Genomic DNA, 115343 nt, shown 5'->3' with positions numbered 1-115343 from the left:
CTGCACGATCACTCGTGAGTGCACCAACACGCCGCTCCAGGCGTTGGTGACTCTCAATGACCCGCAATTCATCGAGGCGTCGCGCGTGCTCGCGCAGCGGGCGCTCACCGAAGGCGGCGCCGATGACGACGCCAAGCTCCAGTGGATCGCCGAGCGGGTGCTCTCGCGCCCGCTGCTCGACAAAGAAGCCGAGGCGATCGGCAAGTCGCTCGCGCGGCTGCTCGAGCACTACGCGTCGAACGCCGAGTCGGCGGAGCATTTGCTAACCGTCGGCGAGGCGCCCGTCGATGAGGCGCTCCCCGCGGACCGACTCGCGGCGTGGACGATGATCGCCAGCGCCATGGGCAACGCCGACGAAGCCTTGAACAAGTAACCACGCCCCGGGCCAGCACGATGAGTCGATCCTTTCAACCCGACCCGGCCGACGCCGCGCTCCGCGAAGCGATGAGCCGGCGGCACTTCTTGGCGTCGGGCGCGCACCTGCTCGGGGCCGCGTCGCTCGCCTCGCTGTCGGGCGCCGGCTTCGCGTCGAAGGCATTGGCTTCGACGGCGCCGTTCGGGTCGATGACGCACCACGCGCCGAAGGCGAAGAACGTCATCTACCTACACATGGTCGGCGGCCCGTCGCAGATGGACCTGTTCGACTACAAGCCGGGTATGGCCGACTGGTACGACAAGGACCTCCCCGAGTCGATCCGCAACGGCCAGCGTTTGACCACCATGACCAGCGGGCAGAGCCGTTTCCCGATCGCCCCCAGCGCGTACAAGTTCGAGCGGTGCGGCGAGTCGGGGATGTGGGTCAGCGAGCTCATGCCGTGGATGAAGAAGTGCGTCGATGACGTGGCGTTTGTCCGCAGCATGCACACCGACGCGATCAACCACGAGCCCGCCATCACGTTGATGCAGTCGGGCAACCAAGTGCCGGGCCGGCCGTGCCTGGGGTCGTGGGCGTCGTACGGCCTCGGTTCGCTCAACGAGGACCTGCCGACGTTCGTCGTGATGGTCGCGCGGAGCACTAACCGCGAACAGATCCAAGCGATCTCCGCCCGGCTGTGGTCGAGCGGCTTCCTGCCGGGCAAGCACGCGGGCGTGAGCTTCCGCTCGGCGGGCGACCCGATTCTCTATATCAACGACCCCCCGGGCGTTGCGCGCGGGACACGCCGCGAGATGCTCGACGCCGTCCAGGCGCTGAACGAATCGACCTGGAACCAACTCGGCGATCCGCAGACGCAGACCCGTGTCCAGCAGTACGAGTTGGCGTATCGGATGCAGGCGAGCGTCCCCGACTTGACCGACTTGGCAAGTGAGCCCGCCTCGACCTACGAGCTCTACGGCGACGCGGCGCGTGAACCGGGCACCTTCGCCAACACGGCCCTAATGGCGCGGCGGATGGTTGAGCGCGGCGTCCGCTTCGTGCAGATCTACCACAACAACTGGGACACGCACCTCAACGTTACTGGGCGGCTCCCCGACCAATGCGGCGACGTCGATCAGCCGTGCTACGCGCTGATCCAAGACCTCAAGCAACGCGGCCTGCTCGACGAGACGCTCATCATCTGGGGCGGCGAGTTCGGCCGCACGATCTACTCGCAGGGCGGGCTGTCGAAAGAGAACTACGGCCGCGACCACCACCCGCGTTGCTTCACGATGTGGATGGCGGGCGGCGGCGTAAAGGCGGGCGCGATCCACGGCGAGACGGACGAGTTCTCGTACAACATCACGAAGGACCCGGTCCACGTCCGCGACCTGCACGCCACGGTGCTGAACCTCTTGGGCTTCGACCACGAGCGGTTCGTCTACAAGCACCAGGGGCTCGATCAGAAGCTCACGGGCGTGGTCCCGGCGCGGGTCGTGCCGGAGTTGATCGGCTGAGCTTCTGTCGCGTCATGAACGGGATAATTGCTTAATCAGGCTGGAAGCGCATGGCGGCCGTGCGCTTGCACTTAGCCCCCGGTCAATGCAACGTTATGCAGTTGCTAGCAGGGGTTAAAAGAAGGGAGTTCGCGTTCTACTGAATCTCTTTTGGGACCAACCAAGGGAGAAGCCAGATGGAACGCGAACTCTGGGAGCAACTGTACGCGATTGCCAGGCGGCTGGACAACGTTTGGACGAGCGGGTTTTACCGGGCGTCGGAGGTCGTGGCGGTGTTCTTATGGGCGGTGGTCCACGACCGGCCCACCAGCTGGGCCTGCCAGCCCGACAACTGGCCGCCGCAGCTATCGGTTCCGTTCCCGTCGCAATCGACGATGAGCCGCCGGCTACGGAGCCGTGGCGTGAGGGAGCTGCTGGGCCGTCTGGAGCAGGCGTTGGGGGGCGACCCGCGGCGCTGGTGGTTGCAACGGATCGACAGCAAGCCGCTGCCGATCGGTTCCTACAGCAAGGACCCCGACGCGCGCGTGGGGCGGGCGGCCAACCGCTTCGCGAAGGGCTACAAGCTGCACGTGGTGTGGGGCGAGGGCCCGCTCCCTTCGGTGTGGCGGGTGGAGCCGATGAACACGGGCGACGCGACGGCCGCTCGTCCGCTGCTCGAAGAGCTGCCGGGCGAGGGCTATGTGACGGGGGACCGTCAGTACGACAGCAACCCGCTGCACCGCGTGGCTTCGCCGCGTCATCAGATCATCGCCCAGCAGCAGCGGCCGGGGCAGGCGTTGGGGCATCGCCGCCACGAGCCCAGCCGTGTGCACTGCCTGGAGATGCTCCGCCGTCCCTTCGGACAAGCCGTGCTCGCCTTCCGCGACCCGATCGAACGCTGCTTCGGCAACCTCACCAGCTTCGCCGGCGGCCTGGGCCCCCTGCCAAGCTGGGTCCGACGCCTTCACCGCGTCCACCTCTGGGTCCAAGCCAAGCTCCTCCTCAACGCCCTCCGCGTCCTCAAACGACAAAAGCTCGTGATAGCAACTGCATAACGTTGCAATGACCGGGGGCTAAATTGGGCATGGCGGCGAGCCCTACGCGCTGGCGCCTCGGGGTCGTTAGCATGTCGCCCATGCAAAGCGTCTTTGGCTATCTGATGCGCGACGCCCTCGGGCGGACCACGACGGTTGGCGCCGAGTTGCGGGGCGCTGTGGCGACGTTCTTGACGATGGCGTACATCCTGCCGGTGAACGCCGGTATCCTGTCGGCCGCTGTCGGCGTCGAGGCGACGCCGTCGCTGGTGGCGTGTACGGCCTTGGCGGCGGGGGTTTGCTGTCTGTTGATGGGGTTGGTCGCGAACGCCCCGATCGCCCTGGCGAGCGGGATGGGGCTCAACGCCTTGATCGCGTTCAACGTCGCCGAGCAAGCCGGTAGTTGGCAGGCGGCGATGGGGCTGGTGGTGATCGAGGGGCTGCTGATCCTCGCGCTGGTGCTGCTTGGGCTTCGTGAAGCGGTGCTCGACGCCATCCCCAGGTCGCTGCGGCTGGCGATCGGCGCCGGGATCGGGCTGTTTATCGCGCTGATTGGGTTATCGAACGCCGGCATCGTCGTGCAGGGCGCGCCCGCGCCGCCGGCCGGGCCGTTGCTCGCCGCCGGTGACCTTCGAGAGCCAACGACCGCCGTCTCGCTCGCGGGCCTCGCGATCACCGCGGCGCTGTTGGCGTGTCGAGTGAAGGGGACGCTGATCCTCGGCATCGCCGCGACGACGCTCTTAGCGTGGGCGGCGGGCTTGGTGACGCCGCCCAGCGGTTGGGGCTGGCCATCGTTCGACGTGGCGTTTCAGGCGGACCTCGCCGGCGCGCTGCGGTGGGAGCTCGTGCCGGTGCTCTTTGCCCTCATGGTGGTGGACTTCTTCGACACGCTCGGCACCGCGACCGCCATCGCCGAAGAGGGCGGCCTACACGACGAAGAGGGCCGCCTCCACGGCGTGCGGCGGGTGCTGGCGGTGGACTCAATCAGCGCGAGCATCGGCGGGCTCTTGGGCGTCAGCTCGGTGACGAGCTACATCGAGTCCGCCGCCGGCGTCGCCGAGGGCGCCCGCACGGGTCTGCACACGGTTTTCGTGGGACTGTTGTTCTTGCTGGCGATCTTCGTCTCACCACTCGCGGCGGCGATCCCGGCGGCGGCCACGGCGCCGGCGCTGATCCTGGTGGGATTCTTGATGCTCCGCCAGATCGCCGAGCTCGATTTCGAGCGCCTCGACGAGGCCATCCCCGCGTTCATCACGCTGCTGACGATCCCGATGACGTTCTCGATCGCTCACGGCATCGGTTACGGCGTGCTGAGCTACGTCGCGATCAAACTGCTGACGGGTCGTTGCCGGGAAGTCGGCGCCGTGCTCTCCGCCGTCGCGGCGGTGTTTGCGATCTATCTCGCCTATGAGCGCTAGACCATGTTCGTCAAAGAGATGCACCACGACGGGCACGAAGAACACGACGGTCGCTCTCCGCGACACACGTAGCCCCGGCAATCTGACCGTCGTGTTCTTCGTGCCCGTCGTGGTTTGATTCTTCTGAGGTCTGCTATTCTGATGACCCGTTAACCGACACGACGCCGACGTCGATGTACTGGCCGCCGCTCGTTTGGTGGCAGTGGACCGCGAGGACGTTGCCCGTCGGCTTGAGGGCGGCGACAGCTTCGGGGCGGAGGGGCGCCAGTTCGTACTGCGTGGTGTAACCGGGGAACCTGCCGGCGAGCACGCCGTTGATGTAGACCTGCGCGTTCTCGTCGTGATGGATGAAGAGCCGTAGCGAGTCGTTGATCTCACCCGGCAGGTCGAACTCGCGACGCAACCAGATGTCGCTGCCGTTCCAGACCGTGCCGACGACCGACTTGGGCGTCATCGCCTTGCCGAAGCCGGACTTGCCTTCGCTCCAACTCTTGTCGTCGAAGTCGGGGGCCTGCCAATCGTCCGACGGCTTCTCGACAGTGTAGCGCCAGGTCGCCGGCTCGGTGTCGGCGGCGGCCACTCGGGTTACGTATTTCGGTGGGGCAGGCATCGCTGCGTAGTCGCTGCCGGCCTTGCCGCCGCGGCTTGCCCACTTGTCCCACACGGCGCCCTCGTAAAGCAGCCGCATGAACACGCCGCCGACAACCGGCCGCGCCGTGAAGCCGACGCGGTTGCCGCTGTGTGTGCGGTACCAGTCGGTCATCGGGACCTTGGTGGGCGTTTCACGGAGGAAACGGTGCACCGGCATCACGAGGGCGTCGAAGTCTTCACGGTCGCCCGTCAGCGTCGCCGTCCAAAGGACCCAGTCGAGCTTCGTGTACGGCTGGCGGTTGTCGAGCGGCAGGCCGTAACGGTTCTGCATCCGTCGGTAGTACCGCATCTCCTTCTCACGGACCTCGTCGGGGAAGAGGCCGAGGCCGAGCACTCGGTCCCAGACGAGGTTGTACTTCTGACTCCACGTGCCGGGCTTGTCGAACGCCAAGCGGAAGTGGTTGCCGTCGTCGGCCGCCTCGATCCAGCGCTGAGCGAACGCCTTGGCGGTCTGTCGGTACTCGGCGGCTTGCGCTTCGTCGCCGCGCAGCTCGCAGAGCTGCGCGTAGGCGCCGAGGCCGCAGATCGCCTTCGCCGAGAGGTTGACGTTGTGCGCCATGTGGCCGGCGAAGTCGTCGGTGCAGAGCTGGTTGTCGGGGTCGAAGCCCTTGTCCTTCAGATACTCGGCCCACTGCTGGAGTTGCGGCCAGTAACGCTCGGCGAAGCCGGCGTCGCCGTCGAGCCGCGCGATCGCCGCCATCAGGATCAGCAGGTTGCCGCTCTCCTCGACGGGCATCTGGTTCTTCTCGCTGCGTTCCCCGCCGCCGTAGACTTGGCCGTTGGCGCGGGGGTAGGTCCCGAGGTCGTGCGGCGCGAAGGGGAACTTCCAGCGATCGCTTTTCGCGTACTCCATGAACGGAACGACGAACGACTTTGCTAGTGACGGACCGAAGAGCAAGAACTGCGGCGCCATCGGGTAGAAGACGTCCGACGTGGCGATGCAACCGTTGGAGTGGTTCTCTTTGCAGAACTGGATCGGCAGGCCGTTGGCGTCGGCGACAAACTTGCCCGCCGCGAAGCACTGCCGGTAGGCAAGCGAGGCGATCTCGACGTAGTCGCTGCCGCCGACGGCGTCGAGATCGGCGATCAACTCGTTGTCGAAGGCGTCGCAACGCTTGATGACGGCGTCGTGGTTGGCGACCGACTCGGCGAGCATCCCTACGGCGTCCAGCCCGTTACGGCGCCAATAGGGACGCAGGTGCGCGCCCATGTACTCGATGGAACAAAGGTCGTCGTAGGCGATGACCACGCTTCTGGTGACCGGCTCGTCGCCGACTTCGAGACCCTCGAACGACACCGCGACAACGACGGCCTCCGCCGGCGCCTTCTCGACCGAAGCAGGGAGCGACTCGGGGCGTAGCCCGCCCCGCAGCGCGGCGACTTGTTGCGGGCCGCGGCCGATCGCCAGCTTTGCTTCAGAGTCCGCCGCCGCGACGTAGAGGTAACCCCAATCGATGCGGATGTCGTCGCCCTGGTGCATCAGCACCGGCTGGGCGACGGAGCCAACCTTCAATGCTCGGCCGCCGTCGAAATCGACGCCGGTCGCCGTGACATGTTCGCTCGGTATGTTGACGCACAGCTCGCCCGACGCCGTGAACGTGATTGCGACCTCGTGCGTTTTCTTGTCGAACGCACGCAGGCGGTAATCAACATAGGTCATCGACCGCGACAAGAGGTCGATGTCGTCCGGCAGCATCGGCGTGGTGAACGCCAGTTCGAGTTCGATACCGCCGCCGCGGAAGAGGTAGATCGAACGCGTCGGCGTGACGCGTAGGCCGATCTGTTTGAGCGCGGGAGTATTGCTCGGCTCGACGCCCATGACGCGGAAGACCTTGCCGTCGATTTGGGCGACGCTGCCGATGGCGTGGCGCCGGCCCGTCCAGTGCGTCGTCTCGACGTCGGTCAGCCGCTTGCCGGCCGACCAGATGCTGAAGTAGGGGTCGGTGACCACCAGCGGCGTCGCCGGCGGCGCCCAGCCGAGGAAGCGATCGTCGTCGGCAATCGCAGTCCGTCCCGCGAACGCCAGCACGAGGGCTAAGACATACATTAGCGGCTTCGTGGGCATGGAAAAGGTCGGCATGGATTCTGAGGTCTAGTTCTGGTGGGAGGCATTCCCACCGATGCTCTGGAGAGCGCCGTAAAGAAAAAAGGGCGGGGCGCATCCGACGCCCCGCCCTTTGATCGTAACTCAATCAGCCCCGCACCGGCGCGCGGCAGGGGCGGCGGCCGGTCAGCAAAGCGAACAGCCCCAACAAAGCCGACGCCAGTGTGACTGGCTCCGGAACGGCCAGCGCGGGCGCCGCTGTGGCGCCGTACTGGGTCTTCCACGCCAAGTAATCGGCGCTGTTGACGGCGCCGTCGCCGTTGGCGTCGCCCTGGGCGAGGGTAGCGCCTGTCGTGATGCCCTCGTTGTCACGCCAGACGGTGTAGTCCGCCGCATCGACTTTGCCATCGCTATTAAAGTCCGGCAGCACTCCCGAGATGTATTCGACGTACCCCCGTAGGCGCTGGCCAGTCGGCGTCTCGTAGTAGAACTCGAGGTCACGGGCGTCGAGCGACGTGTTGTAGATCGAGCCGAGCGAAATCGCCGCGCCGCCTGCGGCGAACGTCGAGGACGATTGCAGGTACGACTCGCTGAGGAGCGACGTGGTCTGCACGCCGTTGAGCTCCCAGCCGTTGCCCGACCCGTTGCCCGTCGGGAATCCCGCCGCGCCACCGAGGCCATCGAAGGCGCCAGCGACGAGGCCAGCGCTCGCGCTCTGGACCTCATAGAAATCGAGGTCGTTAGCGACATCGCCGCCTGCGATGGAAACGGCGCCGGTTCCGGTGTTGATCTGCAATCGGAGCGGGTTGATCGCAGCGTCGACGGTCTCGACGGTGAAGTTGTCGTACTGCACCGCGGCGCCGTCGCGCGAATCGATGCCGATGAAGTTCGCCATGTCTTCGCTCCATGCGAAGACGCCAAAGCCCTGCGAGACGTCGTTGTAGAACACCTCGTAGGCGACCGAGTCGCCCTGGTTGAAGCCGCTGGGGGCGAAGGTGGCTGAGATCGTGCCGGTCTTAGCGCCCACGGTGGCGACGTTGTACCCCGCCGCCCCCGGCGCTACGGCGCCGGCGCCCCAGGCGACGGTGCTGTTGCCGCGGATGCCGAACCAAAAGTCGGAGACGGCGTTATTGGCGAAGAAGGCAGGGTCTTGGAACGCGTTGGTGATCTTGCCCAATCCGGGGTTTCCGTTGACGGCGTCGCCGGCAATCGAAGCCTCGGCTTGAGACATGCCGATACCGAAGCCGCCGCCTTGCCCATTCGACGTCCCGCCGTAACCGGATACGTCTAACGAAACACGGAAACCACCGTCGGCAAGGATCGAGCCATTGGTGAAATTGTGATTAACAAAGGCGTTCGAGGTGCCGGCGCCGACGGCGAGTTGGAGCTGGTTGCCCAGGATCTGCGCGCCGCCGCCGTTGATCGCGTCACCATCCTGCGGGCCGGGCTCGTTGGCGGGATCGACGTGGGGCTGGGTGTAGACGCCGTCCGCGGGGAGCGAGGTCCCCGTGTTGTTCGTGATTCCCGTCAGGACCGCGTCGATGTTGCGGCTGTCGGGGCGATCGAAGGTGTCGGTGAAGAGATTGACGGCGCTGGCCTGTTGGGTGGTCGCCGCTAAGCCGCAAGCGGCTAACATGCCGAGGGTGACGGCGCGGCCCATTGCGCGGCGTGTCCGTAACAGAGCGAGACCAACAAGAACCAGGCAAGCGGACGTCGGCTCGGGGACGGCGAGCAGCGTGGCAAAGCTGCCGACGCCGTTGTCGGCTTCGTAGAGCGTCTTGAACTGACGGAAGTCGGTGCTGTTGACTTGGCCGTCGCTGTTAAGGTCGCCAGCGAGATAGCGCTCGATGGGCTGCAGCGCCGACACGTCCGAGATCAGGTTGTCGCGGACGTTCACCCAGTCGGTCGAATCGACGACGCCGTTGCCGTTGTAGTCGGCAAGGCCGAGTGGCTCGCCGCCGTTGCCGGTGTAGCGGATGATAATCGGCACATCATTGCCGGCGGCGTCGCGGACCTCGACCTGCACGTCCTCAAACGGGCTCTGGATCCAGGCGTTGCCGAGGTTGATCTCGTCGTTCGCCGAGCCGGTGGCGCCGAGCGTGTACTCGCCGAGCGTCGCTTCGGAAAGGTCGGTGGTGCTGCTGGGATCGGTCAGAGTGATCCAGTCATCGTTCGTGTCGATGCCTTGGGTTTCGATCTTGGACCAGTTCGCTTGGTTGAAGCCGCCGGCTTCGGTCGTGAGTGAGTAGATCGTCATCGACAGCGGTTGGTTCGTCTCGTTGATGAGAGTAACAGCGCCGGTTTCACGATCGATCGTCAGGGCCGGCGTCGCGGGGGGCGTGGATGTCTCGACGAGGAAGTTGTCCAGCCGAACGTTTGTCCCGTCGCGGGCGTCAATGCCGATGAAGTTCTCGTTCGTGCCGCTCCAGCTAAACGAGCCAACGCCACGCGAGACGCCGTTGAAAAAGACTTCGTAATTGACGTTGGATCCGGCGGCAAAGCTTGTGACGCCGAAGTTGGCGGAGATGGTGCCAGTTTTCGAACCGACGTTCACTGAGTTGAAACCGGGCTCCCCGGGAGCCACGGCGCCGTTGCCCCACGCGAGGACGCCGTCGCCGCGGATGCCCACCCAGAAGTCAGAGATCACATCAACAGAGTCGCCAAGGAAGGCGTTGGTGAACTTGGCGTTGTTTGGATCGGCGCCGAAGGCGTCGCCGGCCGTAAGCGCCTGCGCCTGTGACATGCCGACGGCGAAGGCCCCACCCTGACCGTTGCCAGTTCCGGCGTATCCGAGCACGTCGAGCGAAACGCTGAACGCGCCCGACGAGAGGATCGAGGCGTTGGTGAAGTTGTGGTTCACGAAAGCGTTGGAGGTTCCGGCGCCGACGGCGAGTTGTAGTTCGCTATTGAGAATCTGCGCGCCGCCGCCGTTGGTCGCGGCGCCGTCCTGCGGGCCGGGGTCGTTCGCCGGGTCGAGGAACGGCTGCGTGTAAACACCGTCCGCCGCCAGCGTTGTGCCGGTGCCGTTGGTGATCCCCGTGAGTTCGAGGTCGATGTTGCGGCTATTGGCGCGATCGAAGGTGTCTTCGAACAGCACGACAGCCGAGGCGCTAGTGGCGCCGACCAGCGAGGCCACGATCGCCGCAGCGAGCGCAAGGTTGAACCGGTATGGACGTTTCATAGTGCGTTATCCCTAGCGACGAGGTGGCCTCACTGACTGGCGTATGCAGCGGTGGAAAATTAAGCGGCCTGCCGAGCGCGGCGCGCGGCAGCAAACAAGCAAATCACGGCGACCGAAGCGAGCGTTGTCGGCTCGGGGATCGTCGAAATGACAAAATTGTCGAACACGACGGCGGTCCCGTCGCGGGAATCGATGCCGATATAGTTGGCGTTGGATTCGCTCCAGTTGAACGACCCCGTACCTTGTGACGTGCCGTTGTAAAACACTTGGTAGTCGACGCTCGAGCCGGAGTCGAAACTCGAGACGAGGAAAGTCACCGCGATCGTGCCGGTCTTGGCGTCGACGTCGGAGACGAAGAAGCCTGTCCCGAGATCGCCGATCCCAACGGGTCCGTGACCCCAAGCGAGCTCTTGGTTGGCGTCGCCCCGGAGGCCGATCCAGAAGTCCGATTTGGTGTTGGCGAAGACTTGGGGGAAAGCGTTGGTGAACTTGACGTTGTTGGGAGCGCCGGTGAACCCGTCGTTGGCGGCAGCGGCCTCGGCCTGCGACATGCCGATGGCGAAGGCGCCGCCCTGCCCTTCGGACGTGCCGGCGTAGCCGAGGACGTCGAGGCTGACCGTGAAGCCGCCCGCCGCTAGGATTTCGGGGTTGATGAAGTTGTGATTCACGAAGGCGTTTGAGGTTCCGGCGCCGACGGCGAGCTGGAGCTGGTTGTCGAGGACCTGCGAGCCGCCACCGTTGGCGGCATTGCCGTCTTGCGGTCCGGGATCATTGGTGGGGTCGATCCAAGGAGTCGAGTAAACACCGTCAACGGGCAGAGCCGATCCCGTGTTGTCGATGATTCCGTCGAGCGAAGCGTCGATGTTGCGTGAGTTGGTGCGGTCGAAGTTGTCTGCGAACAGGACATCAGCGTGAGCTGTCGCGCCATGGGCGACCACTCCCAACGCGAGCGTGGCGCCAAGTCGGCGGAGAGCATTCCGAGTCATCATTAGCCGATACTCCAAGAGATGTGGTGACGAGTTGCGACGAGAGTTGCCTAAGCCCTCGTCGCGCGCCGCACGACGCAACCGCGTCGCACCCGGCGATGCCTCAAAATGCTTCTCTGATTCCCAACTCTTTGATCCTGAAAACCCTCCGGAACTCACGATGGTTGTGCAGACGCCCGCCGACGACTCATCATCGCCACCCCGCTTGCGACGACGATCATCCCCAGCGTGCTGGGTTCGGGAACACCAAACGACTTGGCGAACTGCGCGAAGACCGCTTGCTGCCCGCCGAGCTGAAACGCGCGCCGCACCAGCACGAAGTCATCCACATTGGTGACGCCGTCGAGGTTGACGTCTCCTCGGGCAAAGGTCTCGTTGCTGGCCAGTGCGGCCGACTCGAGCCAGCCTTCCTGGAAAGCCGCAAGGTCGGCCGTGTCGAGCACGCCGTCTTTGTTGAAGTCGGCGGCCGACCAGGGCATGACCGACGAAACGTTGTTCTGAAAGGCCCAGCGCTGGTAGCCGGCGAGCATCTGATCGAACGTGTCGGCGAACGCGGGGTCGCTGGCGAGGTTATCGACTTCCGTCGGGTCCTCGGCGAGGTTGTAGAGCTCCCACTCATTGATCCCGGCGCCGCCGGGCTGGGTGCTGCCGAAGTTCGACGAGACGAGCTTCCAATCGCCGACCCGGAAGGCGCGGTTGCCTTCGTGTTCCCATCCGAGTTCGCGTTCGCCCAGAGCCTGCCCGGTGGTCAAATAGTCGGCCAAGCTCTCGCCGAAGCCCCCCGTCGTCTTGTAAGTCGCTCCCGAAAGGTCCGTCCACTCCGACGGCGTTTCGACGCCGGCGATTTGGAGCAGCGTCGGGTAGAGGTCGCGAACGTCGCTTACCTGCTGGCTAAAGTCGCCGACCAGTTCGGGGTCGAGCCCGTCGTTCCACTGGATGATCGTTGGCGACTTGATGCCGCCTTCGTGCGTGTAGTGCTTGTAGTTGCGGAACGGGGTATTGCCGGCGTTCGCCCACCCCGAGCCGTAGAAGATGTCCTTGTCGGCAGCGGAAGTCGTCGTCCCCATGCTGTCCAGGTCGGCGCCCGTGCGGGGAGACTCATTGGCGTTGAAGCCGTACTCGTGCCACTCGCCGTTGGCGCCGTGGTCGGACATGAAGACGATCAGCGTGTTGTCGAGTTCACCGTTGACTTCGAGGTCCGACATCATCCGCCCGATGTTGTAGTCAACCCGCTCGACCATTGCGGCGTAGATCGCCATCCGCCGAGCGAGGTCGGCTTGTCGATCGGCGGGGAGCGTGTCCCACGCACGGATTTGGTGCAGCGTCTCGCCGTGGTTGGTATTGGCGACATCGCTGCGGAGTGTCAGCGCCGTTTCTTCGTCGATGACGCCGAGCTCCTGCATGCGATCGAGCCGGTCCATGCGCAACTGGTCCCAGCCAATCCCGTAGCGATTAACCAACGGATCGACCCACTCGTCACGTGCCTGGAGCGGGAAGTGCGGTGAGCCAAACGCTACGTAGGTGAAGAACGGGTCGTTGGTGCCCTCCGCGGCGTTGCGCTGGCGACTGTCGGCAAAGAAGTCGAGGGCGTAATCGGTGATCGCGTCGGTCTGATAGAACGTGCCCGGCTGATTGCCGCCGGAACTGGTTGTGTAAGTTCGCTCGGGGATGTTGTCCGATAGCAGCCGGTAGTTGCCCTGGAAGTTGTCTTGGCTGTGGTTCTCGGTGAAGCCCCAGTAGTCATCGAAGCCGCGAACACGGGGATCACGGACGTGGCCCCCGGGAATCGAACCGAAGTTTTGCGTGTTGCCGAGGTGCCACTTCCCCGACATGTAGGTGTGGTATCCCGAATCCTGTAGCACCTCCGAAACGAAGGCGTGGTTCTTCGGTAGTTGCGTGCCGTCCCCCGCTAGATTGGGAAGCCCGACGACATGCGATTGCAGACCCGTCATCAGGCTGGCTCGGGTGTTCGAGCAGCGGGGCGCCGTATAGAAGTTGCCCATCCGCAGGCCATTGTCGGCCATCGATTGGAGCGTGGGCGTCGCCATCTCGCCGCCAAACGGAGACGTGTCGGAGTACGCCAAGTCGTCCGTCAAGATTACCAAGATGTTGGGGCGCTCCGCGGCTTGCGCGACGGGGGCAAGAGCTGTCAGCGCAAGCGAGACGCAGCCCAACATGACGACGAGCCTGCCAACGGCGGCGCCATCTACAGCGCGCCGCGGGCGTGCGCAGAACGGCTCCACAGGTCTCGATTCCTTACCAATCCGCATGCTCGAAGATCAAGGTTCCACGCGGCGCCGACGAACGTCGGTGGGGCCGCAAGGCGTGGGCGTGAGCCCGGACGAGGACGTGACCGCGGCGCCGACAAGGTGGCGAGGCCGCTAAAGTGAACAGATTCCGCCTATCCGACCGGGGGCGTCCCTAGAGCCCCGCCGCACGGTCGCGGCTGAGAGCCACGATGCTGGGGCTGAAGGAAACGAGCCCGGCCAACAGAATGACCACGGCGGAACGCCCGATCTGACTGCCTAATCGTGCAACTTTTGCAATAAAGTCGGACCGTTGAAGATTTCTAATCGGGTCTCCGTATCAATCCCTGGTGATTCGGGCCAGAAAATGGCTCAGATCGACCGGCGTCGAGGTGTCCTACAGATGTGCGGCTTGTATCACGCCATTCCCCAAAATGGGCTCGGCGTCGATCGCAAGGTCTTTTCGCGGTGTCGAGCTAGTGGTGGAACAAAGACGATGGCGAGCGGAGACGGACCGAATGAACCACTCGACGCGACTCGGCGTGAGGACGAGTTCTTGACCCTGTTCGCCCAGTCCCAGCGGGGCCTGCACGCCTACATCCTGGCGATGGTCTACGACCCCAACACCGCCGCCGACCTGCTGCAGGAGACCAACATCGTCCTCTGGCGTAAGTTCGACCAGTTCCAACTCGGCACGAACTTCTTCGCCTGGGCGCGGGAGATCGCCCGGCTGGCCGTGATGCGTCACCGCCAAGTGACCTCGCGCGGCATCGCCACACTCGACCCGCATCTGATCGAGGAACTCGCCGAACGCGTTGCCGAGATGTCCGACAACGGCAGCCGTGACGCCCTGTCGGGGTGTTTGCAGCGACTCAAGGACGACGACCGCGAGCTGGTCGTCGCCCGCTACCGCCCCGGCGCCAGCGTGAACGGCCTTGCCGCGCGGCTGGGCCGGACCGAGAACAGCGTCTCGCAGTCGCTACGTCGCATCCGCCGGGTGCTGGCGGACTGCGTGCAGCGGACGCTCAGCGCCGAAGAACGGCTTTCACAGGGTTAGCTAACAACAGGGTTAGCTAACAACAGGGTTAGCGACACGCAGAGTAGTGACACGTAGAGAAGAGGCTGAACGAAGCAATCGACGGCTAGCAGACGGGTGATCCAGCCAGGCGGCGACATCATCGCACTTGAGTAAAACGATGGACAGGAAAGTTCTCCGACTAATCGACGACCTGATCGAGAATCGGCTCAGCGCCGCGGACGCCGCTGCGCTGGAGCGGATGCTCCGTGAAGAGCCGGAGGTCCGAGCGGCGTACCTCGAGTTGATGGGGGTCCATCGCGACTTGGTGAGCCTCGAGTCGCCGGTCCGGCCGTTCTCGCGCGAAGAATTGCGGACGATCAAGGCGGTCGAGGACTGCGTCGGAGAGTTCGATAGCGCCCACCCTCAGAATCCCGCCGCGACGGTGCGACCACCATCGGCCCGCGGCGGGCTCCGACTCGACCGTTTTAAGTACGGCGCGCTGGGACTGCTGTTAGGCACGGCGGCATCGGCGCTGGTGGCCCTGACTCTGGCGACGCCTGACGCCGACGGACCAGTGGCGCCCGTCGCGCAAGCGGCGCCGGCCGCCAACGTGGTCGCCAAGGTCATCCGCAAGATCGACTGTGACTGGGAGACCGAGCGCTGGAGCGCGGCGCCGTCGTCCCAGATCGAAGCCGGGCAGCAGATCAACCTCGCCGCCGGACTTCTTGTGCTGGAGTACAACTCCGGCGTCGAGCTGACCCTCAATGGGCCGGCGACTTTCGTCGCGACCTCCGACAAGAGCGCCCAGCTGCTCAGCGGCCAGCTCAGCGCCCGGGTGCCCGTGAAAGGCCGCGGCTTCACGGTCGAGACACACGCCGGCGACTTTGTCGATCTGGGGACCGAGTTCGGCATGATCGTCACCGAAGAGGGCTCGGTCGAGACCCACGTCTTCAAGGGCGAGGTCGTCGCCAAGCCGACATCGGTCGGCTCGGAAGCCGCTAAGAGTGTCTTGTTGCAGACCGGCGTCGCTTGGGCGCGGGGGTCGAGCTCGGATCAGGGCGGCAAGGTCGGCGCTAGGCCCGAGCTGTTTGTCCGCTCGCTGGCGACCGACAGGACCTTCGCCGGCGACAAGCCCGCCGTGAGCGATCGTCTTGTGCTCTGGCTCGACGCCGCCAACCGTTTGCAGCTCGACCAGAACCGCAGCGTCTCCGCTTGGGGCGATCAGCTCTGCGACGCCAATGCCAGCCCGAACGACGCCTGGCAGGTGGTCGCCGAGAAGCGGCCGGTATGGATCAAGAAGGGCCCCAATGGAAGGCCAGCGCTGCGCTTCGATGGCCACAAGGGCCTTGTGACCGAGCCGCTCCGTCTGGGCAGTTATCACACCTCGGCCGTCGTTTTCCGGGTGAACCGCAAGCTCGCGACCAAGCTGATCGCCGAGCGCGACGAGTACCAGCACCTGGGCGTGCAACTGCTGAACCTCAACGGCCCGCCGCACACGGTGCTGCAAGTCAACGACGACGCCCGCGTCGAGGCGCGGATCCACCGCGGTTGGCTGCGGGAGTTTTCGGACCCGGTCGATTCGGGCTACACGATCAGCCACGCGCCCCTTTCCGACGGGACGCACGTGGTGCTGTACGTCTACGACTCCGCGAATTCGCTGAGTCAACTCTATATTGATGGCGAGCTCGCGGCGGAGTCCTACGACGCGCCGGAGCTGTCGGCTACCGAGACGCCGCGCTACATCGGCTCGCACTTCGAACGCGAAGGCTTTGGCTTTGCGGGCGATATCTCGGAGGTCATGGTCTACGACGCGGCCCTATCCCCGGACGAGGCCATCGCGATGAGCCACTGGCTCGCCGCGAAACACCAAGCGCCCCTCAACGTGAGCGTCCAAGCAGCTAACTGAGCTACCCTTACGAGATGATACGGATGACGATTTCCTCTTCTGTTTTTCGATTCGCGACCGTGTTGCTGGGCGCCTGCCTATTGGCGCCGGGCGTTGCGATGGCCGCCGAGGCGCGGCCCAATATCCTTGTCGTGATGATCGACGACATGGGCTACTCCGACCCGGGCTGCTTCGGTGGCGAGGTCAAGACGCCCAACCTCGACGCGCTCGCCGCCGATGGCGTCCGTCTCCGCCAGTTCTACAACTGCGCCCGTTGTTGCCAGACGCGCGCCAGCATGCTGACCGGCGCGTACCCGCACCGTGTCAACATGAAGGAGTTCGGCCGCACGATGGACATGACGGTTCCGACCGTCGCCGAGAATCTCCGTGACAGTGGCTATGCGACCGCTATGGTCGGCAAGTGGCACCTGTCCGAGCTGCCGAGGACCCGCAACGAGAACCGCCGCATCCTCTGGATGAACCACGAGATCGACCTGCCGATCCCGTTTGTCGAAGAGGGGTCGTACCCAACCGATCGCGGCTTCGAGAGGTTCTACGGCATCGTTTGGGGCGTCGTCGACCACTTCGATCCCTTCAGTCTTGTGGAAGGAAAGACCCCCGTCGCTGAGGTTCCCGACGACTTCTACTTTTCAGACGCGATCACCGACCGCGCGGTTGCGGACCTCGATGAGTTCGCCGGCGGCGAGAAGCCGTTCTTCCTGTACGTCGCCTACACGGCGCCGCACTGGCCGCTCCACGCCAGGCCGGAAGACATCGCTAAGTACAAGAACCGATACCAAGCGGGATGGGAGGCGCTGCGTAAAGAGCGTTTCGACCGGCAGCAAGCGATCGGGCTGATCGAGGAGGAAACGCCGCGGGGCGCGATCTCAGGCCGCGGCGGAGATTGGGACAATCTCTCGGAAGCCGACCGCGAGTTCGAGGCCGACAAGATGGCGGTCCACGCCGCGATGGTCGATCGCGTCGATCAAGGGATCGGCAAGATCGTCGAGCAGCTCCGCAAGAACGGCCAGCTCGACAACACGGTGCTCGTCTTCCTGTCGGACAACGGCGCGTCGCCGGAGATCCCGCAGGCGGCCGGTTACGACCGCAACGGCGGCACGCGCGACGGCCGCACCGCCCTCCGCGACGGCGCGCTGCGCAAGCCCGAAAACCGTGACAAGCTCGGAACCGACGAGAGCTACACCGGCATCGGCGCCAGCTGGGCCAGTGCCACGAACACGCCGTTGCGGTTCTGGAAAGCCGAGTCGTACGACGGGGGCTGCCGCACACCGGTTGTGATCCACTGGCCAACCGGTCTGGGCGATCGGGACGGCGCGTGGGTCGATACCGTCGGCCATGTCATCGACTTGGCGCCGACGTTCTACGAACTGGCGCAGGCCCAACCCCAGTCCGGCACGCTGCAAGACGGCGTCAGCCTGGCGGCGACCTTCCGCGGCGAAGAGCAGTCGATCGACCGCACGCTGTACTTCGACCACGGCGCCGGCCGCGGCGTCCGCCAGGGCGACTGGAAGGCGTCGAAGCGCGGGCAAGGTGACTGGGAACTGTTCAACCTCGCTGTCGATCCGGGCGAGACCAACAACCTCGCTCGAGAGAAGCCGGAAGTGCTGGAGGGTCTGATCGCCCAGTGGGCCGAGTGGATCAAGACCGCCGAGCAAAAGCCGGCGAGCTCGCTCGCCCACCACACCGCCGACGCGGAGTAAGGAACCGGGCGTGCCCATCCCTACAGCGTTCTTCAAGTTGCCTAAGCGTCCCGCGCAGAGACGCAGAGACAGCCGAGTTGGATGTCTTGAAGACTCACGCCAAGGCGCAAAGTCGCAAAGGGCATGCAAGTGCGCGTTGGTCTGCAGTTGCGGTCCTTCTTCTACTGATCCTTATCTTCGCGCCTAAGCGGCTTTGCGTGAGTCTTCATCGCAGGCACTCGGCGTCTCTGCGCGAAACTTCCCGCACAGTCGCGCGAGGCTAGAATCGCTCCCTCAGTGAAGCTCGCTCTGCATCGACGAGGGCCGAAATCGACGAGGGATGGGGCGCGTCCTCGGGTCGACCCCACAGCATCGATTCTAAGAGCCATAGCGTACCCAAGAACGCGTCCGTGCGTGCCCGACCAACAAAGGTCCTATCCCCACGCCAGGACGAGTTAAATGGGCTCCTGGTGGCTCTGGCGCGGGGTTCTGGGCAGCGACGGTCCTAGCTCGCTCAAGGCCTCTTTTTCACCACGGAGTCACAGAGATCACTGAACGAAGCACAGAGAGTCCCCCCAGCGCGTACTCTGTGCTCTCTGTGGCTCTGAGATTACCGTCGTGGCGCCATCAACGGCGACCGCGGCGGACGGCGATCGTCAGCCAGCCGATGGCCGCCAGTATAGCGGCGTTTGGCTCGGGGACGGCGTTGAGCATCCTTAGCACGCTTGGTGGGATTGTGACGCCGGCGTCGTTCCAGGCGGTGCGCAATGCCACGAAGTCGGCGGCGCTGGTGACGCCGTCGCGGTTGACGTCGCCGGCGCGTTGTTGGCCGAGGAAGTCCAGGCCCGCGGTGTCGGCGAGCCAGCCATCGACGAACGCCTGGATGTCGGCAGAGGTGACGACGCCGTCGAGGTTGAGGTCGCCGGGCAGGATCGTCGTCGAGGTCTTCAGGTAAGCCCGCGCGACGGACGCCTGCTCGTTGAGGCTCCACGAGTGGAGCACGCCCACTTGCGGCCCGTTGCGGCCCCAGAAGAGGCCGTAGTGGCCGTTGGCGTCCCGCTTATTGGTGTGCAGCCAATCGAGGGCCGTATCGATGCGGTTGATCCACGTCGGGTTTCGATCGGCAACGTAGAGGTCGGCTAGTGCATCAACGAGCTCGAACGCCCAGTAGCCCTCGTCGTTGATGCGACCCGTGGCCGCGTCGAAGTAGCGGCCCAGCGTGGTCGCCGCGATCCGCTGGGCCTCGGTGAGGTAGCTGGCGTTGTCGGTCGCGTTGTAGAGCTCGAGGTTCGCCGAGATGCCGACGCCGGCCGCGTTGACGATGGCGACGCCACCGGGCGAGTTTGTCTCGATGACGAAGCCCTGGTTGAAGAGGCCGTTGGGCTGTTGGACGTGCGAGTTGGCCCAGGTGAGCAGCCGGGTCGCGTCGCTGAGATAGCTGGCCTGACCGGTGGCTTGGTACAGCATCGCCGCCGCGCGGGCGCCTTGCAGCGTGGAGATGGTGTCCTTCGAGAAGAAGTCGAACTGCTTGAAGTAAATGCCGCCGCCGGCGGCCGAGTCCTCCCCCTCGAGCACGAAGTCGTAGGTCTCTTGGGCGCGGGTCAGGTAGACCGGGTCCTTGGTGAGGTTGAACGCCTCGGTCAATGAGACGACGAGGTGGGCGTTGTCGTCGTAGAAGCGGTCCCCTGCCCCGGCGCCCGAGCGGTAGCCGGCGTCCCAGTAGGCGGCACGGAGTTCGTCGGAGAACTGCCGCAGAGCCGGTGCGTAGGCCGCGGGGTCGACCTCGACGAGCGAGTTGAGGACCCGAAACTGCGTCGCCGCCGGCCAAACGAACGCCCGCCCGTTGATCCCGCCGGAACGGACGCCGCTGAGGTTGACGGTTTCGGCGTAGAGGGCCGTGCCCGGGACGCGGAGGGTCGCCTCGATCTGGCCGAAGGTCTCCAGGCCGCGCGACAGCTGCGCGTCATTATCGACAACGCCGAAAGCGGCGCACGGCGTCAGGCAGCCGACCACCGCCGCGCCGATCAACCGCCGGCGCTGCTTCGTTACGAAAGACTTCATCATGCTTGCCTCAGTTCCTGCTCTATCTACGCTCGGTTATCTCTGCCGCTTGTCAGCGATTCACAGCCGCTGGACGAGCTGCCTGCTTCTGCGATTCCTTTTCCTTCGCTTCCTTCAACTCTCGGAGGCGCTGGTACATGTCGAATCGCTTCGGGAACGCCACGCCGTGTTCGGTCGCCCAGGCCTCCCACATGGCGACCAGTTCGTCACGCTTGGCAGTCTCCTTTTCAGCCAGGTCGTGCAGCTCGGTGCGATCCTTGGCGATGTCGTAGAGCTCCCAGGGGTGCTCGTAACGCCGCACCAGCTTCCAGTCGCCCCAACGCACGGCGGCGTTCCCCTCGTGCTCCCAGTAGAGCGGCTCGGGGTGGATCACTCCGTCGCCGCCCTTGATGGTCGCGGCGAGCGACTTGCCAACGCACGGCGGGACCGCGTCGGGATAGGTCGCCGAGGCGAGCTCGACGCAAGTCGCCATGACGTCGGGCAGGTACGCGGCGTGACGGACGAAGCCGCCGCGCTGGGCGTCCTTCATGCCGGCGGGCCAGTGGGCGATGAACGGCGTCCCCATGCCCCCTTCGTGGACGAAATGCTTGTAGAGGCGAAACGGCGTGTTGCAGGCGTTCGCCCAAGCGTGGCCGAGGTGCACTCCGCCGACCCCGGGGGGCGGGTTGCGGACCATCGCTTCGGAGCCCTGTCCGAGCCGGCCGCCCTCTTGGCAGGCGCCGTTGTCAGAAAGGAATAGGATCAGCGTGTTGTCGGCCTCACCGATCGATTCGAGGTGGGCATAGAGCTTGCCGATGTTCTGGTCGATCGAGTCGATACAGCCGGCGTAAGCGGCCATGATCGCATCGAGGTTGTCACGGCGCTTCGGCCTTAACGAGTCCCACTCGGGGCCTTCGTGCGGAGCGGCCTCGACCTCGGGGCCGAACAGGCCTAACTCCTTTTGCTTGGCGAAACGGGCCTTCATCAGCGGCTCCCAACCACCCGTGTACTTGCCGCGGTAACGTTCGAAGTCGGCGACCTTGGCGTTCAGCGGCCAGTGCGGGGCGTTGTAGGCGAGGTAGAGGAAGAACGGCCGGTCGTCCTCCTCGGTCGCCTCGCTGATGTAACGACAGGCCTCATCGGTAAAGGCGTCGGTCGTGTAGAAGTCGTCGCCGGGCTTGACCGATTCGTTGCCACGGGTGAGGCCACGGTTGCCGCCGGGGCGGAAATAGTTGAACGCGCCGCTAAGCCCGCCGAAGTAGCGGTCAAAGCCACGCTGCAGCGGCCAGACTTCTTGGCTATTAGCGCCGACGTGCCACTTGCCGGTCATCAGGGTATGATAGCCGGCGTCGCGGAGGACCTGGGCGATCGTGACGCAGTTATCGATGAGAAACCCCTGGTAGGGGCCCTCGACCTTCAGCGGCTCGTCGGGCGGCGCCGTCATGTGGCCGATGCCTACTTGGTGCGGGTGCAAGCCGGTCAGCAGGCTAGCGCGCGTCGGGCAGCAGCGGCCGTTGTTGTAGAACTGCGTAAACCGCAGGCCGTCGCCGGCGAGGCGGTCGAGGTTCGGCGTGTTGATCTCGCTGCCGTAGCACCCGATGTCCGAGAACCCCATGTCGTCAACGAGGATGACAACGATGTTGGGACGCTCGTCGGCGACCGCCGGAGCCGCCGCGCCGCCCACGAGGAAGAGGCCCGCTACAGCGGCCGTGAAGTTCAGGAACCGTCGCAGAGAGTCGGCCATCGTATCGATATATTTGGAGGAGATCGATCAAGAGTTTGTCAGCAAGGCGCGAACACCAATCGACACTGTAACTGAACGCGGCGCGGCCGACTCGCCCCAGGTGGCCCGCCCGACTGGCCCGTCTAGCCGTCAGTTTTTATTCCTGGCGTTCGCCGCGGCGCGGGCGGCGGCGTTGCCATTGATCATCCGGGAGAGGGCGTCCGCTTCGGTGGCTCGGCCCAGGTCGCCTTGGCTCTCCATCCAAGCCGTGAGGCGGCCCTTCATGGCGGCGATTCGCTCGGCGTGCTCCGGCGCCTCCGCCAAGTTGTGCAGCTCGTCGGGATCGCTTTGCGTGTCGAAGAACTCGTACTCGGGCGGCTGATGGAACCGCTCGACGAGGGCCGCGGCCTCTTCGTCGCCCGCCGCGGAGGCGCGGCGCCACTCGGCGAAGTACCGTGATTTGCTGATGCCGTTGTCGAAGCGAGAATCGGCGTTGACGTTCCAGATCAAGTGATAGCGGGGCGAACGGATCGAACGCCGGCCGTAGTGCCCGTCGAACTGGTAGATCCCGTTGGAAGTCTGGACGCCGTAGACATACTCCTTGTGCTCGTCCGACCGACCAAGCAGCACAGGCGAGAAGCTGCGACCGTCGAGACCCTCGGGGGGAACACCGCCGGCGAGTTCGACGAAGGTGGGGGTCACGTCCACGTACTCGACCATCGCGTCGGTGACAGTCCCCGGGGCGATATGGCCGGGCCAGCGGACCACCATCGCCGACCGCAGGCCGGCGTCATAACACGTCCACTTGGCGAAGGGGAAGCCGTTGCCCTGTTCGGAGAGGACCATGACGACGGTGTCATCCGTGAGTTGGTGCTTGTCCAGCAGGTCGAGCGTCTTGCCCACTTGCCCATCGAAGAAGGTGATCTCGGCGAGGTACTTGGAGTAAGCGCGACGCAGCGCGGGGTTATCGCGCCAGTAGGGCCGGAGCTCGAGATCGCTCGGCTTGTAGCGGGAGGGGTCGCCCTTGTTCCAGGGGCTGTGGGGCTCGTTCGAGCAGACGAAGAGGCAGAAGGGCTGCTCTCGCGACTTACAGTCGCTTAGAAGGGTATCGATCGCGGCGAAGTCAGGGTTGGCGCCGCCGGAGTAGTCGAACGGAAAGGCCTCCTCGGGGGCGATATGCCGCTTGCCCGAGAGGGCGACGCGATAGCCCAGGTCGCCGAGATAGTGGCAGACGCTCTTCACGCCGTCCTTGACGAAGGTGTGATTGGGGTAGGCGCCGCTGCGGACCGGGTAGAGCCCCGTCATGAGGTTCTGCCGGGTTGGCGAGCACATCGGCGCCGCCTGAAAGCAGTGAGTGAACTTCTTCCCCTCGCTGCAAAGGCGATCGAGATTGGGGGTCGCCGCTTGCCCGCCATAGGCCCCCAGGTCGGTCCAGGTGCAATCGTCGGCGATGATGCAGACGAGGTTTGGCCCCGCCAGGCTGGCCGCCGTTGAGGCCCCTAGGACGAGCCCAACGAGGATCGGTAGAGCGATTCGCTTGAATGTCATCCAGTTTCCAATCGACGAGGACGCCCTGCCGGAACGGCCAGAGACGTGAGGTGAGCGCCCCAGACATCCGTGGGGAGCGCGATGCTGGCAACTTCTTTACCGAAGCCGAGCCGCCGATCTGAGCCGCTTTCGTTGAAAACGGACCGGGTCGCCGTCGTTCTACTCCCACTGCGGCGGTCCGTACCGGCAACACTGGCGGGAGAATCTGTGGCGGAATCCCCAAACTTCTCCGACTTTTTCGAGTCAGATCGGGCGAATCCGCGGGGTTCTTCTGAAGGCAGGTGGAGAGACCTGACGTCCTCTTGGCGCCGCCAGTTGCTGGCTGGCGCAACCGGGAGTTGGTCGTGGCTCTACCATCGCGCCCGGTTCGCGTCATTCACTTTTCCCTTTGGCTTGTCGTTACCATCACGCTGGATTGGCTTTTCTCCGTTGAGTCGAGAGCCAAGAGACGGCTGAGGTTTTGATCACGATTCCATCGGCGCTCGGCCGCCGGCTCCCGTTGCCGGCGCGACCGCGTCGCCTGTTATCGATCCGTCGCACGCTCGCTAGCTACTTATCGAACACGCCGCCTCAGGCAACCGCAGGACTTGAAGCAATGCCACGACAACTCATGAGCAAGTTCTCTCTAACCGCGATGCTTGGCGGTGTCGCTGCCTTGAGCCCTTGCGTCGTCACGCCACAGGCCGAGGCCGCCTACACGCTGGATCGCTGGTACCAGATGGGCGACGACATCCTCTTCGCCGGCAGCCCCGACGCAGAGAACGCCGCTAACGGCGCCGCGGTTGGTTCGGGCAATTTCTTGACCGGCGTCAATGGCGGTCCAGTGACGTTCGACAGCGCCGCAACCAACAACGACAACTTCCAGCCCCTCGCCGCCTTCGGCGCGACGGGCCTCCCCACGTACGCTCAGTACGGCGTCGGCGGCAACCCCGCGGCGCCAGTCGCCGGGGCGGCGTCGATGAACCAATTCGGTATCCGCTTCGACGGAGTCGATGACTACCTCGCCGCGATCAACCTCAACGACCCGTCCGTCGCGGCGCCAGGGTCGCTTGTGACCTACAACACCAGTGACCGCGGCATGCAGATGTGGGTCATGCCGACCAACCTCGACGGGGTCGCCGAGTATGTCATCGACGACGCCGACATGCACGGCTTCAACGTTACGACAGCGGGCAACTGGATCGCCGAAACCCGTGACGACCGGATCGAAACGGGCGTCGCGGTCACGCCCAACACTTGGTCGCACGTGATGCTCGTCCACGATTCGGTCGGACTGAAGTCGTCCGTCATGTACGTCAACGGGCTCGCCGTCTCGACGCAAACGACTGGCTATAACAACGCCAGCGCCGTCAACCTCCTGGTGGGCGCGAACGCCGAGCCGGATGTTGGCGAGACCCAGAATCCGGACTTGCAGACGCCGCCGACGTTCTTCCAGGGCATCATCGACGAGATCGAGCTGTTCGTCATCGACGACGGGTCGAGCTACGGGCAATTCGACTACACCTCCGACAACGGCTACTTCACCGATATCTTCCTGCCGAGCCAGAGCGGATACGGCTTTACGCTCAACTCCTCGACGGGCCACAACTCGCAGCAGTGGGTCGCGGGCGACATCGATTTCGACGGCGACTTCGACCAGACCGACATCGACCTCTTCGTCGATGGCTGGCTTTCGAGCAAGAACGACCTGCCCGGAGCGGGCGCTCAGATCGGCGACTACGTCTCGCTCGGGCTGGGCGACCTCAACCTCGATGGCTCCACCGACGCCAGCGACTGGGTCGTGCTGCGGTCGCTCGTCAATGGTTCGAGCGCAAACCTTTCGATACCGCCGCTCGTGGCGGTCCCCTCGCCGGGCGCGATGAGCCTAGCGTGCTCGGCGATCGGCCTGTTGCTGAGCGGTCGCCGGCGCTAGGAAGGCCGTCGTCGCGTTGGGTATCTCACGGAACATGAGCGGGACGCCCCGCCCTCACAATTGATCGAGAAGGATTTGGGAATGGACCGCCTCCACCGTAGCGAGTTACGTCGCGCGTTCACGCTTGTCGAGCTGCTGGTCGTGATCGCGATCATCGGCATCTTGGTCGCTCTGCTTCTGCCGGCCGTGCAAGCGGCACGAGAAGCGGCGCGTCGCAATCAGTGCACGAACAACCTCAAGCAGCAGATGCTGGCGTCGCTCAACTTCGAGTCGAGCACGCAGGAGCTGCCTGCGGGCGTCAACGTGTTCCAAGACCCGACAACGAATCAACCGATACGGGTGCCCGGCGACACGAACTTCATGGCGGTTTGGGCGACTTGGTGCGTTGAAATTTTGCCATACATTGAGAACCAGTCGCTCAAGAGCCTTTTTGATGAAACCCGCCGCCTGGATGAGGCGCCGAACAACACGCTCATTACTCAAGAGCTACCCGAGTTCCTCTGCCCCTCGGACACCGAGCCGCTGGGCTACTCGCCGGTGGCGCCGACGCCGTTCGGCCGCTCGTCGTACCGGGCCAACTCGGGCGTCGCACAGGGTGAAGAGGTTTGGGGACGGGTCCTCAGCGTGATCAACGCCGCTGGCGCGCCCAGCGCCCTCTCGAATAACGCGAACGGCAAAGCCAAGCGTGGTCCCTTCACGGTCGTGTTCGAGCCCACCTCGATGAACCGCATCAAGCTGCGGCAAGTGACCGACGGCACAAGCAAGACGCTAGCGATTAGCGAGTATCACACCGACAATGCGTTCTACACGGTTGACAATGCACGCTGGAACTACTCCGCATGGGGCAGTTGGCGTGCCTACCCGGCCATGTCGGCGATCTTCTCGCCGAACTACTCGAGCGGCGTCCTGCAGAACACCATCGGCATCGCCGACTACGACGCCTGCCTGAAAGCGAACGCCAGCAACATCAACTCACGTGACCGGGCTTGTACGCACACGTTTGCGTCCAAGCACAGCGCTGGGCAGATGCAGGCCGCGTTCGTTGACGGCCACGTCGAGTCGCTGTCCGCCGACACGGACATCTACGTGCTCGAGGCGATGGCGACTATCGGCGGCGGCGAGAACGGCGCCGCCCAGCCCGTCTCCAGCGGTGGCGGCGGCCCGTTCGGCAGCTGAGACCATTGCGTCCTGTGGGAGGCGTCTCCAGACGCCGATGACGCGCACCATGCCGAACACGGTCAAGAGACCGTAATCGGCGTCTGGAGACGCCTCCCACAGGTATCGTTGCCAGCCGCGCGGCGTTAACCCCCGGTTCCTGTAACGGTGATCTCGTACTCGCCGGAGCCAAGCTCGAACTCGGCGGCCGCTGGACGGAACGCGGCGCCTTCCGACTTCGCGGTGGTCGCATCGACAGGCTTGCCGTCCACGAGGATCTCCTCCGGCGCCACGTTGGGCAGGCGAACGGTCGCCTTCGTGTTCGCCGGGATGACGACACGCACCTGGCGGGCGTCGGCGGGGCCGGACCACTCGGTCTCGATCGTGCCGCGGATGCTGTCGTACTTGATGCGGCAGTGCTCGAGCTCGGGGTCGAAGGTCGGCTCGATGACGATCTTCGCGTAGCCCGGCGCCGCCGCGTGGATGCCGCCCAGGTGTTGCGACATCCAGCCGTAGACCGCGCCGAACGAGTAGTGGGCGAACGAGTTCATACCGGGGTCTTGGAAGCCGCGTTCGGGGGTCCAGCCATCCCAGCGTTCCCAGATGCTGGTGGCGCCGTGTGCCAGTGAGAAGAGCCAGCCCGGATACTCGGTCTGGTGCAGCAGCCGAAGGGCGACGTCGTCGCGGCCGATCTCGCTGAGCACGAGCATCAGGTCCTTGGTGCCGACGAAGCCGGTCGAGAGCTTCCAGCCGCGGGCTTCGATGTCGGCCACCAGCCGCTCGGCGGCTTGCTCGCGCCTATCGCCATCGACGAGACCGTAGCCGATCGCCAGGACGTAGCACGCCTGGGTGTCGCCGCGGACGGCGCCGTCGGCGGTGACGAACTCTTCGTTGAACGTCTCCTTGATGCGATCGAACAAGGCGGCGTACTTCTGAGCGTCTTCGGTTTTGCCGAGGACTTCGGCGGTGCGGCGCAAGAGATCGACGCTGCGGGCGTAGTAGGCCATGTAGATGACCTCCTTGGGCGTGTCGGCCTTCACACTGAGCCAGTCGCCGTAGGCGTGGAAGTTGTCGGGCGGCAGCACGCCGTCCTTCGATCGTTCGCGGCAGAACTCGACGAAGCGGACCATCGACGGGTACTGCTGCGCGAGCAAGTCGAGGTCACCGTAAGCCTGATAAACCTCCCACGGGCAGATGACGCCGGCGTCGGCCCAGGCGGGGCCGCCGTCATCGAGCCCCTTGAGAACCGGCGCCACGCACGGCAACTGGCCGTCCTTGCGCTGGGCGTCGGCGAGGTCCACCAGCCACTTGCGGAAGAACGCCTGCACGTCGGTGATCCGCGCGGCGGTCATGACGTAGACCTGCGCGTCGCCGGTCCAGCCGAGCCGCTCGTCGCGCTGCGGGCAATCGGTCGGCACGTCGATGAAGTTCGAGCGCTGCGTCCAGAGGATGTTCTTGTAGAGTCGGTTGAGCTTGGGATCGGAGCTGTCAAACTCATTGACCAAGGGCGTGTCGCTGCTCAGCGCGACGCCCGTCACGGCTTCGAGCGGCGGCTGCTCGTCGAGTCCGGTGACTTCGACGTATTGGAAACCGTGGAACGTTTGGCGCGGCTGCCAGATCTCTTCGCCCTCGCCCTTGCACGTGTAGCGATCAACGGCGCGGGCGAGCCGCAGGTTGGTGACGTAAAGCGTGCCATCAGGGTTGAGGCGTTCGGCGAAACGGAGCTGGACGCGTTGGCCCTTCTTGCCGCGCACCTTGAGCCGCACCACGCCGGCCAAGTTCTGGCCGATGTCGTAGACGTAGACGCCGGGGACGGGCTCGCTCGCCGACTGGGCGGGGAACTCATCGACTTCGGCGACAGGCGGGCCGGGGTGCCACTCGATTGTGGGCGACACTTCGGCGCCGACATCGACCGACCCCACCGACGCGACCTCGGCGCCGGGCTTGTCCCAGCCGGGGACTTCCTTGGTGGCGTCGTACTCTTCACCGATGAGCATGTCGGCGATCTGCGTCGGCCCTTCGGTGACGGTCCACTTGCTGTCCGTCGCGAAGGTGTCGTGCGAGCCGTCCTCGTACTCGACGCGGAGCATCGCGCGGAACCGCGGCTTCGTGCCGTAGTGGTCGCGTTGCGCGCCCCAGGCGACGTGACCCGAGTACCAGCCGTCCGCCAGCACGGCGCCCCAAGCGTTGTCGCCCTGCTCGACGGCGTCGGTCACGTCGTAGGCGCGGTAGTAGACGCGCTTGCGGTAGTCGGTCCAACCCGACGAGAAGTAATCCTCGTTGACGGGCTTGCCGTTGAGGCTGAGTTTGGCGTCGCCAAGAGAAGCCAGGTAGGCCGTGGCGCGGCGGACGGGCTTCTTCACGGCGAACTCGCCACGCAGATAACTCGGTGGCGCCGTGACGTCGCGGCGGATGACGAGTTTTCCCCAGGGATCGTCGCCGTAGTCGCCGACGACTTTCACTTTCGGTGCGTCGTCGAAAGCCTGCTTCTGCCAATCACCGGCGTCGTCCTTCGCGCTAAGCCACTCATCGTTCGTTGCGAGCACGTGCTGCTGGCCGTCGGCGCCGGTGACGGTCAACTTGAGGATCAGGCCGGTAGGGCCGGGGCTGCCGTTGCGGGTGAGCACTCGCAGCGTGTTGACGCCCGAACGAAGGTAGGGGCCGACCTCTTCGGTCTTCGGATGAACCAGAGCCGTGACGCCAGCCACTTCGACGTCGTTGAGAAGGACCGTCGCGTTGTCATCCGCGGCGACGACGAGTGTCGCGTCTTGGCCTTCCGCGCCGGCGGGCAGTTCCCACTCACGGTAGAAGACACGCGTCTCGGCGGGCGCCTGGCCTTCGGCGTCGGCGGGGAAGCAGACCCACTTGGCGCCGTCGAGCGGGGCGCTCGGCGGGTCGGAGTTCAGGTGGCGGTGGGCGTCGTAACCGATCCAGTCGCCTTGCCACTGCTGCTCGTCGAGGACGCCAACGGTCCATTCGGCCGGCTCGCTCCACGGGCCCGGCTTGCCGTCGCGGTCCCACGCCATGACCTTCCAGTAGCAGGGCTGGTGCGACTCGAGTTTGGCGCCGGCGTAGTTGACGCCGTAGGTGGCGTCGCTCTCGACTTTGCCGGTGTCCCAGAGGTCGCCCTCATCGGCGGCGAGCTTCTCCGGGGAAGAGGCGACGAGAACGCGGTAGGCGGACTGCAGCTGATTGCGCTGGTCGGACGTGACGATCCAGCTCAACTCCGGCGCCGTGCGATCGACGCCGCGCGGCTCGACGAGGTACTCGCAGCGGAGCCGTTGCGACTGCAGGGCGCCGTTCGCTTGGTCGGCGGCGAAGGTGATTGATTGCGAGCCGACGAGAGCCGCCAGCAGGGCGACGGAAAAGCGTGTGAGAAGAGCCATGTCGGAGGAGTTCCTCGGGTGGCGATGCGTGGTGTTCCGTACCGGATCGGTGGCCCGATCGTAGCCCACGCCGAGTCGCTCTGAAACAGTCCTCGCTGCGGTGGGTCGAGAAACTTGTGCGTGGCAGCCCTATCGTGAAGCGGCTCACGCACGGCTGGTTAGTTCGCACAGCGGCCCTCATCATTGGCGCGGCGCTTCTTTTTGTTGTGGTGAGTTGGGTCCCTGCCCAGAAGTTGCTCCGATTTAGCCACTAGTCGTGGTAAAATGCTCGCTTGTTCGATCCGATCCCTATTACGCTGCGGCCCCGCAAGGAACGCCGTCTGGAAGTGCCCACGATGTCGATAGTTTGCCGTGTCGCCGCCGTGCTCTGTCTGAGCGTTGTCGCGCCGGCAGCGAGCCCGCTCGTTGAGAACTCGGACATCGAGTCGGGCGACCTCGCGCCGCGCGAGGCTGGGGGCGACGCCCTCGTCACTTCGTCGGAGCCGATCTCCGATACTACCAAGGCGTTCGCGTTCGATCCGGCCATCAAAGCCGAGGCTTATGCGGACATCGACTACCGCGAGCCGCTGCGGCCGCAGTTCCACTTCTCGTCGGGGCGCAACTGGCTGAACGACCCCAACGGGATGGTGCATGACGGCGAGAAGTACCACCTCTTCTTCCAGCACAACCCCGCCGCGCCGGTGTGGGGCAACATGACGTGGGGCCACGCAGTCAGCACCGATATGGTGCATTGGAAGCAGCAGCCCCACGCGTTGCTGCCGTACCGCGTTGACGGGCGAGCTGGCACGATCTATTCGGGGACGGCTATCGTCGATCACAACAACAGCCTCGGCGTGCAGCAGGGTTCACAGAAGACGCTCTGCGCTTTCTACACGTTCGCCACGGAGCCGAAGTTCTACCAGGCGATGGCGTACAGCACCGACAGCGGCGAGTCGTGGACGTACTGGAACGAGGGCCGTGCGGTGGTTCCGCACCAGGGGTTCGACAACGGTGAGCGCGACCCGAAGGTGTTCTGGCACGAGCCGAGCCGGCGTTGGGTCATGTCGCTGTGGGTGCAGTCGAACCCCGGCCGCGTGCGGTTCTTCACTTCGGAGAACCTGACCGACTGGGAGTTTGCATCCGACCTGATGCGTGACTGGGCGTTCGAGTGCATGGACATGGTCTTCTACCCCGGCGCCGACGGCGAGCAGCAGGCCGTGATCTATGACGCGAGCTTCGACTACGAGGTCGGGACCTTCGACGGCAAGGAGTTTCACACCGAAGCCGGCCCGTTCGTCGCCGGCGGGGGCAACTTCTACGCGGCCCAGACGTTCAACAACAGCCCCGACGAGCGCGTCGTCCAGATCGGCTGGATGCGCGGCGGCCCCAACCCGGCCGAGACGCACGGTCTCCCTTTCAATCAACAGATGTCCTTCCCGTGCGAGCTGACCCTGCGGGACATGAACGGGGAGCCGCGGCTGTTCGCGTGGCCGATTGAGGAGATTGCGACGCTCGTCGAAGAGACCCGGGAGCAAGGCCGCGTCGCGGTTGACGAGGATGGCGCCGATCTGCTCAATGGCGGCGTGCTGGACCTCGCCGACATCGAGCTGGCGTTCGAGCCGGGCGACGCCGAGACGATCCATTTCGATCTTGGCAAGGCGCGACTCTGGTACAAGTCTGGCAGCCGCGAGCTCTGGATGTCGGGCGTCGATGACAAAGGCGACCGCACCGACGTACTGGTGTTCCGCAACCTGAAGCCGCGCGACGGGGTGGTTAAGCTCCGCTTGTTGATCGATCGGCTCTCGGTGGAGGCCTTCGCGTTTGGCGGCGAGCAGTTCTTCGCGGGGTACTACCTCCCGCTGGAGCAGGACGGCGGCGCGGTCGTCCGAGCGTCGAGCGGCGGGGCCGCTATCCGCTCGGCCGAAGTGCGTCGGCTCCGCTCGGCGTGGCGTCCGTAGCTCGGCCGGCACAATTCCAGCTACCCTCCTCTCTCATTGCGAGCCGTCTCTCTTGAACGCCAATCCGACGCTTATCGCCAGCGCGATCATCGCCGCCCTCGGCGGCTTCTTGTTCGGCTTCGACACCGCCGTGATATCGGGGGCGGAGCAGAAGATTCAGGCCAACTGGGAGTTGTCGTCGTTCACCCACGGCCTGGCGTTGAGCGCCGCGTTGTGGGGGACGGTGATCGGGTCGCTGGTGGGCGCTTACCCGGCCAACAAGTACGGACGCAAGCCGACGCTGCTGTGGATCGGCGTGCTCTACTTCGTCTCGGCCGTCTGGTCGGGGCTCGCGACCGATCCCGTGTCGTTCATGATCGCGCGCTTCATCGGCGGCGTGGGGGTAGGCATCTCGACCGTCGCGGCGCCGATGTACATCGCGGAGATCTCGCCCCCGGGCGTCCGTGGACGGCTGACAGCGATGTACCAGTTCAACATCGTGCTAGGCATTCTCATCGCGTACCTCTCCAACTCGCAGTTGCTGGGCGTCAGCGAGAACGACTGGCGTTGGATGCTCGGCGTCGAGGCGCTGCCGGCCCTGATCTACACCATGGCGTGCCTCGCCCTGTCGGAAAGCCCCCGCTGGCTGGTTGCCGTGCGGGGCGATAGCGCGCAAGCCGTGGCAGTGCTGAAACGACTCGGCGCGTCCCCCGACGAGGCGCAGTCGCAGCTGAGCGAGATCGAAGCGGCCGCCGCGGCGGAATCGCATCATCAGAACCTGTTCGAGTCGGGCCTCGGCAAGCCGATCCTGCTGACGTTCTTGATCGCGTTCTTCAACCAGCTGTCGGGGATCAACGCGGTGCTCTATTTCGCGCCGCGGATTTTCGAGCTGACGGGATTGGCGGAGGACGCCGCGTTCTTACAGTCGACCGGCATCGGGCTCACCAACTTGATCTTCACCATGCTGGGGATCTTCTTGATCGATCTGCTCGGCCGACGCACGCTGCTGCTCATCGGCTCGTTCGGTTACCTCGCCACGCTCGGCATGTGCTCGTGGTCGTTCGCGTCGGAGAACTTTGGGCTGGTCCCTTACTTCCTGTTCGGATTCATCGCGGCGCACGCGATCGGGCAAGGGGCGGTGATCTGGGTCTTTATCGCCGAGATCTTCCCGAACCGCCACCGCGCCGCCGGCGCTTCGCTTGGCTCGGCGACGCACTGGGTGTTCGCCGCCCTGTTGACGCTGGTCTTCCCGACGCTGGTAGAGAGGTTCTCGCCGGCGGCTGTCTTTGGCTTCTTCACCGCGATGATGGCGTTGCAACTCGTCTGGGTGCTGACAATGGTCCCCGAGACGAAGGGCGTGCCGCTCGAGCGGCTGCAGCAGCAGCTCGGGCTAGCGAAGGACTGAGCGAGCCGTGGGGCGCCTCAGGGGCGAGGCCTTAGGTCGATGACGACAAACGAGCCCTTTGTCTTGCCGGAAGCGCTGTCGATTCGCCAACGAAGAACGCCGGTTCTTTGGGCTCGATAAGCAGTTCGCCGCTCCAGGGTTCGCTGCTGACGAACCAGTCAAAGCAGCGGTCGAGTTCCTCGGCTAGCTCAGGCGTTTTCAGACCGCTGATTGACGGACAGAAGTACTCGGCCGGGGGTTCGAGATTCATCGAACCGATCGCGACGTCCTTTCCGACGACGACCCCCCGTTCGTAGCAGGCACGGATCGAACCAATCGCAGCGGGGCATGTCGTCGAGACAAACGCCGGGGCGATCGCTTCGCTCCCCTCGATGAGATCGGCCATCATCCGATAGGCAGCCGCGGTCGGGTCCGTAAAAAGGGGCGCTGGGTTGTCGTGCAACTTGCCGTCACCGCCCCTCCGTGCGATCCAACGCTGCCAGATGGCGATGCGGCGTTCGATCTCCGGGTTGCGGTTCTGCGAGTTCACACAGTCGATGCGGCGATGCCCCAGCTGCCAGAAGTGATCAAGGACGCGTTCGATGCAAGCCTCAGAGAAAAGCCGGATCGACGGCAGGCCTTCTCGTGAAAAGTCGCCGTCGAGGACGACAACCCTGTTCGAGCGGAAGTGCTCCGAGAGCCGACGAGGGATCTCGGGGCCATAGGGGATAATGATCGTCCCCTTGGCTTGCTCGACGACTTCGACAACGGCTCGGTCGTCCCAGTGGACGTACTGACCGGGCCGCATCGCGACGCCACGCCTCGCGGCCGCGTCGCTGACGAGCACTCGCAACTGAGTGAGATAGCTCGAAGGGTAGGCGGGATAGAGGAGCACGACCTCGGCGGGTTTCGCGGACTTCGCGAAGGTCGGATGAATCGCCAGGGCGCCGGAGTCGTCGCGGGTGAGGACCTCTTCTTCGAGGAGTTGCCGCACGGCGCGACGCGCGGTCATGTAACTGACGCCGGTCTCCTCGGCGAGACGCCGTTCGCCGGGGATGCTTTCGACGAGATAGTCCCCTTCTTGGATCCGCCGCTTGATGACCGACATCACCTCGTTGTATTTCGTCGGCGCCGCCATCGGTTGCTATCGGGGAGTTGGGAGGAGTTATCGAGGTCTGGCCCACAGTGGGGCCTCTCAAGGCGCCAAGTCTCGGCTAGACAACATGCGTTCTGTTCGGCCTGGGGGCGGAGCGCCGCCACCTTCATTCTTCGTCGGCCAGACCGAAGGGAAAAAGATACAGGCGTCAGATTCCAATTGCTTGACACCCAGCATGGGTTAGTATAGCATCTGTGCTATAGGGCAGAGAAGAGCCTGCGTCGCGAGTTCCAGCGATTCCTCTGTCGAGAGGAGTTCGCGACGCTCGTCAGCGCAAAACCCATCTCCCCCTTCGATTGCTGCTCATCATGGCTCGGTGACCTCGCTTCCCGGCGCCCGTACTCATCACGTTCGCTTGCCCTACTGCTGAGCCACACGGCTCTCCGCGGGGTGGAGAATCGTTCCAGCGAAGACGTCCGTCTTTTCTTGCCGTCCTTTTCGATTGACCTAACTGGAGAGAGTAATGAACACCACGCTCCGCCTCGGACTGCTCCTCGGCGCCGTCGCCGCCGCACAACTTGCCGGCGGGCACGACGCCAACGCACAGTCGCTGTTAATCGACTTTGGCACGGACACAACGTATCGCGGCATCAGCGTGGTGAACCCCGACAGCAACGGCAACCACTGGAACAACATCGCGACTGGTGTTTTCTATACGGACCTCATCGACAAGAGCGGTGCGGCGACGACCATCGACTTGGGGTTTAGCACCCCTGTCGGGACTGACAGCTACAACGGCCCCGCTGGTGACACGGCAGCGGGCGTCGCCGCAACGATTGGCGCCACGGACATCGACGCGGCCGCGTTGGGTGACCTGGGCAACGTCAACGCGGCTTACGACTTCTTTGCCGAGACCAACGCCCGATTCGAGATTCAGGGACTCGATCCCGCAAAGACCTACAACCTGTCGTTTTACGGCTCCCACAAGTTCAATCCGGACGCGACAACGGTCTACTCAGTCTACACTGACAACACGTACTCGACTCTCGTCGCTTCGACGTCCCTCGATGTCTATGAACCCGGTTCGCCATGGTTGCACAACCGTGACACCGTGGCGACGCTGACCGGCGTCGCGCCGCAGGCTTCGGACATTCTGTACGTCCAGTTTACGGGTGCTGGCGGCGACTTCGGCTACCTGAACGCGATGCAGATCACCGCCGTTCCGGAGCCGACCTCCGCCCTGCTGGTTGCATCGGTTGTTGGACTAGCCGTCGCGCGTCGACGGACTCGCTAGTCGCCCTCCCCCACCGATTGAGATAAGGCGCGTACCACCATGAAAACCTCAGTATTCCTGAACAGGCGTCTGCCGTTCGGACTCGTGATGGCCGCGGTTTGCGCGCTGGCGGCTTCCGCCGGCGCGCAGACCGTGCTCTTCGACTTCGGCAATGACGCGTCGTTCCGCGGCGTGACAACTCCGAGCCCGGACCTCAATGGCAACTACTGGAACAGTCTTCGGACCGGCGTCTTCTATCAAGAGCTAACTGACATATCGGGGGCGGCGACCACGATCGACTTTGGTTTCAGCACCGGCGTGGCGACCGACAGCTACAACGGCCCCGCTGGCGCGACAGACGCGGCAACCGTGGATGTCGATGTGTTCTTCACCGACATCGACGACGTGGCGCTCGGAGACCTCGGGGCGTTTGAGGCCGCGTTCGATTATGTCGCGGGCCCGTCATTGCCCACGAACAATCAGGTACGGTTTGAGATTCAGCAACTCGACCCCAGCAAACGGTACGAGCTGAGCTTCTTCGGTTCGCACAAATACAGCATCGACGCCACGACCGTTTACTCGGTCTACAGTGACAACACGTACTCGACGCTCGTAGGAACGGTGTCACTCGATATTCAAGACGAGATGGACCCATCGCTACACAACCGCGACATGGTGGCGGTGCTCAGCGGTTTGGCGCCCCAGGACAGCAATATCCTTTACGTCGAATTCGTCGGCTCCAACGGCGGCGATGGCTATCTAAACTCGATGAAGCTGGTCGCAACAGACGCCCCCGCAACCGCGGGTGATTTCAACGGGGACGGCCTGGTGAACGCGGCCGACTACACGGTCTGGCGTGACAACCTGAACGGCGACGAGGCGGTGCTTGGCGGCGCCGGCGACGGCAGCGGCACGGTCGACAGCGGCGACTACACGGTCTGGAGCAACAACTACGGCGTCAGCGGTTCGCTCGCCGTCGCGGTTCCTGAGCCGCTCAGCACTTCGATGCTGATTGTCGTGCTGGGTGGCTGTGGACTCACTGCGACGCGGCGTCACTAGGTCGCGGGGGGCATGAGACCAACTCAGGAGCCGTCGCCAAGCCCGGGGTCGGGCGGGGCGCCCTACCGGCTTGGCGCCGGCTCCATTTCTCAGGGACGCACGAAGATGGCAAAGACAAACCTGATTAGTCGTCGCGACGCCTTCACGCTCGTGGAACTGCTGGTGGTGATCGCCATCATTGGGATCCTGGTAGCCCTGTTGCTACCGGCAGTCCAGGCGGCGCGCGAGGCGGCGCGTCGAACGCAGTGCAAGAGCAACCTCAAGAACATCGGGCTGGCGCTGCAGAACCACCACGACACCCACAAGGCGTTTCCGTCCGGGGGCTGGGGCTACAAGTGGCTTCCCGAGCCGGACGGGGGGTACGGCCGCGATCAGCCGGGCAGTTGGCTCTACGGGGTGCTGTCGTTCGCCGAAGAGGGCGCCATCCGCGACATCGGTACGGGCACCCTGCCCGACACGCCTGCGCGGGATCAAGCAATGGCTCAGCTATTGGTGGCGAGCGTTTCGATCATGAATTGTCCGAGCCGTCGGCCCGCCCAGCCTTACCCGCTGGTCTCCAACGCATCGAACGACAACGCCGACTTCGCCAATACCACCGCCGATTTCACGCAGAATCCCGGCGCCGCCTTCCGGAGCGACTATGGCGGCTGTCGCGGCGGCGGCACACAAGAGGCGTATCTCGCCGCGACAACGGGCGGTTCGCCGATGGAAAGAGCCCTCGCCACGCGGAGTTTTCAGCTCGTCGATGGCCCCGGACCAACCAGCGTAGCTGAAGCGCAAAACTGGGACACTAAGAACCCCGCCCAAGGCGCGAACCAGTGGTTCATCCGGATGGGGGCCGGCGGCAACGGCGTGATCCTAGGTCGCGAACCGATTGCTCTACGAAAAATCACCGACGGGACTTCGAAGACCTATATCGTTGGCGAGCGTATGCGTGAGTCCGACCTTTACATGACTGGCGAATCCCTCTTCGACGACCAGTCGGCCTACAACGGGTTCGACAAGGATTCGATCGTCTCGGCCTGGGTTCCGCCGCTCCCGGACATGCCGCAAGTCGAGTTCGACGCCTGGAAGACATCGGCCGGATCGACCTACACGCCGGCCAGCGGAGGCTCGCTCGCCTTCAATTTCGGCGCGGCCCACCCGGCGGTTTTTCAGGTCGTCTACTGCGACGGCTCGGTCGATAGCGTAGGCTATGATGTGGACCTCGAGGTGCATCGCGCCCGGGGCAGCCGCAATTTGGGCGAGACGCCGCAGTAACGAGTGGCGCTCGCAATCAACTTTTCGAAGCTCTCCCGATCGTCAGCGGCGGCTAGTAAGGCCCCACAACGCATGAGCGACCGCTTGATCCGCTGCTGTGCGCTGCTGGCGGCCGCCATCGCGCCGGCGGTGGCGACGGCGCAACCGGCTGATGTCGTGAAGACCAATCCGACAAAGGTCTTCATGCACTACATGCCGTGGTTCGAGACGCCCGCGACTCTCGGCGGCAACAACTGGGGCTACCACTGGAAGTTCAATAACAAGAACCCGAATATCGTCGACGAAACGGGCAAACGACAGATCGCCTCGCACTACTATCCGCTCATTGGCCCCTACGCGTCACGCGACCCGCATGTCATCGAGTACCACCTCTTATTGATGAAGCTATCGGGCGTCGATGGCGTGCTCATCGATTGGTACGGCGTGCAGGGCACGAACGGCGACATCAACCAACTGCTTACCAGCAGCAACGCGTTGGTGGACAAGATGGATGACTTCGGCATGGACTTTGGCGTCGTGCTCGAAGACCGCTTCTCCGCCAACGTTGGACAGGCCGAGGCGAACGTCGCGTATCTGCGTGACAACTACTTCAACCGCCCCGAGTATATCCGGCTCGGCGCCGACCAGAATCCGCTGATGGGCGTGTTCGGACCGATCACGTTCCAACAGCCGGGTAGCTGGACACAGATTCTTGACCAAGCTGGTGAAGAGGTGGACCTGCTCACTCTGTGGTACGAGGGAAGTGAGGCAGGGGCGAACGCGTCGGGCGAGTACGCCTGGATCTATGAGGATGCCCCCCAGAATAATCATCTGCAGCATCAGCGCAATTTCTATCGGACCCGGGCACAGCAAGTCGAGATGGCGGGTGGCGTCGCCTACCCGGGCTTCGACGACTACTACGTCGAGGGAGGCGTTGGAGAGGTCGTTCCCTTCGACATCCCGCACGACGACGGACAGACGCTCGATTCGATGCTGGCGCTCGCCACGACGTATTCCGACAACATTGATTTCTTGCAACTCGCCACGTTCAACGATTTCGGCGAGGGGACGATGTTCGAGCCCACCGTCGAGACCGGCTTTGAGTACCTCAAGAAGGTTCAGCAGTTCACGGGCGTTGATTACGACGAGGAGGACCTGCGGCTGGTGTATCGGCTGTTCCTGGCTCGCAAGGAGTACGAGGGAAACGCCGCCACTCAGACGTTGCTGGACCAAGTTTCGGCGAGCTTGGCTGAATTGAGGATCGAAGACGCGGCGGCCGCTCTCGACGAAGCGGCGCCCGCGGGCGACTACGACGGGGATGGCGATGTCGATGCGGGCGACTACGGCGTCTGGCAGTCGAGCTTCGGCGCCCAAACGATCCTCCTCGGGGCCGGCGCGGACGGGAACTACGACGGCGTGGTCGATTCAGCCGACTACACCATCTGGCGTGACGGCATGACTTCGGTACAACCCGCCGGTGTCGTTCCCGAGCCAGCCACGCTCTCGCTGGCGGGCTTTGCGGCGCTGGCCTTGGCGACGCTCTGGCCGAGCCGCTAGATTGCCAAAGGCGGTCCGCCTGCTTAGCGTAGACGGCTCTCCCGTCGTCGCTACACGCCGAGCTAGTTACTTGTCGTCGCCGGACCTTGCCGTCGATCCTGCATCACCGACGCCGGCTGGCGTGTTGGCGCGGCTCGCCGGGATGATGTTCTTGCAATCGTGGCCCCTGGGCAGTTGGGGCGTCACCATCGGAGCCTACATCGCCGCCAACACGGGCGGGCTTGGCAGCGGCGCCTTCTCGTCGGGCTTCATCGGCTACAGCACCCTGGCAGCCGCTGTCGGGAGTCTCGTATCTCCCTATCTCGTCGGCGTGGTCGGCGATCGCCTGGTGCCGCCGCGTTGGCTCTTGGCCGGCCTCAACCTCGCCTCTGCTGCGGCGGCAATGGGTTTGCTCGCCAGCGAGTCGGAGTTCGCCTTCTTCGTCTGGCTGTGTGTCTACTTCCAGTGCTACTTCCCGGTCGTAACCCTTTGCAACACGATTGGCTTGGCGAACTTGAATCGCCCCGAGCAAGAGTTCCCCCTGCTGCGGCTCTATGGAGCCATTGGCTGGATCGCAGCGGGAGTGTTTGTCGGATTCGCCTGGCCCTGGATGTTCGGGAGTTCAATCGAATCATTACGAACGCCGTTCGCGATCGGCGCCGTGGCGAACCTAGCGATGGCGATTTACGCCCTAACCCTTCCGCGGACAGGACCCGCTGTTCGGCTAGACACCGGCCCGCCCCTGCCGAGACGCCAAGCGGGCAAGCTACTTGCGGACCCAAAGCTGCGGTGGTTCCTCGTTGCGTCTTTCTTCGCCTGCGTCCCGAGCATGGCGTACAACAACTTCTGCAATCCCTTCCTCAACCACACCAAGTTCCCCGCGCCGGCCGCCGTGATGACACTCGGCCAGCTTTCAGAGATCGCCGTGCTTGCGACCATGCCGATGGTGCTGCGGCGTCTGTCGCTTGGTTCGTTGTACGTGTGGGGAATGGCTGCCTGGGTAGCCCGCTACGGCCTGCTCACGGCGGCGGCAGGCACTGGCGTCGCTTGGCCGGTCTATCTAGCGATCTTGCTACACGGGCCGTGCTTCGCGTTTATCTACGTGGTCGGGCCGATGCTTGCCGATCGGTTCACCAACCACCAAGACCGCGGCGCGGCTCAGGGGCTCTACGCGGTGGCGTCGTCGGGCCTCGGGCATGTAGTCGGCGCTCTTGCCGTCGGGGCCATGCAAGCGGCCGTCTTGACGCCCGATGGGGTTAACCCCCCCCCTTACGACTGGACGACTTTCTGGGCCATCGCTTCCGCGGTTTCAGTTGTATCGCTCGTCGTGCTCTTCCGCTGCGTTAACCCAAGCCGTCACAGTCCAACCACGGACTAAGGCGCCACGGCTGAGGGATTCTCCAATCCGCTACCGTCGGCGCCGACTCCGGTCGGCGGCGTTAGCGGCGTGAGATCGACGCTCGATCCGACTCCCAGCGCCGCGGCGTAGTTAGCCATCGCGACGTGATAATCGAACAACGCGCCAACGCGGGCGAGGCCGGCCTCAGCAGCCTGCTGCTCTCGCAAGTTCAGGTTGAATAGCGTGCTCTGCCCCAACTCATAAAGGCGACGCTCGGCGGTTTGCATCTGAACCGCTAGTTGCAGCCCTTCGGAAGTTTGTGCGACCCGTTCTGCGGCGGCGACGAGGGCGGCGTGCGCGGCTTGTGATTCGGCGGCGATCTTGTCGGCGGCGAACTGCGTCTTGGCCCGCACCTGCGCGAGCTTGCCCCGCAGCTGCCGCGCCTTGCCCTGCGCCTTGCGGCGTTCGAGTGGGACCGAGAGCAGCACCGAGGCTTCCAATTCGAACTCGGACTTGTCGCGCTTGCTGCTCGTCGGCTCGCCGACATCTTGGGCGACGAGCAGTCCCGCGTCGATGTCGGGGAGCATCTCGTTGGTCGCTTGACGGAGGGCAACCTCGAACTGACTGCGGACGAAGCGCAACTCTTCGAGTTCGGGGCGGTTCGCTTGGGCCATGACGACGTCGGCGGATTCGCCCCACGCCTCTGGCCCTAGCGCCGGAGGAAACTCGGCCGTAGCGGCTTCGATCGGCATCACGACCGGGCGGCCTAATTCGTCCCGCAAGTAAAGCGAGAGCTTCACCGCCGATTGCTCCAGCTTGCGTCGAGCGTCAACCAGGGACGCTTGACGCGAGACAATGATGCGGCGGTTGTCCGTCAGGTCGATTGACGCCTTCTCACCGAGCTCGACCTGTCTCTCGAGAAACTGTGTCCTATCGAGTCCGAGTTGGAGGACGCCCTTCGCCACCTCGTGCGTAGCGGCCGCTGCGACCCACTCCCAGTAGGCCGCGGTGGCGTCACGGACTGAGAGGAGCACCAGCGCGCGGATTTCGGGCTCGACGCGGCCGCGTTCGAGCTCGGCGCGCCAGAGCTCGGCGCGGTTGAGGTCGATCGTGCGGTCTTTCGCAAGCGGGGCTATGAAGCCCGCCTTGAACTCTCCCCCCTTGTTGGTCTCGCGCTCGAGGTACCACGGCTCGAAGAGACCGCGTCCGACGCGGTAGCCGGCGAAGGTCTGACCGCCCCAGTAGGTGTCGCGCTTCAAGCCCAGGCCGTGCCAGTAATTCTGATAGAAATCGAGCGGCTGTGATGTGCTGTTGCCCTCGAGCTTGTGATCGAAAGCGCCCCAAGCGGCGAGCGTTTCACCCGAAGCGATCGTCCGGGCGGCCACCGCTTCCTGGATCACCGGGAAGAAGAGGCGGACAGACTGCGTCAATTCTTCAAGGCTTGGCGGCGCCGTCGGCGCCGGTGGCGGGACTAGTTCGGCGTCGCCCTCGCCTAACTCGGGCAATGGCGATGACTCGGCGTCGCCAGTTGCCTGGGGCGGAGAGAGCTCTTCAGCGCCAGCAGGCTCTTCATCGTCGTAAACGACTTGGTTGATCCGCGCGATGTCCGCCTTGCTGGCGACTGCCGTTTTCGCCGTGACGGCTTTTGGCGTCGACTGTGCGGACATGCCCGACCGGCAACCGGCGACGGCGAGTAAGACGCACATCAGACTGGTGAAACGCAGCACGAGCATGACGGCTTTGCTAGCGGTGACGGGCGGGGGAGCGAACCTCCCCCTACGTCACATTCGGCATAAGCCGAATAACCGCTGTGCCCGGAAGCCGCTCCAACCGACGAAGCCGAGGACGCCGCGTTAAACTCTGCGGGTTGGCTAGATTTTGAGCTTCGGTGGCTTTGCTGTCTTAGCGTCTTGCTCCGAGTTGAACGCCGGCGGGAAGCCGTTCATCCGTCGCCAGACTTCGTACCCGAGCGGCACCTGATCGAGCAGCACCCAGGCGTAGGACCGCACCCCTTGCCGAAGGTAAGGATACTCGGGCCAAGGTTGGTCGTCGGGGTCGGGGACGATGACCACGCGGAACTTGCCGAGCCCGTCGTCGGTTGGGTCCACCAACGCGACCTCTCCCCCGAAGGTGCCGACCGCAACAGACGGCCATCCGGAGAACTGCACCGCGGGCCAACCCTCGAACTGGAGCCGCACATGGCGTCCCGGATTGATGAGCGGCGCGTCGTTGCCGGCGACCCAGACCTGGACAGCCGGCGACGAGGTCTTGGGCACGATGCGGCAGAGCTGATCGCCGGGCTTGACGATCGACGACGAATCAAACACGGCGAGGTCCATGATGTAACCATCACGCGGCGCACGCACGTCTTGCGTCTGCTGAACCGCGAGCTTCCGCTCTTCTTCGAGAAGCTTGGTCTGCTTCTGGTTGATCTCTTCCGAGATCTTATTGATGTCCATTTCGGCCTTTCCGACATCGGCCCGAGACTTTTCGAGCTGTGAGAGGACCTTGTTGATCTTTGCCTCCCACTCCTGCCGCTTCGCCTCACGCTCGTTGCGTTTGCCTTCGATGCCGTTGCGGGCGTTGTCGACGTCCTGAAGCGCTACCTGTTCATAGGCCTTCGCGTCGCGGTACTTCTGTTCTGCCTCTTGGGCCTTGAGTTGCGACTCGATGCCGTCTTCGAAGAGTTGCTGCTTTCTCTTGAAGTCGGCCTCGGCCTGCCAGAGTTTGGCCTCGGCGGCGACGAGCTTATTCTGCTCAGCCGTAAACTTGTTGACGGCTTGATCAACGAAGCGGTCGTACGCCGAGACCAACTCATCCCGAGCCGCACGCATGTTGTCGAGCTCTTCGGTCGTCACCTCGACGATCCGGAGATTGTTGTCTCGCACGTCCCGCGACCGATCCAGGCGGCTTTCTGCAACCTGCAGTTCCGCTCGCGCGTTGGCGACCTGCTTTTCAAGGCGACTCAGATAGAGAGGGTCTTGGTCTTGGATGAGGAAGAGCAACTGCCCTTCTTCGACATAGGCGTTCTCGTAAACGCCTTCGCCCCGTTCGGCAATCCGGCCCTGGATCGGCGCTTGGATCGCTTGCGGTCGCTCGTACGGGTCGAAGGCGATCACTGCGCCCTCGCCACGGATCGACTGTTGCCAAGGCGCTAGCAGCATTGCGAGCGAAACAACGACCATCAGCGCGAGCAGCCACCGGCCGAGCCGCCGCACAAAACGTGTGACGCGAGCTAGCCGGAGCGCGGGAAACGCCTCTTCTCGGTAGGCGAGGTCCGAGATCGCCCGCCCGGTAGGGATCTGAAGTTGGTCTTGCGGGGTCATGGCTTTGCTCCTTCCTCGCCGGCGTAGGCGACCTCTGTCATCGGACGATCGGAATCGAGTTCGACGACCCGGTGGAGTCGCTCAGCGACATCCCGGCGTCCCGTAGCGACCACGACGGTCCACTGGCGGTGCGGCGCCATGATCGCGGCAAGCGCGCGGTCAAGTTGTGCGTCGGGCAAGCTATCGAGCAACCCGTCTACGACGAGCAGTTGGGGGGCGCCGGCGATCCCACGAGCGAGCATCAACAACCGTTGCTGCGAGCGGCTCAATGGCCTGCCACTGCCCGTCAATGGCGTCTCGATCCCCTGCTCGAGAGCCAAGCAGGTGTCGAGCATCCCGACGACTTCGAGGGCCGCACGGCACTGTGTCGTCCCCACGCCACGGCGATGCAGATGCACGTTGTCGGCAATTGTCCCCTCGAAAACTTCGATATCACTTACCAGCGACACCGCACCCCGCAACACGTCGGGACGGACGTCGGCGGGATCGACACCGGCCACCGTCACCCGACCACTTTGGGGGGTTTCGGCGGCGTAGAGGATGCTGCAAAGGGCCGACTTCCCCGAGCCCGCCGGTCCATAGATCGCTAATCGCCGGCCCGGATCGATCCGGAGCGTAAGCCCCTTGCCCAAGGGCCCCTGAGCGCCGGCGACGGTGACGTCTTTCAGGGCGACCTCCAGCCCACCGTCCGAGCCCTCGACGGTAAGTAGTCCGTCGTGGCGTTCGGTAGGAAGGTCGAACAGCACCCCGAGCTTGTCGACGGCGGCGACGGCGTCGTAGAAGCCCTCGAGGTGCTTGCCAAGTTTCGTGAAGGAACCGAGGATCGTCGAGACGATCAGCTCTGCGGCGACGAGTTGCCCGAGGGAGAGCTGCCCCTGGATGACGAGCCATCCGCCGCCCCCCAACAACACGGTTCCTGCAATCGCCTGGAGCCCCAGAACGAAGAGGATCTGCCGGAAGAGCACCGAGAAGTGCGCGCGCCGGTGGTCGAGGTACTTGGTTGTCAGCAAGTTCGCACGGTCTACGACGAACTCGCCCCCGCCGGCGGGTTTGAACGCCGTGCCGCAGCGGATTGAGTCTTGGAGCCAAGAGGTGACTTGGTACTTGTACTTCGACTCGTCGATGCTGCTGCGGATGGCGCCGCGTCCCATCACCAGCAGCCCACCGACGACCGTCGCCAAGAGCAGGACATCGAAGCCCAGCAGCCACGGGTGGTAGAACGCCAGGACCGTCATGCCAACTAACGTCGTTAGCACGATGCTGATGCCGTCGAGCAGCACCTGGGCGACAACCTTTTGCAGCGTCACCACGTCGAGGAAGCGGTTGGCGAGTTCGGGCCCGTACGCGCCGTTCAAGTGTGAGTGGTCCACGTTCGGCAGGCGATGGGCAAGATCGGCCGCCACGCGGGCGAAGAGCCGCCGCTGAATGATTTCCGCTACGTACGCCTGCAACGCCTGCATGAGAGCGGCGAACGCCAGGAAGCCGAATAACATTGCCGCGAGCACAACCACCGGCTGCAACAACTGGCCGAAGGCGACCGTGTTCACCAAGGCTTCGACGGCGATCGGCGTCGACAGACTCAACAGGCCTGCGACGAACGCGAAAACCCCGATAGCCCAGATGTCATGCCACTCGGGACGCAACAAGAGAGCCAACCGAGCGATCGGACGCGACTTGAGACGGGGGCTTTGTTTGGCGTCGACGCTCTCGGCATGTTCAACGACGAGCCAACGGTTGCCGCCCGACTCAAGGCTCAGCTCCGAGAGCTCTTTGTTCGAGAGCCCCAGACGCTGGTCGATTTCTCCCTCGGCGACGGCGCGGTCGCTGATGAGGACGATCGGACCTTGTCCGGGACGCCAGGCGCCGACAACCACAGCGCCGTCTTCGGCGAGTCGCTGCGCAACTTCGATCGTAAGCTCGGCTTCGCGGGCGCGAAGGTCGAGGCTGCAGCACACCTCGGCGAGCCACTTACACCACAGGTCGGATTCTTCGCCGGGCCAAGCGGCCTGAGCGTCGCGCAGCAGCTGCTCTGCGCGGAGGTGCTCAACGGGCGCTCCGCATTCGCGACTGACGCGTACAAGCACCGCCGCAAGTTCGGTAGGTGATGGGTGTCTTGCGCTCATGCTTAGCGGATCACGGACTTCTAAAGGCGTGCTTGTCTTGTCCCACCGGCCCAGGACCTACCAATCGAACCAGCGCGTCGATCGTCTGACGCGAGGCAAGCGGGTGACGTAGAGGCTTCCCGGTTATGAGTCGATACCGATTTCGCCGCCCTACCCGCTCGCGAGTCAGGTAGCCCTCTTCCTCCAATTCCTGAACGATCCGCTGGACGGCGCGTTCGGTGATACCGACCTTGCCGGCGACTTCGCGGAGAACCTGGTCGGGATTGTTGTGCAGCTCGATCAAGACGTACGCATGATTGGACAAAAAGGTCCAATGCGAGGGCTCGCTGGGAGGCGCAAACTCCCGCAGCCCGGGCTGAACGGTTAGCGGAGGTGAGAGGCTGTATGAGGCCATCGGGTGTGATCGACTAGCGGTCGGACGACTTGGTATACGCGAATCGGGTTTCGTCTATCGTAGCTTGAGAAACACCGGCGAATGGCGCCCCCCCGTCGGGTGGTTTCCTCCCATGGCTCAGCAGAGCCGCTAGGAGGCCCTTTGGCGCGTTGAAAGCGGGGGCCTGGGTAAACCCTGAGCGAGGCGCCAGAACGCGTCCTAAGGGCCCTCTATGGAGATCTGAACGCACGTCCACTCCTCGACTTGGCGGACAGATCGCGGCGGCGCCATTGGGGCTTCGTCAGCAGCCACTGTGAGACCCCGATCCGCCGCTCCCGGAAGCCCGCCTCGCAGTAGGCGAGGTAGTACCACCACACCCGCAGGAACCGGTCGTCGAAGCCGAGATTGCCGACTTGCGGCAATTGGGCGTCGAGGTTGGCCCGCCAGGCGGCGAGCGTCTTGGCGTAGTGCTCGGAAAAGTCTTCGACCTTCTCCAACCCGAAGTTGGTCGCTCGTCGCAGGCAATCGGTGATGGCGCTGGGGCTGGGGAGGAACCCGCCGGGGAAGATGTGCTTCTGGATGAAATCGACGCTGTGCCGATAGCGGTCGTACCGGCAATCGGGAATCGTGATCGCCTGGAGCAACATGGCGCCGCTGGGCCTGAGCAACCGCGAGCACTGGCGGAAGTAGGTCGGCAGGTACCGCTCGCCCACGGCTTCGATCATCTCGATCGAGACCAGCTTGTCGTACTGCCCCCGCAGGTCACGATAGTCCGTTAGCCGGAGCTCGATGCGATCGCCCCAGCCAGATTCACGAAAGCGCTCGGCGGCGAAGTCGTGCTGGGCTTGCGAGATCGTCGTCGTCGTGACGCGGCAGCCGTACTCGCCGACAGCGTGGAGCGCAAAGCCGCCCCAGCCGGTCCCGATCTCCAATACGTGGTCGTCGGGCCCCAGTTGGAGTTGGCGACAGATACGGTCGTACTTCTCGCGCGACGCTTCTTCGAGCGACGCCTCGGCGTGGGGGAAGTAGCCGCTCGAGTAGGTCATCGTTGGATCGAGCATCAGCGCGAAGAAGTCGTTGCTCAGGTCGTAGTGGGCGGCGATATTCCGCCGGCTGCCGAGACGGGTGTTGCGCCGTAACCAATGCAACGCACTACGCAAGGGACGCAGCAGCGTGGGCGCGCCGCGTTCGGCGCCTTGCAGCGTCTCGAGATTCGCGGCGAAGACCCGGAGGGTCGCCGGTAAGTCGGGCGTCTCCCAATCGCCGTCGATGTACGACTCGGCGAGCCCGAGACCGCCGTGCAGCGCCACGCGTCGATAGAACCTGCCGTCGAGGACGCGGATCGACCCGGTCAGCGGCGTTTCGGGCGCCCCGAACGCGACGGTTCCGTGGGCGTCTTCGACGCGCAGGCCGCCCTCCTCGAGTTTCGCGAATCGGGCGAGCACCTGTCGACGCAGCCAGGGCGCCCCGGCCGCCGTCGATGCTTCCGGCGTCAACGGGGCTTCCGGCGTCAGCGGGGCGTCCGGCGTCAACGGGGCGACGGGAGTCGGGCGCTGGTGCTGGAGTTCGATCGGCTGGGATGCGGGTAGAACGGACATCGCTTCCACCAAAGGCGAAGGGCTTCGAAATAGATCGCCGTGGCGATCTGCGCGGTCATCATCGGGTATCGGAAAGCGGCGCGGCGCAGCGTGGCGGATGTAAGCGGCCGGCGACGGAGCGACAGGCTGGCGTGAAAGCTCCGCGCGCCCCGCGCCTCGCGCGACAACGTCAGCGACAGCCGTTCGCCGGGTTCACCGACGCGCCAGCAGTAGTCGGCGTTCATGTCCATGAACGGCGAGACATGGAACTCTTTCGCGTGGCGGAAGCGGAGGTCGCCGGCGGCAGTCCGGTTCACCTCGGACAGCACGTAGACGTGGCGTTCGCCCCAGGGCGTGTTGTTCACTTCCGCCAGGACGTGCTCGACGCGCGAGCCTTCGACATTGTAGGCGTAGAACAGGTTCAGCGGGCTGAAGTAGTAGCCCCACCAACGGAGCTGCGTCAGCAAGCGGATCGGCCCGGTAGGTTCTTGTCCTGTCTGCGTGCCGAGGAGGCGTCGCACTTCGTCGTCGAGGGTCGCCTCGCGGTCGAACAAGTGATCGCTTCGCAAGAAAGAGCGGACCGACCACCGCTGAGAGGATAGCAGGCCGCCGGTCCCGAGCAGCGCAGGCAGCTCGGCGAGGTCGAGGTACGCCATCACCATCCCGTAGCGGAAACGGTGCGTCACCGGATCGCGGCGGGTGTGGGCGACCGCTCCTTCGTACAGGCAGCTGTGCATGCCTCGATCCCGATTCCAAAGTGATTAGCGACCGCCAGCGCGCTGTTGACGCCGTCTTCGTGGAAGCCGTAGCCCCAATAGGCTCCGCAGAAGTGGACCCCCCGCTTGCCGCTAACTTCGGCCCACCGTCGCTGCGCCGCAAGCGACTCCGTTGAGTAGGCGGGGTGGGAGAACTCGAACGACCGAATCACCCGACCACGATCGATGTGGCGATCGTCATTGAGCGTCAGCAGCAACGAGCCCGCCGGGGCGAACCCCTGCAAGCGGCCGAGGTCGTAGGTCACGGTCGCCGACTCGTCGTCGGTGAGCCGGTAGTTCCAGCTGGCCCAGGCGTTGCGTCGCTTCGGCAAGGCAGCCGCATCGGTGTGCAAGACGGCCCGGTTCGCTTGGTACGGGAACGCCTCGAGGAGGGTTCGTTCGTCGGTTGTCGGGTCGCGCAGCAACCGCAGCGCTTGGTCGGCGTGGGCGCCGATGACGACCTCGTCATACGTTTCGACGGCGCCCGCTTCGGTGCGGACTTCGACGTCGGAAGCTCGCCGCGCCACCGCGACGACCGCTTGGCCCGTGCGGACGCGCCCCTGCATCCCGCCGAGCAGCGCTTCGACATAACGGCGCGAGCCGCCGACGATCGTGCGCCACTGCGGCCGGTCACGCAGTTGGAGCAGGCCGTGGTTCGCGAAGAAGCCGAGCAGAAAGGCGGCTGGAAACTCCAGGACTTCTCGGGGGCGGCAGGACCAGATCGCCCCCGCCATCGGCGTCAGGTAGTGCGTCACGAAGCGGCCGCCGTACCGACCGCTCGTCAAGAACTCGCCGACCGTGGCGCCATCGCGGAGAGACCCCGACGCCACCGCCCGGCGGGCGTCGCTGTTGAAGCGGAGGATGTCGCCGATCATCCGCAAGAAGGACGGACTCAGAGCGTTGCCACGCTGAGCGAACAAGCCACGTAGGCCGCTCCCTTGATACTCCAACCCCGTTGCAGGGTCGTGGACGCTGAAGCTCATGTCGCTCGGTCGCGACTCGACGCCGAGCCGGCGCAGCATCCGGCAGAAGTTCGGATACGTCCGCTCGTTGAAGACCATGAAGCCGACATCGGCGGCGTGCTTAACGCCAGCGAGGTCCACGTCAACCGTCCGGGCGTGCCCGCCCCGATGGGCCTCCGCCTCGAAGAGCGTGACTTCATGACGCGTCGCCAGAAGCCGAGCCGCGAGGCAACCGCTCACGCCGGCGCCGATGACTGCGATTCGCATTCAGGCATTCCCCTCCTGCGGCGCAAGTCGGCGGTGACTGCCGTTCTCGACCGGCGCAGGCTTGAGGTCCCAGACGAGGCCCAGGCACGAGAGCAGGTACAAGAGGTAGAACGAGATGTCGATCTCCCACCAACGAAAACCCTGCCGTGCGGAATTCGGGAAGTGGTGGTGGTTGTTGTGCCAACCCTCTCCGAACGTCACGAGCGCAAGCCAGAAGTTATTGCGGCTATCGTCGTTGGTCTCGTAACGGCGCGTCCCGATCTGGTGCGCGAGGGAGTTGATTGAGAAGGTGACGTGGTACAGAGCGACCGTCGAGATCACAAACCCCCACACGAGCATCTGCGGCCCGTTGGTTCCGAGCTGTGGGGCGTAGACCCCGAGCAGCCAGCCGAGGCCGTACATCGCCGCGGCGAGCAGCGCCGGCGCGACGAAGTCGTTGCGGTCGATCCAGCGCAGCTCGGGGAATCGCAGCAGGTCTTTGACCATCCGATGATCGGTCTGGTAATTCCGCCGGGTCATGAACCAGAGCATGTGGCTCCACAAGAACCCGTCTTGATGCGGCGAGTGGATGTCGTCGGGCTTGTCGGAGGCCCGGTGGTGGTGGCGATGATGAGCGGCCCACCAGATCGGCCCCCGCTGGCCCGCGGCGTTGCCCAGCAGGGCGCCGAGAAACTGGACCGGGCGGCTAGTTTTGAAGGCCCGATGAGAGAAGTAGCGGTGGTAGAAAGCCGTCAGGGCGAAGACCCGTGCGAAGTGGGCCAGCAACGCGACGCCGACGGCGGCCCAGCTCCATCCGACCCAGAATACGGATAGGCAAGCAAGATGTAGCAGCAAGAATGGCGCCACACGGAACCATTCAATTTCTTCAGCTCTGCGCATAGAGGAATAACCGCGGAAACGGGCGTGTCTAACTGTCTAGGACAGCGGCAACGAATGACCAGCCCTGTCGGCGGTTTTTCTCGTTGCGCTGCAGCTACTGCGGCGACCAGGGGAAGAAGGCGTTGGTCCGTTGGACGTAGGCTTCGTACCCATCCAGACGCGACTTCAGCGAGGACTCCAACAAGGTGACGCCGGAAATCCTCAGAAGCAGCACAGACATGACCAATGGCCCGATGACGGTCCACCACACAAAGCCTGCTTGCGTTGTCGCCAAGTATATCCCCCACCAAACAAGAAAGTCGCCGAAGTAGTTGGGGTGACGGGTGTACCGCCAGAGGCCCCGGTTCATCACCTGCCCACGATTCGCTGGGTCGGCCTTGAACGAGGCGAGTTGGTAGTCGCCAACCGACTCAAATGCGAGTCCGACGAGCCAGAGCATCACCCCAACCACGGCGATCGAGCCGATTTTGCCCCCTAGGAGTATTCCCGTTTGCAAAGGCAGTGCTACGATCCAACTCAGCAGCGCCTGCAACAAGAAGACCACGCCGAGACTCGTTACTGGAAACCATTTGCCCCAACGCTCTCGCATCCGGGCGTAGCGCGGGTCTTCTTGCTTCCCCCAATTCCGCCAAGTCAGGTAGCCGCTGAGCCGCACGCCCCAGATCGTCACCATCGTCACGAGCAGGTACGAAAGGGGCGAGGCGTCGCTGACGGTTAGCGTACGCCAACCTATCACGATGAATCCGATACCCCAAAATAGATCGACAATGCTGACGTCACGACGTCGGAGGCTCCAAAGCCAGACGAGCGCATGCATGACGGCTATCGCCAATAGGTTGCCAATAAGCACCGATGACATAACGGTCTCCATGCGGCTGGGCAAAGTCCTGCAGCCATTCTAGGACCTTCGCGAAAGCGACAAGCCGAATCCTTCTTATGAACTTGATTCCTATCGCCGAGTCGGGATGGCTTCCCGACACTTTGATTCGTTACGGTATCCGACGGCTGCTAAGTCGGCGTGTCGCTGAGACACAAAGTAAGCCAAAGGACCTCTCTGAGTTCGTCGCACTCCTAAGTTCGTCGCCACTCGCCATTCGGACCGACGCCGCCAACGAGCAGCACTATGAAACCCCACCCGACTTCTTTAAGCACGTCCTCGGCCCGCGGCTGAAGTATAGCTGTTGTCGCTACGAGAGTCCCGGAACATCGCTTTCGGAGGCAGAGGACGCGATGCTGCGGCTCACTTGTGAGCGGGCCGGGATCGCCGACGGTCAGGGAATCCTTGAGCTGGGCTGCGGTTGGGGATCGCTATCGCTGTGGATGGCGCACAACTATCCCCTTGCCGAGATCACGGCTGTCTCCAACTCGCACAGTCAACGAGCGTATATCGAAGCCCGGGCAGCAGCACTCAGCCTAGAGAATCTGCAAGTCGTTACTGCTGATATGGTGGACTACCAACCCGAAAGGCGCTTCGACCGGATCGTATCGGTCGAGATGTTCGAGCACATGCGCAACTATGCGATGTTATTCCGGCGTGTCGCGAGCTGGCTCGCGCCGGACGGGAAGGTGTTTGTTCACGTCTTCTGCCACAAGGGCAAGCCCTATCTCTTCGAGACAGAAGGCGCTGACAACTGGATGGGTCGCCACTTTTTTACTGGTGGCACGATGCCTTCGGCCGACCTCTTCGCGCAGTTTGACGAGGACTTGCGAATCGTCCAACAGTGGCGAGTAAGCGGTCTGGACTATTGGCGTACTTGCGAGGATTGGCTGAGGAACCTCAATTGCTCCAAGCGTGATTTAGTTAGGATCCTTCGGCCACATGTGGCGTCCGACAAAGACGCCTACGTCGCATTGCAGAGGTGGCGAATGTTCTTCATGGCATGCGCCGAACTTTTTCGCTACGAAGGCGGGACTCGCTGGCAGGTCGCTCATTACCTCTTCGAACCCGCTCCGCAGCTATCCAACGAATCGGTTGAGGACTCTGATAGCCCAGCGCCGGAACCGCGGCGTCGGCCGGTTTCCACTTAAGACTCACTCACCCGGAAAGCGTGATGATCGTCGCAGCTCGAGTATTCTTGTACGTTCTTGCGATCCTCTACATCGGGTTGGGCATTTGGTGTGCTGTCGCTCCGTCCACCACTTCGAAGAAGGTTGGGTTCGAGCGAATCGGCGAAGCGGGCCGCTCGGAGTTTATGACGGTCTACGGCGGACTGGAGGTTGGTATGGGGATCATGTTTGCGATCTTCGCAATTCGACCCGAGTCGGTTGTCTACGGCCTTGTGGCGTGTGTGGCGGTCCACGGTGGAATCGTCGCTTTTCGAACGGCGAGTTTTTTCCTGTACGACGCGATGCACGGCATGGTCGTCCAACTCGCAATCGGTGAGTGGATCATTCTACTGGTCAGCTCCACTCTCCTGCTAGCGCTCCGCCAAATGACAGCGGCCGGCGCCTGAGGACTTTCGCGATACCTACCTCAACGCAGGCTCGTTACTCCAGCATCCTGCTTTCGGGTGGGCCCAAATAGCTGACAGGCAATGCGTCTCTCTTGACAACGATTTTCTGCAGCACGGGTCCCGCATCCACTCTCCACACCTTCAGAGTGTGAGACCCAGAAGGGATCTCTATCGCCGGGGAAGTCACGATGTGGATCGCATCCGCGACATGCCGACGCCAAGGACCAGGATTCCGCTCGTTCGTGCTGCGGTCAACGTGCATGTCAAGCACGACGGGCACATGATTATCGATAGAAACCGCAAGACGGATGCCGTGGTCGTCCCCGCCGTAGATGTCTTGCGTTGGAGAGAGGAAGAGGTCAACCGTGACCTCGCCGTCTTGAGTCAGCCAGATCGGATACTCGAGTCGAGGGCCAGCGCCAGCGGGCGATGATGGCGCGTTGACGGGCGACGCGATGACCCCTGCGTCGGTGCGGCCGAGCCCGGGGATAGCCACCCAACGGACGCCATCCGTTTCAGTCGCTCTCGAGTAACTGGCCGCATTGATCGAGATGTAGTTGTCTCGTTCGAGAAACCCGCTCGCGCCCTCCTCCGCCAACTCTTCTCGTGGGTCTGATGTCTCTACCTCTCTAGAACGGGCTGTCGGCGACACCCGTAGCACCTCAGGCATCTTCTGGACTTCCGGCTGCTGCCAATAGGTGTAGCCGATATGCGTCTGGGCCATCATGTGGTTCCACTTGCCATTAAGCAACTCGTGGTAGCGGCGCGTCAGTGCGGCGTCGTACTCGTAATGCTTGATGACGTCGTCGGCGAAGTCGTTCGCAGCGGGGTTGCCTGCTGCTCCGAATCGCTGGTTGTTCGCTACGGCGTGGTACATCTCATGGAGATTCCCGAACGCCAAGATCGGGTGCAGGACAAGTTGGAAGTAAGCTGGCCTAGCTTCTTCCGGCAATTTCTTCTCCAAACTCTGGGCGTCATCCATCAGTGCTCGCCATTCTTCGACGACCCGATCCCACTCGTTGAAGCTAGTGAGGCTGTACGTCTTAGCGTCGAGAAGCTCCGGCTTACGACGTGCCGCCAGGTGCTCATAGCGAGCTAGCAGATTCGCAATTGGTTGCGCCAATTCGGCCCCAAATTGCTCTTCCGACCATGACTCTCGCCAGCACTCAATCGAAGACGCAATCTGCTCGACGGAGAACTGATCGGGGTCGTACGCCATCGTCAGGAAGAAGTCGATCGGCGCCTCCATCGGCTTGAGATCGCCGACATTGACAACCCAGATTTGATCAACGCCATGCTCCCAGCTGAGGTGCATCTGCTCCCATACCCGAGGACTCGAGTTAGTGTTGATCCATTTGTAGTTTCGTGGGTCACCTACGTAGTCGAAATGGTAGTACATGCCGTAACCGCCTGGATGCCGTGGGTCGGTTGGCCTAGGCAGCCTACGGACGTTCCCCCAGTTGTCGTCACAGAGCAGCAAGATCACGTCGTCCGGAACCTTCATCCCGCGGTCGTAGTATTCTTGAACCTCTTTGTAGAGCGCCCAGACTTGGGATTGGGTCCTTGGCGGACGGCCTAACTCTTCTTTAAGAATCTGGCGTTGGTCGCTGACGATTTGCTGCAATAAGTCGATGTTCGCCTCGTCGGTCATTGGCATATCACCGTCGCCGCGCATGCCGAGTGTGACGACGCTCTCATGGTCCCCCATCCGTTGGATGCCTTCCCGCCAAAACTCGTGCAGCGCTTCGCCGTTGCTGGCATAGTCCCAAGGCCCCTTCCCGTACCGGGCCCACTCGACGTGCGCACGCTGCATCGGTTCGTGGTGGGACGTGCTTAGCACGATCCCCAACTCGTCGGCGAGACGTTGGCTCTCGGGGTCGTCGTCGAAGAGTGATCGCCCCCACATAGCGGGCCATAGAAAATTGCCGCGGAGGCGGAGGAGCAACTCGTAGACATGAGCGTAGAACTTGCTGTTGCAGCCGCCGAACTTCTCTTGAGCCCAATTAGCAAGGGCAGGCGCCTCATCGTTCAAGAAGACGCCGCGGTAGCGGACCCTTGGCGCAGGTCTAACACGTGGCACATCTGCTAGGGTAATGTTCTTTGATTTGTGGATGGGAACATCGGCCCACCAGTACCAGGGTGAGACACCGATCTCCCGCGACAGGTCTAGCATTCCGAAAATCGCACCACGCTTATCACTGCCGGCGATCACAAGGACATCCCCTACGACGGTCGTGACCGACGCCTCGAGTTCGCCTCGGACTTGCGAAACGTCGAGTTTGCCTGCCGATACAAGGTCATCGACCTCGCCACCTGCGCCGATCACGCCGACAAGGAGAGCGAGACCATCCGGCCGGCGTCCTTGCACGATGGTGGGTCGCTTTCCGCCAACTCTCTCCACGTCGTCTGCGAACCACTCGGCCACGCGTCGCACGCCCGCGGGAGCCGCGGAGTCTAGCTGTATCGCAGCGGGCTCACCGTCTGCAATGAGAGTAAACCCCCCGCCCACAGCGGTATCAACCAGCGCGAGGGTCCCAATTAGGATAGCCACGACCCCTCGAATCGTCACCGCATAGAAAGTGATCGGGCTCATCATTGTCAACTCTTCCCTACTGGTACGATACTTCAAGTGAGTCTTCGTATGGCTTGCTTCGCGGTTTGCGATAGTCTCTGCTACAACACAAACGGCTCACGGCCGAACGTGCGACGTCAACTCAACTCAGGTTCAGAACCTTAGCGAATGGATCCGAATCGATGTCTCTTCTACGGATAAGCCTTATAACTCTGATGGCGACGACGAGCGTGAACGCGATAGCCCAATTCCAATCGCTGCCGCGCCAAGACGAGAACTCGAAGATTGCTCACCAGCAACTCCTCGACAAGGCCGGAAAGGGTAGGATCGACGTTTACTTTCTCGGCGACTCGATAACCCGCCGGTGGGGTTGCTCCGACAGGGCCTACTCCGACCTCTATGAGAACTGGCGGTCCCATTTCCATGGTTGGAACGCCGCCAACTTCGGCTGGGGCGGGGACACGACACGCAATGTCCTTTGGCGAGTGCAGAACGGCGAGCTGGACGGCGTGAATCCCAAAGTCATTGTGTTGCAGGCTGGTACGAACGACATCGGCGGCGCCGCTTACGACGCCATGAAGGGACAAGCCAAGGCCGATGAAGTTGTCGCTGGCATCGAGGCGATCCTGGCGACATGCCAAGAGAAGGCGCCGCGGGCTGCAATCCTCCTGACAGGCGTCTTTCCACGTGGTGACAATCCGACAGCCAATCCGGTGATCTCCGCGATCAACGACAGACTCGCGCATCTGGCGAAGGAACACGATATCCGCTTCATCAACATCAACAACCAACTCGCTGACAGCGAGGGGCGGCCTCACGACGGAATGACGGTGGACGGCCTGCATCTTTCGGTGACGGGTTACGATCTTTGGGCCGCAGCGTTGAAGCCACACCTCACGGGCATTCTTGGTGCGCCGGACGATGAGGATTTGGCGCCACCGCCTACCGGCGACCCTTCCGCGGCGAATTAGTTTAAGCTAGCGGCCCCTCGCTTTCCGACGCTTTGCGGCATGTATCGATCGCGGCCTGCAAGTATCCCATTGCGTACGCCATTCCCGCATGCCAAGGGGCGCCGCAGGACATCTGCGGGGCGTGGTCCGGAATAATGACGCCATCAAATCCTGCCATACGAAGAATGGCTAGAACTCGCGGTACGTCGATGTCGCCGTCGTCAATGAAGGTCTCCTTGTAATAGGGCGCCTTACCGGTGACGTTTCGCAGGTGGACATAGGCGATCTTGCCTTCTGATGCGTATTGCTCGGTTGCGGCGTAAACATCGGCGTTAGGCATCTCGGCAATGGTGCCCACGCAAAACTCGAGTTGATTGGCGGGACTAGGCCGAAGATCGAGCACCTTCTGGTAAAGCTCGGGACGGTAAACCAGCCGCGGCTGCCCACGCATGTACTCCATGGGTGGATCGTCGGGATGCAATGCGAGCCGAACGCCCGCCTCCTCTGCGACTGGTATGACTTCGTCAAGGAATCGGCGCAGGCGATCCCAGAGTTGTGCAGGCGTCGCCCGCGGCGCTGCCTCACCGGACGAATTGGGATCAATCACCATGTTCCACGCCATTCCCTGTGGCATCGGCGTGTCATAGGGGCCGTCCATACCAACGGCATAGGCCTGCCCTCTCGCAAATGGCCCTGTCACTCGCCCACAGACGCCAGCGATGGAGAAGTTGTAGCCCATGGTCGGCACGGCGGCTTCGCCAAGCCGCCGGACCGTTGTCTTGATGTTCTCGATGTGGCGGCTCCACTGTGGCCCGTCGATCAGAATATCGTGCCAATGGGCGGGGTCGAAGTTCTCGATCGCTTCTAGAGTGAGCCCTTCATCGGCCGCGGCATTACGTAAGTTGACGAGCTCTTCAGTCGTCCACAGTTGTTTCGGATCACCCGCCAACCCCCACCCCCGGTCGCCGCCGGTGGGTTGGTCCCCCTGGGGATTAGCCGGCTCACCGCGAAAGTAATCGACCAAATGGGCGACCAAGTGCGTCGCTCCGCACTGCCGTGCGAACCGGAAATTCTCCCTGGTAAGCAAATGACGGTAGAGGCCGAGGCCGAGCTTCATGGCTTCGTATAAGAAGAAAAGGGGTGCTCTTAGCTGAATCGGCAGAGTTCGGCTTTTTCGGATACGTACGCTTCGACTTACTCTTTCGCGACGTTCAATACCGACCAAAAAGCCGGTTTGGGTTCGAGATTGCGATCGAACAGCAGCGAGTGAGCGACACGGCCCCTGACGGGCCAGTTATTGTGCCATGACTGGCCGTCATCAACGCCCCAAAACGTGACGCGGGAAATCGCTGCATCGTGTTTCTTGAACAGGCGGAAGAACAAGGCGTACCGATCGGCCTGCGCTTGCGACACTTCGGCTGGTAGGCCCTCGCGATAAGGGTTCATGCCCTCCCTCGAGGCGGCGCGTTCTGCGACGTCGGCGCCCTGGTTGCGGGTGGGCCGTGGCAAAACGTTCATGTCTAATTCGGTGATCATCACCTTGACGCCAAGCTTGCCATAATCCGTTAGCGAATCATCAATCTCTTGCTCACTCGGATAGTCGAGGGCCCAATGCCCTTGCAGGCCAACGCCATCGATCGGCACCTCTTTTTCCTGGAAGTCGGCGACCATCGCAGCCACGGTCTTCCGTTTACCGGGCTGGGTCATCGAATAGTCGTTGTAGTAGAGTTCGGCGCCGGGGTCGGCCTCGTGAGCGAAACGGAACGCGAGCTCCATATAATCGTCGCCGATCTGGCGCCGCCACTTTGAGTCACGCCATGAGCCATCGTCTTCGATCGCCTCGTTGACGACGTCCCATCCCCTGACGCGGCCCTTGTATCGGCCGACGACGGTGTGAATATGGTCGCGTAATCTCTCAATCAGCTCCTCGCGCCCGACGGGCTGGCCTGCCTCGTCCTCGAACACCCAGTCGGGACACTGACTGTGCCAGACGAGCGTATGACCAACAACCTCGATGCCGTTCCGCTCCGCGAACTCTACGAGCATGTCGGCGTGACGGAAGTCGTACCTACTAGGCTCCGGGTGAAGAGCCTCCCACTTCATCGCGTTCTCCGCCGTAACGACGCTGCATTGCTCGGCCACCAGATTGAGCGCGCGGCCGCTGGTATCTTCGAGTTGCCAAGCAGAGATTGCCATCCCTATGTCGAAGTTCTTCTCATAGGCCATTCGCAGCGAGGGAGGACCTTCCCCGTGGACGACGGCATTGGCAAACAAGATCACTCCGGCAACTAATGCTACTACTAGACGTGGCGTTGTCATGGCGTGGATTCTCGGTCGTGGCGGTGGCGTGTAACGAAGTCACTCGACTGCGTATCCTGCTCGCTTGGCTTGCAGATCAGCGCCCATCTGTAGCTCGTCTTTCCGGCTGATGCCGTAGAAGGTCAATGCGGCGACGGCTAACGCAAAGGCCAACCCTGGCCCGACGCTCATCATCATTCGTATCGCTGTCAGAGCGTTTACTGACTGCACCTCTGAGTTGGGGACATACCCACTCGATTCCAGCAAGTACCCGGCGATAGCGCCGCCGAGGCTTAAGCCGAGCTTAAGCGCAAAGACGGTCGCAGCGAAGGTCATGGCTGTCGCTCGGCGTCCGGTCTTCCACTCGGTATAGTCGGCGACATCCGCCATCATCGCCCAGAGTAGCGGAATGCTGACGCCGTAGACGAACTGCAACAGCGATTGCATCGCGATTATCGCCGTTAGGTTGTCGCCAGGCAGGGCGTAAAACGCCGCCGTGAGCAGTCCGGTCACTGCGATGGCGCCGGCAAAGGCGTTTCGCTTACCAAGCCGCATTGAAAGGGGTTTGGAGAACAAGATGCCTACCATACTCGCCAGCAAGCCAAGCCCATTGAACCATCCCATGGGCTTCAGCCTGAGCGGGCCAAATCCAATCGGGTCTTGCTGAGTCACGTAGTAGTCGAAGTAGTAAGGCGTGACGCTGCCACGGAGCGCCAAATAGATGAACACAAAGACCGTGGCGACGCCCAATGCCACCCAAGTCCGACTGCCTGCCAAATCCGCAAGGTCTTGGAGCAACGACTGCTGCTGAGTAGGGCATGGCTGCACGCGCTCTCTTGTCGTCACAAATGTGATGACGAAGAACAACACCGCGACTGACGCCCAGAGCACCATCGTCAATTGATAGCCCACAGCCCGATCCACCGTCCCACCCTTTTCACCTCCAAACCAATCGACGAGGTCGGGCGTAAACGTCTGCACCAAGAAAGCTGCGGTCATCGCCAGCAGGAATCGCCACGACACCAGCGACGTGCGCTCATCCGGGTCACCCGTTATTACTCCCGTTAGCGCCGCGTACGGGATGTTGTTCGCCGTGTAGGCGATCATCAGTAAGTTGTACGTCACCAGCGCCCAGACCACCTTCCAGGTCGGGCTGAAATCGGGTGTTGTGTAGGCGAGCACGAAGCAAACTGCAAATGGGATCGCCGTGATCAAGACCCAAGGGCGGTACTTGCCCCAGCGGGTCGACGTTCGATCCGCGATGGCGCCCATCAGCGGGTCGTTCACGGCGTCGAACAGCCTCGATATCAGGAAGATCGTTCCGGCAGTGGACGCGGCAATTCCGAAGACATCGGTGTAGAAACTCATCAAGAAGATGAGCTGTGTCTGGAACACAAAGTTCGCAGCGCAATCGCCGAGGCTGTAGCCGATCTTCTCGGTAACCGAGAGGCGTTGCGATTCGTCCATGAACGGATGCTCTGAGAGAAGAGAGGGCGGAGCGGCAGGGTCGCCAAACGGCTCGGCCTGGCGCCGCCGGCTGGGCCGATGCCTAACCGCTGCAACCGGGGAATCTATCAGACCGTCTGACGTCTCTCGCCCAGCAAACCCGCTGCCCGAACGCTGGTCAACGGATCGACGCAATCAAAATATTCATTTACGCTATTGCGACATTGCGGTTATGGCGTCGGCGTGCCGAGTCAGGGACGCTATTCACGCAGTGGCTTCGTATTCGCGACGCCGCCTTCCGCGAAAGCGTCCTCGCCTGGGCGCCCACACGCTCATCCAACGTCTATACGTCGCTGATGGCTCAAGAACCCAAGGCACGCGTCGCCCTGCTGGTGGAGACCGCCCGGGTGTTCGGGCGGGACCTCCTAAAAGGGATTGCCCGCTACTCCCGAGAACACGGCCCATGGAGCTTCCACATCAGCCCTGGTGACTATGAGCAAGTTGTTCCCAAGATGAAGCAATGGGGCGGTACGGGGATCATTGCTCGCATCCCCAACCAGCGCGTCGCTACGCAGATTCTTCAAGCTGGAGTACCGATCGTCGCCATTGGGCTCACCGACGAGCAACTCGCAGCTGATAGCCCGCTGCACTCGCTCTCTGAGATCAGCTCCGATCCAGTTGAGGTCTCTCGGCTTGCTGCAGATCACTTGCTCGACCGCCAGTTCCGTCACTTCGCGTACGTCGGCAGCAGCGACCGCGGCTGGTCTTCTCGGCGCGAGAGGGCGTTTCGCGATTACCTCGCCGAACAGGACATCGTTCCGCATATCTATCACTCGCCAGAAAAACGACGGGACCAAGTGTGGGAGCGTGAGCAGGATATCCTGGCGGACTGGATCCGAAAGCTACCTACGCCGATCGGCCTCTTCGCGTGCGACGATGACCGCGGCCGCGAAGTGCTCGAGGCTTGCGCGCAGGCAGGATTCAATGTGCCGGAGGACGTTGCGGTGGTTGGAGTCGATAACGACGAGGTGTTCTGCGACCTATCCGACCCACCATTGTCGAGCGTGTCGCTCAACATCGAGACCGCTGGTTATCGGGCGGCGGCTCTGCTCGACGGGCTGATGTCAGGGACGATCACCGAACCCGCCTCGATCAAGGTCGAGGCGCTCTGTGTCGTCACCCGAAGGTCTAGCGATATCGTCGCGGTCGAGGACGACGAGGTCTCGTCAGCCCTACAGATCATCCACCATGAGCAAGGACGGGGCGTTTCGGTCGAGTCGCTCGTCGATAAGTTGGCGGTTTCGCGACGCAGCCTTGAGAAGCGGTTCCGATCTGTACTCGGGCGGAGCATTCTCGATGAGATTCAGTCCGCCAAACTCGAGCATTCGAAACGGCTGTTGCTGGAGACGACTTACTCGGTGTCACGGGTCGCAAAGCTATCCGGCTTCGGTTCGGTTGGCTACTTCATTCAGTTCTTTCAGCGCCGGGTGGGGAAAACCCCTGGGAGGTTTCGCGACGACCTGACGCCATAGCCCGCCAATAGCGTCAAGCTCGGGACGGGCTCAACGATGCTTAAGGGGGGCTTGCGTGCTGAATTGGCCTACCGCATTTGCGTCATGGTTTTGCGTGATAGTAGCTCATGGCATTCTTCCGCCTCAGCGTGAAAGATAACTAGTGCTTATGGTGATCCGCGGTCTCTTAGCATGATAAGAGAACTCCTCTACGGCTGTTGCACAGATTTCGCCATCTGCTTCTCCCGCTAGGCAAACGCGTCGCTAGATTTCCAAGCTCTTATGGCCTCTGCACCCATCCCGACGTTTCTCAGTGGCAGCCTGAACTCCGACGGTTCACTTCTGCCTAGTGCAACGGGACTGTTCGACCTGCGTAATGAGGTGGTCGCCGTGATTGGCGGCACCGGCACGCTCGGAGGTCTGATGGCAGAGGCTCTGGCGGGGTATGGCGCGCGGGTCGTTGTTCTCGGCCGCAATGTCGAACGCGGCCGAGATCGAGCAGAACGAGTCAATCGCGCGGGCGGCATCGGCATGTTTCAGCCAATCGACGCGCTTGATGCCGGCTCTGTGCAGGAAGCGGTAGACACGATTCGCGAAGAGGTTGGTGAGACAACCGTCCTCATAAACGCGGCTGGGGGCAATCACCCCGACGCCACGCTCCGACCAGGAGGCAGTGTCTGCAAGATTCCGATGGAGGCTTGGAGGGAAGTCTTCGACTTGAACCTCGTCGGCGGGTCGCTACTTCCATCGCTCGTCTTCGGTGAGTCGATGCTTGCTGCGGGCCGTGGGAGCATCATCAATATTGCTTCGATGGCTGGGATGAACCCCGTCTCGCGGGTCGGCGCCTATTCCGCCGCAAAAGCGGCGGTTATCAACCTTACCAAGTACCTCGCGATCGAATGGGCGACGCGAGGCGTTCGCGTCAACGCGATTAGCCCGGGCTTCTTCCCGGCAGAGCAGAACAAAAAGCTTCTCTACCACGAGGATGGCTCGCTGACCGATCGCAGCGCGAAGATCCTCGGTCATACGCCGATGGCCCGGTTTGGTTCCGCCGAGGAACTTGCCGGCGCCGTCGTCTGGCTCGCAGCGCCCAGGGCATCCTCCTTCGTTACAGGGCAGAACATCGTCGTTGATGGCGGATTCTCGATCGCGTCCATCTAGCCGTCCGCGTAGGGTGACTGACCGGTTCTGGCGGACAGTAGATAGCTCCCATCGATCTCGACGCGACTTCTCTTTCCCGATTGACGCGTCTGCCAAGGGATTGAGCGGGGGCGCCGCAACTCTCGGCGCCCCCGAGTAACCGCTCAACGAGGCGGGTGGTCATTCTGGCGACCACCATCGAGCGTCTAGAGGTCACTGCGTGACCTCCTCAGGAACGTGGCGCTTCTCGCGGGAGTTTGGCCCGGCAGTTGCCAAGAGGGAGGCATAACGCTGTCCCCCCTCCGCCACCCTTCCCCGCCAGCCACCTCGCCTCCTTAGCGTAGGTAAGTGGCTCTCGCCAAACCCCGCCGAGCGATGCAGAAGCACGGGCCCTCGAAGTTCGCGATCGCCGCCGTCGTTGTGTTGGGCGCCCTCTCACCCAGCCTGGCTCAGATGACCGAGCCACTGGACGTTGAGAAGGACGCCCTGCGTCTAGGCTTTATCAAGCTCACCGACTGCGCGCCAATCGTCATCGCCAAAGAGAAGGGCTTCTTTGAGGACGAAGAGCTCCAGGTCGAAGTCATCGCCCAACCGAACTGGAAGACGCTGCTCGACAATGTCATCAGCGGCGAGCTCGACGGCGCCCACATGCTCAGCGGTCAACCGATCGCCGCGACCATCGGTTTTGGCGCCAAGGCTCACGTCGTTACCGCGTTCACAATGGACCTGAATGGCAACGCTATTACGGTTTCCAATTCGGTCTGGGAACAGATGCAGGAGAACGATGCGGAGTTGCTGAGGCCAACGCCCAAACACCCCATCACTGCGGACTCTCTGAAGCCGGTTGTGGAGACGATGCTCGATGAGGGGGAGAAGCTGCAGATGGCGATGGTCTTCCCTGTCAGCACGCACAACTACGAGTTGCGTTACTGGCTCGCCGCGGCGGGGATCCACCCGGGTATGTACACCAAGAGCGACACCGGCGGGCGCACCGACGCCGAGGTCGAGCTCTCTGTAACTCCGCCGCCGATGATGCCCGCCACACTCGAAGCGGGCAACATCCAGGGTTACTGCGTCGGTGAACCTTGGAATCAGCAAGCCGTCGCCAAGGGGATCGGCGTTCCGGTGACGACCAACTACGACATCTGGAAGAACAACCCCGAGAAGGTCTTTGGCGTCACCAAGGGCTGGGCCGACGAGAACCCGCAGACCCACATCGCGGTGGTGAAGGCGCTCATCAAGGCGGGCAAATGGCTCGACGAGACCGACGCCAGCGGCAGATTCGTCAATCGTGAAGAAGCGGCCCGCATCCTGTCGCGGCCCAACTTCGTCGGCGCCGACTACGACGTCATCAAGAACTCGATGACCGGTTACTTCTACTTCCAGAAGACCGACAAGCGTGAGATGCCCGAATTCAACGTCTTCTTCAAGGGATACGCGACCTACCCGTGGTACTCCGACGGCGTTTGGTTCCTCACGCAGATGCGTCGTTGGGGCCAAATCACCGAAGCGAAGCCCGCCGAATGGTACGTCCAGACGGTCCGCGACGTCTACAAGCCCGAAGTCTATCTCGAAGCGGCGCAGCTTCTTGTCGACGAAGGCTTCATCGACGAGTCGGAAGTCCCCTTCGATACGGACGGCTACAGGCCGCCGACGAACGAGTTCGTCGACGGCGTCACGTTCGACGGCAAAAGGCCGATTGAGTACCTCAACTCGCACACGATCGGTAACAAGGACTGACTTTCTGCAACCACCGATGCACACGACCGTGACGCTCCATCGATTTCATACGTGCCCCTCCGAGCAATCTGTGGTTGTTTCTTCTTGCAATGAGTAAAGCATGACGCTCTGGCTAGTCTTAATTGTCTTCGCGGGCTTGATTGCGGCCGCGGCGGTTGCTGGTAAGCACCGCACGGTTAAGGCGATCGATGTGGCGGGTCTCAACTTCCTGTCGCCGGTCGTGCGGCTGTGCTACGGCGAAGAGCCGCGGAAGCAGCTGCAAGACATCGGTCGCTACATCGTCGTGCCGCTCGTAGCCGTCGCGGCGTTCATCATCGCTTGGTTTGCGGTCGCTGAGAGGGTGCAAACGAAGTCGGGCAAGCTGCCAAACCCTACCGAGACCTGGCGGTCGGCTAGCGCCATCCTTGAGTTCCACCACCGCGAAAACGACAAGCAGCGGGCCTTCAATCTCGACGGCAAAGATCGCAAGACGGCGCTGACGCGCGTGGAGGCCCGACTCGCCGAGTTGGCGCCGCTCGAAGAGCAGGCCAACGACGCCGTCGCCGAGGCGAAAGCCAACGCCGCGGGACGGATCGGCAAGAAGGTTGCGGCGCTGCAAGAAGAGCACGACACACTGGCTAAAAAGTACAAGGCGGCGCAGCAACAGCGCGACGCCGAACTCGAAGCCGCCGCGGCCGCCGCTGTAACGGGCGATAAGGCGGAGAAGGACGCCTACGTCGCCATGCTCCGCGATCACCGAACCGCTACCAAGGCCGAGAAGTTCCGGCTTCGTGAATTGAAGTCGGCAATCACCACGCAGCAAGCGGAGCGGGACCCGGCTGTCGCCGCCGCGCTCGCCCACCAAACGATCATCGCCGAGGAACGGCTGTATCTCGTCAAGATGCAGGACCAACTCACCGGCGCCAACCGCCACACCAAGGTGGCGACGGAGAACGAGAAACTCGAAGCAGCCAAAGCGGCCCTCTACGCGGCCGACGTGGACGGGATCAAGCGGGCGGCGACGAATGTCGTTCGGACCGAGGACCGCATCGAGATGATCGAAGAGTCCGGCTACGCCAAGCCGGCGACGCTCCCTTATCAAGTCGCCCGCAGCGTGCTGTGCGTCTTCTTTGGCTTCGTAATCGGCTCGGCGCTCGCGATCCCACTCGGCGTGCTGTGCGGGCTCTCAAAGACCTTCATGGCGGCGATGACGCCCTTCATCGCAATCTTCAAACCGGTCTCACCGATTGTCTGGCTGCCTGTGGCGTTGATTGTCGTCAGCGGCTTCATGCCCGACCCCGACAAGCACTGGCTAACGCAGTGGATGTGGAGCCTGCCTTGGATCGGCGACTACAAGATCAACCCCGCGTTTATCGCCTCGGCGATCACGGTGGCCCTCTGCTCGTTGTGGGCGACCATGGTCAACACGGCCTTCGGAGTGGCGTCGGTTGACAAGGACCACCTCAACGTTGCCCGGGTGTTGCGGCTGGGGTTCTGGGACCGGCTGTTCAAGATTGTGTTGCCATCGTCACTGCCGCTGGTGTTCGCGGGGCTGCGGATCTCGCTGGGCGTCGGCTGGATGGTGCTGATCGCGGCCGAGCTGCTGAGCTCGAGCGAGGGCCTCGGCAAGTTCGTTTGGGACCAGTTCAACAACGGTGCGAGCGACTCCTTCGCCAAGATGATGGTCGTTGTGTTTGTCGTCGGCGCGATCGGTCTGCTACTCGATCGCATGATGGTGGTGTTTCAACGGCTAGTGAGCTTTGACGGCGCTCCGACAGCGATTTGACACACACGTAATTAGCCCCCCGGCCAATGACCGGGGGCTAAGTGAGACATACCAACCAAACCCACCTCTATGCCTTACCTCGAACTCGAAAACGTCTCTTTCGGTTACGGCCCGGCTTCCAACCGGTACGAGGTGCTAAAGGACGCTTCGCTTTCGGTGGAAGAGAACGAGTTTGTCGCGATCATCGGCTTCTCGGGGAGCGGCAAGAGCACGCTGATTTCGCTGCTTGCCGGATTGGAGAGGCCCGATGCGGGCAGCGTCCGCATGGCGGCCCGGCCAATTAAGGCGCCGGGTCCCGACAAGGGGATCATGTTCCAAAACTACTCGCTGCTCCCATGGCTCACCGTGCAAGGCAACATCGAGCTGGCGGTCAAGCAGGTCTTTCCCGACATGCCGCGCGGCGAGCGCCGCCGCTACTGCCAACACTACATCGACCTGGTGAGCCTGACGGGGTCGGATTGGAAGCTCCCCGGCGAACTCTCGGGCGGGATGCGTCAACGGCTTAGCTTGGCGCGGACCCTGGCGATGAAGCCCGAGGTGCTGCTGCTAGACGAGCCGCTCTCCGCGCTCGACGCGCTGACGCGTTCGGTCCTGCAGGACGAGATTATCCGTATCTGGGAAGAGGACCGCCGCACCGTCGTGATGATCACCAACGACGTTGACGAGGCGGTGATCATGGCGGACCGGATCGTGCCGTTGACGCCGGGGCCGGCGGCGTCGTTCGGCAAGGAGTTCGCTGTCTCGTTGCCACGCCCCCGCGATCGCGCAACGCTCAACTTCAACGAGGACTACAAGCACCTGCGCAATGAAGTCACGAAGTACCTGATCCAAGTCAACAGCGAGTCCAAAGAGCTCTCGCCCGTCGCCGACCTCCCGCTGCCAGACCTGCAACCGATCACGCCCGGCCCCCGAGTGGCGATTGCCTGATGCACAAAACGCTCACCCCCACCGACCGCCGGTACGTCGAGATCTTCAATCTCACGAAGGCGTACCCGAACCCCTACGGCGAGGCCGTGCGGGTCATCGACGGGTTCAACCTCGTCATGCCCAAGGGGGAGGTCGTCAGCATCATCGGCCATTCCGGGTGCGGCAAGAGCACCGTGCTGACGATGCTCGCCGGCCTCAACGAGACCTCGGGCGGCAGCATCGCCGTCGCAGGCCGCGAGATTTCCGGGCCGGGGCCCGATCGGGCCGTCGTCTTCCAGGCTCCGTGCTTGTTGCCGTGGATGACGTCGCTGCAGAACGTGCTGCTGGGCGTGGACCGCGTTTATCCCCACGGAACCAAGGCCGAGCGGCGGCAGATCGCCGAGTACTACCTGTCCGCGGTTGGACTTGCCGACTCGCTGCACAAGTTCCCCCGCGAGATGTCGGGCGGCATGCAGCAACGTGTCGGCATCGCCCGCGCGATCGCACTTAAGCCGCGGGTGCTGCTGCTCGACGAGCCCTTTGGTCGTCTCGACTCGCTAACGCGGATGGACCTGCAAGAGGTGATCCTGCGCGTGCTCGACCGGGAGCGCATCACGACGCTCCTGATTACCCACGACATCGATGAAGCGATCTTCATGTCCGACCGCGTCTGCATGATGACCAGCGGGCCCAAAGCCCGCGTCGGCAAACTCTTGGATATCCCGTTCGAGCGGCCTCGCGATCGGGCGACGGTACTGGAGCACTCCAGCTATTACGACTTGCGAGTCGAGCTCGTGGCGTTCCTCGAAGAGCAAGATCACCGCGGCGGCAAGTCGAAGCAGCCCCGTGACGACAACTGGGACGACACGATGCACCTCGTCGAAGCGATGAGCGCTACGCAGCACGACGTGCCGGCGCTTCAAGGCGAGGCCGTCGCGAGCCATTTGGACAGCGGTAGCCGTGAGCAGGGAGGACGCCGTCCCCAACGCGTATGACCACGTTAATCGCCAATCCCGCCGCCAATCCCTCGCTACGGCAGCCGCAAGAGCTGCTGGCCACGTTGCTCGACGAGTCGCGCGAGCTGACCGCCGTCGAGCGCTTCGCCAAGCTGCACGACGACGGCGCCGCCCCGGAGCAAGCGAAGTACTACCGCGACCTAATCCCCGCCGGCCTCCCCGAGGCTGGTCAGCAGTACGCGTTCGATGTCGATCTCGACGCTTGCAGCGGGTGCAAGGCGTGTGTCAGCGCTTGCCACCACCTCAACGGGCTTGAGCCTGATGAGACGTGGCGGAGCGTCGGGCTACTCATCGGGCAAACCTCCGCGACCAGCGGCGACCTGCCAATCCTCCAGCACGTCACAACGGCATGCCACCACTGCGTCGATCCGGGTTGCCTAGCGGGTTGCCCCACCAACGCGTACGAGAAAGACCCCGTCACGGGGATTGTCCGGCACCTCGACGATCAGTGCTTCGGCTGCCAGTACTGCACGATGGCGTGTCCTTACGAGGTCCCGCAGTACAGCCAGTCGAAAGGGATCGTCCGCAAGTGCGACATGTGCCACGGCCGGCTCGCCGCTGGCGAAGCGCCGGCTTGTGTGCAGGCGTGTCCCAATGGAGCGATCCGCATCGGCGTGGTCGATATCTCCGACGTCTTGACCGCCACCGAGCAAGGCGTGTTCCTGCCCGACACGCCGCCCTCGGAACTAACGCACCCTACGACGACCTATCGCAGCCAGCGGGGCCTGCCCGCGGGTACGGCCGGCGCCGACGGTGGTTTCGCTGAACCTCAGCACGCTCACGCACCGCTCGTAGCGATGCTGGTGCTGACTCAGATGTCGGTTGGCGTGGTTGCTGCGAGTGCGATCGCCCGCTGGCTCGGATCCGGTGCGTGGTGCGAGGCGGGGATCATCGTGGGGATGATCGTCGGTCAGTTGGGACTCGCCGTCGCGCCGCTCCACTTGGGGCGTCCGCACCTAGCCTTCCGCGCGGTGCTTGGCTGGCGGCACTCATGGCTCAGCCGCGAGGCGATCCTGTTCGGCGTTTACGCGGCGTTCTCGGTGGCGGCGGCGGCCTTCGCCATAATGCCGCACCTCGAAGGCTGGCTGCCAACCTTTGCGACCTCCGCGATCTCGAATTCCCTGCCCGCTGCGCTGCGGTCGCCCCTCGAAGCGTTGGCGCTGCTCAGCGGAGCCGTCGCGGTCTATTGCTCGGCGAAGATCTATATCTTCACCGGTCGCGTCTTCTGGGAGTGGCGCCGGACGCTTCCCCTGTTCGGTGGAACTTCGGTGGTGCTCGGCCTCGCCGCGACGGCATCTGTCGCAGCAATTGCAGGCTTCCCGTCGCCTGCGTTGACGTGGTTCGCCCTTCTTGTCGCGGCAGCTAAGCTGCTTTATGAGGCGTCTCTATTTCGTCACGTTCATGATGCCGATGGCGATCTCCGTCTGACAGCGAAACTTCAACTCGGGCAGCTCCGCCCGGTAACAACCACGCGAATGATTCTCGGCGCCGCGGGCGTAATGAGCTTGCTGGTAGCCGGTCTCGACGTGGCGCCAGCCACTTTCGCAACCTTGGGCTTCGTCTCACTGTTAGCCGCTGAGTTTGCCGAACGTTGGCTGTACTTCAGCACGGTCATCCCGCTGAGGATGCCAGGGGGGACGCCGACGCGATGAACTCGATTGCCAACAAGGCCGCGACGCTAATCGAAACCTTACAGAGCATCGTCCATCAAAAGGGCGGTGCGCTCACGAGCGACCTGCTCCGCGAGCCGGGCCGCTTTGGTCTGGGTCAGACGCCGTCTCGGCTGCTGCCCGACGCCACGACCGACATGGTGTGTGGCTATTGCTCGACCGGTTGCAGCTTGCGCATCCACCTCAAAGACGGCGAGGCGGTCAACCTCACGCCGACAACGGACTACCCGGTCAATCTCGGGATGGCGTGCCCCAAGGGCTGGGAGGCGCTGTCGGTGCTCGACGCCGAAGACCGCGCGACCACACCGCTCTTGCGCAACAACCATGGCGACCTTGTGCCGGTCTCGTGGGACGAGGCCATGCGGACGCTGTGCGTGCGGTTCAAAGAGATTGGCGCCGAGCACGGCCCCGAGTCGGTCGCCTTCCTCAGCACGGGGCAGCTGGTCACCGAAGAGATGGCGCTATTGGGCGCCCTCGCCAAGTTCGGGATGGGCATGATCCACGGTGACGGCAACACCCGCCAGTGCATGGCCACCGCCGCCACCGCCTACAAGCAGTCCTTCGGCTTCGACGCCCCACCGTTCACCTACCAAGACTTTGAAGAATCGGACGTGATCGTCCTGGTGGGATCGAACCTGTGCGTCGCCCATCCCATCATGTGGGAGCGTGTCTGCCGCAATCCTCACAACCCGCAGGTCGTCGTGATCGACCCGCGGCGGACCGAGACGGCGATGCAAGCGACGCTGCACCTGCCGATCAAGCCCAAGAGTGACCTTACCTTCTTCTATGCCCTTGCTCACGTCTTGGTGCGAGAAGGCTGGATCGATCGCGCGTTCATTGACGCCTCGACAACGGGCTTTGAATCGTTCGCCGATTTTGTCAGGGATTACCCGCCGCAGCGTGCCGCCGAGGCCACCGGCATCGCGGTCGAATTGATCGAAACCCTCGCCAGAATGTTTCATGAGGGCAAGCGGGTCTCGTTCTGGTGGACGATGGGCGTCAACCAAAGCTATGAGGGGACACGTATCGCCCAGAGCTTGATCAACCTGGCGCTGATGACCGGCAACATCGGCCGCCCCGGGACCGGCGCCAACAGCATCACGGGCCAGTGCAATGCGATGGGCTCGCGGCTATTCAGCAACACGACGGGACTCTTCGCCGGTCGCGACTTCAAAAACGCCGAGGATCGCCGCGAAGTCGCGGACATCCTTGACCTCCCCATTGAGAACATTCCGACCGTCGACAGCCTGCCTTACCACCAAATTATCGAGGGCATCCGCAGCGGCGCCATCCGGGGCCTGTGGGTGCTCTGCACGAATACGGCGCATTCCTGGATCCACCAGGAGGACGCGCGCGAACTGTTATCGAAGCTTGACTTCCTCGTCGTGCAAGACATGTACGCGACGACGGAGACCGCGCAGCAAGCCGACCTCGTGCTGCCAGCCGCGGGATGGGGTGAGAAAGAAGGCACCTTTATCAACAGCGAACGCCGCATCGGTGTCGTGAAGAAGGTCCGACGCCCGCCGGGGGAGGCGCTCCCCGACTTCGCGATCTTCCGCCTCGTGGCAGAGTACTGGGGGTGCGGCGAGAGGTTCCGGCGCTGGACCTCACCCGAGGCGGCGTTCGGCATCTTGCAAGAGCTCTCGCAGGGTCGACCGTGCGATCTCTCCGGCATGGGGGGCTACGCCGCCATCGACCACGCCGGCGGCGCGCAGTGGCCGTGCGTCGAGCCGGTCGCCGAGGTCGCGCAACAGCGTCGGCTGTTCGAGGATGGCCGGTTCTACCACGAAGATGAATGGGCCCGATTCATCTGGGAGGATAGCCGCCCGATGCCCGAGGCGCCCGACGACTCCTATCCGTACCTCTTGCTGACCGGCCGCGGCGCCGCATCGCAGTGGCATACCCAAACGCGCACCAGCAAGTCCCCGGTCTTACGGAAGCTGTCCCCGCAGAACATCTACATCGAGATGCACCCCGACGACGCACGCGCAGCGGGCGTCGCGCAGCATAGCAAGGTTGCGGTCAGCTCACGCCGCGGGCGGCTCGAAGCGACGGCGTTTCTCACGCCGACGGTCCAGCCCGGCCAGGTCTTCATCCCGATGCACTACGAAGCGACCAACCGACTGACGCTGGCGCACTTCGACCCTTACTCTCACCAACCCAGCTACAAGGCCTGCGCCGTCAAAATCGAGGCGCTGGAGGCGAAGCGATGAGCGAAGCGAACGGAAAATCGACGGGCGGCTTCACGGCGGAGCAGCAGAACTACCTGCAAGGGTTTGCGCTCGGCGCCGATGTGGCCCGGAAGGTGCGGGGCTTGCCGATCTTGTCGGGAACCGGCGGAGCGATGGACGACACGGTCGTCGTCGGCGCTCTACAACCCGCGACCAGCCTGCTTGCCAACGACCCAACGGCGATCCATCGCGCCGCCCAAGACGAGCAAGTCGCCGTCGGCGGCAAGCTCGTCGCCGAGGAAGTCGCGAAGCGCGACAAGAACCCCCGCGACATGTGGGACGAGATGCGTGGCCGCGCCGCGGCGGGCGAGTTTCCGAAAGGAACCGACGTCTTCCTCACCAAGTACCACGGGTTGTTCTATGTCGCGCCCGCTCAAGACTCCTACATGTGCCGCCTGAGGTTCCCCGGCGGCGCGATCCGCTCTTGGCAACTCCGCGGCTTAGCCGACCTCGCGGACCGCACGGCCGGCGGCTTCGCCGACTGCACGACCCGGGCCAATCTCCAACTGCGCGAGATCCCTGCGACTGAGTCGATCAACCTCCTGACGGGCCTCCAGGACCTAGCGATCATCAACTACGGCGCGGGCGCCGACAACATCCGCAACGTCACCGCGAGCCCGCTGAGTGGCGTCGATCCGACAGAGTTGATCGATACGCTCTCGCTCGCCAAAGAGATGCATTACTACCTCATCAATCACCGTGAGCTGTACGGCCTCCCGCGCAAGTTCAACATCGCGTTCGATGGCGGCGGATCGATCGCGGCGCTAGAGGACACCAACGACATTGGCTTCACCGCCGTCCGCCTCAAGGCCGAGGCGGCGACGGACTCGCTCCGCCAAGGCATCTACTTCCAGTTCACGCTCGGCGGCATCACCGGGCACAAGGACTTCGCGAGGCCGACGGGTGTCCTCCTCAAGCCGGAAGAGTGCGTCGAAGTCGCGGCGGCGGTCGTACAGGTATTCATTCGGCATGGCGACCGCACCAATCGCAACAAGGCGAGGCTCAAGTATCTGCTCGATCGCTGGGGGTTCGAGAAATTCGTCGGCGAAGTCGAGAAGGAAGTCGGCCGAGAACTGACCAAGGCGCCGCTCGACGCGGTTGAGCCCCGCCCTTCCGACAACCGCCAGACGCATGTCGGAATCCATCCGCAGAAGCAGCCCGGCTTTAACTATGTCGGTGTCGTGCTGCCGGTTGGTCGCATGACAAGCGATCAGATGCGTGGCCTAGCGCAGCTATCGGAACGCTACGGCGACGGCGACCTGCGATTGACCGTTTGGCAGAACCTGCTGATCGCCAACATCCCCGACGAATCCGTCGAAGCCGCAAAGGGAGCCATCGAGACGCTTGGCCTCGACTGGCGAGCCACCAGCGTTCGCGCGGGGCTGATTGCTTGCACGGGCTCGGCGGGCTGCAAGTACGCCGGCGCGCCGACGAAGTCCAATGCGATGACGATCGCCGACTATGTCGAGGAACGATTGGACATGGATGTGCCGGTAAACATCCACCTCACCGGTTGCCACCACTCTTGCGCGCAGCACTACATCGGCGACATCGGCCTGATCGCGGCGAATGTGGAAGACCCAGATGACCCCGACGAAACGGTCGAGGGTTACCACCTCTTCGTCGGCGGCGGTTATGGAGAGCGTCAGGGAATCGGCCGAGAGCTCTTCACCGGCCTTCCCTTCCGCGACGTGCCGGCGCGCGTGGCGGGGCTCTTGCAAGCGTATCTCGACAACCGTGTGTCGCCCGCAGAAGCGTTCGTCGATTTCACGCGTCGCGTCGAGATTGACGGCCTTAGGGAGATGTGCCAGGGCACGCTGGTGAGCGCCTGACCGACCTCGATGAGGGAGCGTAAGGCACGTAGGTCACAAAGAGGTCTCAAGGGCGACGAGAGCTACTTAGCTCAATACCTACTTGCCCGCAGACCTGATTGGATTGAGAGACAAAGATGAGCATGTCAATTATCCCGGAGTCCGCGCCCTTCAATGCCGAACAGCGGGCTTGGCTCAATGGCTTCCTTGCGGGCTGGATGGGGGCTCCAACGAATGGGGCGCCAGAGGCGGCCGCGTCGGGCGATGCCGTCTCCGACGGCGTTGCGCTACTGCCGGCGCCGGATGACGAGGCGGAAGAGTTTCCGTGGCACGACTCGAGCATCGCAATTGAAGATCGGCTGGCGCTCGCCGAAGGCAAGCCGCTCAAGCGACGGCTGATGGCGGCCATGGCGCAGCTCAACTGCGGCGCCTGTGGATATCAATGTCTGACTTACTCCGAAGCGATCGCCGCCGGCGAGGAGAAGAACCTATCGCTCTGCTCACCGGGCGGGAAGGAAACGGCCAAGGCGCTAAAGCGACTCATCAAAGAGACGCCATCGACCGCCGCGACCACGGAGGCCCCCGCCGCCAAGGCGGCGCCGCCGATGGGATACAGCCGCTCCAACCCCTACTCGGCGGTTGTTAAGGCTTCGTCCAATCTGAACGGGAAAGGATCGTCGAAGCAGACGTCGCACGTCGTGATCGATCTCGGCGACAGCGGCTTGACGTATGAAGCGGGCGATTCGCTGGGCGTTTACCCGACGAACTGCCCCGAGCTTGTGGCGGAGGTCTTGGATCACCTTGGTCTTGCCAACGACGAGGCCCTCTCGCAACGACTCATCAACGAGTTCAATCTCCGCGACGCCTCGGACGAGCTGCTGGAACTCCTCACGCAGTCCACGCCGAACCCCGATGAGGAGCTCGCGATCGCTGCGTTGGTGGACTCCGATGAACTCGACGGTCTGGATGTCCTCGACGTGCTCCGCAAAGCTCCCTCGGCAAAGCCGACGGCCGACGACCTAGTTGCCTGCCTCACTCCGATGGCGCCGCGGCTTTACTCGATCGCCAGCTCGCTCAAGGCCCATCCCGGCGAGGTGCACCTGACCGTCGGTAAGGCGACAACGCGGTTACGTGACCGCGTCTACAAAGGGGTGGCGTCGACAATGTTCGCCGACCGTGTGACGGCGGGCGGCAAGGTGCGAGTGTTTGTTCAGCCTTCACACGGCTTCGGCGTCCCGGCGAGCCCCGCTTCGCCAATGATCATGGTCGGCCCCGGCACCGGCATCGCCCCGTTTCGGGCCTTCCTCGAAGAGCGCCAAGCCACGGCCGCCAGCGGCAAGAACTGGCTCTTCTTCGGCGACCAACACGAGACGTGCGATTTTATCTATCGCGACGAGCTTGCCGCGATGCAGTCGGCGGGCTTGCTGACGAGGCTGAGCACCGCGTTCAGCCGCGACCAGGAAGAGAAGGTCTACGTCCAAGACCGGATGCGTGAGGCGGGCGGCGAGCTCTGGGCCTGGCTAGAAGACGGGGCCTCGTTCTTCGTTTGCGGCGACGCCAAACGGATGGCCGCGGACGTGGACCGCGCCCTCCTCGACATCGTGGCTCGGCACGGCGCCAAAAGCACCGAAGAAGTCAAAGCTTACATCGACAGCATGAAGGCGACGGGACGCTACTCCCGCGACGTCTACTGATCGCGCCTTGCCACCAAGCCGATTGCGTTACGCAACCGCGGCCTGCTTTAGAAATTCAACTCCCACTGGCTGTAGAAGAACTCCGCATCGTTGGTCCCGATGATCTTGCTGCCGGCCCACAGACGACTGTAGCCGAACAGGATGTTCGACCGTGCAGAGATCGCATACTTAGCGATCAGATCCAGTTCACTGCCGAAGTCCTTCTGACCAGCGACCTGGTTTGATGGAACGGCCACTCCGGGGACGACGTCGCTGCCGGTTACCGCACCGAAGTAGTAGTACCAAAGCAATACGTCCCATTTGTCACGCGGTTTCATCGTCAGCAGCACGTTCGGAGAGACGACGTTTGAGCGGGCAACGGCATCGATGAAGCCCAAGTATTTATGCGCCAATGGGAACAGCTGATTGTATCGATTGAAATCGCCGCCCGGATAGTCACCCGAAGCGTAATCGAAGTAGACCCACAGGGTTGGGTCCCACGCCATCTTGTCGAGTTTACGACCTAAGCCGGCGGTGGTGAATCCAGCGTTGTGGTCTTGATCCAGACCACTCTGCCGGCCGACTTGGTAGGCGCCTTCAAACTCGTAGAGCCACTTTTCGTGAGCTGTGCCCCAGACCCTGGCTCCGAAGGTGTGCAACGAGAAGTCTCCCGACGCCGCGGGCGTGACGCCGATGCGCTCATCGTCATAGCCAAGATAATAGAAGTCCCAGGAACGAGTTTTGCTCTCCGTGTAGGTCGAATACAGCCCGTAGAACGATTGGTCGTAGTCGGCTTCGTCGAATTGATCGTCGACGACCGGAACAAAGTTCGTGTAGAACCCGTCGATGGCCCAATCACCGCTCTTGTAGAGACCGCGTATGCCCTCGAAAGTCCGCCTCGTGTTCGCCCAGTCGAGCGGCGAGACGGTGCGTTGGTTGCCGTAAAGAAGTTCTTGGCGGCCGACGCGGAGCTTGAACTCATCGGTCATCGTGACATCGACAAACGCGTTCAGCAGGTCGCCATAGTTGACGTCGATCGGCCGGGGCAAGTAGAGCGAGTTGCCCGTTTCATCGGCGACGATCCCTTCGACGTAGAGGCGGAATATCTCGCTCGCCTTCCAGTCTGTGTAGAGCCTCATCCGAGTCAACAGGAAGTCGTTGGTCGTATCTTCAAAGCCTGAGCGGCCTGGCTGGCGGCCCATGCCCTCTTCGTGATGGTAGCGCAGGCGAAGTTGGCCGCCTACATCGAGTGTGCCCCATTGGCCACACTCGCCAACGGGCATCCACTTTAGGCTGTCGCCGAGACACGCCCCGTTGTAGCAAGGGTCCTTGAGGTAGCTGAAATCGTTGGCGTAGAAGACGCCTTTGTGCGATTCGGCGCATGGGTTGGGCTTAGCTGCCGCCCTCGTCTTGCCACAAGCCGCGCAGCATCCGGCGCCTCCGACGGCCTCGCCACAGCTTATTCCGTCGCCACAAGAGCATGGCTCGACTGCGGCGCAACTCGGCGACTCCGTGGCTTCGCAGCGATAGCCTACGGCGCCCACCTCATTGACACCGTCCTCGCCACCACTGATTGAGTAGGCTCTAGCCAGATCTCCGTCGGCTGCGTAGGCGGCCGAAGCAGCCAGAAACGTTGCCGCGAAGGCGAAACAGAAGATTCTCATGACAGTTCTCGCTCGGTCCGTGAGCTTTCCGGGGCATGGCAGGAGCTCAGGACGCAACAGCGCTGCCGCCGAGCCAGTCGCCTGGCGTTGCTTGGAGCGGCCTCCCGCATGCGTTCGTGCCACCGTAGAGTCTTCGACGGAAGATGTGCTCCGGGTCAAAACTCCCGACACTTGCCAGCAAGGTTTACCGTCAACGCAACTCCCAGGCTCTCAAGGAGATGCGCAGTGGACATTCTCGATCCTCTTGGTCATTCGGAGCAGTAGGGTCTCATTTATCAGCAGCGAGAGCCCGCTCTCGCCCAAAAAATGGGCAATTACCCCGAACTGGCTGCAACGGGTTGCCGCGAAGAAACTCACCATCCCCCTGAAAAAGCCGAGCGGATTGCTCGCTGTCATTAGAAAAGGCGACGCCCATGCCCTTTGGCGCCATCATTGCTGCGTTTCCAGGGCGTTGGCAGATGGTGCGCGCCGACTGCGTCGCTGACCCCAAGCAACACGTGAGCGTGAACACCACCAACCCCGCGAGTGGCCCGGTCGTCCTCGTCATCGACGACGATCCCTTAATTCCGATCGTCGTCCGCCGGGCTATGGAGGGGGCCGTCTTCCGAATGCACGTCGCGGCTGATGGGGCCGCGGGGGTCGATGAGGTGTCGCGCTGCAAGCCCGATGTGGTGATCTTAGATAACGTATTGCCAGACTGCCTCGGCCTGAATGCGCTTACAACGATCCATGAATTGGCGCCTTCGGTACCAATCCTTTTCGTTACCGCGCGTGGTTCTGGGGGCTCGGCAATTGAGGCGATGAAGCTCTGCGCCTTTGACTATCTGCCAAAGCCTCTCGACCCACCGAAGTTGCGGAGCCAAATTGACCGGGCACTAGCACTGCGTCGGCTCCTCAGCACGAAGCAGGTCGCCGAAGAGGACACCCTCTGGCCGCCCCGCGAATCGCTATCACTGCCGCCAGACCCAACAAACCTCGTGGGCGATTGCCCCGCGATGCAATCGGTCTTTAAGGCGATCGGCAAGGTCGCCATGCAGGACATCGCTGTTCTGATACGAGGAGAGCACGGCACCGGCAAAGAGTCCGTCGCACGTGAAATTCATGCCCACAGCCATCGCTCCTCGGGTCCACTCGTCAAACTTCACTGCCGTGGACTAGATGAACGTCGCGCCGACGAGGTTCTATTCGGGCGGTCAGTTGAGGAGGGATCTACCTCAGGTCGGATCGCCGAAGCCGCTGGCGGCACCTTGCTGCTAGAAGAAGTCGGCGACCTCCCCCTCGCCATCCAGGCTCGGGTGCTGCGGGCCATCCGAGACGGCGTTTATGAAATAGCAGGCTCAGCAATAGAGCACCGTGTCGAGTGTCGTCTACTCGCGATCACCACGGTCGACCTCGAGTCGCGTTCGCGGGAAGGAAAGTTCCGCTCCGATTTGTATTACGCGTTATCCTCTTTCGCCATCGAGCTCCCTCCCGTCCGTGCCAGGCACGGTGACTTGCGTCTGCTGGTAGAGCATAGCTTGCGGAAGCTAAGCCCCATTGCGGCTGCGTTTGGGGTCAAAGAACCGCGGATTTCAGAAGAGGCCTTCCTCGCAATGTCGGCCCACCACTGGCCTGGGAACATCGACGAATTGGAAAGCGTTCTGAAACGAGCGCTTATCGAGCAGAAGGGGAATGTGCTACTGCCAGCCGAGATCACCCGCGCTGTATCGGGAGCATCCGTGGTCCCCGCGGCCGACCCATCTGCTTCGGCTCTATGCACGACCGATTGGACGACATTTACCGATATGCGTATCGAGGCGGGGTCCGACTCGCTCCATGCTGAAGCGATCGCCGAGACCGAGAGGAAGCTCTTCACACGCGTGCTACATCACACCCGTGGCAATCAAGCGCACGCTGCTCGCCTCCTCGGGATTACGCGCGTCAGCCTGCGTAAGAAGCTGCGCATGTATGGAATGGCCCCGCGCAGTATCGATGAGTGACTCCAACACCACCGCCCGCGCCGAACCTCTATCAATGGAGTCAACCGCTGGCGCACGACGATTAACGCTCTTGTACATTGCGGCGCTAAGCACCGTTGCGATTTTGACGATAGGCGCCCAGCTTCTGGTTCAATGGCAACTCGAGAATAGCCAGAGCGATTCACACGTCATCAATCTCGCCGGTCGCCAACGGATGCTCAGCCAACGGCTGGCAAAATCGTCTCTTCAGCTTCAAGCAAGCTCGGGAAACGACATCCAAGACATTAAGGACGAAGTGGCGACGGCGTTGAGCGAGTGGCAGACCAACCACATCGGTCTGCAGCGCGGCGACACTGAAATCGGCCTGAAAGGACAACTCAGTCCTCAGCTGACTAAGCTCTTTGACGACGTCCGCCCCCATTACGATGCGATTCGAATCGCCGCACACGAGATACAGGTCGCAACGCCAGAATCAAACGCTACGGCCTCGATTCGTCGCATCCAAGAGCACGAGGCAGCCTTCCTCAGCGGTATGGATGCCATCGTGTCTCGTTTCGTCTTTGAGGCCGAGCGACGCGTCTCTCGTCTTCGCAACTCGGAGGTTGCCCTCCTAGCGCTTACTCTCTTGGTGCTCACGGCCGAGGGACTATTTATTTTCAAACCGGCTGTTCGCCAAATAAAGCACGTCGTCGGCCGACTCGAAGGAATTGGCGCCAGGTTGGCCGTCGCCAAAGAGCAGGCGGAATCCGCTAATGAAGCGAAAACCCGATTCCTTGCCAACGTCAGTCATGAGCTCCGCACACCGATGACCGCCGTGCTTGGCATGACCGAGTTAGCACGTGAGACCGAGGACCCCGAGAAACGCAATAAGTACCTCGGTATCGTCGAAGAAGCAGGACAGTCGCTTCTTCGGCTGCTCAGTGATCTGATCGACACGGCAAAGATCGAAGCGGCTGAACTGGAGATTCGAGAAATCCCATTCCGACCCTCCGAGGTCCTTCGTCAAGTGATCGATCTGATGCGTCCACTCGCCCTGGAGAAAGGACTCGCTCTGCGATCTGACTACGATGATTGCGGCGATCTCTGTTCAGAGAGCAAAGTACTTGGCGATGAGCAGCGTCTGATGCAAGTACTGATCAACCTTGTTGGAAATGCTATTAAATACACCGATGCGGGATACGTCGAACTCTCACTAAACATTTCCAGCAGTTCCCTTCAGAGCCAGAAAATCATCTGGACGGTTCGTGATAGTGGAGTTGGTATCGAAGAGAAAGACCGTAGTCGTCTCTTCGAACCCTTCTTCCAAGCTCACTCCTCCCCCAAGTCTTCACAAGGCGGCGCCGGACTAGGGCTTTCAATCTGTCAAAAAATCATAGACGCACTGGGGGGATCGATTGAGCTCGTTAGTGAGGTAGGACAGGGGACCACTGCCCGAGTCGCCATCGATTTACCTATCGTCTTGAAGTCGAATACCGCACCGACGAGCGAGTTCAAAGAGGTCGAGTCATTTGCCGCTCCTCTCGACGTGCTGGTGATCGAAGACTCGTCGTTTAATCAGCTCCTTCTAACGGAATGGCTTGAAAGAGCCGGCCATCGCGTCTCTATCGCTTCCAGTGGGGTCGATGCGATCGCCGAATTTGAATCGAATGGCGCGGACGTCGTTGTGACAGACTACCGCCTCGGCCCACTCAATGGCGCCGAGACCGCGCAGAGAATCCGGGCCATTGCTCTTGCTAGGGCCTGTCCGTCTCCTCCCGTCATCTGCGTGACTGGCGACATCGACGCCACCGCAATGCTTCCCGGTCAAGACGCTTTTGACGCCGTGGCTATGAAGCCAATCAGGTGTGAAGAGCTCTACCGCCTCATCGAGCAGGCCATGCCCGGCGGTAGGGTTAGCACCCTTGGGCGAGATGCCGACTCGATGTCCGACTTTCACCGCGAACTCGCCGCAGAACTGTCTCGGCTCGTGCCAGTGCAGTTGGCAGAGCTATGCGAAGCATTAGTTAGACGCGACTTTAAGTCGATCTCGCTTCTCGCCCACCGCCTACGCGGACAGGTCACCTACTTCGAGCAGCCTGACGCCGAGCGCACTCTACGACAGCTCGAGCAGGCAGCACGAGTCGAAGACAGCCATCGCTGTCATCCGCTTGTCGATGAGCTGAAAGCGCAGTTGGAAGAGCTTCTTGGATTGCTAACCCCCGCTGCTATCGGTGAGAAGATCGATAACGCCACGAGTTGCTAAACTCTCCGTGCGTAGCCGCGCGTCGATTCAAATCGGTTGAGGATTATGGCATTCGGTAACGCCACGATGTACGTCGGTGAGTGAGACTTGCTAGCGGCATTTTGCTGGCGGTTCTGCATCAAGAAAGGCCGCGGAAGGACACTGAACTTGGGGTGTTCACTGCACTAGCATGAATTGAGTTGGCCACCCGGACGTACCGCAACCCTGACCGCTCTTGTTGCGATCATGTGCTGAAACGCCTCGTCCGCCCGTTCCAAAGGAAACTCGCCGCCGACCATTTCTACAAACGGAAACTGGTCCCAACTCGCCGCCAAGAAATCGATAGCATCGGCTAAGTCGATTGGGGCGTAGTTATGGACTCCCCGTAGCGTCCACATCCGTCGAACGAGTTGCTCCGGATCGAGTTGTACGGTGCTGATTGGCTTGACGGCGCCAACAAAGACATTGCAGCCCCCGATGCGAAGCAACGGCAGGCCCTGGCGAATGGCGTCGGCGGAGCCAGACATCTCGAAGACAATGTCAGCGCCTCGATTATCGGTGGCGGCGTAGAGAGCGTCAGCTAATTGGTCGGGACCTGTTGCAACATCGACTGCAGCATCAGCCCCGAAACGCGAGGCGACAGAGACGCGTTGCGGATCGACATCGGCGACGAGGATGTGCTTGGCCCCCTGTACGCTAGCCATCGCAGCGGCAGTCAAACCTAGCAGCCCTGCGCCCTGAATCACGACGGCCTTACCGCGGCAGCCACCAGCAGACCTCATCGCTGCCGCAACCGTTGCCGTTGCGCAGTTGGCCGACGAGGCAACAAAGTCGGGGATTGTCTCCGGCACTCGAAAAATCGCTGTCCCCCGCTTCAAGTGACAGTACTCAGCCATCCCACCGCTCAAAGGGTACATGCCGCAGCACGGCTCGTGACCATACTTGAACAGCAACTCACACTTCTGGGGCAGGTCATGACGGCAGAAGAAGCACTCGCCACAACTGGCGGCGACCGACCACGAGACTCGGTCACCGATCTCTAGAGGGCCGCCTTTTCCGTCGATCGGCGCGTAACCTGGCCCGAAAGCGACGATTGTGCCAATCGTCTCGTGCCCCAGCACCGCAGGTTTCGGGCCTTGCCGATCGCCCAAATAAGTGTGAAGGTCACTGCCGCATAGTGTGCAGCAGGTTGTCTTCACGAGCGTTTCACCGGAAGCCAATCGTGGTCGCGGAAAGCTCTGCAACTGCAGCGGCTCACCAGGCGCGACAAACACGCTTGCGCGCACCCCGTCATGGTCGTGGCCGCGCGTCACGGCCGCTCCCCAGCAGCGAGTCGCTCCGCAATCACTGCCAACGTCTTGGGGAGGTCGGCAATCGAGTTGATGGCGTAGTGGGCTCCAGCCGCTAGCATTGCCGCTCTACCCGCCGAGCTTCGCCGCTCGCGTTCTCCTAAATCTAGCTCTGCGAGCTCTTCAACACCTAAGCCAAGCGCATTCCCTGTCTCGATGACGCCGATGCTCCATGCGCCGGCATTAACGCCCGCCTCCACGCCAACCGTCGTATCGTCGACGACGACAACAGACGCGGGCGGGTAAACCCCAAGTCGCTTCATATTCTCAAGGATCATCCATGGCGCTGGCCGTCCCTTCGGGACTTCCGAAGCGGAAACAACCGCATCGACTTTGACGCCATTCTGTTCCGCCAGAGGAACGAGAGTTTCCATCAGCGGCGCCGCGTATCCACTGCTGGAGCCAATCCGCATGGCTAACCGACGACACTCGGCCAATGCCTCCAGCGCACCCGGAATCACATCAGCGTGGTGCGTGAGCAATTCACTCTGCAGTGGGAGAAAGTCATGGTAGAGGCTGTCGATTTCGCAATCGCTCGCATCGCCGCCATAGACCGCCCTCCAGGCGGCGCCGATCCGAGGATTCGAAAGCAACGCGACGATGTGATCGCGCTTCTCCATGCCCATCGGCTCGCGGGCTTCTGCGACGGTGATCTCAACGCCTCGACGGCGAAAGACCTCTCGGAACGCCTCAACGGGAGCGCGGCTACCGTGATCTACGATGGTACCCGCCCAGTCGACGACGACGGCCTGAAGTGACAGTGACGAGGGCAACGTCATTGAAGGTAAGTCTCGCTACGATGGATCGATGTCAAGCAAACTACTGGAAAGTAATTCTCTGTCAACTAACCAACAGGGGCGTCCTCTCTCAATCTTCATCGATCCAATCGCCAGACCTCCTTCACAGACGGCGCTCTACCGAATGGCTTTCAGCACCACCTGAAGCGCGATGGGGGTTTTTCGCTAGTCGCACTGCGCAATGGTGCTAGAACCTTCGAGCGTCAGCGTTTACAAAGCTCGTCGACCCGCTTGAGCCAGCTGCCCCACTCTTCCAGCTTCGACTTCTCTTTACCCCTCTACCACCCGCACGCAAGATGAACGAGGTCTTTCTCGCAGAGCTTGTCGGAACAGCGATCCTCATCCTACTCGGAAACGGCGTTGTCGCTAACGTCTGCCTCCAAGGCGCGGCTGGACGCAACGGTGGATGGATCTGCATCGCCGCGGGCTGGGGACTAGCGGTTGCGATGGCCGTCTACTGCGTAGGACGAATCAGCGGCGCCCACATCAATCCAGCCGTTACGATTGCGCTGATGACGCTGGGCGAGATCGAGACGAGCGTCGTGCCGATCTACCTCGCCGGGCAATTCGTTGGGGCGGCGATCGGGGCGGTTCTTGTCTGGCTGACCTACAAGCGTCACTTCGACGCCACCCAAGACCCCGACGCAATTCGCAGCTGCTTCTGCACCAGCCCCGCCATTGCCGCAACGCCGTGGAACTTCGTTACCGAGTTCATCGGGACCGCGTTGCTAATCGTGGGCGTGCTCGCGATTAGCGCAAATTCCAATTCGGTCGCAAGTGACTCGATCGATTTGTCTCTCGTCTTCAGCGTTGGCTTGAATCCGCTACTTGTGGGGCTGCTCGTCGCGGCGATTGGGCTTTCACTTGGAGGCCCGACGGGGTACGCGATCAACCCGGCGCGCGACCTCGCGCCGCGGATCGTCCACGCTCTCCTTCCCATCGGTGGCAAGGGCGACTCTGGCTGGCAATACTCGTGGGTGCCGGTCGCGGCGCCGATCGCGGGCGGAATCGCCGGCGCGTTGCTGTGGCGTAGCCTCGGCTTCTAACTCGCTGGCGCCGCCATCCACGCTTAAGACTCTCCTCTGAAGGTACTCCTGTGGCAACGCACGTCCTCGCCCTGGATCAGGGAACCACCTCCAGCCGCAGCATCTTGTTCGACCGTCGCGGCCGTGCGGTCGCCTCGGCTCAACAAGAGTTCCCGCAGATTTATCCGTCGCCTGGACATGTCGAGCACGACCCGCTGGCGATTTGGAAGTCGCAGCTCAAGACCGCGCGGGCGGCGTTGCGCAAGGCGGGCAAGTCAGCGCAAGATGTCGCCACTATCGGCATCACCAACCAGCGCGAGACTGTTGTCTTGTGGGACCGAAAGACCGGTCGCCCGATCGATAACGCCCTGGTCTGGCAGAGTCGCATCACGACGCCGCTTTGCGAGAAGCTGCGTCAGGACGGCTGGGAAGAAACCATCCGCTCGAAGACGGGCCTCATCATCGACCCCTACTTCAGCGGGACGAAGTTCCGTTACCTGCTCGACAAGCACAAGTTGCGGCGTCGGGCGGCGAAGGGCGAGATTCTTGCCGGCACGGTCGACTCATGGCTGCTGTGGAATCTGACCGGCGGCGCCGTCCACGCCACCGACTACAGCAACGCCAGCCGCACGATGCTCTACAACATCCACACGCTGGACTGGGACGACGAGCTTCTCGATCTCCTGAAGGTGCCTCGACAGATGCTGCCGGAAGTCAGGGATTCTAGCGGCGAGTTTGGCGTTACGAAAAAAGCCCTGTTCGGCGCCGAGATCCCTATCTGCGGCGTCGCGGGCGACCAGCAAGCCGCCACCTTTGGTCAGGCCTGCTTCGAGCGTGGGATGGCCAAGAACACGTACGGCACCGGTTGCTTCATCCTGCTGAACGTTGGGCGGAAGCCGATCGCCGCGCCGCCCGGATTGCTGACGACGATTGGCTGGGGAATCAATGGACGGATCACTTATTGCTTGGAAGGATCGGTGTTCATCGGCGGCGCCGCGGTGCAATGGCTGCGAGACGGGCTGAAGCTCATCCGCAAGTCCAGCGACATCGAGGAGCTCGCCAAGAGCGTCCCCGACAGCGGCGGCATCTATCTCGTGCCCGCCTTCGTTGGCCTCGGGGCACCTCACTGGGACTCGTATGCACGCGGTCTGCTCATCGGGCTCGATCGATCGACGACCGGGGGGCACATCGCCCGGGCGGCCGTCGAGGCGATGGCGTACCAGAGCCACGACGTGATCGACATGATGGCGAGCCAATCAAAGGTCCGGCTCAAGACGCTCCGCGTCGATGGCGGCGCCGCGGTCAACAACGACCTGTTGCAGTTCCAGGCCGACCTGCTCGGCAAGCCGGTGCAGCGTCCGGTTATTACGGAGACCACCGCCCTCGGCGCCGCTTACCTTGCGGGCCTCGCGGCGAAGGTATGGGGAAGCACCGCCGAGCTTGCCAAACAGTGGGAGCTCGACCGAGAGTTCCCGCCCCAGCTCGCGACAAGCGAGCGAAAGCGCTTGATCAACGGCTGGTCCTCGGCGGTGACGCGGTCAAAGCGGTGGCTTGCAGACTGACGGCGTTTGTCGATGCCCGTTACCCACCGGATTGTGAAGAATTCGTGATTCTTCGCCGACAATGTTGACTTAGCCAACCCACAAGGCTTATCCTCACCTGAAAGAAATCTAATTGATCCGCGAAAGCTTGCTACAAGCTTCCGCGTCATCAAGTAAGCACTGAGCCCGAGTATTCGAGAAAGGCTCTGCGGTTACTCCGCAGGGCCTTTTTTATTTGGCCAGCATAACTTTTCAGCAGCTTTTCGAGTCGGAAGACAAGCAACCTACCAACAACGCAGACAGCCCAGCCGGCCGCCCTGCGATCACTAGAGCTCTCGGCCGATCCAAGCGGATGAATCGTCCAAACTCCCATCGTCTAACGATCGCCCGCGTGGTTGCCGCCACCGCGGTGATCGGCGCTGGGCTGCTGACTCCAGCGTCGTCCTCTGGCTACTTGTCGCAACAGCGTTGGTCCGCGACGGCTTCGGGAAGTACTTCCTTCGTGGGAGATCCGATTACGTTGACCTGGAGTCTGCCGCCGGACGGTGTGCCGACGAGCGTCTCGGGCGTCAACAAGCTCTTGGCTTCGCTCGACAAGGCGTTCGATGTTGGTGGCGTCCCCTCCGACGACCTGACGACGCGGCCGTGGTTCCCGTTGCTGCAGTCGGCGGTGGAGCGCTGGAGCGAACTCAGCGGCGTACGGATGGTGTACGAGCCTTATGACGACTGCGCCATTATCGGCCCTAGCGGCGGCGTTCTGGGCGTCCGTGGGGACGTGCGGATCGGCGGCCACACGCTCAACGGCGCCGGCGGCGCGCTCGCGCTGAGCAACTTTCCTAACAGCGGTGACGTTCTGCTCGACACGGCCGACATCGCCTTTCTGACCCTCCCCGGAGAGAACTACCTGCGGCTACGCAACGTGTTGACGCACGAGGTCGGTCACGCCCTGGGCTTGGGGCACGTCGAATCCGATGACAGCAATTCCTTGATGGAACCGCAGCTGCATCTGTCCTTCGACGGCCCGCAGATCGACGACATCCGCGGCATGCACTGGATGTACGGCGATGTTAACGAGTGGGCAAATGGCGGTCGGGGCAACGATTTCCGCGAACTGGCGACACCGCTTGGCGCCTTGAGCGCAGGCATATCGTTAGGGGTTGGCTTTGACGCGGCTAAGACGGACGCCATCGACGCCGCTGATCGTGACTTTGTCAGCATCACCAGCACGTCCGATCGCGACTTCTACGTTTTCAGCACCGACGCACCGCTCCGGGCCGAGCTGACGCTGACGCCGCTCGGCGGGACGTACCACCAAGGACTGCCGGGCGGCGACCAATCGCTGATCGACGCGTCCGCGCGCGGCAATCTCTACTTCGAGTTGTTCAACGCCGACAGTGAGGGAGTCCTTGCCACGGCCAACAGCACCCCCGCTGGCGCCGCTGAGAGTCTGACAATCGACCTCGCTACGCCCGGCGACTATGTGGTGCGTGTGGCGAGCTCGTTCCACGCCGTTCAGCTGTACCAACTCGAATTGCAGGCCACGCCGATCGACGGGGCGTCGACTCCGATCACCCCCGAGCCCACATCGCTCGCCGTTGCCGCCATCGCGCTGACGACGGCCGGTTCGCTTTCCTATCGCTGCGCCGGCTGAACTCGTCGCGGCGTCAAACCTTTCCTCCACAAGAGCCAACGCATGATCCGTCAGCCGTAAGCGCACCGCCGCACAACACGAAGTACGTCTACGAAGACTGCACGGGCCAGAGCCAATTGAGAAAGGCCCCGCGGATGTTCCCGCGGGGCCTTTTTCGTTTTTACAGCAAGCAATGAACGAGCGTTTCACCACCAGCGAATCTCCTACTCCCCCCACGGCGTGCCTCGAGGGCCGCACGCTGGACGTCCTCGTCGTCGGTGGGGGGATTGTCGGCGCTGGCGTGGCTCGCGACGCTGCGATGCGCGGCCTCGCTGTCGCGGTCATTGATAAGGGTGACTTCGCCTCGGGCACGAGCAGTCGCTCCAGCCGCTTGTTGCACGGCGGCCTGCGCTACTTGGCTCAAGGCCGTGTCGGCTTGGTGCGAGAGGCGAGCCTCGAGAAGCGAACCATCGGCAAGATCGCCCCGCATTTGGCGGAGCCGCTAGCGTTCGTTTTTCCGTCTTATGCGCGGTCGGCGTGGCCGATGTGGAAGCTTGTGCTCGGCGTCAAGACGTACGACCTCCTGTGCGGCATGCAGAATTTCGGACGTAGCAGCACGATGGGACGCACCGCGACCCTCTCGCGCGTCAAAGGGCTCTCTGCCGACAAGCTTAATGGATCGGTCCGTTACTTCGATGCGCTAACGAACGACGCCCGCTTGGCGATCGACTCGCTCCGCTCCGCGGCTCACCACGGCGCCGTCGCCCTCAACTACACGAAGCTGGAGAGCGCCGAGCCCGTGGGCGGGTTCTGGCGTTGCCGCCTGGCGACGGAGCAAGGCGTCGTCGAAGTGATGACACGAACCGTCGTCAACGCCACCGGACCGTGGTCCGACCGCATCCCGGGCTCGGGCACCGCGCTGCGGCTCACCAAGGGGGTCCACCTCGTCGTTGACCGCAGCCGCCTGCCGATCCCCGACGCGGTCGTCATGGCCGAGGGAGAGCGGATCTTGTTTGCGATCCCGTGGGGTGAGCGCGTGATTCTCGGCACGACCGACACGGACTACGACGGCCCGCTTGAAGAGCCCTCCTGCGACCCGTCCGATATCGAATACGTCCTCGGCGTCACCAACGCGACGTTCCCCGCCGCAAAGCTCAAGCCGGTTGACGTCATTAGCACATGGTCAGGCCTCCGTCCGCTCGTCGCCGACCCGAATGGCGACCCCTCCGACATCTCTCGTCGGCACAAGGTCTCGATGACGCACCCCGGCTGGTGGGACGTCACCGGCGGCAAATTGACGACCTACCGGTTGATGGCCGAAGAGACCGTCGATGCGATCGTTAGGCACACCAAGCTCGAAGCCAAGCCGTGCGCGACCGCTACCAAACGGGTTCTCGATGGCGTTACCGGCCCCGCCGTCGGGCTGCTTCCTCCGGAAGTATCGCGGGCAGCGGTCGAGCACTACTGCCGCCACGAGTGGGCCCGCCACCTCGGCGACGTGATGCTCCGCCGCACGAGCTGGCGGCACTACTGCCACGACCACGCCGCCGTCGCGGTGCAAGTCGCAGAGTGGATGGCGGCGGAGTTCGGCTGGAGCGATGCGCAGCGATCGGAAGAGCTGCAACGCTACCGCCAACTGACGTCAACTGACGCCGTCCCGAGCCCGCACTTTGTGGACCAAACGACGGCCATCCGTAACGGTCAACCGAAGGGGCACGCCAATGGCCACGCGGTTCTTAGCGCAACAAACCGGGGCGATGCGCAGCCAGCTGCGCGTCAAGCCAATGAATAATTATCCAGTATGAATTGCCGATGAAGAACACTTATCTCGACTCTCTTCCCCTGTTAAGACCGTAACTCCTCCGAGGCTTTGTGCCTCACCCATCCCCCCGCTTCGCGTCAGCGCTCCAGCAAGGTTCTGAGCGCTTCTGCCACCACCAAGGAGATGATTCCATGAGAGTGCGACCCGCGATCTTGTCCCGTAGCGCCGCGAAGACGGCCGCGGCTTCGGCCGTGCTGGCGATGACCGGCGCGAGCGCCTTCGCCGTCACCGGCACCGTTGCATTCCAACAAGGCATCGATGGCTACACCGGCACCGCGAATCGTGTGATCGACGAGCGTATTGGCACGAGCGAATTCGATGGCGCCACCGTCGAACGCTACTTCCTCGACGGCTATTCGCAATCTTCGAATTCACCCGACGTTCAGGGTCTGTTCCGTTTCGACAACATCATCGGCGGCGGCGCGGGCCAGATCCCCGCGGGCGCGTACGTGTTGGAAGCGAACTTCCAGATCATGACGAGTTTTGCAGGCAACGCGCAAACCAACGGCCCGTTCGCTGTTTCGGGCTTGCTGGCGCCGTTCGACAACAACACGTCCTACATCGACTTCCCGGGCGGCCGCGGCCCGTGGTGGCAAGACGGCACCGCGACTCGACCGGCCGGCAGCTTCTCTGGGAATCAGCCCGGTCAAGTCGCGATCACCGACATCCGCAGCCTGGTGCAGGATTGGGCGGACAACCCCAGCACTAACTATGGTGTTGCCGTTGCCGCCGGTTTTCCTGGCACGTCGGATGGTTGGGGCATCAACTCCCCCGGTCACTCTTTCCCTGAGTTCCGTCCGCGTCTCTCGGTCACCTACACGACCGAGCCGATCACCGAGCGCGTCTTCCAGCGGGGTCTGAACGGCTACGACGGCAACACGATGATCCGCATGAATGGCGGCGCTGACATCAATGACCCGTCGGATGACGAGACCACGGACGGCCTTACTTACACGCAAGAGTTCCTCGACGGCGCCGACTACAACTCGAACGACGTCGGTTCGCTGATCAAGTTTGACGACGTCTTCGGCGCCGGCGCGAATCAATCGCCCGCCGACGTGCCCGTCGCCAAGGCGTGGATGGTTCTCACCGTTGGAGATTTGAGCACGGCGGCCGGCTCGCCTGGCGACTGGCACGTCCATGCTATGAAGCAAGATTGGGACACGACGAGCCTCTATTCCGACTTCGACCTCGGCTTCAATCCCGAGAAGCCGACCGATCGCCTCGGCGCCGACATCGGCCCCGCGTTGGACACCATCCAGGGCGTCAATCTGGGCTCGGAGCTCTGGTTCGACGTCACCAGCTATCTCGAGGGCGTCCGTAACGGCGCCGACGACTTCGGCTTGGCGGTTCTCGCCGGTACGCCGGACGGCATCCAGATCCACTTCAATGGCTCGGACCTTCAGGAAGCCCGGCCGCGTCTGGTCGTCGCCTCAGGGATGATCCCGGTCGTCGGGCCGACGCTCGCCGGCGACTTCAACAACGACGGCGTTGTCAACGCGGCTGACTACACGGTCTACCGCGACAACCTCAATACGAGCTTCGACCTCGGTGGCAACGGCGACGAGTCGGGCGGCAGCGCCGGCGTCGTGGACGCCGCCGACTACGCCCTCTGGTCCGCCAATTACGGCGCCACCGCGGGCGGCAATGGGTTGCAAGCCGTGCCGGAGCCGATGGGCGTGATGCTCGTTGGCGCCGGTCTGGCGATGACGTTTGGCCGTAGCCGCCGGCGATAGGTGGTGGATCGCTTGCGGCGTTCGACGGGGTGGGAGTGTCGGACCCGCTCGCAAGAGCGGGTCCGGCCCGCCCCGATCGCCGCGGTGACAACTTCGCTGAAGGCTTGTTTTTGAATATCCGATTGATCAGGACCGATACGCCCTTAAAGGACTGCAAGAACGCCATGTACCACTCCTTCCAACGGCGCCACACGGCGTGTCCTAAGCGGCGTGCCTTCGGCTTCACGCTTGTTGAGCTGCTGGTCGTCATCGCGATCATAGGCATCCTCGTCGCCATGCTGCTGCCTGCAGTCCAGGCGGCCCGTGAAGCCGCACGACGGGCGCAGTGCCAAAACAACTTCAAGCAGCTCGGACTCGGCGCGCTGAACTATGAGCTAACGAACAAAGAGCTGCCGCCCTCTTATCTACGCGTCTATGCGGGCGTCCCACTGCGACCGAAGGGGCATAGTACACTGACGTTCATCCTCCCCTACGTCGAAGAGACCACGCTCGCGGACGCTTACGATTGGGAACAGGACTGGGACCAAGCCGATCCCAGCAAACCCCTCGATAACCGGACGATCACCAACACCCGAGTGCCTTCGTTTATCTGCCCGACGGTCTCTGACTCGCGGCTAGAGTACCCGGGCACGTTCGACTACGGGGTATGCGATAAGATGCTGGTCAATAACGACTACGGACTCGATGAACTGCTCGAGAGCGGAGCGGTCCAGCCACGTCCGAACGCCGATGGCCAGTACGTGAGTCTGCTCTTTACGAAAGTAAAAAACGCCGGCTCGTCGAAGGAGACCTTCATCATGCCAAAGCTGCGTCACGCTACGGACGGCCTGTCGCAGACATTCATGTGGTTCGAATCCGCCGGTCGGCCTCTCAAGTACACCGCTGGCAAGCCACAAGCCAACGCGCGCGGCGAGGCCATCCTCACCCAGGGCGGTGACTCCTGGGGTAACTGGGAGAATTGGTACTCCGTCCACGACCGCTGCGGCAACAGCTTCATGAATTGCCACAACAACGAAGAGATCTACAGCTTCCACGAAGGCGGGGCGTTCTTTGGCATGGGCGACGGCGCCGTGCGATTCTTCTCCGAATCGATTGATCCCGACGTCTTTGTCTCGCTCTTCACGCGCGACAGCGGTGACGTCATCGATGCTTCGAGGATCTAACCGCCCCCCATCGACACAAGCCTTCTTCAATAGCCTTGAAGACTTCCTGGGAATGATGAACATTCGACTCTTTCCGCTGACGGCTGCTTGCTCGCTGGTAGCTATCGCTACCCTCGGTTGTAGTCAGCCGGACGATGGCAAGGTGGCCCGGGTGCCCGTACAGGGGACCTTACTGGTTAAAGGCGCCCCGGCCGCGGGGGCTCGCATCGTCTTCTATCCCAAAGACGACTCACTCAAGGGCGCCGGAATGCCGACTCCCGGAGGCACGACGGAAGAGGACGGCACATTCCAGCTCACCTCCTTTGAACCCGGCGATGGCGCGCCGGTGGGGGACTACAACGTGACAATCGTTTGGCGGGAGGAGATACCCGAAGGAAAGAGTCTCGACACCTTCCAACCAAAGGACCGCCTGAATGGTCGCTACGCATCGGCCGAGAAGTCGGGGCTCGAGATCACGGTGCCCGAAGGCGGCGGCACGCTTCCACCGATCGAGATCCCTTAGCCGCGAACGCTTTGCTGTCGCTTCCTGATTTCTCGCACAACTTCGATAGACTTCATGGCGCAAACTCGCTCGCATACGACCCCTCTGCTGCGCTGCGCCACTGGCATCGTCTTGGCGTTTACATTGGTCGTGAGCGTCGCCCGTGGCGACGTCATCATCAGCGAGATCATGTACAACGCGGCCGGGTCTGACTCGGGCTCGGGGTTCAATAAGGAGTGGTACGAGCTCTACAACACGGGCGACACCGAGGTCAACCTGACGGGGTGGCGTGTCGGCGACTCTCAGGACGGCCAGTGGGCATCGGCCTTCCCCTTCGGCACGTCGATCGCCCCGGGCGGCACATTGGTCGTTACGGGCGACGCGACAACCTTCGACAACCAATGGGGTCCGGGCATCAACCGCATCCAGGTCGGCAGCTTCCCGGCGCTCGCCAACTCGCCAAGCCCAAACAACGAAACGGTCGCAATCCGCGACGCGTTCGGCGCCATCCGCGATGAGGTCAACCTCGATCAGAACAACGGCTGGCACCGCATCGACGGCACGCAAGGGGCGACGCTCTCGCTCCGGCCCGAGGGGCTGTCGGCCACGGCCAATGACAGCGGCGCCAACTGGCTCCCTGCAGCGTGGGGCGCGTATGGCGCGTCCCTCAGCGATTACAACGGTGAACTCAATCACGGGTCGCCGGGTTTTGTCGAAACGACCCCCCAGGCCCCGTTCGCGCCTTCGCCCGACGCCGCTTGGTCGATGGCGGTGATCCCAGACTCGCAGAACTACTCCAAGTCGTCGATCCACGCTGGGAAGTTCACGCAGATGACCGAATGGGTCCGCGACAACCGCGAGGCCTACAACATCCAGGTCGTGCTGCACGAAGGGGACATCGTCAACAACAACCGCACGAGCAACCCGAGTTCGGGCGACCAGACCAGCGCGCAGCAGTGGGCCAACGCCAAGGCGTCGATGAGCGTGCTCGATGGCCACCTCCCCTACATCATGGCGGGCGGCAACCACGATTACGGCACGACCGACGCTCAAGACCGGCAGACCTATTACAACGATTATTTCAAGGCGACCGACAACCCGCTGATCGATCCGGCGCAAGGCGGGATGCTCACGGGCGTGATGAACGACGGCGAATTGCAGAACGCCTACTTCGACTTCGTGGCGCCCGACGGGCGAAAGATGCTGGTCCTCAACCTTGAGTGGGAGCCTCGTCCCGAAACTGTTGCCTGGGCCAACTCGATCGCGGCGCTCCCCGAATACGCCGATCACACCGCCATTCTCCTCACGCACGCGTACCTGACTGGCACGAACTCCCGTTACACTAGCAGCAGAGTAGCGGCTGACGCCTCTGGATCGGAGCTGTGGACCGAGCTCGTCCAGGGGAACGCCAACTTCGAGATGGTCTTCAACGGCCACTTCGGAGGTGACGGATCCGGGACGCTGACAAGCGCCGCCAGTGGGCACGTCGTGCATCAGATGTTCTTCAACACGCAGTTCGAGACTCAAGGCGGCAATGGATGGATCCGCATCGTTGAGTTTCTCGAGGACGGCGAGACGGTCCGCGTCCGGACCTATTCGCCCGTGTTGGGCATCGAGCGGACCGACCCCCAGTGGAGCTTCGAGTTCAAGATCTCGGACCTGCCGTCGCCCAACATCGCGGGTGACTACAACGGCGATGGTTTCGTTGACGCCGCCGACTACACCGTGTGGCGCGACACGCTGGGTTCGACGACGGAACTCGCCGCCGACGGCGACGGCAACGGGACGGTGAACCAACTGGATTACGACGTCTGGGTGGAGAACTTCGGCGCCCAGCAAGGCGGCTCCCCGCTGCCAACCCCCGAGCCAACGGCCTTGGTGCTGCTGATTGCCGGCGTCGGGATGCTGCCGATCACCCGCACTCGGCGTGGGGTGTGCCCGCAGCATTGGCACGTGCGTCGTGTCGCGGCCTAAAGCGAACTCAGAGGACCAATGATGACACTGAATCGAAGCCTCTTGCCGCTAGCGCTCGCCATGGGTCTTAGCCTAGCAAGCGGCGCTGCGCAAGCGCAGCTCATCACTGCGCACCGTGGCGCGTCGTATGACGCTCCGGAGAACACACTCGCCGCCTTCAAGCTCGCCTGGGAGCAAGGGGCGGACGCCTTCGAGGGAGATTTCTATCTCACCGCTGACGGGAAGATCGTCTGCGGGCACGACAAGGACGCCAAGCGAGTCGCTGGCAGCCCGCTGGTGATGGAGAAATCGACGGCCGACGAGCTGCGGGCATTGGATGTCGGGTCTTGGAAGGGCGCCCAGTGGAAGGGCGAACGGATGCCTTTGTTCAAGGACGTGCTCGACGTTGTCGGTGACGGTCGCATCTTTGTCGAGATCAAGAGCGGCCCGAAGATCGTCGCCCCGCTCCTCAAGCAACTCGGCGAGTCGGGCATCCCCGAGGACCGGATCACGATCATTTGTTTCAACGAAGCGGTCACTGCCGAGTGCGAACGGCTAGCGCCCCAGATCAAGACCCACTGGCTGACGGGCTTCAAGAAGCAGAAGGACGGCGCCTGGGCCCCGAGCGTCGATGAGGTCCTCGCCAAGCTGAAGGCTTCACGCGCCGATGGCTTCGGCGTCCAGGCCAACCCCGAACACGTCGACGCCGAGTTCCTCGCCAAGCTGGCCGATGAAGGGTACGACGAGTTCCATGTCTGGACCGTCGATGACGCCGATGTAGCACGGTACTACCAGAAGCTAGGCGCGTGGGGCATCACTACCAACCGCCCGGCTTGGCTTCGAGAGCAACTTGGGCTTCGAAAGCAACTCGGGCTCCGAGAGAAGCAGCACGGGCTGCGTGCCGGCGGCCAGTAAGCTCCGCGTCGGTAAACGTTTCAATTTCACTTGTTCGTATCACCCTGTCCTAACCACTTGGAGAAGCGTCTTATGAAGAAAATTTTTGCCGCAGCACTCGCAGCGTGTCTGGCGCCGGCTTTCGCCGACGCCGACGTCATCATCTCTGAGATCATGTGGAACCCCAACGGCGGTGAATCAGGTCTGCAAGAGTGGATCGAGATCACCAACACCGGCGAGTCGGATGTCGATCTCACCGGCTGGGTGTACGCCGATACTCAAGACAATCACTTCTCCGATCCGTTCGCTGCCGGTACATCGCTCGCCGCCGGCGCGTCGGCGGTCATCGTTGGACAATCCGAAGCGGTGTTCCAGTCGATCTGGGGCTCGGGCATCCCGGTGATCACTTACACGGGCGGTCCCGCGAATGGCATCTCTCTCGCCAACGGCGGAGCAGCAGATAACGAGACCGTCGCGATCTTCGACGCGTCGAGCAATCTGATTGACGAAGTCAACTACGAGTCCAACATCAACGGCTGGCCAGCTACTGACGGTAGCGTCGTCAACGGCCAGTCGATCTACCTGCTGCCGAATGCTTTCTCCACCGCCGCAAACGACGTCGGCTCGAATTGGGCGGAGTCGGTCGCGGGCGTCGATGGCGCGTACACGGCTCTGATCTCTAACCCGGACATTAATACGACGCTCCTGGATGTGGCGTCACCCGGCGTCGCCTTGATTGTACCCGAGCCTTCGACCGTGGCGCTTGCCGCTCTGGCGGCGCTGGGCTTGGGGCGTCGCATTTCCTAAAGCAAGCGGCATCGATCAAGCGAACCGAAAAGCCACCCCACGACGCCTTCATGCGATCGTGGGGTGGCTTCTTTTGTTGATGGCCCCTTGCTCACGCATCCTCACAAATAGCTGCGTGCCGCTAACACCGCAACGGTCCGACAAGCTTGCCGATTTTCGACCATTGCTAGCAGAGGGGAATCGTGAAGATGCGTATTACTCAGGCCTTGTCCGCAGATTCCACACAGCGGCCAGAAGCAAGAACGCCAGCGCTGCGCAGACAAGAATCGACCAAAGCACGACGTTCCACCCCGCTGCGGCGCCCCCCTCGGCGCCGTAGTGATCGACGGCCCAACCGAACCCCTTGGCCTGCACCGTGCGTCCGGCGTAGCCGAACAGGCCAATAAAGCCCGCCGCGGTGCCGATCGCTTTCTTCGAGACGATGTCGAGCGCCGCGATCACAATCAGGTTGATAACCGGATAGATAAAGAAGCCGATCGTGATCAGCATCAGCATCAGCATGTCGATCCAATAGTAGCCGGGAGGCGTGAACAGGATCGCCAGGAACGCACCGAACACCGGGATCATGCACAGCGCCGCGATCATGCATCGACGCCCGCCGAGACTGTCCGATAGCCAACCCAGCAGGATGGTCGAGGGAATGCCGCCGAACTCCACGGCCAAGATCGCCAACCCGCCGCCGCCAAGAGACGCCCCTTTCACCTCACGTAGATAAGTTGGTCCCCAGTCGAGCATGCTGTACCTGGTGATGTAGGCGAAGAAATTCGCCAGCGCCAGCACCCAAACGTACTTGTTCAGTAGCACCTTGTCGAAGAAGAGCTCACGGAACGTCAACTCGACTTCGTCCGTCTCGGCGTTGTGCCCGAGCGGATAATCGTTGCGGTACTCCTCGATCGGCGGCAAGCCGACCGATTGCGGCGTATCTCGCAGTCGCAAAAAGATATAGGCGGCGCCTACTAGCGCGACGGTCCCGGGAGCATAGAAAGCGAATCGCCACCCGCCAAACTCCATCACCGCCCACGCCGCCAGTACTCCAGCGACGCCGCCGCCAACGTTATGCGAGACGTTCCAGATGCTGAACGTCAGGCCGCGTTCGGACTCGCTGAACCAATGCCCCATGCTACGACCGCACGGGGGCCAGCCCATCCCTTGAACGAAGCCGTTCAGGGCCCATAGCGAGAGGTGGACGTAATAGTCCGACGAAGCGCCGAACGCGAAATTAAGGATCGCCGACAGCAGCAGCCCCGTCGCCATGAACTTGCGGGCGTCGCTCCGGTCGGAGACCGACCCCATCAAAAACTTGCTGAGGCCGTAGCTTATCGCTGTCACGGCGAGGATGTCGCCGATCATCGACTTGCTGTAGAGGAGCGACGTCTCCATGTCCTTGGCGACGGTCCCGATGTTGTTACGCACCAGGTAGTACATCGCGTAGCCAAGGAACGTCGCCTCCATGGCCCGCCAGCGATAGACGGGATATCGCGCGCGAACCTCTGGTTCGGGCAGTCGAGGCGCCGAGGTTGGCGGGGCATAGAAGCGGCGGAGCCGCGCAAGTAGTCCGGTCATCCCAACCTCAAGAAAAGAGCGGATTCAGGCGAGCCAACCGGTCAAGCGAGCGTCTGGGAAAGCCGCGCCGGCGGGAGATTTCACGGCTCCGAATAAGAAGCCCGTAGGATATCCTCCCCCTTCGATCGATAGAAGATTGCGGATATTTATTCGTGCAGTGGCGTCGCGATCGGCGTTTCGTCGCCGTATCACAAGGAGCGATGCTATTCACCCACTCCATCGACTAGACTGGACGCGACCCGGTAAACGAGTTACGCCGCTTACCGCACCGCGAGCTTCTAGCCGCCGCTCTTCGAACCGCTGCCGCCCACATGCCAAGCCTCATCCAACGCTGTTTCGCGAAGCCGGTCATCCCGGTCCTCTGGGATGCGACACAGCACATTGAAATCCTGCGGCACTCCAGCGCCGTGTTTCTACAGGGGGGCAAGCTCACCGAACTGTCCCGCGTTATGTCGGTGTTCCGTGACCCGCGGCTAGAGCACGTCGCCTTGTTCCTGCACATCGACCTCGTTGCGGGTCTCGAGAACAACGAGGCTGGGCTGGAATACTTGGCCGAGTTCAGCCAACTCACCGGCATCGTCTCCGTGCATCATCACCTCGCCGCGGCGGCGAAGAAGATGAACCTGCTAACCGTGGTGAGGCTTTTTCTCTCCGACACCCGCGCTGTCGAGCGTGGCCTAGCGGTCGTCGGGAAATCAAAGCCGCACGCTATCGAGATTCTGCCCGCCGCCGTCGCGGTGAAAGTCGCCGGCGACTTTCGCTCGCAACCGATTCCTCGGATCACGGGCGGGCTGTGCCGCACCGAAGCCGACGTTACCGAAGCGATCAACAGTGGCTGCTTAGCGGTCACAAGCACGAGCCCCACTCTCTGGGCCCTCAACGCTCACCCCAGTAAGAGTTAGCTAGGGGACTCCAGCAGCGAAATCGCCGCCGCGTCGTCGAGCACGAGCGACTTCAGGATCTTTCCACGGATCGCCGCGCGTAGCGCCGCGGTACGATCACTGCCGGCAACGACGCCAATGACAGACTTCATCCGCCGTAGCGCGTCGAGTTGGACGCCGATCACCCGGTTCTTAAAGGGAGTGTCGCACTCCCGCCCCTCCTCGTCGTAGAAGCGGCCGACGATCTCACCCACGGCGCCGGCTTTCGTCAGCTTGTTGACGTCGGCGGTCTTTAAGGCATTGCGTTCGCGGAATACCGAGTTCTGGAGATTGCCAATGCCCACCATCGCGACGGTCGCCGCATTGAGCCGGTCGAGCGTTTTGCGGACCTGGTCGACCTCCGACAACCGCCGGCAGACCTGGGCGTCTTCAAGGATCGCTGGCGTGTTGAGCGCAAGGAACGAACCCGACCACCGTGTCGCCAGCCGACGGCCGATCTCCAACGCGTCGTAACTGCCCGTCGTCTCGTCGATGCTCCCCATCGCCTGGATGACGGTGATGCCCTTGGTGGGTTGCGAGGGCTCCATCCGCTCGGCCAAGGCCCGTAGCGTCCTTCCACCGGCAACGGCGACCGTCGCGCCGGACGGTACCCAGGTTGAGACCGTTGGCGCGGCGAAATAGCCAATCGTCGTGCGTAGCTCCATGATCGACTGCGACTCGAGGCGGCGGACCACGATCGCGTCACGCAGCTTGAAGCGTTTTACCAGCGCGGCTTCGAGTTCCTCACTCCGCGGCCGGTACTCGGCGACCGAGATCTGGACGATGCCCGTCTGCCGCGCAAGTCCCAGCATCCGGGAGACCTTGGCTTGAGAGACCCCGAGCGTCTTGCCGATCTCGGCCTGCGACATCTCATCGATGTAGTACATCCTTGCAGCGACGATGAGCTGAGCGTCGCTGTAGACCGGCGCGGCGGCGCCGTTTGCGGTAACTGCCATGATTGGACCCGCGCTTGGAGCGTAGAAGCTTGCGGAGAGGAGAGGCGTGTGCTAGTTTCCTATCGCACATAACCAGTGCGAATAATAATTCTTTGCATGGCTCGTGCAAAGACTCTTTTCGAATTATCTCACCGCCCGGTATCCTGATGCAGCCTCTCTCGATTGGCGTCGGCGCGTCGCTAGCCTTCTGGGCCGTCACTGTTGTAACCGCCCAGACGCCCGAAAACCTGCGGCACGAGTCGCCACTCGAAAAATTCATCATTCAAGCGCACCGCGGCGCCGGGATGCTGATGCCCGAGAACTCGATCCCGGCGTTCGAGATCGCCTGGGGCCTCGGCGCCGCGCCCGAAGCGGACCTTCGCACCACCCGCGATGGGGTGATCGTTGCGTTCCATGACAACAACCTCCGCCGGGTACTGTCCGACGGCGACGAGGCGGTACGCAATCAAGGGATCGGCGACCTCACGTATCAAGAAGTCGCGGCGCTCGATGTCGGCCGCTGGCGCGGAGAGCAATACCGCGGCCAGCGTGTGCCGCGGATGACCGACGTCTATGAAATTCTCGAGCGTCACCCGGACCGCTTGATGTACCTCGACATCAAGCAAGTTGACTTCACGCAACTCGCCAGCGAATCGAAGGCCGTGCATCGGCAGCTCATCGTAGCGAGCACCAAGTACCACGAGTTGTTGCAGTGGAAGGCGCTCGCTCCCGATTCACCAACGCTGCACTGGATGGGCGGCAGCGAGGATGAGCTCCGGGCGCGGTTCGACAAGCTTGAGGACGAACATTTCGACGGCGTCGATCAATTGCAGATTCATGTCCGCTTCAACGCCGAGGGCAGGATGTCGCCTTCGGAAGAATTCTTGAGGGGTGTCGGCGAACAATTGCGACGGCACGGCGTTCTCTTCCAGGTCTTTCCGTGGGAGACGAAAGACCCTCGCTACTTCGAGCGGCTGCTCGACTTGGGCGTCGTCAGTTTCGCGACCGACTACCCCGACGTGACGGCAGAGACGGTTCGACGCTACTACCAAGCAAACGACGGTCGGGCGAACGATGAGTGAAAGCCTCGCCGACCGTCAGCGGATCGACAACGCGCTTCAGGCCGCCCGGGACACCAAGCAGTTGCTCGTCGGTCGCGGCGTGCTACGCGACGCCGGCGCGCTCTTCGCTTCATCCTTCCCGAGCCATTCGGCGATCCTCGTCGCGGATGACAGCACCTACTCGGTGGCGGGAAGGGCGCTAGAAGAGTCGCTGTCTGCGGCCGGCGTTCGATTGCATGACCCCGCGGTCTTGCCTGCGGAGGGACTCTATGCGGAGTCGCACTTCGTTGATCGAGCGCTCGCCGCTATCGCCGCCACCGACGCCATCCCCGTCGCGCTCGGCGCCGGGACCATCAATGACGTGGTCAAGCTGGCGGCGCACCGCGCTGGGCGGCGCTACTTGTGCGTCGCGACCGCCGCTTCGATGGACGGCTACACGGCCTACGGTTCGTCGATCACCCACGAGGGGTCGAAGCAGACGTTCGACTGCCCCGCCCCGTTCGCGGTTGTCGCCGACATCGACATCATCGCCGCGGCGCCGGCTTGGCTGAACGCATCGGGCTACGCCGACCTCTTCGCGAAGTGCCCCGCCGGGGCAGACTGGCTCTTGGCCGATGGTCTTGGCGTCGAAGCAATCGATGCGCCGACGTGGGCGATGGTGCAGGACCGTCTCTGTGATTGGCTCGCCGATCCCGAGGGGGTGCGCCGTGGCGAGGTCGAGCCGATCCAGCGCCTCACCGTCGCGCTGATGATGACGGGCTTCGCGATGCAGGCGTCGCTCTCGAGCCGTCCCGCCTCCGGCGCCGAGCATCAGTTCAGCCACCTGTGGGACATGGAGAACCACACCCACGATGGCTCGGCGCCGTCGCATGGGTTCAAGGTCGGCATTGGATCGCTTGCGTCCCTGCGGTTGTACGAGGCGATTTTAGATCGACCGCTCGATCAGATAGACGTTGAATCCGCAGTAAACCAATGGCCCAAGTGGTCGCAAGACGAGGCGACCATTCCTCGACTCTTCGATGACCCGGCCCCCGTCAACAAGGCGGCCCTTATCAACAAGGGAATCGAAGAGAGCAACGCCAAACGCATTTCCCGCAACGACCTCCGTAAAGAACTAACGACCCTGAAGGATCGCTGGCCGCAGCTTCGCGATCGGCTTTCGGGGCACGTCTACAGCGTCGCCGAGGCGCGGGACATGCTCGCGGCTGCGGGCTGTCCGACGGAGTCGCAGCAGATCGGCATTACGCCCGCGCGATTGCGCTCCAGCCACCTGAAGGCCTACTTCCTCCGCCGTCGCTACACGGTGCTCGACTTCGTGCGCCGCGCCGGGCTTTGGAACGAGCTCATTGGAGAAGAGGACTCGGAGCCGTACCCCGAGACGCCGACGTGACAGGTCTAGCCACCGACGACGATACGCCGGCGCACCGCTACTGGCGGCGGCGGATCCTGATCACGACGATCATCGGCTACGCGCTCTATTACTTCGTGCGCAAGAATCTCAGCGTCGCGATGCCCGTGATGGAGAGCCAGCTCGGCGTCAGCAAGAGCGACCTCGGCCTCTTCCTGACGTTGCACGGCTTGCTCTACGGCGTGTCGAAGTTCGCGAACGGCGTCATCGGCGACCGTGTCAACGCGCGGTGGTTCATGGCGGCGGGACTGGCGATCTGCGCTGTGATCAACATTGCCTTCGGTCTCGCTTCATCGGTGGTCGCCTTCGGCGTGCTGTGGATGGCGAACGGCTGGTTCCAGGGGATCGGCTTCCCGCCGTGCGCCCGGCTGATGACGCACTGGTTCCCGCCGCACCGGTTGGCGACGATGATGTCGGTGTGGAACAGCTCGCACTCGCTCGGCGCCGGCGCGGTGGTCATCCTCTGCGGCTACCTGGCGCCGATCGACTGGCGGCTTTGCTTCTTTGTGCCCGCCGGCATCGCGCTCCTCGGCGCCGGGGCCTTGGCGATCTTCCTGCGCGACACGCCCGAGTCGCTCGGGCTCGCGCCGGTCCAAGGGACTCTGGTCACGACGGCTGACGCCAGCGAGCCCGTCCTCTCGGTGCTGCGTTCGATGGTGCTCTCGAACCCGTCGATCTGGCTGCTCGCTATCGCCAACTTCTTTGTCTACGCGGTCCGCTACGGCATCCTCGACTGGGGGCCGACCTTCCTCAAGCAGGCCCGCGGCGTTGAGCTCACATCGGCGGGTTGGATGATCGCGGCGTTCGAGGCGGCCGGCATCCTGGGGATGCTCTCGAGCGGTTGGATCACCGACCGATTCTTTGCCGGCCGCGGCGCCCGCGCGTGCCTGGTCTACATGACCTGCTGCACCGCGGCGTTGGCGGCGTTTTGGTTGTTGCCGGATTCCTCGACGACTGTCTGCACCGCCTTGTTGGTTATCGCCGGCTTCTTTATCTACGGGCCGCAGTGTTTGGTTGGCATCTGCGTCGCGAACCTCGCGACCAAACGCGCCGCCGCCTCCGCGGTTGGCCTGACCGGCCTCTTTGGTTACCTCAGCACCGTCCTCTCGGGCGTCGGCATCGGCTGGTTGGTCGAGCGGCACGGCTGGGACGCGGGCTTTGCGATGTTCTTTAACTGCGGCGTCGTTGGCGCCCTGCTCTTTGCACTCTGTTGGCGGGCGAAGGCCCACGGTTACTGATGTCTATCGATTGGTCCACGGTCCGCTACGTCGTCTTCGATATGGACGGCACGATCTATCTCGGCGACAAGCTCTTCGCCGAAACACCGCCTTGCCTAGCGACGCTTGAGCAACTCGGCGTCGGCTACACGTTCATCACCAACAACTGCTCGAAGAGCCGCGCGGAGTACCGCCAGCACCTGCTGAAGATGGGCCTCGATGTGGCGGCCGACTCGGTGACGACCTCGGCGCAAGCGACCGCGAGCCTGTTGCGAGCCCGTTGTCCCGGAAAGTCCAAGCTCTTCGTCCTCGGCGCGCCGGGCCTTGTCGATGACTTGCAGGCGGAAGGGTTCGTCATCGACGAGAGCGATCCGGAAGTGGTGGTCGTCGGCTTCGATCTGGAACTCGACTACCAGCGGCTTTGCCGAACGGCTTACCAGATCAAGCAAGGCCTCCCGTATCTGGCGACGCACCCCGACCGCGTCTGCCCCACGAATCTGCCGACGATGCTGCCGGACTGCGGGGCCATTTGTGCGCTGCTCGAATCGGCGACGGGCCGCCAGCCCGACGCCATCGCCGGCAAGCCCAACCCTTCGATGCTCGGCTTCACAATCGAGAAGCACGGCCTCGAGCCGCACGAGATCGTGGTCGTTGGCGATCGCATCTACACGGACATCGCGCTCGCGAAGGCCGCCGGCGCGCGGAGCGTCCTGACACTCACCGGCGAGGCCACGATGGAGAGCCTCGTCGAAATCCCGCCCGCGGCTTACCCCGACGCCGTGATCAACAGCCTGAGCGAACTGCCGTCGCTGCTGCGTGCGTAGGCGCCGTCATCACGGCGCCGCTTCGGCGGGCAGCCACCAAGTCGCGTAGTCGCGCGCCATTCGTGAAAACCGAGCGACGAGCTCGGCGTGAGCCGGGTCGTTCGCCAGGTTGACGGTTTCGGCGGGGTCGGCGACGGGGTCGGTCAGCATCTTCCCGGCGCCACGACCGAAGAACTCGGCGTAGCGCCAGTGCTCGGTCCGTAGGGCGACGCCGGTGACGTGCTTGCCGTCTTCGCTCCACACCGAGTAAGCGGGCTCCTCGGACGGCGTGTCGGGATCGTCGAGGAACGGCGCGAGGCTGCGGCCTTCGACGCCGTCGGGCGTCGGCAACTCACACAGGTCGCAGAGCGTCGCATAGAAGTCGAGCGTCTGCACAACGCGCGGGCAGGCGCGGCCGTTGCCGGCGGCGCGGGGGTCGTAAAGGATCGTCGGCACACGGAGCCCCTGCTCCCATAGCGAGCCGGCCTTCGACCACTTGCCCTTCTCGCCGAGTTGGTAGCCGTGGTCGCCCCAGAAGACGACGATCGTTGACTCCGCCAACCCCGATTCTTCCAACGCGTCGAGCACTCGGCCCGCGTTGTAATCCATCCATGCCGACGAAGCGAGGTACGCGCGGATCATTTCGCGCGCCGCCTCGGGCGTCGAGTCACGGCCAATGAAGAGGTCGGCGTTGCTGCGGCGGATCGAACCCGCCGGGAATCCCTCCGGCACGGTCGGCCGCGGCTCGTAGTCGCTCGGCAGCGGGATCGAATCCAGGTCAAAACGATCGAAGTACGCCTGCGGCGCCTCCAAGGGGCTGTGTGGCTTATTGAAGCCGCACATCAGCAGGAATGGCTCGTCGGCGTCGTGCTCGCTTGCTTCACGGAGGTAGGCGATCGCGCGGTCAGCGATGCGGTGCTCGCGGGTCTGTGAACCGTCACCGGGAAGCACAACGATCCGGTCCGACCGCTCGTCCTTACCGAGCAGCCTGCCATCGGGGCCGCGTACGCTCTCATCGGGCGGCTGGGCGGTCGCGCCTTCACCGAAGTAGCGTTCTTCGCCCCCCTCGTCCCAGGCGGCCGTGTCGTCGATGCCGCCGTGGAAGACCTTGCCGCTCCGCAGCGTGCGATAGCCATGATGGCGGAAGTGCTTCGGGAGACTGACCGCGTCAGAACAAGTGGCGCCGAACCAGGTGCGATTCCCCAAGACGCCGACCTCGGTTGGCCGTCGCCCCGTGAGCATCGAGCTGCGTGATGGGTTGCAGAGCGGGAACTGGCAGTAGGCCCGATCGAAACGAACGCCGCGGTCCGCAAATCGGTCGAGGCACGGCGTCTGGGCGATCTCGCTGCCGTAGCAACCGAGCTCGGTGCGGAGATCGTCGGCGATGATGAACAAGACGTTCATCCGCTCCCCCGACCTCTCAGCCGCCTTTGCGATCGGGGCGCCCACGACGAAGGCAATCAGAAGAAGCCGGCGCATGAACGGTCTTTTCCAACGAGGTTTGGTTCGCGATTACGTTGCTGGGCCCCTCTCACTCGTCGAAAGGGCGCCCCAGTCGCTCGAACGCGCCGTCAAAGTCGGCCGGCGCCTCGACGTCGGCGCCTGTTGAGCTTGCAATCTTTGAATCACGCTCCGTAAGGTCGCTGGCTCCCTCGAAGTACGACTGCCTGACGAGCAGCAAGTCCCGTTGGTCGAGCTGCCCTGGCGATGCGACACGTGTCGCCGGTCGATAGACCGGCCGGGCTTCCGCGGTTGTATCGAGTCCCGAATCGATGACGAAGGCGAAGGGGGGAGGTGTCAACTCATCGCCCACCGAATCGACAACCGTCGGGCGGCTGACCATCGCCGCCGGCGCCGTCGCCTCTTCGGTCGCCGGCGCCGCTGCGACGGCGCCGTAGTTGGCTAGCCAGATCGAGCGGTCGGCCTCTTCCACCACGCCGTTGCGGTCGGCGTCGGCGGCGAGGTTGGTGGTGCTCCCCAGGTTGTCACGCCAAACGGTGTAGTCCGCGGCATTGACGGCGCCGTCGGCGTTGAAATCGCCGCGCAACTCACCGCCGAAGTACAGCAGTGGCCGCGGCGGCGTCTCCATGCCGGTTCCGAGGTAGAAGCTCGGGTGCGGCGGCTGGTTGTAGGCGCCGTTCTGCCAGGCGATGGCGACACGGTACTGCGTGTCGTGCATGAGCGTCGTCAGCCGAGACGTGGCGGAGATGGTGGTCGTCCAGATTTCGAGCGCCGAGTTATCGCTGCGGCGCCAGATGACCTCTTCGCGCCAGTCGCCGAAGAGGTCGCCGCTCAGCGTCGGCGTGCTCTTGCTGCCGTTGTTCGACGACAAGCCGGAGCTGTCGTTGATGCCGTTGCTATTGGAGGAGACGAGGCTCGTACGGCCGGGGCTATTCCACTTCGAAATGGTTGTCCCGTCGAGGAGCTCGCGCGACAGGTCGGCGTCCCACCAGACGCCGAAGTTGTAAGGGATGCCGCCGGAAGCCGGGTACAACGCCTCGCCCGAGACGTTGTAAATCATCCGCGTCCCCTCGTTGGTCGTCGCCCAGAACTCATAGCCGAGGTGATTCGGGTCGATGTCCATCGCGACGCCGCGGCCCACGTCGTCGTTCGAGGGGATCTGGAACAACAGCTCGCCCGTCATCGCGTCGCGCAACTCGCCGCCCGCGTCGCGGCCGTTACTCTCATAGGCGCCACGAGACTCGTGGACCATGAAGACCTCAAGGCCCGGCCTGGTTGGGTCCATGTCGGACATGTGCAGCGCGTCGCCGTGGCCGAGGCCCGTGGCGTAAAGACCGGTCCCGTCGTGATCGATGGCCGACGCGCCGTAAACGACCTCGTCGTAGCCGTCGCCGTCAACGTCACCGATCGTCAGCGAGTGGGCGCCTTCGCCGATGTACTCCGGGTTCGGCCCGTTAGTCGCCGCTTTGAATATCCAGCGCTCGGTCAGCTGACCGTCGCGGAAGTCGTAAGCCGCCACCTCGTTGCGCGCCTGGAAGCCGCCCTGCGGGCCGTAGTAGCCACGGCCGAAGATCAGGCTCGGACGCTCACCGTCGAGGTACGCCACACCAACCGTGAAGCGATCGACGCGGTTACCGTACGAGTCCCCCCACTGCGACGCCGAGCCGCGGGCCGGTTCGAAGTGGATCGTTGAGAGAGCGCCGCCTGTCTGGCCGTCGAAGACCGTCAGGAACTCGGGGCCCGTGATGACATAGCCACTGGCGTTGCGATAGTCGGCGTCGGCGGTGTAGCCCCGCATGAGGACCGGGTTGCCCTCGCCATCGATCGTGCCGGGCGCGGTCTTGAGGATGACCTCGGAGCGGCCGTCGCCGTCGAAGTCGTAGACGGCCAGCTGTGTGTAATGGGCGCCGGCGCGGATGTTGCGACCGAGGTCGATCCTCCAAAGCAGCTCGCCCTCGAGCGTGTAGGCGTCGACATAGACGTTACCCGTGTAGCCCGACTGCGAATTGTCCTTCGCGTTGGAGGGGTCCCACTTGAGGATGATCTCGTACTGGCCGTCGCCGTCGAGATCGCCGACCGACGCGTCGTTCGCGTTGTACGAGTACGTATCCCCGCTGGGCGTCATGCCGTCGGGCGGGATTTGCAACGGGATGTCGAGGTGCTGCTGCACCGGCGTGGCGGCGTCGAGCGTGTACGACTCGCTCGCCGCTAGCTCTTCGCCATCGACGACGGCGCGCACGAAATACGTGTGCTCGACGCCCGCGGTCGCCGAGTTGTCGCGAAAGTCGGTCGTCTGCGTCACCGGCGCCCGATTGATCTTCTCCGGCTCTCCGCCGCCCGAAGCACGGTACACGTTGAACGCCACGTCCGTCGGGTCGTCTCCCAACAAACGCCAGCCGATGTAAGCCGATCCTTCTGCCGGGCGCACCGCCACGACGCCGCGATCGAGCCTCTCGACCTGGCGGGGGAAAGCGACCGGGTCCTCGGGGTACGAGTCTTCCGGATCGACCGGGTCAACGACCACTGCCCCATCGAGTTCCAACACGGGCCGCACCGCGACGTCTGTCGCTTCGCGCGACGAGTATCCCCAGCCCCGCACCGCTCCGGCGTCGACATAAGTCACGAACGTCGCCAACCCGCTGTCGGCTTTGCGTGCTTGGAGGAAGGCGAGCAGGTCCGGGCCGGTGATCGACTGCGCGGCGCCGTCGGCGTTGATCACGGTCTCCGTCACCGCGGCGCCCGCCTCGGCGTCGAGACTGAACAGCCGCGAAACGTCGGGGCCGTTGCCCGACGTGTTCGTGTACTCGGCGCCGACGCCCCCTTCGGCGAGCGTCGCCTCGTTCCAGTTCTGTGGCGTGTTGCCCGCCAGCGGCAAGAGACCGTAGACGTCGAACCGTTCGGTGACGATCGTGTCGTTGCGTGTTCCGCCCGTCTTGAAGAGTTTGAACGTGGCGGAGGTGACCTCCGAGAGGTCCACCGTCGAAAGGTCGAAGCGGACGTAGACAGCGCGGTCGCCGGAGCCGTTGGCGTCGAGCGCGTCGAGCACCGGCGCTGAACCGGCGCCGACGCCCGCGGCGGTGAAGCTGTCGGCCGCGGCGACCAGGGTCGTCACGGCGAGCATCGCGCGGGGCTCGAGGGCGTCGAACGACAGGAGGCGAGCGAGCCGGGCTTTGCGGGAGCGTTCCATGCTAGCGGGGCTTGAGAAGCACGCGATGTCGTGTTTGCGGTGCTTCGAGGAATCGCCGAAGTCGCCGCGCCGGCGAGTCAACGACGTTAGGATAAGGCTGGAAGATGAGCGTCCCGGGGGGCGAGCCCGGGCGCGGCGTCCTTCCATCTTAACGCGGGGGCGCCTCGAAATGGTTCCCTTGGACGCAGGCGAGGCGCCATTTAACGCAAACCCTTCGCCGACAGGCATCAGAGCTTTCCGGCGGCGTGGGGGGCTGTGTTACGATCCAGGTCGCGACGAGGCCCTACCGCCGAGTCGCCGCTTTTCGTTGTCCTTCTTTTCCCGGTCCCGACGTCCTACGCAGCGTGTGTCGGATGGCTCGACCCCTATAGCCCGCCGTCGATGGCTGGAGAGCAATCGATGCTTCAATCCACTTGGTTGCTAGTCGCTGCGCGCTCGAAGACCGACCGGTCGCGGGGCGCCTTCACGCTGGTGGAGTTGTTGGTGGTGATCGCCATCATCGGCATCCTCGTAGCGCTGCTGCTCCCCGCGGTGCAGGCGGCGCGCGAAGCCGCCCGGCGGAACGACTGCATCAACCGCCTCCGGCAGATCCTGCTCGCCTCGCACAATTACATGGACGCTCAAGGCAAGCTGCCGCCGCACGGCGATACGCCTAGCTCCTTGAGCAGCCAAGCAAAGCTGCTGCCGTATATGGAGGAGCAGTCGCTGCTGAATCTTGTCGATCAAAACACCCACTGGCGTGATCAAATGGCCGTGCTGGAGATGCCGCTTTCATTCCTCCGCTGCCCGAGTGGCGTTCCCCAGCTCACCTCGATCAACGGCCGCGACTACGGATTAAGCGGCGGCAGCCGAGGTGACATCCGTGTTAGTGAGTTAACCTCGCATTACGTCGGGATCATGGGCGCCCGTCCCTCTAAGTGCCGACCGGTTGTCGGCGGGCGTGGCGGCGGAACCGCCACCTGGACCTCGGAACCAGAAGCGACCTATATGGCTAAAGACATCGGCTGCAAGGATACGCTTCCCGGGGCGTCTTACGGCGATGGCGATTCGGGAGGGACGTCAAGAAACGGCGTCATTTTCCCGCTTAGCAACATCAACTTCGGAGATGTAACAGACGGCACCAGCAAGACGATGATGTATGGTGAACTCTCGTGGTTCAACAGCGATGTCCGTCAATCCAAAGACGAAAGCCAGAATCCTCCCTCAGCTGAACCCTGGATCGTGGGAAGCACCACGAACACCGGCAAACAATCGGACTCTTATGGGTATATCCAAAACGCCAAGAATGTTCGTTACGGCATTGAGGAACGAGGGCTAGTCGACCCCGTAACTCGTGGTCCGATGTCATCGATTACCGATGTGAGTCTCGGGAGCAATCACCCTGGTGGCACCAACCTCGGCATGTGCGATGGTTCGGCGCGATTCGTTGAGAAGTCGATCGACACGGCGCTGCTCCGAGGGATGGCTAGCCGCAATGCCGAGGAAATCTGATCCGATCACAATCATTGCCGCCTAGTTATCTTATTGGGCCCGCGGCGTCGTCATGGCGCCGCGGGCCTTTGTGTTCCTTCATGCTCCTCACCAAGCAGTAACTGCCGATGCGAAGACTTGCTTCCCGTTCGTTGATCACCGTTGCTCTGGCCGTCACAGTCGCAACGCCTTGCGTCTCGCACGCGGTCACCAAGCTTGTCCTCATCGGCGACTCCACCGTCAAGAACGGGCAGGGAAGCGGCGACGGCGGGCTGTGGGGGTGGGGCCAAGCGTTGCAGGCGCACTTCGACACCGAGCAACTCGTCGTCGAGAACCGCGCCCTCGGCGGTCGCAGCAGCCGCACCTACCTCACCGAGGGGCTCTGGGACCGCTCGCTCGACGCGCTGCGGCCCGGCGATTACCTGCTGATCCAGTTCGGGCACAACGACGGCGGCGAGCTGTTCAAGGGCGACCGGCCGCGGGCCTCGCTCAAGGGTAATGGCGACGAGACCCAGGAGGGCGTCGTCGAGAAGACCGGCGCCGCCGAGACGGTCCATAGCTACGGCTGGTACCTGCGCCGCTACATCGCCGACGCCAAGGCGAAGGGCGTCAGGCCGATCGTCCTCTCCCCCGTGCCGCGTAACCTCTGGCGTGACGGGCGTGTCGCCAGGGCGTCGGGCGACTACGGCAAGTGGGCCCGCGAAGCGGCCGAGCAAGGGGGCGTCCCCTTCGTCGACCTCAACGAGATCGTCGCCAAGCGCTACGAGGCGGCCGGTCACCGGAGCGTCGCCCGCGACTACTTCACCGCCGCCGACCACACCCACACCACCCGCGCCGGCGCCGAGCTGAACGCCGAGTGCGTCGTCGAAGGCCTGCGGAATTGCCCCGGCGTCAACCTTGCCGACACGCTACAACAACCCGCCCCGGCGCCCTAGCGATGGCTTCGCATAACCGCGGCGTCTGAGCCGTGGGCGCTAGTGTGCTGAGTTAGACATTCGTTCCCATTTAGAGTGCTTGGCGTTATTCGGATGCGTAAGTAGTGAGAACCACGACGGGCACAAAGAGCACGACGGATTGCCTCTTGAATTAACGAAGCCCCGGCGAGCAGGACGTCGTGTCCTTCGTGCCCGTCGTGGTGAAATCTCTGATCCCAGCCTCATTCCAAAGCCGCCCAATTTGGAAACGAACTTCTATAGCGTACTTCATTTTGCCGTAGCGTCTCGCGCAGAGACGCGGAGGCGCAGAGGGTAGGCAGCGAAGACTCACGCCAAGCCGCCAAGGCGCAAAGACAAAGTCGTCGAGAAATGAGCGCAGACGCCAACGATCGCACAGCAACTTGTTCTTTACGACTTAGCGCCTTGGCGTGAGTCTTGTAAGCATCCAACTCTGCGTCTCTGCGTCTCTGCGCGAGACGTCCCCACGTTGCTCCGTGGATCAGAGCGAGGCTAGAAACGCTACGGCCAAGTCAAGCACGCTCTAATAACCAACTGGTAGATTGCGCCGACGGCTCCGACGTTCTCTCACCGGCGCCGCCAGCGGAGGGCGACCCCGTTTAATGGCTTGCATTTCGATCGCAGGCCTTGGTCGATACATTTGTCCACCTGGCCCCAAAGCGGCCCGTAGGGGCCATCCTCGGCGATCTGGCGCTAGGCCTAGCGGATCGGCCGTCCGCAGCGGCAGACGATGGCCAGCAGCGGGATCGCCGCCCCGAACGCCGGCTCGGGGACCGCCGCCGCTGGGATCGACGCTTGCAGCGTGCCGTAGTTCGCGACCCAGACGGCGTAGTCCGTCGCCGAGTAGACCGGGCCGAGCCGGTCGCGCCAGAACGTGTAGTCGGCGGCGTCTACCCTGCCGTCGGCGTTGAAGTCGCCGGCGAAGCCCGACTCGAACGCCCCCAGATCGGGCGCCAGTCCGTTGAACGGCCGGCCCAGCGCGGCGCCGGCGTCGATCAGATTGCTCCCCGGCGCCAGCCGCATGAAGTCGATCACCGGCAGCGATCCGTCCGCCCGCCGAGGGGAGTCCACCCCGCTGGGCGTCGTGCTGAGAAAATCGTCCGCCGTGACCGCGCGTAGGTTCCAGGTGTTGTTCTCGTCGTCGATCAGCGTCCCGTTGGCGTTCATCAGATTCTGGTTGTTGCCGTACGAGACGTTGTTCCGCAGGTAGTGCTCGGCGGGCCAAGTCTCGGGCTCGACGTCGTTCAGAAGGTCGAAGCCGCGCGGGTTACCGAACGCCGTGTTGCCGATCCACTCGATCGCGCCCGGGTGGTGGTTGGCGTAGAAGCCCTGCGCGCGGTTGTTGAACGAGAGGTTCCCCTCAATGAGGTTGCGCGGGACGCTGTCGGGCGCGGGGAAGGTGTCCGAGTTGAGGCCGAATCCGCCCGCCTTGACGCCGGCGCCGTTGCCCGCCGGCGTGAGCGTCCCCGGGATGTAACCGTTGCGCCACGACCACGAGTCCTCGAGCGTCACCGGGGCGGGCGAGTTGATGAAGTCAAAGCCGTCGTCGCTGTTGTTCCAGGCGCGGTTGCCGACGAAGCGGTTGCCGGGGTCGTTCGAGTGGCTGCCGAAGCCGTCGGCGTTCTCGCCGCCGCGGTCGGGGTCGTAGTTGTTGTGGGAGTCGCTATTGATCACGAGGTTGTTGCCGCCGTCGGCGATGAACAGCCCCGGGCCCTCGTTGTGGTGCAGGTTGAGCCGCTCGAAGACGTTGTTGTCCGCGCGGTTCTCGACGCGGATCGCCCACGACTCGTTCACGTTGGTGATCACCTGCTGCACGCCGCGAATCTCGATGCCGCGGAAGTGAAGCCAGTCGGCCTGCACGCTGAAGCCGCGGATGCGCTGGACGGGCTGGTAATCGAAGAAGTCGAACGCCGGCGTCTCGCCCGGGTAGGCGAAATACCGGATCGGCGCGCCGGCGGCGCCGCTCTTGTTGAAGAGCACCGCGTTGGCGCTGCCGGTCGTGCCGGAGTAACGGTACTCGCCGCCGCGGAGCCAGACCGTGTCGCCGGGCGACGCCGCCTGCTGGCCGCGGGCGATCGACGCAAAGGGCGAATCGATCGCGCCCGTGTTGCTGTCGCTCCCCGCGGGAGAGACGTACCACTCCGCCGAGCGCGCCGCAGTGATCATCGACGCCAGCACCAACGCAACAGCGACGCCTCGCACGCCAAGGACGTGTCTTGCCTTCCCGCTGGGCGTCACTGCACGCTCACTCATGCTCGGCGCCTTCCGCTTCGTAGGGGACGCCGTTGACGACCACGTCCTTGAAGACAAGTCCTTCGACATCGCCAACACGGAGGCGGCTGCCGCGCGCCTCGACCTCGATGTCCTCAAGCGTGACGTTCTTGATCTCGTCCCCCTCGTTGCCGCGCAGCTCGCCGAGCGACCGCACCGTGCCGCGCAGGCCACGGACGACGACGTCGCGGACCACCGACTTGGGCGGCTCGGCGCCCTGGAGGTCGAAGAACTGCGTCCAGGGCTTGACGTCGAAGATCGCCTGCGCGCCGTCGAGGGTGATCCGCTCGAACACGAGGTTCTCATACAACTGCGGCGTGTCCGGGCGCAGCTTGAGCCGCACCAGCGGTATCGCCGGCCCGACGCGGCAGTCGCGGACGACGACGTTGCGGACGATCGTCGCCTCGCTGCCGCAGGTCAGCACGCCGTGGCCGCTCTGAAAGTCGCAGTCCTCAACGACGACATTCTCGACCGGCGGACTCGAAGCGTCCTCCATCGCCAGCGGCCCCTTGGTCCCCTTCAGGGCGATGCAGTCGTCGCCGACCGAAATCGTGCAGCGACGGATCACGACGTCCTGGCAGCTGTCGACATCAATGCCGTCAGAACTCGGCGCGCGATCGATCGAGACCTCGTCCCACGGCTGCGCGTCGCCGGTGATCTTCGGCGGGTCGCCGTGCGGCGCGGTGATCGTGACGCCTTCGAGCACGACGCCCTTGCAGCGGTAGACGTGCAGGTTCCAGAAGCCCGAGTCCTTGAGCGTCACGTCGCGCACGTCGACGCCGTCGCAACCGTCGAAGTACATCAGTCGCGGCCGCTCGACTTCGAGGTTGGTGCACTTGGGGTTCTCGGCACGGCGCTTCCAGAAGGCGGCCCAATAGGGCTTGCCGGCGCCGTCGAGCACGCCGGGTCCCGTGACGCGGACACTGTTGAGCGACTTCGCGTTCACCAGTGCCGGGCGCCAGGGCTGGACCTTTCCCTCGATGCGCGTC

The 115343-nt window shown here is 63.2% G+C and carries 79 protein-coding genes (2 of these 79 running past the window's edge); 48 read left to right on the top strand and 31 right to left on the bottom strand.

What is annotated here, in order from left to right; genetic code table 11:
- The 4 genes from Spa11_RS10570 to Spa11_RS10555 all read left to right on the top strand — a co-directional run.
- Positions 1-373: the end of a DUF1553 domain-containing protein gene (locus tag Spa11_RS10570; RefSeq protein WP_145111899.1), read on the top strand. 2828 nt of this gene lie to the left of the window's left edge; 373 of the gene's 3201 nt are visible here — the last part of the coding sequence; its start codon lies off the left edge, out of view; its stop codon occupies positions 371-373.
- 20 nt (positions 374-393) lie between these two features.
- On the top strand, positions 394-1872 hold the full coding sequence (locus tag Spa11_RS10565) for a DUF1501 domain-containing protein (RefSeq protein ID WP_197529896.1): 1479 nt from the start codon (positions 394-396) through the stop codon (positions 1870-1872).
- Between the two features lie 176 nt (positions 1873-2048).
- Entirely contained in the window at positions 2049-2906 is an 858-nt protein-coding gene (locus Spa11_RS10560; RefSeq protein ID WP_145111895.1) for a transposase, read from the top strand.
- A 71-nt stretch (positions 2907-2977) separates the two neighbouring features.
- Positions 2978-4303 (top strand): NCS2 family permease, encoded by a 1326-nt coding sequence (locus Spa11_RS10555; protein ID WP_197529895.1) that lies wholly within the window; start codon positions 2978-2980, stop codon positions 4301-4303.
- A gap of 133 nt (positions 4304-4436) precedes the next feature.
- Here Spa11_RS10555 and Spa11_RS10550 read toward each other — a convergent pair whose 3' ends face one another.
- From Spa11_RS10550 to Spa11_RS10535, 4 genes are all read right to left on the bottom strand, one after another.
- Complete coding sequence (locus Spa11_RS10550; RefSeq protein WP_145111889.1) at positions 4437-7034, bottom strand: glutaminase domain-containing protein; 2598 nt, start codon at positions 7032-7034, stop codon at positions 4437-4439.
- Between the two features lie 112 nt (positions 7035-7146).
- Entirely contained in the window at positions 7147-10179 is a 3033-nt protein-coding gene (locus Spa11_RS10545) for a dockerin type I domain-containing protein (protein ID WP_145111885.1), read from the bottom strand.
- Positions 10180-10238: 59 nt separating this feature from the next.
- Complete coding sequence (locus Spa11_RS10540) at positions 10239-11168, bottom strand: hypothetical protein (protein WP_145111882.1); 930 nt, start codon at positions 11166-11168, stop codon at positions 10239-10241.
- Positions 11169-11320: 152 nt separating this feature from the next.
- Positions 11321-13342 carry a sulfatase-like hydrolase/transferase gene (locus tag Spa11_RS10535; RefSeq protein WP_197529894.1) on the bottom strand — a complete coding sequence of 674 codons (2022 nt, stop codon included), beginning with the start codon at positions 13340-13342 and terminating at the stop codon, positions 11321-11323.
- A gap of 565 nt (positions 13343-13907) precedes the next feature.
- On the opposite strand from Spa11_RS10535, the gene Spa11_RS10530 reads away from it, so the two are divergent.
- The 3 genes from Spa11_RS10530 (at position 13908) to Spa11_RS10520 (ending at position 18035) form a co-directional block, all read left to right on the top strand.
- Positions 13908-14468: a sigma-70 family RNA polymerase sigma factor gene (locus tag Spa11_RS10530; RefSeq protein WP_197529893.1), complete on the top strand. Its 561-nt coding sequence runs from the start codon at positions 13908-13910 to the stop codon at positions 14466-14468.
- A 139-nt stretch (positions 14469-14607) separates the two neighbouring features.
- Entirely contained in the window at positions 14608-16335 is a 1728-nt protein-coding gene (locus Spa11_RS10525) for a LamG-like jellyroll fold domain-containing protein (RefSeq protein ID WP_145111873.1), read from the top strand.
- Between the two features lie 23 nt (positions 16336-16358).
- Positions 16359-18035, top strand: a complete 1677-nt coding sequence (locus tag Spa11_RS10520; protein WP_197529892.1) for an arylsulfatase — start codon at positions 16359-16361, stop codon at positions 18033-18035.
- 606 nt (positions 18036-18641) lie between these two features.
- Here Spa11_RS10520 and Spa11_RS10515 read toward each other — a convergent pair.
- The 3 genes from Spa11_RS10515 to Spa11_RS10505 all read right to left on the bottom strand — a co-directional run bounded on the left by Spa11_RS10515 (position 18642) and on the right by Spa11_RS10505 (position 23325).
- Positions 18642-20078, bottom strand: coding sequence for a glycoside hydrolase family 76 protein (locus Spa11_RS10515; RefSeq protein WP_145111867.1), 1437 nt, complete (start codon positions 20076-20078; stop codon positions 18642-18644).
- 49 nt (positions 20079-20127) lie between these two features.
- The gene (locus Spa11_RS10510) at positions 20128-21798 is read right to left on the bottom strand and encodes an arylsulfatase (RefSeq protein ID WP_145111863.1); all 1671 of its coding nucleotides are present in this window, start codon (positions 21796-21798) and stop codon (positions 20128-20130) included.
- A 129-nt stretch (positions 21799-21927) separates the two neighbouring features.
- Positions 21928-23325: a sulfatase family protein gene (locus Spa11_RS10505; RefSeq protein WP_145111860.1), complete on the bottom strand. Its 1398-nt coding sequence runs from the start codon at positions 23323-23325 to the stop codon at positions 21928-21930.
- 595 nt (positions 23326-23920) lie between these two features.
- On the opposite strand from Spa11_RS10505, the gene Spa11_RS10500 reads away from it, so the two are divergent.
- Both Spa11_RS10500 and Spa11_RS10495 read left to right on the top strand, forming a co-directional pair.
- On the top strand, positions 23921-25237 hold the full coding sequence (locus tag Spa11_RS10500) for a LamG domain-containing protein (protein ID WP_145111857.1): 1317 nt from the start codon (positions 23921-23923) through the stop codon (positions 25235-25237).
- 81 nt (positions 25238-25318) lie between these two features.
- Positions 25319-26413, top strand: coding sequence for a DUF1559 family PulG-like putative transporter (locus Spa11_RS10495; RefSeq protein ID WP_145111854.1), 1095 nt, complete (start codon positions 25319-25321; stop codon positions 26411-26413).
- A 125-nt stretch (positions 26414-26538) separates the two neighbouring features.
- Here Spa11_RS10495 and Spa11_RS10490 read toward each other — a convergent pair whose 3' ends face one another.
- Positions 26539-29778, bottom strand: coding sequence for an alpha-L-rhamnosidase (locus Spa11_RS10490; RefSeq protein ID WP_145111851.1), 3240 nt, complete (start codon positions 29776-29778; stop codon positions 26539-26541).
- Positions 29779-30113: 335 nt separating this feature from the next.
- On the opposite strand from Spa11_RS10490, the gene Spa11_RS10485 reads away from it, so the two are divergent.
- Both Spa11_RS10485 and Spa11_RS10480 read left to right on the top strand, forming a co-directional pair.
- Positions 30114-31715, top strand: coding sequence for a glycoside hydrolase family 32 protein (locus tag Spa11_RS10485; protein ID WP_145111848.1), 1602 nt, complete (start codon positions 30114-30116; stop codon positions 31713-31715).
- Between the two features lie 52 nt (positions 31716-31767).
- Positions 31768-33099 (top strand): sugar porter family MFS transporter, encoded by a 1332-nt coding sequence (locus Spa11_RS10480; RefSeq protein ID WP_145111845.1) that lies wholly within the window; start codon positions 31768-31770, stop codon positions 33097-33099.
- Between the two features lie 31 nt (positions 33100-33130).
- On the opposite strand, the gene Spa11_RS10475 is transcribed toward Spa11_RS10480, so the two are convergent.
- Positions 33131-34216, bottom strand: a complete 1086-nt coding sequence (locus Spa11_RS10475; protein WP_145111842.1) for a substrate-binding domain-containing protein — start codon at positions 34214-34216, stop codon at positions 33131-33133.
- A gap of 481 nt (positions 34217-34697) precedes the next feature.
- Here Spa11_RS10475 and Spa11_RS10470 point away from each other — a divergent pair, with 481 nt between their 5' ends.
- From Spa11_RS10470 to Spa11_RS10450, 5 genes are all read left to right on the top strand, one after another.
- Positions 34698-35468 carry a PEP-CTERM sorting domain-containing protein gene (locus tag Spa11_RS10470; protein ID WP_145111839.1) on the top strand — a complete coding sequence of 257 codons (771 nt, stop codon included), beginning with the start codon at positions 34698-34700 and terminating at the stop codon, positions 35466-35468.
- A gap of 39 nt (positions 35469-35507) precedes the next feature.
- Positions 35508-36506 (top strand): hypothetical protein, encoded by a 999-nt coding sequence (locus Spa11_RS10465; protein ID WP_145111836.1) that lies wholly within the window; start codon positions 35508-35510, stop codon positions 36504-36506.
- Between the two features lie 105 nt (positions 36507-36611).
- Positions 36612-37766 (top strand): DUF1559 family PulG-like putative transporter, encoded by a 1155-nt coding sequence (locus Spa11_RS10460; RefSeq protein WP_197529891.1) that lies wholly within the window; start codon positions 36612-36614, stop codon positions 37764-37766.
- Between the two features lie 72 nt (positions 37767-37838).
- Entirely contained in the window at positions 37839-39302 is a 1464-nt protein-coding gene (locus Spa11_RS10455) for a glycoside hydrolase family 71/99-like protein (protein ID WP_145111829.1), read from the top strand.
- 70 nt (positions 39303-39372) lie between these two features.
- Positions 39373-40659, top strand: a complete 1287-nt coding sequence (locus Spa11_RS10450) for an MFS transporter (protein ID WP_145111826.1) — start codon at positions 39373-39375, stop codon at positions 40657-40659.
- Here the strand turns inward: Spa11_RS10450 and Spa11_RS10445 are convergent.
- The 9 genes from Spa11_RS10445 to Spa11_RS10405 all read right to left on the bottom strand — a co-directional run bounded on the left by Spa11_RS10445 (position 40656) and on the right by Spa11_RS10405 (position 51741).
- Entirely contained in the window at positions 40656-42353 is a 1698-nt protein-coding gene (locus Spa11_RS10445) for a TolC family protein (protein ID WP_145111823.1), read from the bottom strand. The two genes, Spa11_RS10450 and Spa11_RS10445, sit on opposite strands and share 4 nt — an antisense overlap.
- A 138-nt stretch (positions 42354-42491) precedes the next feature.
- Positions 42492-43946, bottom strand: coding sequence for an HlyD family secretion protein (locus Spa11_RS10440; protein WP_145111820.1), 1455 nt, complete (start codon positions 43944-43946; stop codon positions 42492-42494).
- Positions 43943-46069 (bottom strand): peptidase domain-containing ABC transporter, encoded by a 2127-nt coding sequence (locus Spa11_RS10435; RefSeq protein ID WP_145111817.1) that lies wholly within the window; start codon positions 46067-46069, stop codon positions 43943-43945. Before Spa11_RS10435 ends, Spa11_RS10440 begins: the two co-directional genes overlap by 4 nt.
- Positions 46070-46079: 10 nt before the next feature.
- Entirely contained in the window at positions 46080-46463 is a 384-nt protein-coding gene (locus tag Spa11_RS10430; protein ID WP_145111814.1) for a helix-turn-helix transcriptional regulator, read from the bottom strand.
- A 209-nt stretch (positions 46464-46672) separates the two neighbouring features.
- A complete protein-coding gene (locus Spa11_RS10425) occupies positions 46673-48040 on the bottom strand; it encodes an SAM-dependent methyltransferase (protein WP_145111811.1) in 1368 nt (455 codons plus the stop codon).
- Complete coding sequence (locus Spa11_RS10420) at positions 47971-48756, bottom strand: DUF1365 domain-containing protein (RefSeq protein WP_145111808.1); 786 nt, start codon at positions 48754-48756, stop codon at positions 47971-47973. Before Spa11_RS10420 ends, Spa11_RS10425 begins: the two co-directional genes overlap by 70 nt.
- The gene (locus Spa11_RS10415) at positions 48702-50003 is read right to left on the bottom strand and encodes an NAD(P)/FAD-dependent oxidoreductase (RefSeq protein ID WP_145111804.1); all 1302 of its coding nucleotides are present in this window, start codon (positions 50001-50003) and stop codon (positions 48702-48704) included. Before Spa11_RS10415 ends, Spa11_RS10420 begins: the two co-directional genes overlap by 55 nt.
- Positions 50004-50882, bottom strand: coding sequence for an acyl-CoA desaturase (locus tag Spa11_RS10410; protein WP_145111801.1), 879 nt, complete (start codon positions 50880-50882; stop codon positions 50004-50006).
- Positions 50883-50976: 94 nt separating this feature from the next.
- On the bottom strand, positions 50977-51741 hold the full coding sequence (locus Spa11_RS10405; RefSeq protein ID WP_231933236.1) for a DUF1295 domain-containing protein: 765 nt from the start codon (positions 51739-51741) through the stop codon (positions 50977-50979).
- Between the two features lie 77 nt (positions 51742-51818).
- On the opposite strand from Spa11_RS10405, the gene Spa11_RS10400 reads away from it, so the two are divergent.
- Positions 51819-52910: an SAM-dependent methyltransferase gene (locus Spa11_RS10400; RefSeq protein ID WP_145111798.1), complete on the top strand. Its 1092-nt coding sequence runs from the start codon at positions 51819-51821 to the stop codon at positions 52908-52910.
- A gap of 23 nt (positions 52911-52933) precedes the next feature.
- Entirely contained in the window at positions 52934-53335 is a 402-nt protein-coding gene (locus Spa11_RS10395; RefSeq protein WP_145111795.1) for a hypothetical protein, read from the top strand.
- A gap of 34 nt (positions 53336-53369) precedes the next feature.
- Here Spa11_RS10395 and Spa11_RS10390 read toward each other — a convergent pair whose 3' ends face one another.
- Positions 53370-55703 (bottom strand): glycosyl hydrolase 115 family protein, encoded by a 2334-nt coding sequence (locus Spa11_RS10390; protein WP_197529890.1) that lies wholly within the window; start codon positions 55701-55703, stop codon positions 53370-53372.
- A gap of 419 nt (positions 55704-56122) precedes the next feature.
- Here Spa11_RS10390 and Spa11_RS10385 point away from each other — a divergent pair, with 419 nt between their 5' ends.
- Positions 56123-56878, top strand: coding sequence for a GDSL-type esterase/lipase family protein (locus Spa11_RS10385; protein WP_197529889.1), 756 nt, complete (start codon positions 56123-56125; stop codon positions 56876-56878).
- Position 56879: 1 nt separating this feature from the next.
- Here Spa11_RS10385 and Spa11_RS10380 read toward each other — a convergent pair whose 3' ends face one another.
- The 3 genes from Spa11_RS10380 to Spa11_RS10370 form a co-directional block, all read right to left on the bottom strand.
- Positions 56880-57974 carry a mannonate dehydratase gene (locus Spa11_RS10380; RefSeq protein WP_145111786.1) on the bottom strand — a complete coding sequence of 365 codons (1095 nt, stop codon included), beginning with the start codon at positions 57972-57974 and terminating at the stop codon, positions 56880-56882.
- 77 nt (positions 57975-58051) lie between these two features.
- Positions 58052-59176 (bottom strand): endo-1,4-beta-xylanase, encoded by a 1125-nt coding sequence (locus Spa11_RS10375; protein ID WP_145111783.1) that lies wholly within the window; start codon positions 59174-59176, stop codon positions 58052-58054.
- A gap of 39 nt (positions 59177-59215) precedes the next feature.
- Entirely contained in the window at positions 59216-60622 is a 1407-nt protein-coding gene (locus Spa11_RS10370; RefSeq protein WP_145111780.1) for an MFS transporter, read from the bottom strand.
- 335 nt (positions 60623-60957) lie between these two features.
- Between Spa11_RS10370 and Spa11_RS10365 the strand changes: the two genes are divergently transcribed.
- From Spa11_RS10365 to Spa11_RS10320, 10 genes are all read left to right on the top strand, one after another.
- Positions 60958-62133, top strand: a complete 1176-nt coding sequence (locus Spa11_RS10365) for a XylR family transcriptional regulator (protein ID WP_145111777.1) — start codon at positions 60958-60960, stop codon at positions 62131-62133.
- Between the two features lie 261 nt (positions 62134-62394).
- Positions 62395-63273: an SDR family oxidoreductase gene (locus Spa11_RS10360; protein ID WP_145111773.1), complete on the top strand. Its 879-nt coding sequence runs from the start codon at positions 62395-62397 to the stop codon at positions 63271-63273.
- A 354-nt stretch (positions 63274-63627) separates the two neighbouring features.
- Positions 63628-64992: a CmpA/NrtA family ABC transporter substrate-binding protein gene (locus tag Spa11_RS10355; protein ID WP_145111771.1), complete on the top strand. Its 1365-nt coding sequence runs from the start codon at positions 63628-63630 to the stop codon at positions 64990-64992.
- Positions 64993-65092: 100 nt separating this feature from the next.
- Positions 65093-66757 carry an ABC transporter permease gene (locus tag Spa11_RS10350; RefSeq protein ID WP_145111768.1) on the top strand — a complete coding sequence of 555 codons (1665 nt, stop codon included), beginning with the start codon at positions 65093-65095 and terminating at the stop codon, positions 66755-66757.
- 69 nt (positions 66758-66826) lie between these two features.
- On the top strand, positions 66827-67684 hold the full coding sequence (locus tag Spa11_RS10345; RefSeq protein WP_145111765.1) for an ABC transporter ATP-binding protein: 858 nt from the start codon (positions 66827-66829) through the stop codon (positions 67682-67684).
- Positions 67684-68658: an ABC transporter ATP-binding protein gene (locus Spa11_RS10340; protein WP_145111762.1), complete on the top strand. Its 975-nt coding sequence runs from the start codon at positions 67684-67686 to the stop codon at positions 68656-68658. Before Spa11_RS10345 ends, Spa11_RS10340 begins: the two co-directional genes overlap by 1 nt.
- Positions 68655-70331 carry a DmsC/YnfH family molybdoenzyme membrane anchor subunit gene (locus Spa11_RS10335; RefSeq protein WP_145111759.1) on the top strand — a complete coding sequence of 559 codons (1677 nt, stop codon included), beginning with the start codon at positions 68655-68657 and terminating at the stop codon, positions 70329-70331. Before Spa11_RS10340 ends, Spa11_RS10335 begins: the two co-directional genes overlap by 4 nt.
- A complete protein-coding gene (locus Spa11_RS10330; RefSeq protein WP_145111756.1) occupies positions 70328-72562 on the top strand; it encodes a molybdopterin oxidoreductase family protein in 2235 nt (744 codons plus the stop codon). Before Spa11_RS10335 ends, Spa11_RS10330 begins: the two co-directional genes overlap by 4 nt.
- Complete coding sequence (locus Spa11_RS10325) at positions 72559-74412, top strand: NirA family protein (protein ID WP_145111753.1); 1854 nt, start codon at positions 72559-72561, stop codon at positions 74410-74412. The genes Spa11_RS10330 and Spa11_RS10325 overlap by 4 nt, the downstream gene beginning before the upstream one ends.
- Positions 74413-74528: 116 nt before the next feature.
- Positions 74529-76085 (top strand): sulfite reductase subunit alpha, encoded by a 1557-nt coding sequence (locus Spa11_RS10320; RefSeq protein WP_145111750.1) that lies wholly within the window; start codon positions 74529-74531, stop codon positions 76083-76085.
- 47 nt (positions 76086-76132) lie between these two features.
- Here Spa11_RS10320 and Spa11_RS10315 read toward each other — a convergent pair whose 3' ends face one another.
- Positions 76133-77728, bottom strand: a complete 1596-nt coding sequence (locus Spa11_RS10315; protein WP_145111747.1) for an alginate export family protein — start codon at positions 77726-77728, stop codon at positions 76133-76135.
- Between the two features lie 413 nt (positions 77729-78141).
- Here Spa11_RS10315 and Spa11_RS10310 point away from each other — a divergent pair, with 413 nt between their 5' ends.
- Positions 78142-79707, top strand: a complete 1566-nt coding sequence (locus Spa11_RS10310) for a sigma-54-dependent transcriptional regulator (RefSeq protein ID WP_145111743.1) — start codon at positions 78142-78144, stop codon at positions 79705-79707.
- Entirely contained in the window at positions 79700-81928 is a 2229-nt protein-coding gene (locus tag Spa11_RS10305) for an ATP-binding protein (protein WP_197529888.1), read from the top strand. The genes Spa11_RS10310 and Spa11_RS10305 overlap by 8 nt, the downstream gene beginning before the upstream one ends.
- A 164-nt stretch (positions 81929-82092) precedes the next feature.
- Here the strand turns inward: Spa11_RS10305 and Spa11_RS10300 are convergent, their stop codons facing one another.
- Positions 82093-83181 carry a zinc-binding dehydrogenase gene (locus Spa11_RS10300; protein ID WP_261342295.1) on the bottom strand — a complete coding sequence of 363 codons (1089 nt, stop codon included), beginning with the start codon at positions 83179-83181 and terminating at the stop codon, positions 82093-82095.
- A 35-nt stretch (positions 83182-83216) separates the two neighbouring features.
- A complete protein-coding gene (phnX, locus tag Spa11_RS10295; protein ID WP_145111737.1) occupies positions 83217-84035 on the bottom strand; it encodes a phosphonoacetaldehyde hydrolase in 819 nt (272 codons plus the stop codon).
- A gap of 314 nt (positions 84036-84349) precedes the next feature.
- On the opposite strand from phnX, the gene Spa11_RS10290 reads away from it, so the two are divergent.
- The 10 genes from Spa11_RS10290 (at position 84350) to Spa11_RS10245 (ending at position 97105) form a co-directional block, all read left to right on the top strand.
- A complete protein-coding gene (locus Spa11_RS10290; protein ID WP_145111735.1) occupies positions 84350-85099 on the top strand; it encodes an MIP/aquaporin family protein in 750 nt (249 codons plus the stop codon).
- A gap of 50 nt (positions 85100-85149) precedes the next feature.
- Positions 85150-86640, top strand: coding sequence for a glycerol kinase GlpK (glpK, locus tag Spa11_RS10285; RefSeq protein WP_145111732.1), 1491 nt, complete (start codon positions 85150-85152; stop codon positions 86638-86640).
- A 331-nt stretch (positions 86641-86971) separates the two neighbouring features.
- Entirely contained in the window at positions 86972-88270 is a 1299-nt protein-coding gene (locus tag Spa11_RS10280; protein ID WP_145111729.1) for a matrixin family metalloprotease, read from the top strand.
- A 172-nt stretch (positions 88271-88442) separates the two neighbouring features.
- Complete coding sequence (locus Spa11_RS10275) at positions 88443-90041, top strand: glycerol-3-phosphate dehydrogenase/oxidase (RefSeq protein ID WP_145111726.1); 1599 nt, start codon at positions 88443-88445, stop codon at positions 90039-90041.
- A gap of 161 nt (positions 90042-90202) precedes the next feature.
- Positions 90203-91807, top strand: coding sequence for a DNRLRE domain-containing protein (locus Spa11_RS10270; protein WP_145111723.1), 1605 nt, complete (start codon positions 90203-90205; stop codon positions 91805-91807).
- Between the two features lie 164 nt (positions 91808-91971).
- Positions 91972-92970, top strand: a complete 999-nt coding sequence (locus Spa11_RS10265; protein ID WP_145111720.1) for a DUF1559 family PulG-like putative transporter — start codon at positions 91972-91974, stop codon at positions 92968-92970.
- 247 nt (positions 92971-93217) lie between these two features.
- Complete coding sequence (locus Spa11_RS23250; protein ID WP_231933234.1) at positions 93218-93472, top strand: hypothetical protein; 255 nt, start codon at positions 93218-93220, stop codon at positions 93470-93472.
- Between the two features lie 54 nt (positions 93473-93526).
- Positions 93527-95425 carry a lamin tail domain-containing protein gene (locus Spa11_RS10255; protein WP_145111714.1) on the top strand — a complete coding sequence of 633 codons (1899 nt, stop codon included), beginning with the start codon at positions 93527-93529 and terminating at the stop codon, positions 95423-95425.
- Positions 95426-95485: 60 nt separating this feature from the next.
- Positions 95486-96319, top strand: coding sequence for a glycerophosphodiester phosphodiesterase (locus tag Spa11_RS10250; protein ID WP_145116972.1), 834 nt, complete (start codon positions 95486-95488; stop codon positions 96317-96319).
- A gap of 72 nt (positions 96320-96391) precedes the next feature.
- The gene (locus Spa11_RS10245) at positions 96392-97105 is read left to right on the top strand and encodes a lamin tail domain-containing protein (RefSeq protein WP_145116971.1); all 714 of its coding nucleotides are present in this window, start codon (positions 96392-96394) and stop codon (positions 97103-97105) included.
- Positions 97106-97300: 195 nt separating this feature from the next.
- Here the strand turns inward: Spa11_RS10245 and Spa11_RS10240 are convergent, their stop codons facing one another.
- Positions 97301-98668 carry an MFS transporter gene (locus Spa11_RS10240; protein ID WP_145111711.1) on the bottom strand — a complete coding sequence of 456 codons (1368 nt, stop codon included), beginning with the start codon at positions 98666-98668 and terminating at the stop codon, positions 97301-97303.
- A gap of 311 nt (positions 98669-98979) precedes the next feature.
- On the opposite strand from Spa11_RS10240, the gene Spa11_RS10235 reads away from it, so the two are divergent.
- Positions 98980-99570, top strand: coding sequence for a glycerol-3-phosphate responsive antiterminator (locus tag Spa11_RS10235; RefSeq protein WP_145111707.1), 591 nt, complete (start codon positions 98980-98982; stop codon positions 99568-99570).
- Here the strand turns inward: Spa11_RS10235 and Spa11_RS10230 are convergent.
- Positions 99567-100544, bottom strand: coding sequence for a sugar-binding transcriptional regulator (locus Spa11_RS10230; RefSeq protein ID WP_145111704.1), 978 nt, complete (start codon positions 100542-100544; stop codon positions 99567-99569). The two genes, Spa11_RS10235 and Spa11_RS10230, sit on opposite strands and share 4 nt — an antisense overlap.
- A gap of 146 nt (positions 100545-100690) precedes the next feature.
- Here Spa11_RS10230 and Spa11_RS10225 point away from each other — a divergent pair, with 146 nt between their 5' ends.
- Genes Spa11_RS10225 through Spa11_RS10210 form a run of 4 tightly spaced genes read left to right on the top strand, consistent with a single transcriptional unit; the run spans position 100691 to position 105033 of the window.
- Positions 100691-101605 (top strand): glycerophosphodiester phosphodiesterase, encoded by a 915-nt coding sequence (locus Spa11_RS10225; protein ID WP_145111702.1) that lies wholly within the window; start codon positions 100691-100693, stop codon positions 101603-101605.
- Positions 101598-102974, top strand: a complete 1377-nt coding sequence (locus Spa11_RS10220; protein WP_145111700.1) for a sn-glycerol-1-phosphate dehydrogenase — start codon at positions 101598-101600, stop codon at positions 102972-102974. The genes Spa11_RS10225 and Spa11_RS10220 overlap by 8 nt, the downstream gene beginning before the upstream one ends.
- Entirely contained in the window at positions 102971-104230 is a 1260-nt protein-coding gene (locus Spa11_RS10215; protein ID WP_145111697.1) for an MFS transporter, read from the top strand. Before Spa11_RS10220 ends, Spa11_RS10215 begins: the two co-directional genes overlap by 4 nt.
- Entirely contained in the window at positions 104230-105033 is an 804-nt protein-coding gene (locus tag Spa11_RS10210; protein WP_145111693.1) for an HAD-IIA family hydrolase, read from the top strand. Before Spa11_RS10215 ends, Spa11_RS10210 begins: the two co-directional genes overlap by 1 nt.
- A 9-nt stretch (positions 105034-105042) precedes the next feature.
- Here Spa11_RS10210 and Spa11_RS10205 read toward each other — a convergent pair whose 3' ends face one another.
- Positions 105043-106491, bottom strand: a complete 1449-nt coding sequence (locus Spa11_RS10205) for a sulfatase (RefSeq protein WP_145111690.1) — start codon at positions 106489-106491, stop codon at positions 105043-105045.
- A 52-nt stretch (positions 106492-106543) separates the two neighbouring features.
- Positions 106544-109660, bottom strand: a complete 3117-nt coding sequence (locus tag Spa11_RS22910) for a rhamnogalacturonan lyase family protein (protein WP_197529886.1) — start codon at positions 109658-109660, stop codon at positions 106544-106546.
- Positions 109661-110059: 399 nt separating this feature from the next.
- Here Spa11_RS22910 and Spa11_RS10195 point away from each other — a divergent pair, with 399 nt between their 5' ends.
- Together Spa11_RS10195 and Spa11_RS10190 are read left to right on the top strand one after the other, a co-directional pair.
- Positions 110060-111151, top strand: coding sequence for a DUF1559 family PulG-like putative transporter (locus tag Spa11_RS10195; RefSeq protein WP_197529885.1), 1092 nt, complete (start codon positions 110060-110062; stop codon positions 111149-111151).
- A gap of 107 nt (positions 111152-111258) precedes the next feature.
- Complete coding sequence (locus Spa11_RS10190; RefSeq protein ID WP_145111685.1) at positions 111259-112065, top strand: rhamnogalacturonan acetylesterase; 807 nt, start codon at positions 111259-111261, stop codon at positions 112063-112065.
- A gap of 717 nt (positions 112066-112782) precedes the next feature.
- On the opposite strand, the gene Spa11_RS10185 is transcribed toward Spa11_RS10190, so the two are convergent.
- Both Spa11_RS10185 and Spa11_RS10180 read right to left on the bottom strand, forming a co-directional pair.
- Positions 112783-114336 (bottom strand): right-handed parallel beta-helix repeat-containing protein, encoded by a 1554-nt coding sequence (locus Spa11_RS10185; protein ID WP_197529884.1) that lies wholly within the window; start codon positions 114334-114336, stop codon positions 112783-112785.
- Positions 114329-115343: the 3' portion of a glycoside hydrolase family 28 protein gene (locus tag Spa11_RS10180; RefSeq protein WP_145111681.1), read on the bottom strand. Its footprint extends 290 nt past the window's final position; 1015 of the gene's 1305 nt are visible here — the last part of the coding sequence; its start codon lies beyond the right edge, outside the window; its stop codon occupies positions 114329-114331. Before Spa11_RS10180 ends, Spa11_RS10185 begins: the two co-directional genes overlap by 8 nt.

It is taken from the genome of Botrimarina mediterranea, from assembly GCF_007753265.1.
GTDB lineage: Bacteria > Planctomycetota > Planctomycetia > Pirellulales > Lacipirellulaceae > Botrimarina > Botrimarina mediterranea.
The sequence above is the reverse complement of the archived record's forward strand: the minus strand, read 5'-3'. Positions and strand labels throughout refer to the sequence as shown.

Coding starts and splice junctions, on each gene's coding strand:
- Spa11_RS10565 (WP_197529896.1), top strand. CDS start 394: ATGAGTCGATCCTTTCAACCCGACCCGGCCGACGCCGCGCTCCGCGAA.
- Spa11_RS10560 (WP_145111895.1), top strand. CDS start 2,049: ATGGAACGCGAACTCTGGGAGCAACTGTACGCGATTGCCAGGCGGCTG.
- Spa11_RS10555 (WP_197529895.1), top strand. CDS start 2,978: ATGTCGCCCATGCAAAGCGTCTTTGGCTATCTGATGCGCGACGCCCTC.
- Spa11_RS10550 (WP_145111889.1), bottom strand. CDS start 7,034: ATGCCGACCTTTTCCATGCCCACGAAGCCGCTAATGTATGTCTTAGCC.
- Spa11_RS10545 (WP_145111885.1), bottom strand. CDS start 10,179: ATGAAACGTCCATACCGGTTCAACCTTGCGCTCGCTGCGGCGATCGTG.
- Spa11_RS10540 (WP_145111882.1), bottom strand. CDS start 11,168: ATGATGACTCGGAATGCTCTCCGCCGACTTGGCGCCACGCTCGCGTTG.
- Spa11_RS10535 (WP_197529894.1), bottom strand. CDS start 13,342: ATGTTGGGCTGCGTCTCGCTTGCGCTGACAGCTCTTGCCCCCGTCGCG.
- Spa11_RS10530 (WP_197529893.1), top strand. CDS start 13,908: ATGGCGAGCGGAGACGGACCGAATGAACCACTCGACGCGACTCGGCGT.
- Spa11_RS10525 (WP_145111873.1), top strand. CDS start 14,608: ATGGACAGGAAAGTTCTCCGACTAATCGACGACCTGATCGAGAATCGG.
- Spa11_RS10520 (WP_197529892.1), top strand. CDS start 16,359: ATGACGATTTCCTCTTCTGTTTTTCGATTCGCGACCGTGTTGCTGGGC.
- Spa11_RS10515 (WP_145111867.1), bottom strand. CDS start 20,078: ATGATGAAGTCTTTCGTAACGAAGCAGCGCCGGCGGTTGATCGGCGCG.
- Spa11_RS10510 (WP_145111863.1), bottom strand. CDS start 21,798: ATGGCCGACTCTCTGCGACGGTTCCTGAACTTCACGGCCGCTGTAGCG.
- Spa11_RS10505 (WP_145111860.1), bottom strand. CDS start 23,325: ATGACATTCAAGCGAATCGCTCTACCGATCCTCGTTGGGCTCGTCCTA.
- Spa11_RS10500 (WP_145111857.1), top strand. CDS start 23,921: ATGCCACGACAACTCATGAGCAAGTTCTCTCTAACCGCGATGCTTGGC.
- Spa11_RS10495 (WP_145111854.1), top strand. CDS start 25,319: ATGGACCGCCTCCACCGTAGCGAGTTACGTCGCGCGTTCACGCTTGTC.
- Spa11_RS10490 (WP_145111851.1), bottom strand. CDS start 29,778: ATGGCTCTTCTCACACGCTTTTCCGTCGCCCTGCTGGCGGCTCTCGTC.
- Spa11_RS10485 (WP_145111848.1), top strand. CDS start 30,114: ATGTCGATAGTTTGCCGTGTCGCCGCCGTGCTCTGTCTGAGCGTTGTC.
- Spa11_RS10475 (WP_145111842.1), bottom strand. CDS start 34,216: ATGGCGGCGCCGACGAAATACAACGAGGTGATGTCGGTCATCAAGCGG.
- Spa11_RS10470 (WP_145111839.1), top strand. CDS start 34,698: ATGAACACCACGCTCCGCCTCGGACTGCTCCTCGGCGCCGTCGCCGCC.
- Spa11_RS10465 (WP_145111836.1), top strand. CDS start 35,508: ATGAAAACCTCAGTATTCCTGAACAGGCGTCTGCCGTTCGGACTCGTG.
- Spa11_RS10460 (WP_197529891.1), top strand. CDS start 36,612: ATGGCAAAGACAAACCTGATTAGTCGTCGCGACGCCTTCACGCTCGTG.
- Spa11_RS10455 (WP_145111829.1), top strand. CDS start 37,839: ATGAGCGACCGCTTGATCCGCTGCTGTGCGCTGCTGGCGGCCGCCATC.
- Spa11_RS10445 (WP_145111823.1), bottom strand. CDS start 42,353: ATGCTCGTGCTGCGTTTCACCAGTCTGATGTGCGTCTTACTCGCCGTC.
- Spa11_RS10440 (WP_145111820.1), bottom strand. CDS start 43,946: ATGACCCCGCAAGACCAACTTCAGATCCCTACCGGGCGGGCGATCTCG.
- Spa11_RS10435 (WP_145111817.1), bottom strand. CDS start 46,069: ATGAGCGCAAGACACCCATCACCTACCGAACTTGCGGCGGTGCTTGTA.
- Spa11_RS10430 (WP_145111814.1), bottom strand. CDS start 46,463: ATGGCCTCATACAGCCTCTCACCTCCGCTAACCGTTCAGCCCGGGCTG.
- Spa11_RS10425 (WP_145111811.1), bottom strand. CDS start 48,040: ATGTCCGTTCTACCCGCATCCCAGCCGATCGAACTCCAGCACCAGCGC.
- Spa11_RS10420 (WP_145111808.1), bottom strand. CDS start 48,756: ATGCACAGCTGCCTGTACGAAGGAGCGGTCGCCCACACCCGCCGCGAT.
- Spa11_RS10415 (WP_145111804.1), bottom strand. CDS start 50,003: ATGCGAATCGCAGTCATCGGCGCCGGCGTGAGCGGTTGCCTCGCGGCT.
- Spa11_RS10410 (WP_145111801.1), bottom strand. CDS start 50,882: ATGCGCAGAGCTGAAGAAATTGAATGGTTCCGTGTGGCGCCATTCTTG.
- Spa11_RS10405 (WP_231933236.1), bottom strand. CDS start 51,741: ATGTCATCGGTGCTTATTGGCAACCTATTGGCGATAGCCGTCATGCAT.
- Spa11_RS10400 (WP_145111798.1), top strand. CDS start 51,819: ATGAACTTGATTCCTATCGCCGAGTCGGGATGGCTTCCCGACACTTTG.
- Spa11_RS10395 (WP_145111795.1), top strand. CDS start 52,934: ATGATCGTCGCAGCTCGAGTATTCTTGTACGTTCTTGCGATCCTCTAC.
- Spa11_RS10385 (WP_197529889.1), top strand. CDS start 56,123: ATGGCGACGACGAGCGTGAACGCGATAGCCCAATTCCAATCGCTGCCG.
- Spa11_RS10380 (WP_145111786.1), bottom strand. CDS start 57,974: ATGAAGCTCGGCCTCGGCCTCTACCGTCATTTGCTTACCAGGGAGAAT.
- Spa11_RS10375 (WP_145111783.1), bottom strand. CDS start 59,176: ATGACAACGCCACGTCTAGTAGTAGCATTAGTTGCCGGAGTGATCTTG.
- Spa11_RS10370 (WP_145111780.1), bottom strand. CDS start 60,622: ATGGACGAATCGCAACGCCTCTCGGTTACCGAGAAGATCGGCTACAGC.
- Spa11_RS10365 (WP_145111777.1), top strand. CDS start 60,958: ATGGCTCAAGAACCCAAGGCACGCGTCGCCCTGCTGGTGGAGACCGCC.
- Spa11_RS10360 (WP_145111773.1), top strand. CDS start 62,395: ATGGCCTCTGCACCCATCCCGACGTTTCTCAGTGGCAGCCTGAACTCC.
- Spa11_RS10355 (WP_145111771.1), top strand. CDS start 63,628: ATGCAGAAGCACGGGCCCTCGAAGTTCGCGATCGCCGCCGTCGTTGTG.
- Spa11_RS10350 (WP_145111768.1), top strand. CDS start 65,093: ATGACGCTCTGGCTAGTCTTAATTGTCTTCGCGGGCTTGATTGCGGCC.
- Spa11_RS10345 (WP_145111765.1), top strand. CDS start 66,827: ATGCCTTACCTCGAACTCGAAAACGTCTCTTTCGGTTACGGCCCGGCT.
- Spa11_RS10340 (WP_145111762.1), top strand. CDS start 67,684: ATGCACAAAACGCTCACCCCCACCGACCGCCGGTACGTCGAGATCTTC.
- Spa11_RS10335 (WP_145111759.1), top strand. CDS start 68,655: ATGACCACGTTAATCGCCAATCCCGCCGCCAATCCCTCGCTACGGCAG.
- Spa11_RS10330 (WP_145111756.1), top strand. CDS start 70,328: ATGAACTCGATTGCCAACAAGGCCGCGACGCTAATCGAAACCTTACAG.
- Spa11_RS10325 (WP_145111753.1), top strand. CDS start 72,559: ATGAGCGAAGCGAACGGAAAATCGACGGGCGGCTTCACGGCGGAGCAG.
- Spa11_RS10320 (WP_145111750.1), top strand. CDS start 74,529: ATGAGCATGTCAATTATCCCGGAGTCCGCGCCCTTCAATGCCGAACAG.
- Spa11_RS10315 (WP_145111747.1), bottom strand. CDS start 77,728: ATGAGAATCTTCTGTTTCGCCTTCGCGGCAACGTTTCTGGCTGCTTCG.
- Spa11_RS10310 (WP_145111743.1), top strand. CDS start 78,142: ATGCCCTTTGGCGCCATCATTGCTGCGTTTCCAGGGCGTTGGCAGATG.
- Spa11_RS10305 (WP_197529888.1), top strand. CDS start 79,700: ATGAGTGACTCCAACACCACCGCCCGCGCCGAACCTCTATCAATGGAG.
- phnX (WP_145111737.1), bottom strand. CDS start 84,035: ATGACGTTGCCCTCGTCACTGTCACTTCAGGCCGTCGTCGTCGACTGG.
- Spa11_RS10290 (WP_145111735.1), top strand. CDS start 84,350: ATGAACGAGGTCTTTCTCGCAGAGCTTGTCGGAACAGCGATCCTCATC.
- Spa11_RS10280 (WP_145111729.1), top strand. CDS start 86,972: ATGAATCGTCCAAACTCCCATCGTCTAACGATCGCCCGCGTGGTTGCC.
- Spa11_RS10275 (WP_145111726.1), top strand. CDS start 88,443: ATGAACGAGCGTTTCACCACCAGCGAATCTCCTACTCCCCCCACGGCG.
- Spa11_RS10270 (WP_145111723.1), top strand. CDS start 90,203: ATGAGAGTGCGACCCGCGATCTTGTCCCGTAGCGCCGCGAAGACGGCC.
- Spa11_RS10265 (WP_145111720.1), top strand. CDS start 91,972: ATGTACCACTCCTTCCAACGGCGCCACACGGCGTGTCCTAAGCGGCGT.
- Spa11_RS23250 (WP_231933234.1), top strand. CDS start 93,218: ATGCCGACTCCCGGAGGCACGACGGAAGAGGACGGCACATTCCAGCTC.
- Spa11_RS10255 (WP_145111714.1), top strand. CDS start 93,527: ATGGCGCAAACTCGCTCGCATACGACCCCTCTGCTGCGCTGCGCCACT.
- Spa11_RS10250 (WP_145116972.1), top strand. CDS start 95,486: ATGGGTCTTAGCCTAGCAAGCGGCGCTGCGCAAGCGCAGCTCATCACT.
- Spa11_RS10245 (WP_145116971.1), top strand. CDS start 96,392: ATGAAGAAAATTTTTGCCGCAGCACTCGCAGCGTGTCTGGCGCCGGCT.
- Spa11_RS10240 (WP_145111711.1), bottom strand. CDS start 98,668: ATGACCGGACTACTTGCGCGGCTCCGCCGCTTCTATGCCCCGCCAACC.
- Spa11_RS10235 (WP_145111707.1), top strand. CDS start 98,980: ATGCCAAGCCTCATCCAACGCTGTTTCGCGAAGCCGGTCATCCCGGTC.
- Spa11_RS10230 (WP_145111704.1), bottom strand. CDS start 100,544: ATGGCAGTTACCGCAAACGGCGCCGCCGCGCCGGTCTACAGCGACGCT.
- Spa11_RS10225 (WP_145111702.1), top strand. CDS start 100,691: ATGCAGCCTCTCTCGATTGGCGTCGGCGCGTCGCTAGCCTTCTGGGCC.
- Spa11_RS10220 (WP_145111700.1), top strand. CDS start 101,598: ATGAGTGAAAGCCTCGCCGACCGTCAGCGGATCGACAACGCGCTTCAG.
- Spa11_RS10210 (WP_145111693.1), top strand. CDS start 104,230: ATGTCTATCGATTGGTCCACGGTCCGCTACGTCGTCTTCGATATGGAC.
- Spa11_RS10205 (WP_145111690.1), bottom strand. CDS start 106,491: ATGCGCCGGCTTCTTCTGATTGCCTTCGTCGTGGGCGCCCCGATCGCA.
- Spa11_RS22910 (WP_197529886.1), bottom strand. CDS start 109,660: ATGGAACGCTCCCGCAAAGCCCGGCTCGCTCGCCTCCTGTCGTTCGAC.
- Spa11_RS10195 (WP_197529885.1), top strand. CDS start 110,060: ATGCTTCAATCCACTTGGTTGCTAGTCGCTGCGCGCTCGAAGACCGAC.
- Spa11_RS10190 (WP_145111685.1), top strand. CDS start 111,259: ATGCGAAGACTTGCTTCCCGTTCGTTGATCACCGTTGCTCTGGCCGTC.
- Spa11_RS10185 (WP_197529884.1), bottom strand. CDS start 114,336: ATGAGTGAGCGTGCAGTGACGCCCAGCGGGAAGGCAAGACACGTCCTT.